This window comes from Streptomyces sp. NBC_00286 (assembly GCF_036173125.1).
Taxonomy (GTDB): Bacteria; Actinomycetota; Actinomycetes; order Streptomycetales; family Streptomycetaceae; genus Streptomyces.
This window is the reverse complement of record NZ_CP108054.1, coordinates 1-112,643: the sequence shown is the minus strand read 5'-3', so window position 1 is coordinate 112,643 and position 112,643 is coordinate 1. Positions and strand designations below refer to the sequence as shown.

The 112,643-nt window shown below is 68.7% G+C and carries 107 protein-coding genes and 16 pseudogenes; 54 read left to right on the top strand and 69 right to left on the bottom strand.

Features of this window, described 5'->3' with window-relative positions; genetic code table 11:
• Positions 1-307: 307 nt before the first annotated feature.
• From OHT21_RS00610 to OHT21_RS00575, 8 genes and pseudogenes are all read left to right on the top strand, one after another.
• Positions 308-553: pseudogene (locus OHT21_RS00610) on the top strand (SDR family oxidoreductase); the annotation flags it as partial.
• 119 nt (positions 554-672) lie between these two features.
• Positions 673-1,614, top strand: a complete 942-nt coding sequence (locus tag OHT21_RS00605) for an RNA polymerase sigma factor (RefSeq protein ID WP_328766107.1) — start codon at positions 673-675, stop codon at positions 1,612-1,614.
• A 437-nt stretch (positions 1,615-2,051) separates the two neighbouring features.
• A complete protein-coding gene (locus OHT21_RS00600; RefSeq protein ID WP_328766106.1) occupies positions 2,052-2,330 on the top strand; it encodes an endo-1,4-beta-xylanase in 279 nt (92 codons plus the stop codon).
• A 10-nt stretch (positions 2,331-2,340) separates the two neighbouring features.
• Positions 2,341-2,463, top strand: a complete 123-nt coding sequence (locus OHT21_RS00595; RefSeq protein WP_328766105.1) for a hypothetical protein — start codon at positions 2,341-2,343, stop codon at positions 2,461-2,463.
• A 213-nt stretch (positions 2,464-2,676) separates the two neighbouring features.
• Positions 2,677-4,161, top strand: a complete 1,485-nt coding sequence (locus tag OHT21_RS00590) for a ricin-type beta-trefoil lectin domain protein (RefSeq protein ID WP_328766103.1) — start codon at positions 2,677-2,679, stop codon at positions 4,159-4,161.
• A 124-nt stretch (positions 4,162-4,285) separates the two neighbouring features.
• Positions 4,286-4,468 (top strand): hypothetical protein, encoded by a 183-nt coding sequence (locus OHT21_RS00585; RefSeq protein ID WP_328774456.1) that lies wholly within the window; start codon positions 4,286-4,288, stop codon positions 4,466-4,468.
• Between the two features lie 255 nt (positions 4,469-4,723).
• On the top strand, positions 4,724-7,645 hold the full coding sequence (locus OHT21_RS00580) for a glycosyl hydrolase family 95 catalytic domain-containing protein (protein ID WP_328766102.1): 2,922 nt from the start codon (positions 4,724-4,726) through the stop codon (positions 7,643-7,645).
• On the top strand, positions 7,642-8,952 hold the full coding sequence (locus tag OHT21_RS00575; RefSeq protein WP_328766100.1) for a ricin-type beta-trefoil lectin domain protein: 1,311 nt from the start codon (positions 7,642-7,644) through the stop codon (positions 8,950-8,952). Before OHT21_RS00580 ends, OHT21_RS00575 begins: the two co-directional genes overlap by 4 nt.
• A 303-nt stretch (positions 8,953-9,255) precedes the next feature.
• On the opposite strand, the pseudogene OHT21_RS00565 reads toward OHT21_RS00575, so the two are convergent.
• The 5 genes and pseudogenes from OHT21_RS00565 to OHT21_RS00550 form a co-directional block, all read right to left on the bottom strand.
• Positions 9,256-9,525, bottom strand: a pseudogene (locus OHT21_RS00565) (transposase); the annotation flags it as partial.
• Positions 9,526-10,178: 653 nt separating this feature from the next.
• Positions 10,179-11,155, bottom strand: a pseudogene (locus OHT21_RS00560) (LacI family DNA-binding transcriptional regulator).
• A gap of 259 nt (positions 11,156-11,414) precedes the next feature.
• Positions 11,415-13,013 (bottom strand): annotated as a pseudogene (locus OHT21_RS44560) (beta-galactosidase); the annotation flags it as partial.
• Between the two features lie 112 nt (positions 13,014-13,125).
• A pseudogene (locus OHT21_RS44555) lies at positions 13,126-13,881 on the bottom strand (glycoside hydrolase family 5 protein); the annotation flags it as partial.
• Positions 13,882-14,035: 154 nt separating this feature from the next.
• A complete protein-coding gene (locus OHT21_RS00550; protein WP_328766098.1) occupies positions 14,036-14,662 on the bottom strand; it encodes a class I SAM-dependent methyltransferase in 627 nt (208 codons plus the stop codon).
• Between the two features lie 555 nt (positions 14,663-15,217).
• Between OHT21_RS00550 and OHT21_RS00545 the strand changes: the two genes are divergently transcribed.
• Positions 15,218-16,258: a glycoside hydrolase family 5 protein gene (locus OHT21_RS00545; RefSeq protein ID WP_328766097.1), complete on the top strand. Its 1,041-nt coding sequence runs from the start codon at positions 15,218-15,220 to the stop codon at positions 16,256-16,258.
• A gap of 50 nt (positions 16,259-16,308) precedes the next feature.
• On the opposite strand, the gene OHT21_RS00540 is transcribed toward OHT21_RS00545, so the two are convergent.
• The 4 genes from OHT21_RS00540 to OHT21_RS00525 all read right to left on the bottom strand — a co-directional run bounded on the left by OHT21_RS00540 (position 16,309) and on the right by OHT21_RS00525 (position 20,263).
• A complete protein-coding gene (locus OHT21_RS00540; protein ID WP_328766095.1) occupies positions 16,309-17,358 on the bottom strand; it encodes a LacI family DNA-binding transcriptional regulator in 1,050 nt (349 codons plus the stop codon).
• Between the two features lie 476 nt (positions 17,359-17,834).
• Positions 17,835-18,890 carry a Gfo/Idh/MocA family oxidoreductase gene (locus tag OHT21_RS00535; protein WP_328766094.1) on the bottom strand — a complete coding sequence of 352 codons (1,056 nt, stop codon included), beginning with the start codon at positions 18,888-18,890 and terminating at the stop codon, positions 17,835-17,837.
• Positions 18,891-18,983: 93 nt separating this feature from the next.
• The gene (locus OHT21_RS00530) at positions 18,984-19,796 is read right to left on the bottom strand and encodes a TIM barrel protein (RefSeq protein ID WP_328766093.1); all 813 of its coding nucleotides are present in this window, start codon (positions 19,794-19,796) and stop codon (positions 18,984-18,986) included.
• Positions 19,797-20,047: 251 nt separating this feature from the next.
• The gene (locus OHT21_RS00525; RefSeq protein ID WP_443050301.1) at positions 20,048-20,263 is read right to left on the bottom strand and encodes a beta-galactosidase trimerization domain-containing protein; all 216 of its coding nucleotides are present in this window, start codon (positions 20,261-20,263) and stop codon (positions 20,048-20,050) included.
• A 257-nt stretch (positions 20,264-20,520) separates the two neighbouring features.
• Between OHT21_RS00525 and OHT21_RS00520 the strand changes: the two genes are divergently transcribed.
• Positions 20,521-21,141, top strand: a complete 621-nt coding sequence (locus tag OHT21_RS00520) for a bifunctional 4-hydroxy-2-oxoglutarate aldolase/2-dehydro-3-deoxy-phosphogluconate aldolase (protein ID WP_328766091.1) — start codon at positions 20,521-20,523, stop codon at positions 21,139-21,141.
• Between the two features lie 50 nt (positions 21,142-21,191).
• On the top strand, positions 21,192-22,112 hold the full coding sequence (locus tag OHT21_RS00515; protein ID WP_443050606.1) for a sugar kinase: 921 nt from the start codon (positions 21,192-21,194) through the stop codon (positions 22,110-22,112).
• A gap of 21 nt (positions 22,113-22,133) precedes the next feature.
• Here OHT21_RS00515 and OHT21_RS00510 read toward each other — a convergent pair whose 3' ends face one another.
• Positions 22,134-22,358: a hypothetical protein gene (locus OHT21_RS00510; RefSeq protein ID WP_328766087.1), complete on the bottom strand. Its 225-nt coding sequence runs from the start codon at positions 22,356-22,358 to the stop codon at positions 22,134-22,136.
• Positions 22,359-22,459: 101 nt separating this feature from the next.
• Positions 22,460-22,765: pseudogene (locus OHT21_RS00505) on the bottom strand (helix-turn-helix domain-containing protein); the annotation flags it as partial.
• A gap of 557 nt (positions 22,766-23,322) precedes the next feature.
• Here OHT21_RS00505 and OHT21_RS00500 point away from each other — a divergent pair.
• The gene (locus tag OHT21_RS00500) at positions 23,323-24,036 is read left to right on the top strand and encodes an SDR family NAD(P)-dependent oxidoreductase (protein ID WP_328766086.1); all 714 of its coding nucleotides are present in this window, start codon (positions 23,323-23,325) and stop codon (positions 24,034-24,036) included.
• Between the two features lie 365 nt (positions 24,037-24,401).
• Here the strand turns inward: OHT21_RS00500 and OHT21_RS00495 are convergent.
• Positions 24,402-25,144, bottom strand: a pseudogene (locus tag OHT21_RS00495) (telomere-associated protein Tap); the annotation flags it as partial.
• Positions 25,145-25,194: 50 nt separating this feature from the next.
• On the opposite strand from OHT21_RS00495, the pseudogene OHT21_RS44550 reads away from it, so the two are divergent.
• Positions 25,195-26,205: pseudogene (locus tag OHT21_RS44550) on the top strand (transposase); the annotation flags it as partial.
• 339 nt (positions 26,206-26,544) lie between these two features.
• Here OHT21_RS44550 and OHT21_RS00485 read toward each other — a convergent pair.
• Positions 26,545-27,531, bottom strand: a complete 987-nt coding sequence (locus tag OHT21_RS00485; RefSeq protein ID WP_328766082.1) for an IS1634 family transposase — start codon at positions 27,529-27,531, stop codon at positions 26,545-26,547.
• Between the two features lie 13 nt (positions 27,532-27,544).
• On the bottom strand, positions 27,545-27,925 hold the full coding sequence (locus tag OHT21_RS00480; protein ID WP_328766081.1) for a DUF4277 domain-containing protein: 381 nt from the start codon (positions 27,923-27,925) through the stop codon (positions 27,545-27,547).
• A 343-nt stretch (positions 27,926-28,268) separates the two neighbouring features.
• On the opposite strand from OHT21_RS00480, the pseudogene OHT21_RS00475 reads away from it, so the two are divergent.
• Positions 28,269-28,559, top strand: a pseudogene (locus tag OHT21_RS00475) (helix-turn-helix domain-containing protein); the annotation flags it as partial.
• 82 nt (positions 28,560-28,641) lie between these two features.
• Positions 28,642-29,325: an IS630 family transposase gene (locus OHT21_RS00470; protein WP_328766012.1), complete on the top strand. Its 684-nt coding sequence runs from the start codon at positions 28,642-28,644 to the stop codon at positions 29,323-29,325.
• A gap of 45 nt (positions 29,326-29,370) precedes the next feature.
• On the opposite strand, the gene OHT21_RS00465 is transcribed toward OHT21_RS00470, so the two are convergent.
• The 4 genes from OHT21_RS00465 to OHT21_RS00450 form a co-directional block, all read right to left on the bottom strand.
• Positions 29,371-30,999 carry a response regulator transcription factor gene (locus tag OHT21_RS00465; RefSeq protein ID WP_328766080.1) on the bottom strand — a complete coding sequence of 543 codons (1,629 nt, stop codon included), beginning with the start codon at positions 30,997-30,999 and terminating at the stop codon, positions 29,371-29,373.
• 21 nt (positions 31,000-31,020) lie between these two features.
• Positions 31,021-31,311, bottom strand: coding sequence for a hypothetical protein (locus tag OHT21_RS00460; RefSeq protein WP_328766078.1), 291 nt, complete (start codon positions 31,309-31,311; stop codon positions 31,021-31,023).
• A 462-nt stretch (positions 31,312-31,773) separates the two neighbouring features.
• On the bottom strand, positions 31,774-32,268 hold the full coding sequence (locus OHT21_RS00455; protein WP_328766076.1) for a hypothetical protein: 495 nt from the start codon (positions 32,266-32,268) through the stop codon (positions 31,774-31,776).
• A 221-nt stretch (positions 32,269-32,489) separates the two neighbouring features.
• Positions 32,490-33,593: a flavin-containing monooxygenase gene (locus tag OHT21_RS00450; protein WP_328766075.1), complete on the bottom strand. Its 1,104-nt coding sequence runs from the start codon at positions 33,591-33,593 to the stop codon at positions 32,490-32,492.
• A 1,008-nt stretch (positions 33,594-34,601) separates the two neighbouring features.
• On the opposite strand from OHT21_RS00450, the pseudogene OHT21_RS44545 reads away from it, so the two are divergent.
• Positions 34,602-34,781: pseudogene (locus tag OHT21_RS44545) on the top strand (DUF5372 family protein); the annotation flags it as partial.
• Positions 34,761-35,336: pseudogene (locus OHT21_RS44540) on the top strand (transposase); the annotation flags it as partial. The pseudogenes OHT21_RS44545 and OHT21_RS44540, both read left to right, overlap by 21 nt.
• Positions 35,337-35,754: 418 nt before the next feature.
• On the opposite strand, the gene OHT21_RS00440 reads toward OHT21_RS44540, so the two are convergent.
• Positions 35,755-36,291: a hypothetical protein gene (locus tag OHT21_RS00440; RefSeq protein WP_328766073.1), complete on the bottom strand. Its 537-nt coding sequence runs from the start codon at positions 36,289-36,291 to the stop codon at positions 35,755-35,757.
• Positions 36,292-36,481: 190 nt separating this feature from the next.
• Entirely contained in the window at positions 36,482-37,333 is an 852-nt protein-coding gene (locus OHT21_RS00435) for a helix-turn-helix transcriptional regulator (RefSeq protein WP_328766072.1), read from the bottom strand.
• Positions 37,334-37,419: 86 nt separating this feature from the next.
• On the opposite strand from OHT21_RS00435, the gene OHT21_RS00430 reads away from it, so the two are divergent.
• The 6 genes from OHT21_RS00430 to OHT21_RS00405 all read left to right on the top strand — a co-directional run bounded on the left by OHT21_RS00430 (position 37,420) and on the right by OHT21_RS00405 (position 41,054).
• Entirely contained in the window at positions 37,420-38,220 is an 801-nt protein-coding gene (locus tag OHT21_RS00430) for an SDR family NAD(P)-dependent oxidoreductase (RefSeq protein ID WP_328766071.1), read from the top strand.
• A 182-nt stretch (positions 38,221-38,402) separates the two neighbouring features.
• Positions 38,403-39,011 (top strand): hypothetical protein, encoded by a 609-nt coding sequence (locus OHT21_RS00425; RefSeq protein ID WP_328766069.1) that lies wholly within the window; start codon positions 38,403-38,405, stop codon positions 39,009-39,011.
• On the top strand, positions 39,008-39,268 hold the full coding sequence (locus tag OHT21_RS00420) for a hypothetical protein (RefSeq protein WP_328766067.1): 261 nt from the start codon (positions 39,008-39,010) through the stop codon (positions 39,266-39,268). Before OHT21_RS00425 ends, OHT21_RS00420 begins: the two co-directional genes overlap by 4 nt.
• 629 nt (positions 39,269-39,897) lie before the next feature.
• Positions 39,898-40,110, top strand: coding sequence for a hypothetical protein (locus tag OHT21_RS00415; RefSeq protein WP_328766066.1), 213 nt, complete (start codon positions 39,898-39,900; stop codon positions 40,108-40,110).
• A gap of 318 nt (positions 40,111-40,428) precedes the next feature.
• A complete protein-coding gene (locus OHT21_RS00410; protein WP_328766065.1) occupies positions 40,429-40,680 on the top strand; it encodes a YlcI/YnfO family protein in 252 nt (83 codons plus the stop codon).
• 2 nt (positions 40,681-40,682) lie between these two features.
• On the top strand, positions 40,683-41,054 hold the full coding sequence (locus OHT21_RS00405; RefSeq protein WP_443050300.1) for a toxin Doc: 372 nt from the start codon (positions 40,683-40,685) through the stop codon (positions 41,052-41,054).
• A gap of 717 nt (positions 41,055-41,771) precedes the next feature.
• On the opposite strand, the gene OHT21_RS00400 is transcribed toward OHT21_RS00405, so the two are convergent.
• The gene (locus tag OHT21_RS00400; protein WP_328766064.1) at positions 41,772-42,383 is read right to left on the bottom strand and encodes a TetR/AcrR family transcriptional regulator; all 612 of its coding nucleotides are present in this window, start codon (positions 42,381-42,383) and stop codon (positions 41,772-41,774) included.
• A 111-nt stretch (positions 42,384-42,494) separates the two neighbouring features.
• Here OHT21_RS00400 and OHT21_RS00395 point away from each other — a divergent pair, with 111 nt between their 5' ends.
• Together OHT21_RS00395 and OHT21_RS00390 are read left to right on the top strand one after the other, a co-directional pair.
• Complete coding sequence (locus tag OHT21_RS00395; protein ID WP_328766062.1) at positions 42,495-43,520, top strand: hypothetical protein; 1,026 nt, start codon at positions 42,495-42,497, stop codon at positions 43,518-43,520.
• An 834-nt stretch (positions 43,521-44,354) separates the two neighbouring features.
• On the top strand, positions 44,355-44,750 hold the full coding sequence (locus OHT21_RS00390; protein ID WP_328766060.1) for an Imm7 family immunity protein: 396 nt from the start codon (positions 44,355-44,357) through the stop codon (positions 44,748-44,750).
• Positions 44,751-44,765: 15 nt separating this feature from the next.
• Here the strand turns inward: OHT21_RS00390 and OHT21_RS00385 are convergent, their stop codons facing one another.
• Complete coding sequence (locus OHT21_RS00385; protein ID WP_328773922.1) at positions 44,766-45,140, bottom strand: transposase; 375 nt, start codon at positions 45,138-45,140, stop codon at positions 44,766-44,768.
• Positions 45,141-45,586: 446 nt separating this feature from the next.
• Here OHT21_RS00385 and OHT21_RS00380 point away from each other — a divergent pair, with 446 nt between their 5' ends.
• Both OHT21_RS00380 and OHT21_RS00375 read left to right on the top strand, forming a co-directional pair.
• Positions 45,587-45,997: a pentapeptide repeat-containing protein gene (locus tag OHT21_RS00380; protein WP_328766059.1), complete on the top strand. Its 411-nt coding sequence runs from the start codon at positions 45,587-45,589 to the stop codon at positions 45,995-45,997.
• Positions 45,994-46,164: a pentapeptide repeat-containing protein gene (locus OHT21_RS00375; protein WP_328766058.1), complete on the top strand. Its 171-nt coding sequence runs from the start codon at positions 45,994-45,996 to the stop codon at positions 46,162-46,164. Before OHT21_RS00380 ends, OHT21_RS00375 begins: the two co-directional genes overlap by 4 nt.
• 486 nt (positions 46,165-46,650) lie before the next feature.
• Here OHT21_RS00375 and OHT21_RS00370 read toward each other — a convergent pair whose 3' ends face one another.
• Positions 46,651-46,860, bottom strand: a complete 210-nt coding sequence (locus OHT21_RS00370) for a pyridoxamine 5'-phosphate oxidase family protein (protein ID WP_328766057.1) — start codon at positions 46,858-46,860, stop codon at positions 46,651-46,653.
• A gap of 400 nt (positions 46,861-47,260) precedes the next feature.
• On the bottom strand, positions 47,261-48,274 hold the full coding sequence (locus OHT21_RS00365; protein ID WP_328766056.1) for a sigma-70 family RNA polymerase sigma factor: 1,014 nt from the start codon (positions 48,272-48,274) through the stop codon (positions 47,261-47,263).
• 165 nt (positions 48,275-48,439) lie between these two features.
• On the opposite strand from OHT21_RS00365, the gene OHT21_RS00360 reads away from it, so the two are divergent.
• The 4 genes from OHT21_RS00360 to OHT21_RS00345 all read left to right on the top strand — a co-directional run bounded on the left by OHT21_RS00360 (position 48,440) and on the right by OHT21_RS00345 (position 51,423).
• On the top strand, positions 48,440-49,165 hold the full coding sequence (locus OHT21_RS00360) for an SDR family NAD(P)-dependent oxidoreductase (RefSeq protein WP_328766055.1): 726 nt from the start codon (positions 48,440-48,442) through the stop codon (positions 49,163-49,165).
• 51 nt (positions 49,166-49,216) lie between these two features.
• A complete protein-coding gene (locus OHT21_RS00355; protein ID WP_328766054.1) occupies positions 49,217-49,963 on the top strand; it encodes an SDR family oxidoreductase in 747 nt (248 codons plus the stop codon).
• Positions 49,964-50,202: 239 nt separating this feature from the next.
• Positions 50,203-50,997 carry a DUF899 domain-containing protein gene (locus OHT21_RS00350; RefSeq protein WP_328766053.1) on the top strand — a complete coding sequence of 265 codons (795 nt, stop codon included), beginning with the start codon at positions 50,203-50,205 and terminating at the stop codon, positions 50,995-50,997.
• Positions 50,998-51,162: 165 nt separating this feature from the next.
• The gene (locus OHT21_RS00345; protein ID WP_328766052.1) at positions 51,163-51,423 is read left to right on the top strand and encodes a VOC family protein; all 261 of its coding nucleotides are present in this window, start codon (positions 51,163-51,165) and stop codon (positions 51,421-51,423) included.
• 341 nt (positions 51,424-51,764) lie between these two features.
• Here the strand turns inward: OHT21_RS00345 and OHT21_RS00340 are convergent.
• Together OHT21_RS00340 and OHT21_RS00335 are read right to left on the bottom strand one after the other, a co-directional pair.
• Positions 51,765-52,142, bottom strand: a pseudogene (locus tag OHT21_RS00340) (ATP-binding protein); the annotation flags it as partial.
• A pseudogene (locus tag OHT21_RS00335) lies at positions 52,139-52,894 on the bottom strand (IS21 family transposase); the annotation flags it as partial. The pseudogenes OHT21_RS00335 and OHT21_RS00340, both read right to left, overlap by 4 nt.
• Between OHT21_RS00335 and OHT21_RS00330 the strand changes: the two are divergent.
• Positions 52,891-53,307: pseudogene (locus OHT21_RS00330) on the top strand (ATP-binding protein); the annotation flags it as partial. The pseudogenes OHT21_RS00335 and OHT21_RS00330 overlap by 4 nt on opposite strands.
• Positions 53,308-53,326: 19 nt before the next feature.
• On the opposite strand, the gene OHT21_RS00325 reads toward OHT21_RS00330, so the two are convergent.
• Positions 53,327-53,863 carry a 2'-5' RNA ligase family protein gene (locus OHT21_RS00325; RefSeq protein WP_328766051.1) on the bottom strand — a complete coding sequence of 179 codons (537 nt, stop codon included), beginning with the start codon at positions 53,861-53,863 and terminating at the stop codon, positions 53,327-53,329.
• 57 nt (positions 53,864-53,920) lie between these two features.
• Here OHT21_RS00325 and OHT21_RS00320 point away from each other — a divergent pair, with 57 nt between their 5' ends.
• Together OHT21_RS00320 and OHT21_RS00315 are read left to right on the top strand one after the other, a co-directional pair.
• Positions 53,921-54,598, top strand: coding sequence for an integrase core domain-containing protein (locus OHT21_RS00320; RefSeq protein WP_443050299.1), 678 nt, complete (start codon positions 53,921-53,923; stop codon positions 54,596-54,598).
• A 129-nt stretch (positions 54,599-54,727) separates the two neighbouring features.
• The gene (locus OHT21_RS00315) at positions 54,728-54,982 is read left to right on the top strand and encodes a hypothetical protein (protein ID WP_328766049.1); all 255 of its coding nucleotides are present in this window, start codon (positions 54,728-54,730) and stop codon (positions 54,980-54,982) included.
• A 33-nt stretch (positions 54,983-55,015) separates the two neighbouring features.
• On the opposite strand, the gene OHT21_RS00310 is transcribed toward OHT21_RS00315, so the two are convergent.
• The 7 genes from OHT21_RS00310 to OHT21_RS00280 form a co-directional block, all read right to left on the bottom strand.
• Complete coding sequence (locus tag OHT21_RS00310) at positions 55,016-56,710, bottom strand: IclR family transcriptional regulator domain-containing protein (protein WP_328766047.1); 1,695 nt, start codon at positions 56,708-56,710, stop codon at positions 55,016-55,018.
• A 187-nt stretch (positions 56,711-56,897) separates the two neighbouring features.
• Complete coding sequence (locus tag OHT21_RS00305; protein ID WP_328766046.1) at positions 56,898-57,674, bottom strand: IclR family transcriptional regulator; 777 nt, start codon at positions 57,672-57,674, stop codon at positions 56,898-56,900.
• A 29-nt stretch (positions 57,675-57,703) separates the two neighbouring features.
• Positions 57,704-58,537, bottom strand: coding sequence for an ABC transporter ATP-binding protein (locus OHT21_RS00300; protein WP_328766045.1), 834 nt, complete (start codon positions 58,535-58,537; stop codon positions 57,704-57,706).
• 13 nt (positions 58,538-58,550) lie between these two features.
• A complete protein-coding gene (locus OHT21_RS00295) occupies positions 58,551-59,333 on the bottom strand; it encodes an ABC transporter permease (RefSeq protein ID WP_328766044.1) in 783 nt (260 codons plus the stop codon).
• Complete coding sequence (locus OHT21_RS00290) at positions 59,330-60,208, bottom strand: ABC transporter permease (protein ID WP_328766043.1); 879 nt, start codon at positions 60,206-60,208, stop codon at positions 59,330-59,332. Before OHT21_RS00290 ends, OHT21_RS00295 begins: the two co-directional genes overlap by 4 nt.
• Positions 60,205-61,179, bottom strand: a complete 975-nt coding sequence (locus OHT21_RS00285) for an ABC transporter substrate-binding protein (protein WP_328766042.1) — start codon at positions 61,177-61,179, stop codon at positions 60,205-60,207. The genes OHT21_RS00290 and OHT21_RS00285 overlap by 4 nt, the downstream gene beginning before the upstream one ends.
• 228 nt (positions 61,180-61,407) lie before the next feature.
• A complete protein-coding gene (locus tag OHT21_RS00280; protein ID WP_328766041.1) occupies positions 61,408-61,680 on the bottom strand; it encodes a glycoside hydrolase N-terminal domain-containing protein in 273 nt (90 codons plus the stop codon).
• 92 nt (positions 61,681-61,772) lie between these two features.
• Between OHT21_RS00280 and OHT21_RS00275 the strand changes: the two genes are divergently transcribed.
• On the top strand, positions 61,773-62,201 hold the full coding sequence (locus tag OHT21_RS00275; protein ID WP_328766040.1) for a hypothetical protein: 429 nt from the start codon (positions 61,773-61,775) through the stop codon (positions 62,199-62,201).
• Positions 62,202-62,241: 40 nt separating this feature from the next.
• Here the strand turns inward: OHT21_RS00275 and OHT21_RS00270 are convergent, their stop codons facing one another.
• Positions 62,242-63,762: a carboxylesterase/lipase family protein gene (locus OHT21_RS00270; RefSeq protein WP_328766039.1), complete on the bottom strand. Its 1,521-nt coding sequence runs from the start codon at positions 63,760-63,762 to the stop codon at positions 62,242-62,244.
• A gap of 342 nt (positions 63,763-64,104) precedes the next feature.
• On the opposite strand from OHT21_RS00270, the gene OHT21_RS00265 reads away from it, so the two are divergent.
• Positions 64,105-65,178 (top strand): alpha/beta hydrolase, encoded by a 1,074-nt coding sequence (locus OHT21_RS00265; protein WP_328766038.1) that lies wholly within the window; start codon positions 64,105-64,107, stop codon positions 65,176-65,178.
• 27 nt (positions 65,179-65,205) lie between these two features.
• Here the strand turns inward: OHT21_RS00265 and OHT21_RS00260 are convergent.
• Positions 65,206-65,529: pseudogene (locus OHT21_RS00260) on the bottom strand (sugar phosphate isomerase/epimerase and 4-hydroxyphenylpyruvate domain-containing protein); the annotation flags it as partial.
• Between the two features lie 255 nt (positions 65,530-65,784).
• Between OHT21_RS00260 and OHT21_RS00255 the strand changes: the two are divergent.
• Together OHT21_RS00255 and OHT21_RS00250 are read left to right on the top strand one after the other, a co-directional pair.
• Positions 65,785-66,639: a tetratricopeptide repeat protein gene (locus tag OHT21_RS00255; protein WP_328766037.1), complete on the top strand. Its 855-nt coding sequence runs from the start codon at positions 65,785-65,787 to the stop codon at positions 66,637-66,639.
• Positions 66,640-66,825: 186 nt separating this feature from the next.
• Positions 66,826-67,485, top strand: a complete 660-nt coding sequence (locus tag OHT21_RS00250; RefSeq protein WP_328766036.1) for an AlbA family DNA-binding domain-containing protein — start codon at positions 66,826-66,828, stop codon at positions 67,483-67,485.
• A 62-nt stretch (positions 67,486-67,547) separates the two neighbouring features.
• On the opposite strand, the gene OHT21_RS00245 is transcribed toward OHT21_RS00250, so the two are convergent.
• Positions 67,548-67,916, bottom strand: coding sequence for a hypothetical protein (locus OHT21_RS00245; protein ID WP_328766034.1), 369 nt, complete (start codon positions 67,914-67,916; stop codon positions 67,548-67,550).
• Positions 67,917-68,101: 185 nt separating this feature from the next.
• Between OHT21_RS00245 and OHT21_RS00240 the strand changes: the two genes are divergently transcribed.
• From OHT21_RS00240 to OHT21_RS00230, 3 genes are all read left to right on the top strand, one after another.
• Positions 68,102-68,704, top strand: coding sequence for a hypothetical protein (locus tag OHT21_RS00240; protein ID WP_328766032.1), 603 nt, complete (start codon positions 68,102-68,104; stop codon positions 68,702-68,704).
• Positions 68,705-68,795: 91 nt separating this feature from the next.
• Positions 68,796-69,101 (top strand): DUF6247 family protein, encoded by a 306-nt coding sequence (locus OHT21_RS00235; RefSeq protein WP_328773921.1) that lies wholly within the window; start codon positions 68,796-68,798, stop codon positions 69,099-69,101.
• Positions 69,098-69,358: a hypothetical protein gene (locus tag OHT21_RS00230; RefSeq protein WP_328766031.1), complete on the top strand. Its 261-nt coding sequence runs from the start codon at positions 69,098-69,100 to the stop codon at positions 69,356-69,358. Before OHT21_RS00235 ends, OHT21_RS00230 begins: the two co-directional genes overlap by 4 nt.
• An 87-nt stretch (positions 69,359-69,445) precedes the next feature.
• On the opposite strand, the gene OHT21_RS00225 is transcribed toward OHT21_RS00230, so the two are convergent.
• Positions 69,446-69,571 (bottom strand): hypothetical protein, encoded by a 126-nt coding sequence (locus tag OHT21_RS00225; RefSeq protein WP_328766029.1) that lies wholly within the window; start codon positions 69,569-69,571, stop codon positions 69,446-69,448.
• A 148-nt stretch (positions 69,572-69,719) separates the two neighbouring features.
• Between OHT21_RS00225 and OHT21_RS00220 the strand changes: the two genes are divergently transcribed.
• Positions 69,720-71,330, top strand: coding sequence for an ISL3 family transposase (locus OHT21_RS00220; protein ID WP_328766028.1), 1,611 nt, complete (start codon positions 69,720-69,722; stop codon positions 71,328-71,330).
• Positions 71,331-72,036: 706 nt separating this feature from the next.
• On the opposite strand, the gene OHT21_RS00215 is transcribed toward OHT21_RS00220, so the two are convergent.
• The 4 genes from OHT21_RS00215 to OHT21_RS00200 form a co-directional block, all read right to left on the bottom strand.
• Complete coding sequence (locus OHT21_RS00215; protein ID WP_328766027.1) at positions 72,037-72,228, bottom strand: hypothetical protein; 192 nt, start codon at positions 72,226-72,228, stop codon at positions 72,037-72,039.
• Between the two features lie 141 nt (positions 72,229-72,369).
• Positions 72,370-72,612, bottom strand: a complete 243-nt coding sequence (locus tag OHT21_RS00210; protein WP_328766026.1) for a hypothetical protein — start codon at positions 72,610-72,612, stop codon at positions 72,370-72,372.
• Between the two features lie 238 nt (positions 72,613-72,850).
• Complete coding sequence (locus tag OHT21_RS00205; RefSeq protein ID WP_328766025.1) at positions 72,851-74,107, bottom strand: beta-ketoacyl-[acyl-carrier-protein] synthase family protein; 1,257 nt, start codon at positions 74,105-74,107, stop codon at positions 72,851-72,853.
• Between the two features lie 455 nt (positions 74,108-74,562).
• On the bottom strand, positions 74,563-74,895 hold the full coding sequence (locus tag OHT21_RS00200) for a hypothetical protein (RefSeq protein ID WP_328766024.1): 333 nt from the start codon (positions 74,893-74,895) through the stop codon (positions 74,563-74,565).
• Positions 74,896-75,451: 556 nt separating this feature from the next.
• On the opposite strand from OHT21_RS00200, the gene OHT21_RS00195 reads away from it, so the two are divergent.
• Complete coding sequence (locus OHT21_RS00195) at positions 75,452-75,901, top strand: hypothetical protein (RefSeq protein WP_328766022.1); 450 nt, start codon at positions 75,452-75,454, stop codon at positions 75,899-75,901.
• 287 nt (positions 75,902-76,188) lie between these two features.
• Complete coding sequence (locus OHT21_RS00190) at positions 76,189-76,365, top strand: hypothetical protein (protein WP_328766021.1); 177 nt, start codon at positions 76,189-76,191, stop codon at positions 76,363-76,365.
• A gap of 259 nt (positions 76,366-76,624) precedes the next feature.
• Here OHT21_RS00190 and OHT21_RS00185 read toward each other — a convergent pair whose 3' ends face one another.
• Entirely contained in the window at positions 76,625-77,053 is a 429-nt protein-coding gene (locus OHT21_RS00185) for a DUF6415 family natural product biosynthesis protein (protein WP_328766020.1), read from the bottom strand.
• Complete coding sequence (locus OHT21_RS00180) at positions 77,050-77,472, bottom strand: ATP-binding protein (protein ID WP_328766019.1); 423 nt, start codon at positions 77,470-77,472, stop codon at positions 77,050-77,052. The genes OHT21_RS00185 and OHT21_RS00180 overlap by 4 nt, the downstream gene beginning before the upstream one ends.
• Before the next feature lie 349 nt (positions 77,473-77,821).
• Here OHT21_RS00180 and OHT21_RS00175 point away from each other — a divergent pair, with 349 nt between their 5' ends.
• Positions 77,822-79,150, top strand: coding sequence for a DNA-binding protein (locus OHT21_RS00175; RefSeq protein WP_328766018.1), 1,329 nt, complete (start codon positions 77,822-77,824; stop codon positions 79,148-79,150).
• Position 79,151: 1 nt separating this feature from the next.
• Here the strand turns inward: OHT21_RS00175 and OHT21_RS00170 are convergent, their stop codons facing one another.
• Positions 79,152-80,168 carry an NAD-dependent epimerase/dehydratase family protein gene (locus OHT21_RS00170; protein WP_328766017.1) on the bottom strand — a complete coding sequence of 339 codons (1,017 nt, stop codon included), beginning with the start codon at positions 80,166-80,168 and terminating at the stop codon, positions 79,152-79,154.
• A gap of 398 nt (positions 80,169-80,566) precedes the next feature.
• Between OHT21_RS00170 and OHT21_RS00165 the strand changes: the two genes are divergently transcribed.
• Positions 80,567-82,399, top strand: a complete 1,833-nt coding sequence (locus OHT21_RS00165; RefSeq protein WP_328773920.1) for a DUF2637 domain-containing protein — start codon at positions 80,567-80,569, stop codon at positions 82,397-82,399.
• Between the two features lie 537 nt (positions 82,400-82,936).
• Here OHT21_RS00165 and OHT21_RS00160 read toward each other — a convergent pair.
• Complete coding sequence (locus OHT21_RS00160; protein WP_328766016.1) at positions 82,937-83,140, bottom strand: hypothetical protein; 204 nt, start codon at positions 83,138-83,140, stop codon at positions 82,937-82,939.
• Between the two features lie 207 nt (positions 83,141-83,347).
• On the opposite strand from OHT21_RS00160, the gene OHT21_RS00155 reads away from it, so the two are divergent.
• Positions 83,348-84,520, top strand: coding sequence for a hypothetical protein (locus tag OHT21_RS00155; RefSeq protein WP_328766014.1), 1,173 nt, complete (start codon positions 83,348-83,350; stop codon positions 84,518-84,520).
• Here OHT21_RS00155 and OHT21_RS00150 read toward each other — a convergent pair.
• Both OHT21_RS00150 and OHT21_RS00145 read right to left on the bottom strand, forming a co-directional pair.
• A complete protein-coding gene (locus OHT21_RS00150) occupies positions 84,485-85,168 on the bottom strand; it encodes an IS630 family transposase (RefSeq protein WP_328766012.1) in 684 nt (227 codons plus the stop codon). The genes OHT21_RS00155 and OHT21_RS00150 overlap by 36 nt on opposite strands.
• Entirely contained in the window at positions 85,165-85,542 is a 378-nt protein-coding gene (locus OHT21_RS00145) for a helix-turn-helix domain-containing protein (protein WP_328766010.1), read from the bottom strand. Before OHT21_RS00145 ends, OHT21_RS00150 begins: the two co-directional genes overlap by 4 nt.
• Positions 85,543-85,917: 375 nt before the next feature.
• Here OHT21_RS00145 and OHT21_RS00140 point away from each other — a divergent pair, with 375 nt between their 5' ends.
• Positions 85,918-87,024 (top strand): tetratricopeptide repeat protein, encoded by a 1,107-nt coding sequence (locus OHT21_RS00140; protein ID WP_328766009.1) that lies wholly within the window; start codon positions 85,918-85,920, stop codon positions 87,022-87,024.
• A gap of 378 nt (positions 87,025-87,402) precedes the next feature.
• Here OHT21_RS00140 and OHT21_RS00135 read toward each other — a convergent pair whose 3' ends face one another.
• From OHT21_RS00135 to OHT21_RS00120, 4 genes are all read right to left on the bottom strand, one after another.
• Entirely contained in the window at positions 87,403-87,525 is a 123-nt protein-coding gene (locus tag OHT21_RS00135; RefSeq protein WP_328766008.1) for a hypothetical protein, read from the bottom strand.
• Positions 87,506-87,880 carry a hypothetical protein gene (locus tag OHT21_RS00130; RefSeq protein ID WP_328766007.1) on the bottom strand — a complete coding sequence of 125 codons (375 nt, stop codon included), beginning with the start codon at positions 87,878-87,880 and terminating at the stop codon, positions 87,506-87,508. The genes OHT21_RS00135 and OHT21_RS00130 overlap by 20 nt, the downstream gene beginning before the upstream one ends.
• Positions 87,881-87,935: 55 nt before the next feature.
• The gene (locus tag OHT21_RS00125) at positions 87,936-88,391 is read right to left on the bottom strand and encodes a hypothetical protein (RefSeq protein WP_328766006.1); all 456 of its coding nucleotides are present in this window, start codon (positions 88,389-88,391) and stop codon (positions 87,936-87,938) included.
• A gap of 177 nt (positions 88,392-88,568) precedes the next feature.
• A complete protein-coding gene (locus OHT21_RS00120; protein WP_328766005.1) occupies positions 88,569-89,063 on the bottom strand; it encodes a hypothetical protein in 495 nt (164 codons plus the stop codon).
• 485 nt (positions 89,064-89,548) lie between these two features.
• Here OHT21_RS00120 and OHT21_RS00115 point away from each other — a divergent pair, with 485 nt between their 5' ends.
• Complete coding sequence (locus OHT21_RS00115; protein ID WP_328766004.1) at positions 89,549-89,932, top strand: hypothetical protein; 384 nt, start codon at positions 89,549-89,551, stop codon at positions 89,930-89,932.
• A gap of 284 nt (positions 89,933-90,216) precedes the next feature.
• Here the strand turns inward: OHT21_RS00115 and OHT21_RS00110 are convergent, their stop codons facing one another.
• The 6 genes from OHT21_RS00110 to OHT21_RS00085 form a co-directional block, all read right to left on the bottom strand.
• Entirely contained in the window at positions 90,217-91,830 is a 1,614-nt protein-coding gene (locus tag OHT21_RS00110) for an ISL3 family transposase (protein ID WP_328766003.1), read from the bottom strand.
• 252 nt (positions 91,831-92,082) lie between these two features.
• The gene (locus tag OHT21_RS00105) at positions 92,083-92,802 is read right to left on the bottom strand and encodes a hypothetical protein (RefSeq protein WP_328766002.1); all 720 of its coding nucleotides are present in this window, start codon (positions 92,800-92,802) and stop codon (positions 92,083-92,085) included.
• Between the two features lie 7 nt (positions 92,803-92,809).
• Complete coding sequence (locus OHT21_RS00100; RefSeq protein WP_328773919.1) at positions 92,810-93,790, bottom strand: ATP-binding protein; 981 nt, start codon at positions 93,788-93,790, stop codon at positions 92,810-92,812.
• 104 nt (positions 93,791-93,894) lie between these two features.
• The gene (locus tag OHT21_RS00095; protein ID WP_328766001.1) at positions 93,895-96,048 is read right to left on the bottom strand and encodes a Mu transposase C-terminal domain-containing protein; all 2,154 of its coding nucleotides are present in this window, start codon (positions 96,046-96,048) and stop codon (positions 93,895-93,897) included.
• Positions 96,045-96,926, bottom strand: coding sequence for a TnsA-like heteromeric transposase endonuclease subunit (locus OHT21_RS00090; protein WP_328773918.1), 882 nt, complete (start codon positions 96,924-96,926; stop codon positions 96,045-96,047). Before OHT21_RS00090 ends, OHT21_RS00095 begins: the two co-directional genes overlap by 4 nt.
• 195 nt (positions 96,927-97,121) lie before the next feature.
• On the bottom strand, positions 97,122-98,519 hold the full coding sequence (locus OHT21_RS00085) for a DNA-binding protein (RefSeq protein WP_328766000.1): 1,398 nt from the start codon (positions 98,517-98,519) through the stop codon (positions 97,122-97,124).
• 428 nt (positions 98,520-98,947) lie between these two features.
• Between OHT21_RS00085 and OHT21_RS00080 the strand changes: the two genes are divergently transcribed.
• The 3 genes from OHT21_RS00080 (at position 98,948) to OHT21_RS00070 (ending at position 100,357) form a co-directional block, all read left to right on the top strand.
• Positions 98,948-99,202, top strand: a complete 255-nt coding sequence (locus OHT21_RS00080; protein ID WP_306504403.1) for a hypothetical protein — start codon at positions 98,948-98,950, stop codon at positions 99,200-99,202.
• Complete coding sequence (locus OHT21_RS00075; RefSeq protein ID WP_279543638.1) at positions 99,199-99,723, top strand: RNA polymerase sigma factor; 525 nt, start codon at positions 99,199-99,201, stop codon at positions 99,721-99,723. The genes OHT21_RS00080 and OHT21_RS00075 overlap by 4 nt, the downstream gene beginning before the upstream one ends.
• A gap of 214 nt (positions 99,724-99,937) precedes the next feature.
• Positions 99,938-100,357 carry a hypothetical protein gene (locus tag OHT21_RS00070; protein ID WP_328765996.1) on the top strand — a complete coding sequence of 140 codons (420 nt, stop codon included), beginning with the start codon at positions 99,938-99,940 and terminating at the stop codon, positions 100,355-100,357.
• A 572-nt stretch (positions 100,358-100,929) separates the two neighbouring features.
• On the opposite strand, the gene OHT21_RS00065 is transcribed toward OHT21_RS00070, so the two are convergent.
• Both OHT21_RS00065 and OHT21_RS00060 read right to left on the bottom strand, forming a co-directional pair.
• Complete coding sequence (locus tag OHT21_RS00065) at positions 100,930-101,163, bottom strand: hypothetical protein (RefSeq protein ID WP_328765995.1); 234 nt, start codon at positions 101,161-101,163, stop codon at positions 100,930-100,932.
• A gap of 47 nt (positions 101,164-101,210) precedes the next feature.
• Positions 101,211-101,495: a hypothetical protein gene (locus OHT21_RS00060; protein ID WP_266082906.1), complete on the bottom strand. Its 285-nt coding sequence runs from the start codon at positions 101,493-101,495 to the stop codon at positions 101,211-101,213.
• A 51-nt stretch (positions 101,496-101,546) separates the two neighbouring features.
• On the opposite strand from OHT21_RS00060, the gene OHT21_RS00055 reads away from it, so the two are divergent.
• Positions 101,547-102,572 (top strand): nucleotide kinase domain-containing protein, encoded by a 1,026-nt coding sequence (locus OHT21_RS00055; protein ID WP_328765994.1) that lies wholly within the window; start codon positions 101,547-101,549, stop codon positions 102,570-102,572.
• An 8-nt stretch (positions 102,573-102,580) separates the two neighbouring features.
• Here the strand turns inward: OHT21_RS00055 and OHT21_RS00050 are convergent, their stop codons facing one another.
• The 4 genes from OHT21_RS00050 to OHT21_RS00035 are packed head-to-tail and all read right to left on the bottom strand — an operon-like array spanning position 102,581 to position 104,985.
• Positions 102,581-103,369 (bottom strand): thymidylate synthase, encoded by a 789-nt coding sequence (locus OHT21_RS00050; RefSeq protein ID WP_328765992.1) that lies wholly within the window; start codon positions 103,367-103,369, stop codon positions 102,581-102,583.
• Positions 103,370-103,421: 52 nt separating this feature from the next.
• A complete protein-coding gene (locus OHT21_RS00045; protein ID WP_328765991.1) occupies positions 103,422-104,300 on the bottom strand; it encodes an ImmA/IrrE family metallo-endopeptidase in 879 nt (292 codons plus the stop codon).
• Positions 104,297-104,704: a helix-turn-helix domain-containing protein gene (locus OHT21_RS00040; RefSeq protein WP_328765990.1), complete on the bottom strand. Its 408-nt coding sequence runs from the start codon at positions 104,702-104,704 to the stop codon at positions 104,297-104,299. The genes OHT21_RS00045 and OHT21_RS00040 overlap by 4 nt, the downstream gene beginning before the upstream one ends.
• On the bottom strand, positions 104,701-104,985 hold the full coding sequence (locus OHT21_RS00035; protein ID WP_244173642.1) for an acyl carrier protein: 285 nt from the start codon (positions 104,983-104,985) through the stop codon (positions 104,701-104,703). The genes OHT21_RS00040 and OHT21_RS00035 overlap by 4 nt, the downstream gene beginning before the upstream one ends.
• A 98-nt stretch (positions 104,986-105,083) precedes the next feature.
• On the opposite strand from OHT21_RS00035, the gene OHT21_RS00030 reads away from it, so the two are divergent.
• Positions 105,084-105,962: a nucleoside triphosphate pyrophosphohydrolase family protein gene (locus tag OHT21_RS00030; protein ID WP_328765989.1), complete on the top strand. Its 879-nt coding sequence runs from the start codon at positions 105,084-105,086 to the stop codon at positions 105,960-105,962.
• A gap of 12 nt (positions 105,963-105,974) precedes the next feature.
• On the opposite strand, the pseudogene lexA reads toward OHT21_RS00030, so the two are convergent.
• The 5 genes and pseudogenes from lexA to OHT21_RS00005 all read right to left on the bottom strand — a co-directional run.
• Positions 105,975-106,373: pseudogene (gene lexA, locus OHT21_RS00025) on the bottom strand (transcriptional repressor LexA); the annotation flags it as partial.
• Positions 106,374-106,428: 55 nt separating this feature from the next.
• Positions 106,429-106,812, bottom strand: coding sequence for a hypothetical protein (locus OHT21_RS00020; protein WP_328765988.1), 384 nt, complete (start codon positions 106,810-106,812; stop codon positions 106,429-106,431).
• 142 nt (positions 106,813-106,954) lie between these two features.
• Positions 106,955-107,512, bottom strand: a complete 558-nt coding sequence (tpg, locus tag OHT21_RS00015; protein WP_328765987.1) for a telomere-protecting terminal protein Tpg — start codon at positions 107,510-107,512, stop codon at positions 106,955-106,957.
• A gap of 5 nt (positions 107,513-107,517) precedes the next feature.
• A complete protein-coding gene (tap, locus tag OHT21_RS00010) occupies positions 107,518-109,617 on the bottom strand; it encodes a telomere-associated protein Tap (protein WP_328765986.1) in 2,100 nt (699 codons plus the stop codon).
• A gap of 74 nt (positions 109,618-109,691) precedes the next feature.
• Positions 109,692-112,100, bottom strand: a complete 2,409-nt coding sequence (locus OHT21_RS00005; protein WP_328765985.1) for a DEAD/DEAH box helicase — start codon at positions 112,098-112,100, stop codon at positions 109,692-109,694.
• Positions 112,101-112,643: the final 543 nt, after the last annotated feature.

Below are 112,643 nucleotides of genomic sequence, written 5' to 3'. Positions count from 1 at the left end.
CGTCGATCGGCATCTCGATGGACCTGCACGTCGAGGACGGCGCCTTTGTGCTTGGCGACATGCCGGGCCTGGGCATCCGGAACGACGAAACGGTGATGACCGCGGCCCGTCAGCGAACGGCACATGCACCCGACGGACCGCACATACGGCCGGAGCAGGTCGGCCGGCTGCTCGCGGTCACCCCTGGACCATGCCGATCCACCGCGGAAGGGACGTTCGACACCATGGGGATGGAGGATCGATGAAGGCGGTTGTCTACCGCGGGGCCCGCACCCTCGAGATCGAGAGCCGGGTCGCCGAGGCGCCGGCCCTGGCGAAGGAGTGGGGTGGGCGCGGCGTCAACGTCAATGCACCGGGCTACATCGCCACCGACAACACCGAGGCGCTACGCGCGGACCCCCAGCGCGACCAGGCGATCCTTGGCCGGATTCCGGCCGGTCGCTGGAGACGCGCCGACGATTTCGCCGGGGCCACGGTGTTCCTCGCCTCCCCGACGTCGGACTGTGTCAACGGCATCGTTCTTCCCGTTGATGGCGGATGGCTGGGGCGATGATGGGCGGCCCAGCATTACCAGCCGGCCGCACCCGAGTCGATCGTGCGTGCGAACCCGAGGGTGGCGACGCCCGCGGCACCTGGGGCGGCCTCGCCCGAGGCAACGTGTATGGGCCCGTGATGCGAGCCGGCCGAGCCGACGAGACGAGCCTGGTCGTCGCCGCACAGGCCGGCGATCCACGAGCGCTCGACGACCTGGCCGCGACGTACCTGCCGCTGGTATACGCGATCGTGCGCAGGGCAATGGGTGAGCTTGCGGACGTCGACGACGTGGTGCAGGAGACGATGCTGCGGGCACTTCCTGAGCTGCGCACGCTGCGCGCCCCGGAGTGCTTCCGGCCCTGGCTGGCCACGATCGCGACACGACAGATCAGCACCCATCTGCACCGGCGGCAGGCGGACGCCGAACGGACGGCCCCCCTCGACGAGATGGCCGACCCGCCGGACGCCGACGCCGAGAACCTGGCCCTGATCCACGTCGAGCTGTCCGGTCATCGCCGAAAGACCGTACGCGCCAGTCGATGGCTCGACCCGGACGCCCGGGCGCTGCTGTCGCTGTGGTGGCTGGAGACCGCGGGCCGGCTGACGAGGGCGGAGCTCGCGGCGGCGCTGGGAACGAGCGTCGCTCACGCGGGTGTGCGTGTCCAGCGCATGCGCAACCAGCTGGAGCTGAGCCGGTCACTCGTCGCCGCGCTGGAAGCCAGCCCCCGGTGCCCACAGCTGACTGCCGCGCTGGGGGGCTGGGACGGCGTACCGAGCACGCTGTGGCGTAAGCGCATCACCCGGCACACCCGATCCTGTGCGGACTGCGGCCGGACCGCCGACGAACTGGTGCCCCTTGAGCGGCTGATCGTCGCCCTGGCGCTGCTCCCCGCCCCGCTGGCGCGGTCGGCCACGGTGCTCGACAAACCTGCGCTCGCCGGGGCGACCGAGAATGCCGTCGTGATGGGAGCCGATCGGCCGAGGTCGGCTCCGGGCCGGTTGCCCGCGTCGAGGCTGGGTTATTCGGCCAACTCGCCTGAGGGCCGCTTGAGTCGGCACCCAAGTCTTCGCGTTCGGTGACGGCACCGTGCTTTTCGGCACTACGGCGACTGCGACTGTTCAAGCCGGCCGCCGATAACGAAAACTGCCGCGATTTACACGCGTCCGGCACTCCAATTCGCCGCCTGAAAAGGTTATGAGGGGTGGCCGCCAATAGTCCCGAGTCTTCGGTTAGTTGCACGACGGCCAAGGCTCACATATATCGACGACTCCCTCTTGATTGGACCATGACAATCTGTCAATCTTCTAGTCGTCGACGCGTAACGTGCCTCATTCATGACCTGTGAAAGTGGAAGCCAAAAGCGATCTACGGATTGCTGGCGCCAACACAGTGAGGTGGCTCCGACTTCGAAAGGTGCCGGTGATGAACGAATTCGTGCATTCGGCTGATCCGCCGCGGTGGCCCCGGGCCCGAGCCGATCCTGCCCCTGCTGTTAGCCCTGCCAGCCGGGTTGGTCGTGGCCGGCACGGTGCCGCTGTTCACGGGCACCGCCGACGCGACGTCCACATTGGGCGCCTCAGCGGCGGAAAAGGGCCGCTACTTTGGCGCCGCGGTCGGCACGTACAAGTTCTCAGACAGCCCCTACATGTCGGTTCTCAACCGCGAGTTCAACAGCGTCGTCGCCGAGAACGATATGACGGAGTCGAGCCCGTTCGCCCGCTCCTACAACGTGACGTTCTCGGGCCCGGCGTGGACCCGGGACTTCAGCCACGGGGAACTGATCCGGGGCCGGTGACGACCAGACCGTGCCGTTGAACCCGTGCCAGTTGCAGTTTCTGTACCAGGGCATGGACCCCAACGCCGGCGGCGACTACATCTCCCTGCCGTGGCGGATGGGGCTACTCACCCAGACCAACTCCACCTGCTGACCGGAGATCCGGGCGAAGCCGGGAGTGAGGCTTTCCAGGCGCCAACGGCAGCGGCATGACGCTGACATGCTCGCTGCGCGAGCGATCTGGGAGGAGGCCGGCGCGGAGAGGGCAAGCTCCGCGCCGGCTCGGCCGGCTGCCGGCAGGCGGCCAACGTCAACAGAGCCTGCACAGCGCAGACGTGACCACACCGCCAACCGGGAAGGCACGACCATGCCCCACACCCATCGTCGGCGCTACCTCGCCCGGGCGCTCGCCTGCATCCTGACCGCTCTCAGCGCGCTCGCGGTCGTCGAGCACCAGAGCGACGCCTCGCCGGCCGCCGCCGACACCGCCCAGTTCCGCGGCGTCAACTGGGCCCGGCTCGGTGACAACTTCCACGGTGGACCGCTGGTCCTGCACGGATTGAGCGGCTCCGACAGCTACCAGACGGTCGTGGCGAAAGCCAACGCCATCTACACCGGCTTCGAGAACAACCTCGGCGCCAACACCGTTCGGCTCCCGATCAACACCTACACAGTCGGGACGAGCTGGTGGAGCGCGTATACGGGCGCGATAGACGCAGCCACCGCGAAGGGATTCAAGGTCGTCCTCTCCTACTGGGACGACGGGGTGGCCGCCCGCGGCGGTCGCATCGTCAACCCGAGCGCCTTCGACACCATGTGGAACACCGTGCTTGCCCGGTACGGCACGAACAGCCTCGTCTACTTCGAGCCGATGAACGAACCGGGAGGGCACAGCGCCGGGGAGTGGGCGGACGTGGTGAGCAACTGGATCAGCCGCCGCCCGTCGATTCCGCGGAACCGCATCTTCGTCAGCGGCGCCGGCCTGAACACTGACATCAGATCCATGTGCGCCGACCGCCGCCTTGACGGGACGTTCCTGTCGCTGCACCACTACACGTTCTTCAGCGGCGCGAAGACCTACGACCAGTGGGTGGCGTACTTGCGGAACGCGATCGGCTCCTGCGCCGACCGCACTGTCGTCGACGAGTTCGGCGCGCCGATGGATATCGGGCTCAACTACCACGACGCCGGCAGCACCGACAACTTCGTGCGCTACTTCCGGGCCACCACCACGGTGCTCCGAGAACTGCGGATCGGCTCCATCTACTGGCCCGGGCTGGGCGGGAAGATACGCGCCGGCCAGGGCGACGACTGGTATGCCATGCAGAAACTGCACGGCACCGGTACCAACCTCACGCTCAGCACCCCCAGCGCCGGCGGCCGCGAGCGCCTCAGATACGGCTGGGGCTTGGATGGCGACGTCCCGGCCCCGACCAGCCTGCTGCGCAACGTCAGCACCGGGCGCTGCCTGGACATTCCCGACGGGACCACGGCGAACATCCAGGTCCAGGTGTACACCTGCGCCAACACGGATGGCCAGCAGTGGACCTTGACGGCCGGCGGACAGATCACCGCAGTCGGGGGCCAGAAGTGCCTGGATGCGTACAGCAGCGGGACGACGAACGGCACCGTGGTCGGCACGTGGGCGTGTAACGGCGGCGACAACCAGCGTTGGACGGTGGGCGCTGACGGCACCATCCGCAGCGTTCACTCCGGCCTCTGCCTCGACGTGAACACCGCCACCTTCAAGGTGCAGCTGTGGGCGTGCTGGGGCGGCGACAACCAGAGATGGCAGATCCAGAACACTGACGCGCGACGCGACGCCCGACTCGGCGGACACGGTGGACGGTGACCGCCGGCCGCGGCCCAGCCGATGGCAACAACGACGCCACAGTAGACGGTCTGCCGGCAGCTCAAGGGTCGTTCTGTTCTACGAGGCGACGAGGTTCGCCACCGGGCGCAAGAACGCGCTCCGCGTGGAGATCAACGGGTCGCTCGGCGCGGTCGCCTTTGACCTGCCCCGGCATTCGCTCGCCGCCTCCGCGGTGGCCCACCGCTCACTGGACTTCCTGCGCGCCGTGGCCCGCCTCGCGCCCATCGGGGCAGGAGTGGCGGCCGAGACCTCGACCGTGACGGCGACGAAGGGGGTCGGCCGATGACCCTCGACCAGTTACGGACCGCGCTTCGATACGTGCCCGATGGCGGGTGGCGGTCTGTCCTGCTCGGCGCGCCGGCCGCCCCGCCTTCGACGCCGCATTCGCGAGGAAGGACTGAGGCCGGCGCAGGGCCGGTCACCCAGCCGGTGGCCGGCCTGCGGCTCGTCGGAGAAGACAGCGTACGACCGTCGCCTTCCTCACGGCGGTTTGTCATCACCAAAGTCAGTGACCTGCTCCAGTCCGTGAAGGGAGAACGACATGTCCGAGGTGACACGCAGACGGTTTCTCGCCGCCGGAGCGGCGGCTGGAGCAGGGATCGTGCCGGGTGGGTGGACGGCCATTGCCAGGAGCGGCTCGGCCGCGCCGCCGGAGGTTCTGGCCGCCAACGACCTCGCCCTGTGGTACGACAAGCCGGCCGGAGCGGACTGGCTGCGGGCACTGCCGATCGGCAACGGACGCCTCGGCGCGATGGTGTTCGGCAACGTGGACACCGAACGGCTGCAGCTCAACGAGGACACCGTCTGGGCCGGCGGTCCGTACGACTCCGCCAACACCCGCGGCGCGGCCAACATCGCGGAGATCCGGCGGCGGGTCTTCGCGGATCAGTGGGGGCCGGCGCAGGACCTGATCAATCAGACGATGCTGGGCAGCCCGGCCGGACAGCTGGCCTACCAGCCGGTCGGAAACCTTCTGCTCTCCTTCGGCAGCGCTACCGGTGCGTCGCAGTACAACCGGACGCTCGACCTCACCACCGCCACGGCCATCACGACCTACGTGCTGAACGGCGTGCGGTACCAGCGTGAGGTGTTCGCCAGCGCACCTGACCAGGTGATCGTGGTCCGGCTGACGGCCGACCGGGCCAACTCCATCACCTTCAACGCCACATTCGACAGTCCACAACGGACTACGGTGTCCAGCCCGGACGGGGCCACGATCGCCCTCGACGGCATCTCCGCCGGCATGGAGGGCATCGCCGGGCGGGTCCGGTTCCTCGCCCTGGCCAATGCCGCCGTGACGGGCGGCACGGTCAGCAGCTCGGGCGGCACGCTGCGGGTCTCCGGCGCCACCAGCGCGACGGTGCTGGTGTCGATCGGCTCCAGCTACGTCAACTTCCGGAACGTCGACGGCGACTACCAGGGGATCGCGCGGAGCCGCCTCAACGCTGCCCGCAACGTCGGCATCGACGAACTACGCAGCCGGCATCTCGCCGACTATCAGGCGCTGTTCAACCGGGTGTCCGTTGATCTGGGACGTACGACGGCGGCCGACCAGCCGACCGACGTACGGATCGCACAGCACGCGCAAGTGAACGACCCGCAGTTTTCCGCCCTGTTGTTCCAGTTCGGCCGGTATCTGCTCATCTCATCCTCTCGGCCAGGCACCCAGCCGGCGAACCTGCAGGGCATCTGGAACGACCAGATGGCTCCGTCCTGGGACTCGAAGTTCACCATCAACGCCAACCTGCCGATGAACTACTGGCCCGCCGACACGACGAACCTGTCCGAATGCTTCCTCCCGGTCTTCGACATGATCAACGACCTGACCGTGACCGGCGCCCGGGTGGCCCAGGCGCAGTACGGCGCCGGCGGCTGGGTGACGCATCACAACACCGACGCGTGGCGGGGCGCCTCGGTCGTCGACGGAGCGCAGTGGGGGATGTGGCAGACCGGTGGCGCATGGCTGGCCACCCTGATCTGGGACCACTACCTGTTCACCGGTGACATCGACTTTCTCCGCTCGAACTATCCGGCCATGAAGGGCGCCGCCCAGTTCTTCCTCGACACCCTGGTCGCCCACCCGACGCTCGGATACCTGGTCACCAACCCGTCGAACTCTCCGGAGCTCACTCACCATGCGAACGCCACCGTCTGCGCGGGGCCCACCATGGACAACCAGATCCTGCGCGATCTTTTCAACAGCGCCGCCCGGGCCGGCGAAATACTCGGGGTGGACGCCACCTTCCGCGCTCAGGCAGTGGCGGCCCGGGACCGGCTGGCGCCGATGCGGGTCGGCTCCAGGGGCAATATCCAGGAGTGGCTGGCCGACTGGGTGGAGACCGAGCCGGCTCACCGGCACGTCTCCCACCTGTACGGTCTGCATCCGAGCAACCAGATCACCAAGCGCGGGACACCCCAGTTGCACGAGGCCGCGCGGCGGACGCTGGAACTGCGCGGTGACGACGGTACGGGATGGTCGCTCGCGTGGAAGATCAACTTCTGGGCACGGATGGAGGACGGCGCCCGGGCCCACAAGCTGATCCGGGACCTGGTGCGGACGGACCGGCTCGCGCCCAACATGTTCGATTTGCACCCACCATTCCAGATCGACGGCAACTTCGGCGCCACCTCGGGCATCGCGGAGATGCTGCTGCAGAGCCACAACGGCGAACTGCACGTGCTGCCGGCGCTGCCGACCGCCTGGCCCACGGGGCGCGTGAGCGGACTGCGCGGCCGCGGCGGATACACCGTCGGCGCCGAATGGAGCAGCGGCCGGATCGAGTTCGTCGTCACACCCGACCGAACCGGTGCCGTCCGGGTGCGCAGTCGGATCTTCGCCGGCGACTTCACGCTGCGGGACGATTCGAGCGGCGAGCCGGTCCAGCCGAAGCGGCTCGAGGCCGATCTCATCGAGTTCGCCGGCCAGGCCGGCAAAACCTACCGCGCGTCCGCACTCAGGTCGGGGCCGGTGGAGGCCGGCGTGGCCTATCGGCTGGTGGCCCAGCACAGCGGCAAGGCTGCCGACATCAACGGTGCGTCCACGGCCGCAGGTGCGCGGCTGATCCAGTGGCAGATCACCGCCGGTCTCAACCAGCACTTCGAGTTCCTGCCCTCCGACACCGGGCACTACAAGATCCGGGTTGGGCACAGTGGTCTGGTCCTGCACGTCGCCAGTAGCAGCAGCGGCGCCGACATCACCCAGCAGTCGGATACCAACGCCGCCGGCCAGCAGTGGCGCACAGTCGACCACGGCGGTGGCGTGATCAGTCTGGTCAACCGGCAGAGCGGCCTCGCCCTGGACGTGTGGGAGGCCTCCACCGCCGACGGAGCCCGCATCTCCCAGTGGGCAGCCACTGGTAGCACCAACCAGCGATTCGAATTGCACCGCATCCAGCCCCAGGGCGAACTGCGGCCCGAACAACCAGGTAGAGCCATGTCACCGAGCAGCGGGGGAGTCGCATGATGTCGATCCATAGATTGTTCTCTGGGCGAGCCGTGATAGCGGCATTGCTCGTGCTTGCCATGGCCTGCGTGGCAGAAGCCAGCGCTGTGGCCAGCACGTCGCCCACCGCCGGGGCCACACTTGCGGGGACTGCCGGATGCGGACGTGCCCCCACACTGACGAACGGTACGCACACGATTCAAAGCAGCGGTAAGAATCGCTCCTTCATCCTGAGCATCCCGGAAAACTACGACAACACCCGCCAACATCGATTGGTCTTCGGATTCCACTGGTTGGGTGGCACCGCCGGGCAAGTCGCCGGCGGCGGAAGCGATGGCGATGTCTATGCCCACTACGGACTCCGGCGACTGGCGAACAACAGCGCGATCTTCGTTGCTCCGCAGGGCATCAACAACGGCTGGGGCAACTCCGGTGGCGAGGACGTGACCTTCGTCGACGACATGATCAGACGTATCGACAACGATCTCTGTGTCGACACCACGCAGCGCTTCGCCCTCGGGTTCAGCTACGGCGGAGCCATGAGCTACGCACTCGCATGTGCCAGGCCGAACGTTTTCCGCGCGGTCGCCGCGATAGCCGCGCCTGGGGGGATCAGCGGCTGCAGCGGGGGCACCCAGCCCTTCGCGTACATGGGGATCCACGGCATCAATGACAACATCGGCGCCGGTCGCGGGATGCGGGACAGGTTCGTCAGTAACAACGGCTGTACGGCCCAGAACCCGCCGGAGCCCGCGCCGGGCAGCCGCACCCACATCACCACCGCCTACTCGGGCTGCCGAGAGGGGTATCCGGTCGTCTGGGCCGCGTTCGACGGAGGTCACCAGCAAGGCCCCGTGGACGGGTGCGCCGGCTGTGAGAGCGGCGCCAGGAGCTGGGTCAAGGAAGAGATCTGGAGCTTCTTCACGGGTGCTGACCCGATCCCGAACCCGACCACATTCCGGCTGCGGAGCCAGTCCGCCGACCGATGCCTGGACGTCAGCGGTGCCAACTCGTCCAACGGCGCCCAGATGATCATCTGGGACTGCCACACCGGCACCAACCAGCAGTTCACTCGGACCGGACAGACCCTGCGGGTGATGGGTAGATGCCTGGACGTGCCGAGCAACGCCGCCTCCGGCGCCCGAGCACGGATCTGGGACTGCACCGGCGGCGCGAACCAGCAATGGAATGTGAACACCAACGGAACCGTCAGCAACGTCCAGACCGGACTCTGCCTGGACGTCAACGGCGGCAGCACCGCCAACGGCGCTGCGGTGATCGTGTGGAGCTGCCACACCGGCGTCAACCAACGCTGGGCCCGAGCGTAAGCAGAAGTGTGAAGGCGGCCGCAGTAGTCGCGGCCGCCTTCATCTCCAGTTGGCCCAGCCTTTCGCACCGCGTCGATCATCTCTCGGTGGCAGTAGCCCTCCGGACGCCCGCCCCGGCCCGCCATCCACGACGGCACCGGCAGCAGATCCCGCACGAGTGCCCACTCGGCATCGCTCATGTCCGAGCCGTACCGCGGCCGGCGCTCGGGCCGGTCGGCCGCGTTCCCGAACCTGTGGGCGAGACAGTCACACCCAGGAGCGGACGGACTGGATGAAGAACAGGCGCTGGATTCGTTGCAGAGCAGTATGAGGGCCGGTCCACTCGGCGATGGTCCAGCAGTTCTTGCGCAGCAGGTCCGACAGCAGCCCGAGCGCCAACTGCCGGACATGACGCAGGCCGTCAGTGTCCCAGCGGCTGTGGGAGAGCAGGTGCTGCAGGCCGTGCGGGGTGGCGTGGCCGGCGTATGCGGCGAGTTGCCAGCTGTTCTTGCGACCCACCGGGCCGAGCAGTCCGCGGACGTAGTCCCGCATCCGCCGGCGGACCTCTACGCGGCTGAAGCGGGCTCCGGTCATCAGGAAGAGTTCTTCGAGTTCCAAGTCCCAGGCATTCGTCGGTACATCGTGGATCACGACAATGGACTGCTCGCCGCGCTGTCACTACATGCGGCGTGGGCACCCGTTGGTGGGACGGTCAGCCCAAGACCGCCCCGCGCATGCTGAGCCCCCGCTACACTCCCCACCGCCAGGCCGTTGACCAGGACAAATACAGAAGTCCGGCTGGAGTACTAGGCGCAGGAGAAACCCGGGCAGCGATCCTTCCGGTAGCGGGTCAAGGCTGCGTGCCAGCACACCGCTTGGATGGGAACCGGCTTCAGTCACGAGGGACACCCCTGGGTCCTCCACCATGCACCCCGTAGAGTTCGGGGCTCATACCGATGGAGTGATGTTCCGGCCGCTCCTGATGACCGGCTCCGCCCCTGGGCTGGCTGCCTCGAGGGCATTGAGCCGGTGCGGTAGTTCAGGCGCAGCGTCGATCTCCTGTCGGTGGTGCCTGGCCCAGCGACCAGATGATCCATTGAGGTACCCCGGGCCCCATGTGACCTGCGGTGTACCAAAGTGCCAACTAAACCTCTGAATCCGGGCGTGGACCTAAGGAAGGTAGTTGGCATCGGCGCAGGTCACGAACGTTGCCCGGTGCCAAGTAGCGCTCCCGGTCACAGCGGCGCTCAGTCCTGCGGCGGGGCCGTGCTCTCGCGGACCACGAGGTGGGTGGCGATCTCGAGGCCGAGCTGAGGGATCTTCTCGCCGCGGCCGAGGGTCAGCGCCAACTCCGTTGCCGCCGCAGCCATTTCGGTCAGTGGCTGGTACACGGTCGTCAGCGGCGGGTCCACCCAGGCCGTGACCGGTACGTCGTCGTAGCCGACCACGCTCAGGTCCCCCGGGATGCGCAGGCCGGCCTCGCGTGCCGCCTGGTAGACGCCGAGCGCCTGGAGGTCGTTGGCGGTGAAGATCGCGGTCGGCCGGTCGGGACGGGCGAGCAGCTCGGCCGCCGCGGAGTGCCCGTCCTCCCGGGTGAGCTGCACGCGGACGATCAGCTCCGGGTCCACAGGAAGCCCGGCCGCCTCCAGCGCCGAGCGGTAACCGGCCATCCGCGCCAGGCAGAACGCGTGATCGGGGCCGCTGATCATGGCGATGCGCCGGTGGCCGAGGCCGATCAGGTGGCGTGCCGCGGACTGGCCACCCCTGAAGTGCGTGGCGGAGACGTACGGGACACCGTCGGAGACGTCGTCGATCGGGTCGAAGACGACGTACGGGATGCTGCTCGCCGCGAGGCGGCCGCGCTCCGCCTCGGAGAGCCAGGACACCGACAGGACGCACTGCGGGCGCCGCCCCGCGGTCTCGTCCATCGCGGCCTTCGAGTCGTGCAGGCCGAACTTGGAGACCATCACGCCGATCCGGTTCCTGCTGGCCACCTCCTCCACGCCGCGCAGGATCTCCACGCCCCACATGCTCTCCAGCTCGCGGAAGACCAGCTCCACGATCTTCTGGCGGCGGCTTCCCGGGGGCTTGCGGTACCCGTACTTGTTGATCAATTCCTCGACCCGGGCCCGGGTCTCGTCGGACACCCCCGAGCGGCCGTTGAGCACCTTGGACACTGTGGGACCGAGACGCCCGCGGACTCCGCGATGTACGCGATGGTCACCGACGGCAGCCCGCCGCCCGACGCGGGCTGCTCGCTGTCCTTCGCCGCATCCTCGTTCTTGACCGCCACAGCTGCCTTTCCTCGTTCCGGGGGGCCGACCTTTCGCCCGCCCCTGCGTGCGCCCGCCCATACGGCGCCATTCTGGCATCGGAGCACGAGCGGGCTCACTCGGTCTTGTCGGTGACATAGCGGTCCCTGGGGGCGGCGGGGGCGTGTCCGTCCCAGCCGCCGCAGACGGCCAAAGCCTGGTTGACGGACGTCATCGCTCCTCCGCGGGGGCGTCCGGTTCGGCGGCGAGGACACGGACGTCCCACGCACGGAGATTCACGGCGGTGTCGGCCGGGAGCGCGCCACCGTCGAGGGCGTCGGTCAGATGCACGGGTACCGTGACGGTCGCAGGCTCCCAGCTCCAGTTGTGGACCACGTGGACGCGGCGGCCGTGGGGGGAGGTGCCGGTCGAGACCGTGACCGAGCCGGGCAGATCCCGCCAGCCGCTGCGCGGGGCGGGGGCGAGCCGTACGGCGAGCGCGCGGGCGAGATCGCGGCCGGGCACGTGCCCACGCAGGTGACGTGGCCCGCACCGTGGCGGCGGGTGGTGACGGCGGGCCAGCGCCCGAAGTGCGGATGGGCGTACTCGGCCAGGACCTCGGCGTCCTCGACGGCCAGCCCCTCCACCCAACGGGTGGCCACCGCGTCGCCCGGCAGCTGGAGCGGGCTTTCCGGTGCGGTGCGCAGCGGCAGGTCGGCTTGCAGGTTGCTGAACTCCTCGTAGCGGACCCCCGCGGCCTCCACCAGTCGTGCGGGCGTCACTTCGTGGCGGGCTCGCGCCTCGTGGTCGCCGTAGCCGGTACGCGGCCCGAGCACGAGATGGCCGCCCGCGTCGGCGTACGCGGCGAGCCAGTCGAGCATGCCGTCGTCCGCCACGTACAGAGCGGGAGCGATGAGCACGGGGTGCCGTTCGGCCGCCGACTCCGGTGCCAGTCCTGGGCGTTCGCCGCGGGGATCGTGCAACCGGCGGGCGTGCAGGATCCGTACCTGGCGCCCCGCCTCGAACGCGCCCCGGTAGAACGGTTCGAAGATGCCCTCGTACGCATACGTGTCCGGGCCGCCGTCGGCTCCGGCGAGCGGCGGGTGCTTGCGCATCAGCCACTTACTCGGCGCGGAGTACACCATGGCGATGTCGGCGTCCGGGGTGATGCCGGCGACCAGGTCGCCGGCCCGCTCGAACTCCTCGCCGAGGTGGGCGAGTTCGCGGTAGGCGCGCCCGGGCCTGCCGCTGTGCGGGAGGATCCCGCCCCAGTACGTCTCGATGCCGAAGTGCAGCGTGTGCCAGTGCCAGTACTCGATCATGCGGGCGCCGCGCGCGACCAGCGCCCACGCGGCCTGCCGCCACTGCCCGTCGAAGGCGGGCCGGTTGTCCGAACTGCCGCCGATCGCCTGGGCGTTGGTCTCCGTGATCCTCCTGGCGCGAGGAGTAGATCCGGTCGGCGCTGTGGTGCAGTGCCCACGCCCCGTACGCCATCCACTGCTGCGGCAGCTTCTCGCGCGGCGGCCCGGGCATGGTGAGGCTGTCCTGCATGTCGTAGTACGGGTTGCCCGCGGTGACGTCCAGGCTGTCGGTCATCGCGTCGTCCTCCAGGCCGGGGGAACCGTGGGCGAGGCAGGTGGTGACGAACTGCTCCGGCCATGTGTACTCGCGCACGATGTCGGCCTGCCAGGCGATGAATTCGGCGGTCTGGCGTGCCTGGAACGCCTGCCAGGCCAGGTCGTACTGCGGCTGCGCGTTGCCCTCCGGGGTCCACAGGTCGGCCCAGGTGGACAGCCGGTGCGACCAGTACACGAGCCCCCACTCGCGGTTGGGCGGTGGTCACTCCGGCCTGGCGTGCCGCGTGGCCGAGGTGCTCGAAGTACTTGAGGGCCTCGCCCCGCTCGAGACGGGAGGGGTGGTGGTCCGGCCAGCTGAGCAGCCCGTACTCACCGAGGTAGACCGGGATGCCGCGTGCGACGAACGTGTCGCGCATGCGCTGGAAGGCACCGTCGAGGTCCTTCCGTGCGGTCTCGTCGTAGTGGGTGCCACCCGCGATGTTCACGCTGAACGGGAACCAGCTGTAATAGTGCACGGTGGCGACCAGGTTGGGGTCGTTCAGGGACTTGATCGTGTTGTACAGCGCGTCCATAAGCGGCTGGTCAGGCTTGCAGTAGATCGTTGGCAGCATGAGCAGGCGGTCGGTGTTCTGCCCGCCCGAGCCGCGGACGATCTTGTGGAACGACGTGTTCAGCTCGTTCAGGAACGTGGCCTTCTGCTCGTCCGTGGCGTTCTCGAACTCGGGCTCGTTGATGCTCTGGAAGAGCAGGGTGCGCGGCTTGTCCTTGAACGTCGACGAGATCTGCGTCCAGAGGGAGTTGAAGCGGGCCATCACGTTGCCATGGTCGGTGGACATCTTGCCGACCCACTGCCACGAGTCGTGGCGCACGTTGAGCACCACGTAGAGCCCCTCGGCCAGCGCGAAGTCGGTGACCTCCTCCACCCGGTCCATGTACGTGGCGTCGACGGCGTACGGAGCGGTGGCGGACTGGTGGTCGGTCCAGGTGACCGGGATGCGGACGCTGCGGAAGCCCTCCGAGCGGATCTTCGCCAGGTGCGCCCTGGTGGTGAGCGGGTTGCCCCAGGAGGTCTCGTTCGGGAAGGCGTCCAGGGTGTTGCCGAGGTTCCAGCTGGGCTCCATCGCGGCGACTGTGTCCTTGGCGGACTTGGCCTTCGCGGGCACGCGCGGCACCTGTGGGGCGGCGTCGGCCGCCGGAGCGGTGAGCCCGGCGGCGAGCAGCAGGCCGGCGGTGGCGACCAGGGCGAGCAGCGGGAACTGCTGCGCGACGGCACGGTCAGGTGGTGGGGCGGGAGTGCACGCTGACGGCGTAGCCGCCGCCTTGACAGTAGGGATCGGCGCCCCAGGTGGCGTAGCGCTGGCGCAGGGTCAGTCCGGCCTGGGTGCACCAGTGATCGAACTCCGGCAGAGTCACTGGAGGTTCCGGCAGCGGCAGGTGTGCCGCGTCCAGCCCCATGCCCGTTACCAGCAGTCCGCCGGGACGCAGGACGGCGGCCAGTTGCTGTACGACGGCTGCTTCGGTGCCGGAGGCCAGCAGGGGGATGACGTTCCCGGCGGCAACCACCAGGTCGAAGCCCGGTTTCAGGCCGAGGGCATCCAGGTGTGCCAGGTCGCCGTGGACCCATTCCAGCGCGGGGGCGTCACCGCGGGCGACAGCGAGCATGGAAAGGTCGGTGTCCACGCCGGTGCAGTGGTGGCCCAGCTCGGCGAGCCGGATCGCGACCCGGCCGGTGCCGCAGCCGGCGTCGAGGATCCGGGCGGCGGGCTTCAGCAGTGCGGCGCAGAAGGTGGCCTCGCCGTGGATGTCGTGGCCCGATTCGGCGAGCTGCGCGAAACGCTGGGCGTACTTCTCTCCGGCTTGTCCGCCTGTCAGTTCCGCCCAGCGGTCGCGTTGCCTGCTCATGTTCTGCGTGCCTTCCGGTCAGCCTCGGTAGCGGAGGCGAGGACGCTGCCATCGCGTTTGATCGTGGGTAAAGACCTTGGAGCCTGCTACGAAGGTACGCGGGCGCGGCTCGTCTCAGCGAACAGTCGCCGGACCGGATCAGGCCAGTACGTCTGCGGACGCGGTCCCTGGCCGCCCCACGCGCACATGCGGCCGTTGCCGAACGGCAGGGAGCTGTCCCCGCGAACTGGAGCGTCTCACACTGAGACTCCCTCCTTTCGATGCCCTCCGGCATGCTGAGGACGACGCGCGCCAAGGCGGAGCGTGAGGAGGGCGGACATGGCGAGACGGTCGTGGGGGCAGCGAGAACGGCTCTCCGCTAATCCAGTGTGTCGCTTGCGGGTCCGTCGTGGCTGGGCAGCGGGCCGTGGGCAGCTTGTGATCCTGCGTTCTTGATGAGATTTGATGTGCAGATGTGTTGACCTTTGTTCGAGGTCTCTTCTACGTTGCGGGAGCCACAGAGCCGCCGACCTGTAGTCGAGGTTTCGCGGACACAACTGCACAGAAAGGGATGTCGTGCCACGAAAGAACCCTCGCGGGACAGCTTGCCTGGGGGCGTTGCTGGCCGCCGCCACGGCATTCTGCGGAGCCCTCGCCTCCCCTGCGTCCGCCGCTCCCGCAGCCACCTCCGGCCACACCTCGCCGCCGCCTGTCAGCGCGTTCCAAGGCGTCAACTGGGCCGACCCGCGCGACAACTTCGCCCACGACGCGGTCGTACCCTCGGGCCTGTCCACCTCCGACAGCTACGCCACGACCTACGCCAAGTCCCGGGCGATCATCGGCGGGTTCTCCAAGCTCGGCGCCAACACGGTCCGGCTGCCGGTCAACCCCAGCTCCGTGAACGGCCCCTTCTGGAAGTCGTACCGTGGTGCGATCGACGCCGCCACCGCCAAGGGCTTCAAGGTCATCCTGGGCTACTGGGAGGGCGACAACGCCAAGGACGGCAAGATCGACAACCAGGCCTCCTGGGACCGGATGTGGGCACGGATCACCTCCTCCTACGCCCGCAACTCCAAGGTGTACTTCGAGCCGATGAACGAGCCGTTCGGCTACACCGCCCAGGAGTGGACCGACATCGCCGCGAAGTGGGTGACCACCCACCGCAAGGTGCCCCGCGACCGGATGGTGATCGGAGGGTACAAGTACAGCGAGGACGTCAAGCCGGTGTGCGCCGACCGGCGCCTCAACGGCACCCGCATCGCCCTGCACAACTACGGCTTCTGGCACACCGACTGGACCAGCGTCGACCAGTGGAAAGCGGACTTCAAGGAGCGCATCGGCGACTGCGCCTCACGTACCATCCTCGACGAGTTCGGCGCTTCCATGACCACCGGCCTGGACTACAGCGGCCCGGTCAACGGCTCCAACGAGGTCGCCTACATCCAGGCCGCGACCGACATCATCCGGGAGATGGGCTTGGGCTCGGTCTACTGGCCCGGCCTGCGCAACGGTGACACCTACTCCCTCACCACCCTCCAGGGCACGGGCACCAAGCTCAACCTGAAGTTGAACAACCAGAGCGGGCTCGACCGCCTGCACTGGGCCTGGAGGAAGTGACAGAGGTGCGATAGCCGTGGTGCCCCGCGCTTGAAGACAAGCGCGGGGGTTCAGCGGGGCTCAGCGGGCGGAGCGGTCGTGCTCCGGACGACGAGGTGGGGCGCGATGACCTGCTCCCCGACGGCGGCCGTCTCATCTGCGGTCTCGTCGGCCTCGAGGCGTGCGATGGCCCGGCCGACGGCGAGCTGGGCGATGCGCGGGATGTCCTGTCCGACGGTGGTGAGGTCGATGTGCGCCAGTCGGGCCAGGTGGCTGTCGTCGAAGCCGACGACGGAGATGTCGTCGGGGACCGCGATGCCGGCGCGGAGGAAGACGTCGAGTACGCCGGTCGCGCAGCGGTCGTTGAAGGCCATCACGGCCGTGGGGCGCGGGCGGTCGGCCATCAGGGCGCGGGCGGCATCGGCGCCGTCCTCCTCGGTGAGCCCGCCGGGGAGAATGCGGATGTGCCTGGCCAGGCCGTGGCGGTTCATGGCGGTGCGGTAGCCGCGGCGCCGGTCGGCCGCGCCCGGTGCGCGTCCGCCGTCGATGTGGGCGATGTAGCGGTGGCCCAGATGGACCAGGTGGTCCACCGCCTGCCGGGCCCCCTTGTCGTCGGCGGTCCGTACGACCTCGAGGCCCGGGATGGAGGGCCGTAGCCGCCGGGCCACGGAGACGACCGGCAACTGCCTGGCCAGATCCGCCAGTTGCGCGGCCGGGGCTTGCGGGCCGAGCAGGATCAGCGCCTCGCAGCGGTCGTCGAGCAGCGTCTCGACGGCGCGTTGCTCGCCGCGCCCGGCGGCCACGGCGCTCAGCGCGATCTGGTAGCCGGCCGGTTCGGCCGCCGCGTAGAGGCTTTCCACCAGGTCGGTGTGGAACGGATGCTGGAGGCCGAATTGCACCCCGAGCAGCCGGGAACGCTGGCTGCGCAGCAGCCGCGCGCGGGCGTCCGGACGGTAACCGATCTCCCGCGCGGCCTGAAGAACGCGCTCGCGGGTGGCCGCGCTCGCGCCCTTCGCCTCGCGCATCACGATGGAGACCAGCGCAGTGGACACCCCCGTCCGCGCCGCCACGTCCGCGAGCGTCGGCCGCTTGCCGTCGGGGACCGCTGAGCTCGCCGGCACTGTGTCCTCCGTGGTTGGGCTCGTCTCCTGGGCGCCCGATTGTAAAACGTTCTAGCCCCGCGATTTGCGGCGGGGGAGTGCGGTCCGGGGCCGGTGAAGCAGTCTCTCGCCGCCGATTTGTGCCGGCGCCGGAGGGATCGGGTGTTTGCGCGCCCGGATCCTCGGCCACCGGCTCCCCGCTCGCCACCTTTGCCGCCTCTGCCCCGTACGCCGGGCGGAGCGGGTGTGACCGGCTCGGCTGCACAATCGCCGACAGGGGCCGACAGGGATCGCGCGGAAGGCAGTCGTGGCCGACGGGGTGAATCGCGTCGGTGCTGCTGCCTGTCTCGTCCGCAACGCAATGCCTGCCCCGGGCCGCGACGTTACTCATTCGCGTCAGGCTGCCAAGGATGCAGCTGGCGCTGCTGGCTTGAGCGCGGAGGCCTCGGTGACCAGCCGCCTGGGCGAGCAGCGGCACCACTCGAGGAGGTGTGTGCTCAGCGGGACGACGCAGGCTCCATGGTTGCGGGGCTCTCCCGGACGTCGCCCACCCGGATGGCGCCGCCCGTGGCGATCGATCCGATCGCGGCGAGCGCGATACCGAGCGCGGCCCGCGCGTCCTCGCCGGTCACCGAGGGGGTGCGCTTGTCGCGGATGCTGTCGGTGAATTCGGCCAGTTCGGCGATGTAGGCCGCGTGGAAGAGTTCCTGGTCGTACGGGACGCACTCGGCGGAGGTGCCGGCCGGGCCGTAGGCCGTGAGGTGGGTGCGGCGGAGGTCGCCCACGGTGAGCATGCCGTTCGAGCCTTTGACCTCACCGCGGACGTCATAGCCGTACACCGCCTGGAAGTTGGCCTCCGCGGTGGCGATGGCGCCGTTGTCGAAACGGATCGTCACCACGGCGGTGTCGAGTAGCCCCTGGTCCTTGAAGTCGGGCCGGACCAGAGCGTCGGCCATCGCGAACACCTCGACCGGCTCGGATCCCGGGTTGAGGTGGCGCAGGACGTCGAAGTCGTGGATGAGCGTCTCCAGGAAGATCGTCCACGGCGGTATGCGCGACGGGTCGTGCAGCTTGGGGTCGCGGGTGAGGGAGCGCAGCAGCTGCGGGGTGCCGATGTCACCGGCGGTGATCTTCTCGTGGGCGGCGTGGAAGCCCGGGTCGAAGCGGCGGTTGAAGCCCACCTGGAGGGCCACGCCCGCGTCACGTGCGGCGGTGATGGCGCGGTCGGCCTCGTCCAGGGTGACGGCCATCGGCTTCTCGCAGAAGACCGCCTTGCCGGCCCGCGCCGCCGCCTCGACCAGTCCGGCGTGGATGCGGGCCGGGGTGCCGATCACGACCGCCTCGACCTCGGGGTCGGCGAGCAGGTCGCCGATCTCCGTGTACATCTTGGGGCAGTCGAGGCGCGTGGCCAGTTCCTTGGCGGCGCCCGGTGCGGGATCGGCGATGGCGGCGAGCCGTACGCCGGGCAGGCGGCGGGCCAGGGTCTCGGCGTGGAAGGAGCCCATACGTCCGGCGCCGATGAGGCCGACCGCGAGGGACTGGGGGGAGGTCATGGCGGGTGCTCCGTGATCTGCGTTGTGGCCTGGGTGGTGGCGATTGCCGTTGAGCGTGGGTGCTGGGCAGGGGATGTCCCGCGTACGTTCCTGTCAGACGGTGAAGGCGGCCCGGAACCGCTCCAGCGCGGCCTCGCTGTCGCTGTCCCTGTCCCTGTCGCCGGAGGCCCATGCCTCCATGGCGACGGTGCTCTCGTAGCCGATATCCGCCAGAGTCCGGGCGATGGCCGGATAGTTGATCTCTCCCGTGCCGGGCTCGCACCGGCCCGGCACGTCCGCCACCTGGATCTCCCCGATGAGTCCCGCGCCGTGCGCCCTGCGGACCAGCTCGATCAGGTTCCCCTCGCCGATCTGGGCGTGGTACAGGTCCAGATTCATACGCAGCCCCGGCCGGTCCACGGCGGCGACCAGCGTGAGGGTATCGGCGGCCTTCGAGAAGGGCACGCCCGGGTGGTCGACCGCGGTGTTCAGGTTCTCCAGGGTGAAGGTGACCCCGGCGTTCTCGCCGAGCTCGGCGATCCGCGTGAGAGTGCGCTGCGCGGCCATCCACATAGCGCCGGTGGGTTCCCCGGACACAGGCACCACGGGCAGGCCCTGGCCGTCCAGCCCGGTTCCGTGGAGGTTCAGCCGGGTGCAGCCCAGGTGCTCGGCGGCCTTGAGTGACTCCTCGGCCGTACGCAGCAGTTCGGCGGCACCCTCCTCATCGGTGAGGCTGCCCCTCACGTACCCCGTCATGGAGACGAACTCGGCGGGAGTCCGGGCGAGCGCGTCGAGGTCATGCTTTGTCCAGTCCCAGATCTCGACCTGGAAGTCGGCCTCATGGAGACGCCGGGCGCGCTCTTCGATCGGCAGGTCGCGGAAAACCATCTCCGCACAGACCGCCAGTGCGTACGTCGCGGCTCGCATCGCGGCTCTCCTCTCCTCGGACACCCGGAGAACTAGAACGTTCTATACCCTCTCAGCAGTACGCCAGCCGCCGCAGGCCTCTGTCAAGTACTCGTCGGACACGAGAGGTATAACGTTCTAGTCGCGAGGGTCAACCCTTGACGCTGCCCTGCGTCAGACCGGAATGCCAATACCGCTGCAGGACGGGCCTCGCGGCGGCCAGCGGAAGGACCGATAGGGGCCACCGCCTCGGCCCCTTCGGGCCCGACGACCTACGACCACAGGTCGGCACGGCTGACCGTGCCGTCCGGATGCCGAACGTCCACTGTCCCCTTCTCCGCCAGCGACCAGAACTCCTCGACGCACAAGCCCAGTACCTCGCGCAGCGGCGGGGGGTACCCGCCCAGGTGAACCCGGTCGCAGTCGTCGACGAGGCCGGAGAAAAACGGCACGAGCAGATGGCCGCCGTCGCGTACATAGGCATCCACTACAACCAGCAGGCCAGCCTGCTCGAGTACGTGATGGACCCCGAACCCGAACCCTTCCGTTTCGAGGGCGTCTACGCCATCGCCAGCTCCGACCCCGGGCCTCGGCGTCGAGATCGACTAGAAGACGGTACGAGGCGCCGCCGAACCGGACAATGCTGTCGCAACCCCCGTATGGCGGGGAGCCGACGGGCCGCTCTCCAAGTGGTGAGTCTCCGTCGGACCCCTGCGCCCCACGAGCCCGAGGAGTACCTGTGCCCATGAACCTGGTGGAATCGCTCCGAGCCCACCGCCTGCTGGCGATCGTGCGCGGCAAGGACCCGGCTGCGGCACTGCGCACCGTACGCACGCTCGCCGAAGAGGGCATCACGGCCATCGAGGTCTCGCTGACCACCGCCGACGCTCTGACCGTGATCAGACAGGCCCGCACCGAACTGGGCCCCGAAGCACTCCTCGGCGCCGGAACCGTGCGCTCGCTCGCCGACGCCGCCCGCGCCGTGGACGCCGGAGCCTCGTACCTCGTTACCCCGGCACTGGTCGATGGGCTGGACCCGTACGGCGTCCCTGTGCTGATGGGCGCCCTGACACCGACCGAGATCGAACTCGCCCTCGCGCGCGGCGCCGCCGCGATCAAACTCTTCCCCGGCTCCCTCGGCGGCCCCGGCTATCTGCGCGCCCTGCGCGACCCCTTCCCCGAGGTGCCCTTCGTGCCCGTCGGCGGAGTGGACGCGCAGGCCGCCCGCGATTACCTGGACCTCGGCGCCACCGCCGTCGGCGTCGGCTCACCCCTCGTCGGAGACGCGGCCGACGGCGGAGACCTGGACCAACTCCGCGCCCGCGCGGCCGAGTTCCGCCAGGTGGCCGCAGGGGAGACGCCGTGACGACAGGGGATCGCCAGGCCCCGCCCGACGTGGTGACTTTCGGCGAGACGATGACGGCGCTACGGGCCCACGGTGCGCTGCGGCTCGGTGGCAGCCTCGGCCTGTCCGTGGCGGGAGCCGAGTCCAACGTCGCCATCGGCCTCGCCCGGCTCGGGCACCGGGTGCGCTGGGCCGGCCGGGTCGGTGCGGATGAACTCGGCGCACTTGTGCTGCGTACGCTCCGGGCCGAAGGCGTCGACACCGAGTACGCGGTCACCGACGACACGGGCCGGCCCACGGGGCTGCTCCTGACCGAACCCCGTCTGGGCACGCTGACCAGGGTCAGTTACTACCGTGCCGGTTCGGCGGGTTCGGCCGTGTCACCGGCCGACGTACTGCCCGCACTGGATTCGGGATCCCGCGTCCTGCATCTGACCGGCATCACGCCGGCGCTCGGCCCGTCGGCGGCCGAGGCCGTCCTCACCGCCGCCACGAAAGCCCGCGACGCCGGCATCACCGTATGCCTCGACGTCAACTACCGCTCCCGGCTGTGGACCACCGACCGCGCCCGCACCGTCCTCAGGCCGATGAGGGCCCACACCGACCTGCTCATCGCCTCCGAGGACGAGTTGCCGCCGCTACTGGAACGGCCCGACGCGGACGAGTCGGAGGCCGTGCAGAGTCTCCTGGCCGCAGGCGTCAACGAGGTGGTCATCAAACGTGGCGCACGCGGCGCGACCAGCTTCACCGCCGACGGGGCAACCGACTGCGCGGCACGACAGGTCGACGCCGTCGATCTGGTCGGCGCCGGAGACGCCTTCGTGGCCGGATACTTGTCCGGCCTCCTCGACGGCACGGACATCCCGGCCCGCCTGCACCGAGCCGTCACCACCGCGGCCTTCGCCGTCGCCACCCGGGGCGACTGGGAGGGCCTCCCGACACAGGACGAACTCGGCCTGTTCGACCAGCCCGACGGCACGACGATGCGCTGACGCAGGAGAGGGAAAGTGACATCAATGGCTGTGCGCGCGACGGTCGTCGTGGACGGACGGTACGAACTCGCCGAGGACGGCCGCCGGGTCGACGGCCGGTACGTGTACGTTGACATCCTCACCGGCCGGCTTCGCGAACTGCGTGCCGAGACCGGGCCGACTCCGCGCCAACTGGCCCAACTCGACGTGTCGTTGGGGTGCTGGCGGCGCCGGTGGACGACCGGCCGGACGCGGGATTGCCGCCACGGGCACCAGCGCCTACGACGGCACCCACGGCGCGGGCTCGCTCTACCGAACGGGCCCCGACGGCACGGTCGTACGCGTTCTCGACGCCCTGACCATCGTCAGCGGGCTGGCCGGGCCAGGTCGAAGAGGTACGTGCGCTCGTCCTGGTCCAACTGCAGCGCCTTGGCGACCGCGTCGAGAACGTCCTCCGACACACCGCTGATGTGCCCCTTCTCCAGCCGCGTGTACCACTCGGTACTCACTCCAGCGAGGACGGCGACCTCGTCCCGCCGCAGCCCCGGCACCCGCCGCCGCCCACTGAACGGCAGACCGACCCACTCCGGGGTGATCTTCGCGCGCCGACGGGCGAGGAAATCCCGGATATCGGCGCGGTTTTCGGGGCTGGGCTGGGTGGTTGCTGTGGTCAGTGTTGGTGTCGGGTGCTGCGCGGGGCCCTCGCTGGCTGCCGGTTCCTGATCCCTGTGGCGTGGCGCTTCTGCCCTGGCAGGGATCTCATCGTCGGTATGACGGTGGCATTCTGTGCACTGAGGCGGGCCGCTGTCCTCACGAGTGGGACCTGTACGGCCTGGTCGGGGAATTGTCGGCCCGCGGCGACGCCATCCGCACCCGCTGAGGCTCGCAACCTCCACCGCATGCCACCTGCGGCAGACGTTTCCACCATCGGGTCGGTCGGTGACCTCGCCCTTGCATCCTCCGGAGAAGGCCTGAACGCGCTCGCTTCCTGGAGCGTCACCCGGGGTACGGCTTCTGCCGCTTGTCTTCGGTCCCCGGCTGTTCCGGCGCATGGATCGCCGGAAAGGGAAGCCTCATGGGGTCGTGGGGTTCGTTCCGATCGGCTGGTGGCTGGGCCGTAAGGCTGTGGTCCGGGTGGGTGGTGTCGTGCAGGGCCGTGGCGGGTGGTGGCACTGCAGGTCGGTTTCCATTGCACCGTACGGAAACATCACACGGACGGGAGAGGACGCGTATGGCACTGGTTCTGGTGACGGGGGCATCCAGTGGTCTGGGGCGTAACACGGCGATGGCGTTGGCCGACGAAGGCCATGACGTGGTCATCCACGTGCGCAGTCCGGCCCGTCTCACCTATGTGGATGACACCGCACGGTGGAAAGGCGTCGTGGTCGGGGATCTCGCCAAGCTGGACGAGATCCGAGGTGTTGCCGGGCAGGCCGCTGGGTTCGGGCGTTTCGACGCCATCATCCACAACGCGGGTGTCCTGCAATCTCCGGATGCGGTCACGGTCAACACCGTGGCGCCCTACGTACTGACGGCCCTGATGGACAAGCCGGGCAGGCTCATCTACCTGAGCAGTTCGATGCACCGCACGGGTTCAACGGACCTGGGACGACTGGCGGCCGGCACCGCTTCCTACGACGACAGCAAACTGTGGGTCACCACCCTCGCCCTCGCCCTCGCGTCCCGGTGGGAAGGAACCTCGAGCCATGCCGTCGATCCAGGGTGGGTTCCCACCCGTATGGGCGGTCCCGGTGCGTCGGATGACCTGGCCGCAGGGCACCTGACGCAGGTGTGGCTCGCCACCCACGACGACGTGACACCGGACACGGGCGGCTACTGGTATCACCAGCGGACAGAGACCCCACATCCCGCGTCGCAGGACGAGGAGTTCCAGGCTCGGCTGGTTCGGAGCCTGGAGGGCCAAACGGGTGTCGCGCTTGGCTGAAGGTGGTGGCGGGGCCGGTGTCACAGATGGGGGTAGGCGGGTGGGCTGCGCGGACGGCACTGCAGGAACGTGTGTGGCTTGAATGAGCTGTGGTGATGGTTGTGGTGTCTTCTGTGTTGGTCGTTCGTCGTCGGTTGCTGAACGGCGCGCGGCATGAGCAGCCCCGTGCCGGCACCCCACAGGACGGCCGCCGCGGTGATCCAGAACGTCTCCACCGGACGGAGCATAGGCTCAGCTCTGTTCGGTGCTGACGCGAGCTCCTAGATCTCGTACAGGTCGCGGCTGCTCATCGGCGCAAGGTCAAGCCCGACACCGACACGTGGGTCGGCCGCGAGCGTGTCCTGGAAGGCGAAGACTTCGGCGAGTTTGCTGATGACGGCGGCGCGGATGTCCAGGCGCCAGGTCGGACGGTCCAGCGCCGGCCACCGCTATCGCGGCGAGCACGGCGACCAGGCCGGGGTCGACCTGCTTGTGCCGCTCCATCGCGGCGAGGAACTCCTCACGCGTGAGGTCCTTGGTGACGCCCTGGTCGGCGAGAGTGTCGACATAGGCGGTCTTGAGCCGGTCGTGCCACGGGTCCAGGTAGGCGCCGGTCTCCCGCCGCAGGTATGCCTCGATGGGCTGGATGCTGTAGCCGAGCTCCTGGGCGTAGGCGACGGTGTGTGTCTGGTACCAGGTCGGGCCCTCGGGCCGGACGGCGTGAACGGCGAGGGCAGACGCGGGTCGGGTCGATGTGGGACAGGTCCACCAGCCAGCTGCCTGGGATCCGCTTGTCGAACTGAGGGTGCATCACGTGCTCCGGCCCGGACAGGCCGACCACCAGGCGGGCTGCCGCGGCGAGGAACGCCGCGTTCAGATCGGTGCCGATCGCGTAGGGCAGCGCCAACTCCGTACCGTCCAGCCAGTCGACGTCGCGCACCCACTGGTACGCCTCCTCGTCCAGGAAGCCGCCCGCAAATCCGGAGCCCGCGACCACGGGGTGTTCCGGAGTGGCCTCCGGCGGCGCCCGGTCCACCGGCTCGGTTCCGAGACTGCCGGGGTTGTGCCCGGAGACCCAGTTGCCGGTCGCCTTGTCCTGCACGGCACGGGTGGGCGGGCGCAACGTGCTTCGTCCACGCCGGCGGCAAACAGGCCCGTTCCCCTCAGCTCAAGAGGAACCTGATCGCCTGCTTGACCGGGCTCTCCACGAATCTCGATCTGCACGGCATGGCCGCGTCCTGCGGCATCCCGTACGACGTGCTGGCGTGGACCGCGGAGTGGTACATCCGCGAGGAGACGCTCCGCGAGGCGAACATCTGCCTGGTCAACTACCACCACAAGCTGCCGGTGACCGCGATGTTCGGCTCCGGCACCCTGTCCTCCTCCGACGGGCAGCGGTTCCCCACCCGGGGCAAGTCGATCACCGCCCGGCACCTGAACAAGTACTTCGTGTCCGAGGGCATCTCCACCTACACCCACGTCTCCGACCAGCACTCCACGTTCGGCACGAAGGTGATCGTGGCCACCCACCGCGAGGCGCAGTACGTGTTGGACGAGATCTTGGGCAACGCCACCGGCCTGCCGATCACCGAGCACGCCACGGACACGCATGGTGTCACCTTGGTCAACTTCGGCCTGTTCGACCTGGTCGGCAAGCAGCTCTCGCCCCGTATCCGCGACCTGGGCAAGATCACGCTGTACCGGATGGGCGCCAAGAGCGACTACGAGGAGCGGTTCCCGAAGGCAGGACGGCTGCTGACGAAGAAGGCCAACCTCGACGTGATCGCCGATCACTGGGACGACCTGCTGCGGCTGGCGGGATCGCTGAAGTACGGGCCCGCCACCGCCTCCCTGATCGTCGGCAAGCTTTCTGCATCCTCCCGGCAGAACGCGCTGGCCGCCGCGTTGAAGGAGTATGGGGCGATCCGCAGAACGATCTACGCGGCGAAGTACCTGTCGGACGAGGGCTGCCGGCGGAAGATCGCCCGGCAGCTGAACAAGGGCGAGTCCCTGCACGCCCTTCGCCGCCAGCTCCACTACGCCCGCGAGGGAAAGGCCACCCGCCGTCAGCCCGAGCAACAGAACGAGCAGGCGTGGTGCCTGACGGTAGCGACGAACGCGGTGGTCTGCTGGCACACCGATTGCGTGGGCCTGGCCGTCAACGAACTGCGCGGCGTCGGCCGCGAGGTGGACGCCGAGGTCCTGGCACACATCTCGCCGGCCCGCAGCTCGCTGGTCAACTACTACGGCTCCATCACCGTCGACTACGAGCACGACTCGCCCAGCTCGACGACCAGGGACACCGGTCCCTGCGGACCGTGGCCACCGACGAGCCCGGCGCCGGGCTGTAGAACCTCCCACGTACCAGCAGGAGGAAAGGCGTCTCATCCGGGCGTGCTCGTCACGTCTTTTCCACGGCAACGGCCCAGGTCAGCGGCTACTCCGTTGTCTTTTCGGCGAGGACTACTGGGACAGCGTCAACGCCCCCTCGACGGCCTGCCAACTAGCCCCGGAGCTTCGCGGGTCGTCTTAGGTCTGAGGCCAGCGGGTTCGTGCGATATCGGTGTCGAGGAGGTCGAGGAGGTGGAGTTGGACACCGCGGGTGATCTGGACGGTGGGCGGGTCGGTGACGTTGCCGATGCGCAGGGTGAGTTCGCCGAGGTGGTAGAAGATCATGCGGCCGGTGGGGCGGACCCGGCGGTTGTCCGAGTAGAGGCCGGTCATGGTCTGATCGGGGCCGAGCGTGCATCTGACCTGCCGTTCGATCAGGCAGAAGACGAGCAGGGCCAGGCAGATGACCTGGATCAGGGCGGCGACGCGCCGGTTGTGCTGCACGAAGACCGGCGCGACCGCGAGGGGGCCCTTGAAGTCGTGGTAGCGGCGCTCGACCGTGCCCTGGCCTTTGTAGTGGATCAGGACCTGGGCCGGGTCGGCCCGGTCGGCGGGGATGCTGGTCAGCATCGCGTACCAGCCGTCGACGGCGGCCTCGGCGTCCAGGACGTCCTGGTCGAAGTGCCAGGCCAGGGCGGGGGCGTCGTGCTCGTCGGTGGTGATACTCCAGCGCAGGCAGGCGCTGACGCGGCGTCTGGCGGCGATGACCCCGGCCCGGGCCGCGATCTTCTCGGGGGTCTTGTAATGGCGGCCGCCCGCCGCACCGGCGAGCTTGTCCATCTCTTCCCGGGCACGGGCCAGACGCTTCTCGCGGGCCTGGCGCTGGCCCGCCGCGACAGCGGTGGAGTGGATGAGGATCCGGCGCACCCGGTGCACCGGGTCCCGCTTGTGGGGCCCGGCCAGGGTGTGGACGTCTTCCAGGACCCGGTATGCCTCCCGCTCACCGGCCGGTTTGCGCGCGTCCCGCTCGGGCACCCAGTCCACCACCGGTGCCTGGGCGAGGTCCAAACCGGCATGGACCTCGTCCTTGACCTGCGCGGCCGGGACGGGCGCGATGAAATCCACCCCGGCTGCCAGCAGTGCGGTGACGTTCGCGTAGGACACCAGCTTCGAGTCGGCAACCATCAGGAAATCCTGCTCACCGGCCAATGCTGGTCATGTCCCAGTGCAGCCGGGACACGTCGATACCGAACTCGGCGATCGCCCGCGCACCGACGGTGCCCGCGATCCGCTCCAGCTCCGGCGCGATCGCATCCAGGGCCCGGGCCAGACGATCATCGTTGAGCAGGTCCGGCTCGATACCGAAAACCTCCTCCACCGCCCAGGTGCGGGCCCAGTCACCGACCCGCACCAGCGGTGCGGGCGAGGTCAGCCGGTTGGCCACCAGCGCCTCGATCACCTGTCCATGGGTCAGATGCGCGCTCGCACCTCCCGGACACACCCCCTCGACGATCCCGGCGACATCCAGCCAGCGCAGAAACTCGGCAGCGACAGGCAGAGCGCCCAGACGCTTCTCCACCACGGACGTCACCACCACATCAAGGCGCTGGCGGACAGACCGTGGCCGCGGGGACCGGGAAGTCATCGACACACCCCACCCAACGCCACACCACCGGCCCGGGACACCCCCAGACCGGTCACACCATACGAATCAACGACCCGCGAAGTACGGGACTAGTAGACTGTCGCGACTAAGTGTCGTTCTGGTTGGTGGAGTTGGGGTCGGGCAGGCTTCGCTTGATGCTTCCGTTCGGCCGGGCAGGGGTGCCGTGTCCTCGCAGAAGAAGTATCCGGTTGTCTTGAGTGCCGAAGACCGTCGGGCGTTGGAGCGTGTGACGACGACGGGGGTCCGCAGCGCGTCGATGATCAGGCGGGCGCGGGTGCTGCTCGCGTTGGACACCTCGGCCGGCGAGGTCGCTCCGCGGGCGGTGATCGCGGAGCGGGTCGGGGTCTCGTGCGATTCGGTCCGCCTGATCTCGAAGCGGTACGCGGAGACCGGCGGCGATGTGTGGGCCACGGTCGGCCGGAAGGAACGCGCACTGCCGCCGGTGCCCTCCCCGGTGACCGGCGAGGTCGAGGCAAGGCTGATTGCGCTGGCCTGCTCGAAGCCGCCCAAAGGACACGCCCGCTGGTCGCTGCGCCTGCTGGAGAAGCACGTCGCGCTGGCCGAGGACATCCCGGATCTGGACCACTCCACGATCGGGCGGGTCTTAAAAAACGGAACTGCGCCCTCACGTGAAGAAGTGCTGGACCATCCCGCCCGCTGCGAATGCGGCCTTCGCCGCGGCGATGGAGGATGTCCTGGCGGTCTACCACCGGCCCTTCGACCCGACGCGCCCGGTGGTGTGCATGGACGAGAAGCCGTACCAGTTGCTCGGCCACGTCCGTGATCCGCTTCCCGCGCGGCCGGGCCGTGACCGCCGCGAGGACAACGAGTACGTCCGCTCGGGGACCTGCTCGATCTTCTGCTGGGTCGAGCCGCTGCGCGGATGGCGACGCGTGGACGCGCAGCCCCGCCGGACCAGGGTCGACTGGGCGCACCAGGTCGAGCACCTGCTGACCGTGGACTACCCCGACGCCGCCACGGTCGTGCTGGTGATGGACAACCTCAACACCCACACCACCGCCTCGCTCTACGAGGCGTTCGACCCGGCAAAGGCCTTCGCGCTGACCCAGCGCCTGGAGATCCACCACACCCCCAAACACGGGTCCTGGCTCAACATCGCCGAGATCGAGCTCTCCGCGCTCACCCGCCAGTGCCTGGACCGCCGCCTCGACGACCTCGCCGTACTCAACGCCGAACTTGCTGCCTGGCAGCAACAGACCAACAGCAACCAGCGCCAAGTCGACTGGCAGTTCACCACCGACGACGCACGCGTGAAACTACGCCACCTCTACCCAACCACACAGCGAAATTAAGCCGCGACAATCTACTAGCCGGGACTGCTCAGAACGAAGGGCGGCTCAGACCAGGCGATGCTCGTAGGCGAACGCCGCGGCCGCGGTTCGGGAACCGACATCGAGCTTGGCGAAGATGTTGGACAGGTGCCGGGCCACGGTTTTCTCCGAGAGCACGAGGGTCTCGGCGATCTCCGGGTTGCTCTTGCCCGCCGCCACCAGCCGGAGGACCTCGACCTCCCGGGGGCTCAGCCCGCCGGGAGCCTTCTCCTCGCCCAACAGCGCCGCGATCTCCTGCTCCGCCGGCTTCACACCCATCTCCGCGAACGCCCTCCGGGCCGCGCTCAGGTCGGCCGCGGCCGACTCCTCGTCACCCAGCAGCCGGAGCGCGCGCCCGACGAGCACCCGGGAGCGGGCCACCTCGTACACCGCGGAGAGCTGCGCCCAGGTCTCGGCCGCCTGCCGCGCGCAGACGAACCCGCGGTCCGCCTCGCCCCGGGCCAGGGCGACGGTCGCGGCGGCGTACTGCCCCGATGCCTGCAGCGCCGAGCACCCGAACGAGCTCCCGATCTGCCCCAGCTCCTCGGCAAGGGGTGCTGCCGTGTCTACCTCGCCGGTGGCCACCAGCACCTCGACCGCCGCCGGGAGCATCTGCGACCGGTGGACGGGATCGTGCACCTCGGCCACCACACGGTGGATCGCGGCCGACGCCGCATCCCGTCGGCCGCGATCCAGCCACAGCAGTGCTCGGCCGGGCTGGGCCGAGTGGCCGAACTCGGCAGCCTCCGCGAAGGCGGCCTCCGCAGCTTCGTGGTCGCCGCGAAGCCGGAGGGTCTCACCCCGCTCATAGTGGGCCTGACCGACCGCCAGGTCCCCGCCGGCCGCGGCGTACCGCCCGACCGCGCGCTCGAGTTCCCTGACGGCGTCGCGGTAGGCGCCGTGCAGTCGCATCAGCTGGCCGCGGTGGACCGCACACTGACCGGTGAACGCGACCAGGCCGGGCTGGCCGTCGCACCAGGTGGTCAGCGCGTGAGTCCACTCGCCCATCCGGCCGAAGTCGGAGATCTGCTGGCAGGCTTCGACCGACGAGCAGTAGATCACCCCGGAGAAGATGGGTGAGACCTCCCCGGCCAGGACCGAGACCATCGCCTCGTCGAGGAGGCTCAGCCCGTCGGCGACCTGGCCCGCGAAGATCTGCATCCGACCCTCCATGTGGAGGCCCATAGCTGTCAGGTCGGGGTCGTCGAACCGTCGGCCGCAATCGGTGACCTTTGGCACGGCAACGAAGGCCTCGGCGAACTCTCCCTTGATGATGTGCCCCATGGTGGCCCGCTCGAGCAGATAGCCACGCTCCACCACATCCCCGCCATGGTCGTCGAGCAGCCGCTCGGCCCGGGCTAGCCAGCCACTGCCGACGGCGACCTCGCCGCCCTGCCACAGGACTACGGTCAGCCAGTACGCCGCGCGCACCGCGCCGAGGGTATCGTCCCTGTCACGGTAGGCCTGGAACGCCCGTTGCAGCGCCTGGACGCAGTCGTTGCGGTGGCCCAGGAGGTGCGCGGTGACCGCCAGCGCCATGAAGTCGTCGGCCTGAAGCTCGGTCTCGTCCAGGTCGGAGAGAGCGCGGTACGCCGCCACCCACTCCTGGCGTTCGTATTCCTCGCGGGCTCGGCGTAGATCGTCGACCATGCTCATCTCGCACCACCTGATTCGAGGCTAGTGGTCGACGCTCATGATCCGCAGCATTTCCTCGCCTGGATGATCAACGGGCGTCAAAGGCCTTGAAGTGTGCTCCCCGTAGGCGGCCAGGGTTTCGCCCCACGGGCGGCCTGCGATGCCGAGGCCACGGTCACACGGGAAGGTCAGCACCAGGATGATTGCCCGCTGAACCAGACCCCCGTAGTCATGGAGCGGCGCGTATGTCGGACGCGCCAGCAGGTGGAGCGCCATGGTGCTCCCGAAGGAGAGGACGACGACGGCCAGCGTGACGCCGAGAGCGATCTCCACCGCGGATCCGCTGCCAGCCGCCGGGAGAGCACCAGGAACGCCAGGGTGGAGCCATCGAAGAAGAGCAACCCATCGACCCAGTGGAGGCCGGGGTCGTAGATCTCCCCGGTCGCGTCGCTTGCGAGTGGGAAGGCTGCCGCGGTGAAGAGCCCACAGCCGACGGCCACCAGCAGGGCCGGTCCCAGCCACCCGAGCCGCGCGGGTTCGATACCGCGGTGCCGTCCGCAGGCGAGCAGCAGCAAGCAGAACCCGAAGCCGCGAAGTTGATGCTCTGGATCCAGCCGAGACTGCCGGCGCCCAAGGAACTGACGGATTCGTGGAGCCAGTCGTCGTCGGAGCCCAGGATGTTCTGTCCGACGGAGCTGGCGGTGAAGACGAGCGGACCGGCGATTCCGCCGATCCACATGATTCCTCCGGCCCCTCGCACAGCGGTGCCCGTCCATGGCGCTCACGAGACGTCCATCAACGGGTTGGGGCGCCCCGTCGCCCAGCCCCGATCGCGACCGCCAACGGCAGCAGAGCCAGCAGTGCCGCGGCCGACTGCACGTAGAACTGCACCACACCGACCGGCACCAGCCGGGCGAGCCCGAACACGACCAGCGCGCCGCCGACCACGGCGGTGGCCAACAGGCCGAACGTCGCGGTCCGGGTGACCGCGACCGCGAACAGAACCGTGCCCACGGTGAACAGCAGCGAGCCTCCCAGGAGGACCGGCACGAACCACGACACCAGGGCGTCCTGGGTCGCCACCAGATCAGCGCCGGTCGCGTGTGCCGCAACGACGGAGAACTCCATCCCTGGCAGCGTCGCGTACAGGGTGCTGCCGATCACCACGAACCCGAGCCCGACCGCGCTGAGCCACCCGTCACCTCGCTCGCAAAGGAATCCGCGCACGGCGACAAACGCGAGCGCGATCGCGGCGGACGCGACGACCGCGGCGAGGTGGGAGAGCCCCACCGGGTGATGTCGGCCGCCGCCGCTTCGGCCGCGCCGGCGCTGTCGGGCGGCCTCCCGGGGAGCAGTGGATGCCACAGCAGCGCGCCTAGCAGCAGCACCGGTGCGGCAGCGACGACGAGCGCGGGCTGTCGACGCCGGACCCGACGCGGCGGCGCTGGTCACCATCGAGGGGTTCTCGAATCTCGTTCATCGCAGACCTCCTTGATCATCGTGGGTGCGTCTCAAGCCGCGACCGCGGTTTGCCGCGCCCGAGTGTGGGCGGCGATCTTGTCGGCGACGTATGCCGCGTCCCGGCCGACGCCGTTGATCTCGCCCGAGGCGAACGCGTACTGGAACGCCAGGCCGCAGAAGTAGAGGCCCGGCACGGACTCGACCACGCCGCGGTACTCCACCGGCCACCCGTCCTCGATCGGCAGCGGGAGGTCGATCCAGTCGTAGACCTGCCGGAACCCGGTGGCCCAGACGATGCTCGCGACGTCGAAGGTGCGGCCGTCCTCGATGCGCGGTAGCCCGTCGGCGACGCCCACGACGTGCTCGGTGATCCATTCCACATCGCGCACGCCCAGATGGTGGCGCTTGATCCGCAGCTGCGGGGCGCCGTGGTGGCGAATCTTCTGCATCACCTTGCGTCCCATCGGCGTGCGCCGGGTGAGCACGTGATTGAAGGCGAACTCGATGAACGGGAATGCCGCGTGGAACCGCCGCGAGCCCCATTCGAGAGGGATGTTCCCGCGGTCGGGTCCGACCAGCGTGGTGGGACGGTCAGCGGCCAGGTCGTAGGCGATGTCCAAACCACTATGTGAGGCACCGACGACCAGCGCCGGCCCGTCGGGCAGCTGGGAGGGCCGGCGGTACTCGCTGGAGTGGAGCTGTTGGATCCGGGGGGTGATATCGGCGGCGAAGGCCGGGATCTGCGGCGTACGGCCGAAGGTGCCAGTCGCCAGTACGACGTTGTCGCAGGTGACCTTGTCGGCTCCGAGGACCGCGGTGAAACCTCCGCCCTCGAGGGCCGCGAGCCGATCGACCCGGCTCTGCATCCGCACCGGCAGGCCGTTGGTGACGGCGTACAGCTCGAGGTACTCGGCGAACTCGTCCTTGGTCGCAAACTCCCACGGGTCGCCGGGGAACGGCATCCCGTCCAAGCCATTAGCCCGGGCGGGCGTGAACAGCCTGAGGCTGTCGTAGTGGCAGCGCCAGTTGTCACCGATCCGCTCGCGCTCGTCGACGATCAGGAACTCCCGACCGAGCTGCTGGAGGTGGCAGCCGACCGCCAAGCCGGCCTGGCCGGCGCCGATGATCAGGGTTTCGAGGTGTTGGGTGGTCATGGTTCGTTCTCCTTGGTTCCAGGAACTCACGAGTGATCCCGGCGACCAGGTCGGCGTGGCGGACCCCGTCGCGTGTCCGCCGGGCACCGGGTGAAAGTCCGGGTCGGGGACCGGCATCGCGGCGCGCCGGCCGGAGTCGGGGCTTCTCATGACGCCTACGCTAGAAACCCGACGGCCCGGTGCGCGTCGGCCGCGATACCCATTCCCTCCTCGGCCCGATGGGTGGATCGACGCACGACCCGCCACCGGTCACGGACGCAGAACCCGCCCGAGGGCGGCGCGGCCGCCGCCCGCAACTCCGGGGCGACCCGGCCGGAGCCTGGAAGACAGCCCTGGAAGCCCAGCTATTGCCCATCACACCGGACGACATAGCCGCCCGCACGGAACGGATGCTCGAGGACGGGGTGTCCTCGGTGTGGTTCAGCGACCGGGTGCGGGCACCGTGGTTCGGGGCGGTCCCGTGGGCTCGCCTGGAGACCGTGGACGGCACCCTGGCCATCAGGGAGGGTCTCGCGAAATTCTCCGGCAACCAGCGGGAGGCGGGGCCCGCAGGGAGTGCCGGTCACGGAGTCCCTGCGGTGGGTGTTCGCCGGGCGGGTGGTGCCGCACCAGCGGCACTCCCGTCCGCAGCCCCTGCCTGCCTGGCGCATCCTCTGAACGGCGCCGCAGTTTGCCGTCGCGGAGACCGCCCACCTAAACGCGGAGAAGGCGCGGTAGGAGGGCGGGCACAAGGCTGCCGTCCATCCCTCCTCGCACAGCAGGCCGCCCTCGAGATACCAGCAGTTCGTCCACCGCGAGGCCGGCAGATACCCCGTCGTCGCGGACAAGGGCGCGGGAATACGCCAGGGGCGTCCCGGTCTACCTCGGGCTGACCCCATACGGCGTCGTCTGCCCCGTGGCCATCCGAATCGCCGCCATGCGGGAGCGCCTCGCTCCGCTCGTCATCTTCGTCGTCTCGGCCCTGTGCTCGCATAGCGCGAAAGTGCCAAGTAGCTCTCTGTAGCCGACATGACGGTCTGTTGTCATCGGGTTTGCATGGCGGTGTTTCATAGGTGGTGCCATGAGGCTTTCGAGTTCCTCGAGCGGCTCAACTCGTGGAGCGGAGATGTGGTGTTGGTCCTGGACGGGCGGGGCCGCAGGTGTTCGTTCCCGCTGGCGTGGACCGATATGGCGCCGGTGGATGCGTTTGTCGCGGCAGCCCGCGCCTTCCTCCGCGAGCAGGGTCACCTCCCCGGCCCCGGATCGGCCCGGACTGTCCTGCACCCTCGCCCTCTGCCGCCTCGTTCCCAGCGCAAGCACTCCAGGCCACGGGAAGCGCCCGGGCCGCGGGCGACACCGAAGGAGCAGAAGAAGGCGGAGGCGAACAGCGCCCGGATCGAACGGCGGAAACGCCGTACGGCAGTACGCCGGGCCCGGAGCATCCTTCAACGCCTCGACCAGCGTTTCGATCACTCCGCTGACGAGCAGCGGAAGCGATCCGAAGTCCGTGGCCGCGTTTGGTCGTTGGCCGGCGAGAACGCCCCGGACGCCGACGGCCAGGTGGTAGTCGATCTCGACGGCGTCCTCGTGATCGCCCACTCCGGCAAGGAGGACGCGGCGGCGACTTGGAAGAAGACCTACGGCCATCACCCGCTGACGGCCTTCCTCGACCATGGACCGGGCGGAACCGGTGAGCCCGTCGCCGCCCTCCTGCGACCCGGAAACGCGGGCTCCAACACGGCAGCCGACCACAGCCATTCAGCGCCAGATCCCGAACCGGCGCCCGGATTTACCGACGACGTGCGCGCCAACATGGCGGCCGCGGGAATCCCTGCTGGGTCACGTTCGCGTGAGCGACCATGGTCTCGTCGCGCACACCATGCGCGAACGGTCCCGCTGCTTGGCCAACTCTGCTCTCGATCCGGGGTCGAGCACGCTGCAAAGACCATCGTCACGCTCTGGTAACCGGGGCACTCGCCCCCGCGAAGTGCATGCCGAAAACTTTGTTGTTCTGCAGTCCGTGACATTACTCAGCTTTGTGAAGCGTCCTCATCGTGTCCGACCGATTTGCGGTCCGGTTGAAGACGCAGGTTGTCGATGCTGGCAATGGCGGGACAGGAAAGAGTGCCCACGGATTACGGATTCGTGGTCCTTCCCGCCGACATGGCACCCGATCGCCTGCCTACTTGATCAGGGCATTCGCGACAATGATCACCAAGCCGATCAGCATGTCCAAGCCTCCTGCCCGGCACGAGGACGGCCATCCGTATCCGGCGGTTCGGGCGGCCCAGGCGCCCCAGCCGAACAAGGCGACGGTGTTGAAAAGCAGGGCCGCGTCCACTGCCGTGGCCTCTGCCCACCATCCGGCTACCGCAGCAAGCAGTATTCCCACCGTGGGCAGCACGGCGGCGACCAGTGGCCACTCGGCGAGCACCAACCGCCGTCTGCTCGTGGTGGCTGCCCTGTCGGCGGACGCACGCTGGGCGATGACGTGCGCGTAGCCATGGGCAGCGCCCGACGCGAGCGCGGTGAGCAGGACCCACAGCGCGTCTGGGCCGGGATCGGCCTTCTCGCCCGTCGCGTCCAGCGCGGCCACCAGGGCGCTGGCCAACACCAGTCCGTAAATGCCGCTGAACAGCGGCTGTTCCGGCGGCCGGTATCGCGAGATCCACTGTGGTTCGACGCTCTCGGGGCGGACATGGTCGGCGTGGTCGGGCATCGCATCGCCTCCGTGCGGGAAAAGGGCTGGGTCCGCACATGCTCACCCGCGTGGCGCCAGCGAAACACGACGCCACGCATGCCCGCATGATTGTTGTGCCCTCAGAGGGAGTCAGGACGTCGGTGTCGGGTGAGGTTCCCCCTAGGTGCGGAGGTTGGTGACTGAGAGTCAGATCCGATCCTGGTGCGGCTCAATTGGCCACGTTCATGCGCTGTGTGCCGATGACCGACAGCAGCCGCAGGGCCTCCTCGGAGGGCGAGCCCGGTGTCGCGGTGTAGATGACGACCTGCTGGTCCCGGTCGGTGACGTCGAGGACGTCGCAGTTCACGGTAACCGGGCCGACCAATGGGTGCTGGAAGGTCTTGCAGAAGGTGGGCTCGGCGCACACGTCATGGGAGGTCCACAACCGGGTGAACTCCTCGCTGCCGGAGAGAAGGTCACCCACCAGCTCGTTCATCTCGGGATCGTCGGGGTAGCGGGCCGCGGCGGCGCGAAGGCGCTGGGCCGAGTTGCGGGCGAACGCGTCCGCGTCGGACACCCCGTACAACCGCCGCCCCTGGGGGTGCGGGCCGAGGAAGACGCGACGCACCAGGTTGCGGTCACGCCGCGGGAGGGCTGAGAAGTCCTCCATCAGGGCGGCCGCCAGATCGGTCCAGGCGATCACCTCGAACGTCGCGGACGTCACGATTGCGGCGGCCTGGGGCAGCCGGTGCAGCAGGTCGAGAATGCTCTGCCGCACCTCGCGCGAGGGCCCGGGCGGAGGGCCCGGCGGTGCGCCGGCGAGGTGGTGGAGATGGTCGCGCTCGGCGTCCGACAGGCGCAGGGCCCGGGCCAGCTGGGCCAGCACCTCGCGTGACGGGCGCGGGCCGCGGGCCTGTTCCAGCCGCGTGTAGTACTCGGTCGAGATGAACGCCAGCTGCGCCGCCTCCTCGCGGCGCAGCCCTGGAGTGCGGCGGCGCGGCCCGGTGGGCAGGCCAACGTCGGCCGGGGTGATCCGCTCGCGTCGGCTGCGCAGGAAGGCCGCCAGTTCTCGTCTGTCCACACCCCCAGTGTGCGCGGGGGCGTGGAGCCGATCCAGGTACCGCCAGTGCCTGGATCGGCTCCACGAACGGACGCAGGCTCGCTGCCATGGACAACACACCCACCCCCGGCACGTCCGCCCCCGCCGCGCCGGTCCTGCTGGCCGGCAAGGTCGCCTTCATCACCGGTGCCGGTCGCGGTATCGGCGCCGCCGCGGCGCGGCTGTTCGCCCGGGAAGGCGCCCGGGTACTGCTCGCGGCCCGCACGGAGGCACAGCTGAAGGCGGTGACCGAGGAGGTCCGGGCGGCGGGCGGCATCGCGGACTACGTGGCGTGCGATCTGGCCGACGCGGCCGGCGTTCGCGCCGCCGTCGACCGGACCGTGGACCTGTATGGCCGGCTCGACGTCGCCTTCAACAATGGCGCGACGATCCAGCGACCCGGGCCGATGGACCAGATGCCGGAGGCCGACTTCGACCACGTCTACGCCGTGAACCTCAAGGGCGTCTGGCTCGCCATGGCCGCCGAGATCGCCGCCATCCGGGCCACCGCCGGAACGGGCGCCATCGTCAACAACTCATCCGTCGGCAGCCTGATGGGCAACCCCGAACTGCCCGCCTACGGTGCGATGAAACGGGCGGTCAACAGCCTCACCGAATCGGCCGCGGTCACCTACGGCCCCGAAGACATCCGCGTCAACGCGATCGCCCCCGGAAGCACGCTGACCGAGATGATCCGTACCTGGGAAGCGGATTCGCCCGGCCTTCTCGAGCGGCTCAAGGAGCGCACCCCGCTGCGCCGCGCGGCCGACCCCGACGAAATCGCCCAGGCCGCCGCCTGGCTGCTCAGCGACCGCTCCTCCTACGTGACCGGCACGGTCCTGCGGGTCGACGGCGGCGCGCGAGCCTGAGCCGACGATGCCGCCGCATCCCCGTCAGTCCTGACTCCGACGCTGTGGGGCGTCCCTCTACGGCCAACTGCGGTGTTCAAAGTGGCCAACTAGCGTGCTCAGTCACACTGTGTAATCGGCTGCGCCCGGCGCGCGGCGGATCCGTCATCCGTTCGTTTTTCCGCGACGATTGGGAGGCTCGTGTGAGCACCCCCGTACCCCGATCCCGCCGGCGCCCGCGCGTCCCCGTGCCCGGCGCGGCCGCGCGCCGTGAGCCGGTCGACTGGGCGAAGGTCGGCCGCCGCGCGGTCCGCCGGCGCGCCACCGGCATGACCCACCCGGAGGCGGCCGCCGCCCTCGAGGAAGCCGAACTGCAGCAGCACATGGACCGCGACCGCGAGAACCTGGCCGACGAGGAGCGCGGCCCGGCCGAACTCGCGGAGTGGGCGCGCATAGTGCAGCTGCTCGCCACCGCCGGCGGCACGTACGACCCCGACACCGACGCCTTCGTCCAGGACGAGCTGGCCGCCGACGCCGAACGCGAGCGCGCCCGGCAGCTGGAGGACGAGCGGCGCCGCCAGGAAGAGGAAGCCGAAGCCGCCCGCAGCGCCGCCCTCGCCCCCGACGTGCTGCACCACGCCCTGCTGCGCACCGTGGCCCGCACCGGCCTGCTGGACTCGCTGAGCGAGGACGAGCAGGCCGCCGTCAACCGGCTGCCCGACTCCGACCCCGCGGCCGCGCTCGCCGTCAACGCGCTACTAGCCCGCGCCCACGCAGCCGGAGTCGGCTCGCGCTCGGGGACCGCGTCGTGACGGGCGACCCGGACACGGTCATCGCCGTATGGGTGGAGTTGACCGGCTGCGGCACCCGGCACGAGACGCTCACCGCCGACGGCCAGGTCCACGTCGACGGCCGGCCCTCTGGGCGAGCCGTGGTTCCAGGGCGACGACGACCCCGACTACAACCCGATCTGCTGGTGCCCGCGCACCCCCACGCAGTTCTGTATGGAGTGCGCCGGCTGCGCCGCCTGCGGGGCGACGGGGAGGAGTTCCCCCGTCCCGTCCGGTAATCGCTGACTGAGGCTTTCAAGGAGGGCATCCTGCCCTGGAAGCCCGCCACGACCCGCACCTACATGCGCAGGCGCTCGCCCGAGCGCGGCGTCCCCGTGCCGGTGGGGGAGTTGGACGGCCAGACCACGCGCTACACCAAGGACGAGCTCACAACCTGGCTGCGGACGTGGCAGCAGCGGAATACTCCTGAGTGGAGAGCGGCCCACCCTCGAACGTCCGAACCGGCTGACGCAGAGTGACCGTCACGCGTCACGCCCCTTGTCACGCTGCCTGTCACGCACGCCTCCTGAGTACGTGACAGCACCCGCCCCTGCCCGAATTGATCCTCTTTAGGGTGTCGGAACGGCCTGGAACCCCCGATCGGGCCGCGTTCTGCGTGACAGCGGCCGCGTGACAGCCACCCCGCCGGACCGCCCGCGACGTCACGGCCCGTGCCCGTCCCGCGCGAGCCTCGCTCACCCGCACTCGCCGTAGCCCCTGACCTGCGCGTTTCAAGCCAGGAGCGCCGCTTTGGCGTCAACCCCCGTCAACCCCGGCGCGGTACGGGTCGTTTCGCGCTACACAAGAACACCGGAGTGAACGTGAGGTGTTCGCAGGGCAGTTGTGGCCTGACGGGAGGTCCGGGCACGTGATCGTGACCATCAACGTGGCGGTGCTGCTCGCCATCATCATCGTCGTGCGGCTGCGCCGGCGTACGCATTCCCGGAGCCGGTTCGACGAGAAGATGACCGTGGTCATCTGCCTCACGTTCGGGGCGCTGATCGCGCCGACCGCCTTCGGGCAGACGATCCTGGACGTCGTCACCCAGCTCGTGGAAGGCCTGTCGCAGGCCGGCCAATGACCCCGGCCCAACCCGCCCGACGGGACCCAGCTCGCCGTACGAACCTGGGGCCGCCTGGGTCCCTGGGTCCCGGGTCCGGCGTTTTCCCAGGTGGCCCCGCGAACCTGGGTCCACCTGGGTCCGCGGATCTATGTCATCGGCGCCGATCTGTGTCATCAACCCCCTGTTTTCCCAGGTCGTCGTGACCATCTGTGTCACTGATCAGCTGTGTCATCTGTGTCATTGGCACCCGAGGCGCGACGCGGGGAGATGTCCTCGTCCGGGTGCGGTTCGGCCATACTCCTCCCCGTGCTGTACACCCTGCTGTACAGTCGGAACATGTCGAAGTCAGTGACAATCCGGGTCCCCGAAGAGCTCCACGCGCAGCTGCAGGAGCGCGCCGAAGCAGAGGGCACCACGGTCACCGCGCTCATCACCGAAGCCGCGCACAATGCGGTCCGTGACCCGCGCCTGGACAGCGCAGCCGACGTCTTCCGCGCGTTCGTCGCCGACAACGCCGCCGCGTTCGACGCGGCCTTCCCCGATGATGCTCCCTCCCGGCTGGACGCCTCCGGACGAGCTGCCGCCTGACCATGGAGCTCCACATCGACATCCGCTGGCTGCTGGAACATCAGGCGGAAGTGCTGCCCAAGCACCCCTCGGTCCACGACTTCTCCAACCTCGTGGCCGCCGTCGCCCGCCACCGGGTCAACACCCCCCAGGTCGGCGTCGCCGTCGACAACGCCTGGCGCGCCGCGGCCCTGATGCACGCCATCATCCGACTGCGCCCCCTCCCGGCCCGCAACGCCCTGTACGCCGCCGCGATCGTCACGGCCTACATGGACGCCGCAGGCGAGGCCGTCGACCCGCCGTACGGCGCACTGATCGACCTCGCCCGCGACATCGACGCCGGCCGCGCCGACGGATACGACGCGGCCGACCGCATCCGCTCCTGGCGCATCTGACCGCCTGTCCGGCACCCGCGGCGTCGTCACACGTTGAGCACCGTGCCCTGTTCGGCGAAGGAGGGTGCCATGCCCGACACCCGCCCACTCGAGATCCCCACCGACTTGAATCGCTGGCACCTGTGACGGAGCAGTGATCTTCAGGGAGCTGGACTGCTTTGGTCTGGTGTCCGGTCTTTGGGGTGGGACTCGGGACGGCTGGAGCGGCTGCGTTCGGGTGTGATGGGCGTGGTCTGGGGGCGTGTTCGGTTTGGTTGTTCGGGTGCTCGGCCTGCGGTCCGGTAGTTGTGTGGGGACGATCTTGGGTTTCCAGTGGATGTAGTGGTGCGTCTATAGGCGGCTGAGTTCTCTGGGGGGGGGGCTTTGGCCAGGGGCGCGTGTGAGTGGGGAAGACGCGGAGTGGGTCGTTTGCGCTGGGTCCCGACGCGATACAGGTGGCGGACAGGTTCCATCTGTGGAAGAACCTGTGCGAGGCGGTCGATGGAAGGGCTGCGTGCGATCCAGCGGCGCGAGCGCCACGCCGCCGTGCACGCCCTGTACGACAATGGTGACTCACCTTGGAGTGGAGCTCCGGCAAGGTCGAGGGCAACGTCAATAGGGTGAAACGGATCAAGAGGGACGGATATGGTCGCGCCGGATTCGACCTTCTCCGCCTGGAGATACTCCTCGCTGACTGAGACACTCCCGGTAACCGCCGCTCATGCCGTCGCTGGCTCGTCAGTCCGTGCCGCGGCCGCGTACCAGCGGCAGGTACACCTCGTCGACGATCTCGACGAGGACCTCGTCCGGCGCGGTAGGGACGCCGCGCACGACGAACTCGTTGCGGAGCAGGACGATCGCCGCTGTGGCGACCCGGGGGTGCAGCGCCTCCGGCGCGGCCTCGCCGCGAGCGATCGCGCGTCCCAGGACGGTCAGCCAGGTGCCGGTCATGGCGTCGGTGGACTGCCCGGGCAACTGGGCGAGGAGCTCTGACGTGCCGCCGGCGGCCATCAGGTCCCGCAGGATCGCGCCGAGCGGGGAGCTCCAGTGCCGGTTCGCCGCGCGCAGCAGTTCCAGGGCGTCGCCGCGCAGGCTGCCGGTGTCGGGCGGCTGGACAGTCGTGGTCATCTGCCGGTATGCGGCGACGGCGAGGGCCAGCCGGTTCGGCCAGCGCCGGTAGAGGGCGTTCTTGTTGGTGCCAGCGCGTTTGGCGACCTGGTCCATCGTCATCCCGGCGTATCCGGACTCGGTGAGTTCGTCGACGGCCGCCTGCAGGATCGCGTCTTCCAGGGCCGCGCCGCGGCGCCGGGTCTGCCCGGCTCCCGTCTGTTGTGTCGAAGCCTCCGCCATGGGTCCTTCCCGTGACCGGTACCTGTCGTTCCCTCTCATGGTGGTCTTGACCTCGGCGCATCAGCAAATAGGGTACGTCACGTACCTAAAATCGACCGACGGGACCGCAGTATGCGCGCCAAGGGCATCACCTACGACACCGGCTTCATCCGCGGCGGCGGGCTCTCCCGCGAGCACTTCGACCCTGCGGTGGTCGAGCGTGAACTCCGCATCATCCGCGACGACCTGCACTGCACCGCGGTCCGTGTCGTGGGCGGCGACCCCGACCGGCTGGAGCAGGCCGCCCATCTCGCCGCCGACCTCGGCCTGGAGGTGTGGTTCTCGCCGTACCCTCTGGAACAGACCGCCGAGGAGATGCTGGCGTTGTTCGCCAACTGTGCCGAACGGGCCGAGCGCCTGCGGCGGCGCGGTGCCGAGGTCGTGTTCGTCACCGGCGCCGAGATGAGCATCATGAACCTCGGCTTCCTGCCCGGAGACACCTTTGCCGAGCGCGTGGCTCTGCTGAGCCGGCCGGGCCGGCTATGGGAGCACATCGGCGCGGTCGGCGGACGGGTCAACGACTTCCTGGGCAAGGCCGCGGCCGTGGTCCGCGAATGCTTCGGCGGCCCCGTCACTTACGCCGCCGTGCCGCTGGATGACGTGGACTGGACCCCTTTCGACATCGTGTCCCTGGACCTGTATCGATCCGCCGAGATTGCCGACCAGTTCGCCGACGGTGTCCGCACTCTGGTCGCGCAGGGCAAGCCGGTCGCGATCACCGAGTTCGGCTCGGCCACCTACCGCGGCGCGGGCGCCGCCGGTGCCCGCGGCCTGGAGATTGTCGAGAATGACCCGGACAGCGGCAAGCCGCTCCGGCTGAACGGCGAGTACACCCGCGATGAGGCAGGGCAGGCCGCGTACCTGCGCAAACTTCTGGAGGTGTTCGACGCCGAGGGCGTCGATACGGCTTTCGTGTTCCTGTTCGCGCTGCACTCCCATCCGTACCGCCCCGGCGGCGGCTCCCGCGACGACCTGGACCTGGCCAGCTACGGCATCGTCAGGGTCCTCGAGAAGGGCCATGGGGACGCCTACCCCGACATGCCGTGGGAGCCCAAGGCCGCGTTCAGCGCCGTCGCCGAGTACAACCGCGAGCACTGAGGATCGTGACACTCCGCAACCGCCCCACAAGAAGTGGATCAGAACCGCTTGCCACGGCCGCCGTCAGCGGGCGGGGTACTCACGCTGGTCGTCGGCGGGTGTCCAGGGTGAAGATCGTCTGACCTGTCGGCCGGGGCCGTTGCCGGGTTCTGCTGCCAGCTGGCGGAGGTCCAGGCGGGAGCGGGGGGAACGGTGGGTGAGGCCCACAGCAGCCGACCTGCCGCATCGGCGATGACCTACCACGCCGAGCCGGGCTCGTCGGACATGGCGGCGCCGACACGGCTGAGAGCTACCGCGGAGCTGCGCACCGACCGGTGACCGGTCGGTGCGGACCCGGTCTACCGGTTCGCGGCTTCGCGAGAGGCGAGCCGGCTCGTGCGACCGACCGCGCGACCGACCGCGCGGCCCACCGCGCTGCGCACCGCGAGGCCCGGCCGGGTGCGGGGCACCATGAACCTGGAGAGCAGACCGACGCGTCGCTGCCGCGGGCCTACCTCATGGCGGAGCCGCAACTCGTCTCTGCAAGCCGACTGTTCACCGACCAACGGGGATCACTCATCACTAGGGGAAAGATCTTCGGAGGGCTGGATTGCTGCACGTCAACCCCGCTCGTGAACACCCGTGTTGCGAAAGTTGATCTTGATCGTTGATGATCATGTCCTGTGGGGCAGGGGGGATCTGACGAACGGCCAGTGGGCCCGACCTGAGCCGCTGTTGCCGCGAGGCATCAATTCGGGCCGTCCGCCGGTATGGACGCGGCGGCAGCTAAGGCGTGTCCGGCGGATCATGCTGCGATCGGCACGGTGAAGCAGGCCATCTCACTACGATCACGGGATGTTTGAGTACCACGGTTGGATCACGGTCAGGGAGACAGCAGCTGATGACGACGATGAGGCCCGTCTGCGGCAGATCGTCGATGAGCTTCGGCTTCGCATCGCCCAGATGGACAGCCCGTACTTGCTTGACCTCAGGTGGATGAACGGCGAGCCGTTCATCCACCTCGGCGGCTACTCCAATCACCGCTCCTCGCCGGATGTTGTCGAACTGTTCGAGCATGTGGCTGTAGTTGCCCCTGGTTCCTACGGGCTCCTCCACGTTCGCGATGACGAAGAACCGGACCACGAGAACGAGGTACGCGTGCTCAGGCTCGTTCGGGGCGTGGTCACGCAGCACACGGAGGCGCTGCTATCTCCGTGCACCCCGACGGTGGAAGATCCCTTCACCGTCTGAGGCGTCTCCCGCGAATCACGCTCGGATCCAGAGGCTGATCGTGGCGACCGTGAGGGTGCCGTGGAAGACGTAGGCCCGTTTGTCGTAGCGGGTCGCGACGGCGCGAAAGCTCTTCAGGCGGTTGATCGTCCGCTCGACCTCGTTGCGGCGCTTGTACTGCTCCTTGTCGAAGCTGCCGTCCGCGGACCAGCGTCTGTGCCGTTCGTAGACCGTCTTCCACCTGCCGAACCTTTCCGGCAGATCCCTCCAGGGGATCCCGGTCCGCTCACGGAAGAGGATCCCGTTGATCACCCTGCGGTGACTGACCCACCGCCCACCACGCCGTCCACAGACGTGCAAATGCGGCTTCAGGCGGCGCCATTCCTCGTTCGTCAGATCACCACGGGCCACGACCAACTACACGGCTCCGCAAGCCGAAACACTCATGATCCGCCGGACAGGCCTTAGCTGCGTCCGTTCCAATATTGACCATGAGCAGGGGAATGCCCCGCGCAGGGGTACGTAGCAGACAACTTAGCCGCATCGCAGGCCGTAGAGCGCAGCCTCATCCACGCCGTCGCCGTGCCGCCCCGCTTGGTACCCGCCGCGCCGGACAACGGACCAGCGGCCCTCAGCGGGCGAGCGCTACCAGGGCCACCGTTCCCCTCGCCTCCAGTGCAGGAAGCGAAACGGGCGGATGGGTTCACTGGATCGGTCTCGCCGCGACTACTCTCCCTGCCCTCGCCGCCGTTGCCGCCCTGGTCTTCACCTGGGTCTCTGTCAATCAAGCCCGCGAGGAACTCGCCATCGCCGAGCAGGGACAGATCACCGACCGGTTCAACACTGCCGTACAGCACATGGGTGAGAAGTCCCTCGAGATACGCCTCGGCGGCATCTACGCCCTCCAACGCATCATGCAAGATTCCACACGAGACGAACCCACGGTGGTCAACGTCCTCTCCGCGTACGTACGCACCCACGCCACCGCCCCCAAGAGGCCCCCCAAGAACACCTTCTTACGGCCGACCCCAGCGGCCGATATCCAAGCAGCCCTCAATGTCCTCTTCAGCCCCTCCCTATCTTCCGGAAGCGTCACGACCAAGCACGCCACGACGCATGCGGACTTGACCGGTGCCTATCTGAGGGGTGCCGACCTGGAAGGTGCCGCCGACCTGAGGCGCGCCGACCTGGGGGGCGCCGACCTGGGGGGCGCCGACCTGGGGGGCGCCGACCTGGGGGCTGCCCGCCTGGGGGGGGTGCCGACTTGAGGTACGCCCGCCTGGGGAGTGCCGACCTGAGATACGCAGACCTGAGGGGTGCCAGCCTGGCGGGTGCCGATCTGAGGAGCGCCAAGCTGATGGGCGTGGAGCTAGAAGGCGCGAAGCACAAAGGGGCAAAATTAGATAAGGAAGATCAAAAGCTCATTCGGAGATGAGAGGCGGAGGCGTTGGTGCCGTCGGCCTGGGTGGCGGCACCCGGCACCGCCGATCTCCGACTCCACGCTCCGCGCCCTCGCCTGGTGCGCCGATGTACCTGTGAGCCGGACAATGGCGGCTGTACCCCCTCAGCGATGTGGCGATTCGGGCAGTGGCTGCCGTTCTCATGGCGCCGGAACACACACTTGGCTCGCCACCGTCTCGAACACCTCGGCTGCACCTCCTGGAGGTCGGCATGGGCGGGACTTGTTGTCTATGACAGCAAGTGGCGGGACATGGACCGGCCGGTGCCGCGTACCCCGAGCGCGCGGGCGATGGGGTGTGGCGCTATTCAGGTGCAGGGCCGGTTGTTCCGCGCGACGGGAGTCGGCCCGCTGGCCGCGGCGGGGCTGGCTGCGAATCCGTGAGGCTGCTGGCGACGGGTTCGTGGCGAGGCGCTGGCCCGCACCGGGATACATCCGCTGAAGGCTCCGGTAGCTGACGCGTCACGGCGCCCGGTGCAGGCGGTAGCCGGTGATGAACTCCGGAGTGATCCGCACGACGTGGTTCATCCGGGCGGCGACCCACGGCTGCAGCTGGGCCTCGTAGCGCGCCTGGTCCTGCGGGTCGCTTACGGCGGTAGCCAGGCCGGTTACGGTGACGCTCCAGCCGGTGTGGGTGTCGGTGTCGATGTGGTCGGCCTCGTAGAGCACCACGGCGTGCGCCCAGGCGGGGTTGAGATGGCGGCCCCGGTGTGCGCCCGGATGATGATCTGTCCGTCGTCGATGAGGTGGTTGGCCAGCCGGAGCGCGGGCAGCGCGTGCTGAGTGAAGACGATCCTCCCCCACGGGGCGCCGGACAGCAGCCGTAGTGCCTGGACCGCATCGAGCTTGCTCATCTGTCCCGGCGGCAGGCCGTCGTCTTCTCGGCCGCCGCCCGAGCGGCCCAGCAACGGGGCGCGCGCCTTCTCGTCGCGGTTCACGAGAGCGCGGGCCGGGCCGCGTCGCGGTGGTGGCGGGCAGCGCCCGGTGGCCACACGAGGTCCACCGGCACGCCCCGCTTTCACGCACGGGTGCCGGGCGCTGAATGTTGTCGATCTTCTTCGGTGGGGCGGGATCAGAGAGCGGGGAGGGATCGCGGCAGCCCGAACCACGGGAGGACGGTGTTGTCGAAGCGGGTGGCGGCGCTGATCCGGTCGTCGGTGAGGGTGAGGACGAGGAGTCCGGTGCCGTGGCGGATGCCGTCGGTGGGGGAAGGCAGGTAGGTGCCGAACGCCGGCTGGCCGTTGGCCCGCGTGGGCACGAGGTGATAGCGGCGGCCGGCGCCCATGAGGGCGGTGTAGAAGCGGGCGACGGCGTCGCGGCCGTGGTATTCGAGGGGGATCGGCGGCATGGAGACGCGGACGTCGTCGGTGAGCAGGGTGACGATGGCGTCGACGTCGCCGGATTCGTAGGCGCGGACGAACTGCGCCACTAGCTTCTGCTCGGCGGGTGAGGTGGATGCGGGCGACGCACCATATTCGCCGTCTGGCGGCAGGCGTCGTTGCAGGCCGGCGTGGGCGCGTTTGAGGGCGCTGGTGACGGATTCGACGGTCGTCTCGAGCATGTCGGCAACTTCGACGGCGGGGTAGCCGAGAACCTTGCGGAGGATGAGCACGGCACGCTGGCGGGCGGGCAGGATCTGCAGCGCGGTGATGAAGGCCAGGGAGATGGCTTCGGTCTGTTCGTAGCGCGCCTCTGGGCCGAGCGGTGTGGTGTGGGCCTGATCGAGGAGCGTGTCGGGGTATGGCTCAAGCCAGGTGACGTCGCCGAGGCGGGTGGGCTCGGGCGGTTCGATGTCGGGCACGTTCCACTCCTTGGCCGGGCGCCGGCTGGCTGCGCGGAGCGCGTTGAGGCAGCGGTTGGTGGCGATCCGGTACAGCCAGGTGCGCACCGACGCCCGGCCCTCGAATGTGGCGAGGCCTTGCCAGGCGGCGAGCAGCGTGTCCTGCAGGGCGTCCTCGGCGTCCTGGAGTGAGCCGAGCATCCGGTAGCAGTGCACCTGGATCTCGCGCCGGTACGGGTCGATCAGCTGCCGGAACGCGTCACCGTCGCCGGCCCGCGCCCTGGCGATCAGGTCGGTTGCCGTCATCTGCCATCACTCCACCCTGGCATCTCGTCCGAGACGCCCTCCACGTTGGCTTTCCTTGTTATGACACCGGCCGGGCCGCGAACTGGGCGCTCCCAGGCCGCCCGATTTTCCGCCGTCGTGGTGTCTGCCTTGTCGACAGCTCGAATCGACCTGGTAGGAGCACGCATGACCATCGCGGACAAGACGATTCTGGTGACCGGTGCCAACCGTGGCATCGGACAGGCGCTGGTCGAGGAAGCCCTCAGCCGAGGAGCCAAGCGGGTGTACGCCGGTACCCGGCAGCCCCTGGACCACCCTGACGACCGCGTCACCCCCCTGACCCTCGACATCACCGACGCCGGCCAGCGGCAGGCGGCGGCCGCCGCCGTCGATTCGCTCGACATCCTCGTCAACAACGCCGGCTGGGCCGCGTACGACGACCTGAGAGACCCCGCCGTGCTCCAGCAGCACCTCGCCGTCAATCTCTTCGGCACGCATGGCGTCGCCCAGGCGTTCCTGCCGGCCCTGACCCGATCGCAGGGGTCCATCGTCAACATGCTGTCGGTGGCCGCCTGGGCCTCGCTGCCGATCATCCCTGCCTACTCCATCTCCAAGGCGGCCGCGTTCTCCCTGTCCCAGTCGCTGCGTGCCCTGCTGGCCGGACAGGGCGTGAGCGTCCATGCCGTGTTGACCGGCCCTGTGGACACCGACATGTCCCGTGACCTCGACATCCCCAAGGCGTCGCCGCAGTCGGTCGCGACGGCCGTCTTCGACGGGGTGGAGAAGGGGGAGGACGACATCTTCCCCGATCCCCAGTCGCAGGCGGTGGCCGACAGCTGGTGCACCGGAGCCGTCAAGGCCCTGGAACGCAACTTCGCGGCACTCGTCCAGACCGCACCCACCGGTGCATGAAGTCGGCCGTGGCACCGCACAGCACGAGATGAGCACAGGAGGACGACCATCATGAGTGAGCTGGTGGGCAAGGCCGCGATGGTGGTCGGCGCCGGCCGGGGTCTGGGACGCGGGATCGCCGACGCGTTCGCCGACGCGGGCGCGTCGGTGGTCGCGGTTGCCCGGAGCAGGCCCGAGGTTGCCGAACTGGCCGCCGCGAACGTGAACATCCGGGCCGAGGCCGCGGACGCGGCCGACGCACAGACCGCCTCCGACCTGCTGGACCGCTACAAGCCGGCTGTTGTCGTGCTCGTTGCCGGCGCCGTGCCGGTCATGGGCAGGCTGCAGGACCAGACGTGGGAGACGTTCTCCGTCAACTGGCACGCCGACGTCAAGATCGCATTCCACTGGCTCCAGGCGGCACTCACCAAGCCGCTTGCTCCGGGCGGCCGAGTGGTGGTCGTCAGCAGCGGCGCGGCCGTCAAGGGCTCCCCGGCCAGCGGCGGCTATGCGGGCGCCAAGGCCACCCAGCGATTCCTCGCCGACTATGCCCGGGTGGAGGCGCAGCGGGCCGGACTGGACGTCACCGTGACCGTGGTGCTGCCGGCAGCGATGACCCCCTTCGGGGCGGTGGGCCGGCAAGGCATTCAGGCGTACGCGGCCCGCAGCGGCCAGAGCGAGGATGCCTTCGTCAAGCAGCTCGGGGACCTGCTGACCCCTGAGCTCGCCGGCGCCGCGCTCGTCGAGCTGCTGCAGACGGACCCGGCGGACACCGCCGCCGCGTACCTGCTCACCAGCAACGGGCTCAAGCCGGCCTGACCGCGCCTGTCAGCCCCGAGCGCCCGTCGTATCCCTTCTCGCGTTGACCGAGGGATTTGGCTCCGCGTTCGTGGCCTGCGTCGTCCTGACCGGGATCGGGATCGTCTTGGCGCTCGCGCTCCTCGGCCAGCCGCGGCGAACATCACGGGAAGAGCAGCTGGAGCAGCAGATCGAGCCGGCAACGGCGCCTAGCACAACCGACTGATTCACATCGATAAGCGACAAGATGGGACGTACCGATGACTGACTCTCTCGCAAGGACGAAGCACCCGACGGTGTCACCTCAGGAATGGCGGACCGTACGCGATGAGCTACTCGCCGAGGAGAAGGCGCACACCCGCCGCGGCGATGAGCTCGCACGCAAGCGACTCGAGCTTCCCTGGCAGCCGGTCAACAAGGACTACCGCCTGGACACGGACGAAGGCGAGCGAACGCTGACCGAGCTCTTTGATGGCCGCTCGCAGCTCTTGGTCTACCACTTCATGTTCGGGCCGAGCTACGAGACAGGGTGCCCGGTGAACTCGTCGATGGTCGACAGCTTCGGCGGTCTCGTGCCGCACCTGCACGCCCGCGACCTCACCATGATGCTCGTGTCGAGTGCGTCGTTGCCGAAGCTTCAGGCCTACAAGAGGCGGATGGGTTGGGACATTCCCTGGGCCTCATCGGCGAACAGCGACTTCAACCTCGACCTCGGGGCTTCCACGACCAAGGAGCAGATGCGCGAGCAGATGCAGCAGATCGGAGGTCGAGAGGTCAACATCGCCGAGACGCTCGAGGGCCTACCGCCGATCGCCCATCGAAACGCGGCCGCGTGCGGGACCGACGTCCTCAGCTACATCTGCGAAACACCCATGGTGAGCGTGTTCGCCCTCGAGGACGGCGCCGTCTACCAGACGTACACGACCACATGGCGTGGGCTTGAGTTCCTCATGGGTTACTACCCGATCCTCGACCATGCACCGCGCGGTCGCGGCGAGGGCGACGACGACTGGCAGTCCTGGATCCGCCGCCACGACGAGTACGGGCAGCCCTGACCACGATTGGCCGCGGCATAGGTCAATAGGCCAGCCATCACGACAGCGTGCTGAGACGACCGCGAGTCGACCGCGACAGCCATCTGCATACAAGGACGAGGAGATCCGAAATGACAACACCGGAAACCCGGGAGCATCCTGCTCGGCACCACCCGACCTGCCGAAGTGCGTGACTGGTACCGCAGGGCGCTTGCACCCGAACATGAAGGCGAAGGGCCGATCGGTCTCGGCGGCTTCCTGCTCGTCATCGAGCAGCGCGACGACATCGGCGCGAAGAACAACGAGCCGGGCCGAATCATCCTCAACTTCCACGTCGACGACTTCGACGCCACCGAGGCGCAACTGCGGGCGGCCGGCGTGGACTGGCTCGTGCCTGTCGCGGACCGACCCTCCACACCACAACCCGATGGAGCCGCACCGCAATGAGCGCAAACGTCTCTACCGGCCCCGGGTCCCCAAGCGCATCCCGCGCAGCATCCCGGACGAGGAGTTCAACGAGATCTGGGCCCGGTGGCCATGTCAGGGTGAAAGGCATAGAAGCAGCGCAGCACCGTCTCGTTGTGCGCCCGTACCGAGGCCGCATACGGGAGGGCTGCCGCGCGGAAAAGTCCGCTACGACAACCTCAGCTCTGCGGTCGCCCAGGTCCTCGGCTTCACCCGCGCCCGGGTGGAGACCGAGCGCTGGACCGCGTTCCGCTCCTGGGCCGGCCTGGAGGTCTTCTACTGCAAGCCGGGCATCGACGGCGCCCACGAGAAGGGCGGCGTCGAGACTTGCCGGTGCCGCTGTCGCCGATCAGACACAGCGGCAGCCCTTTGCGGATCCAGTCGCATGAGGCCAGGGTATGGATGGCCGCCGGGTCGATGGCAGAGTTCGCGTCGAAGTCGAACGTGCGAAGCGCCTTCTCGCGGGGAAAGCCCGCAGCCTTGATCCGGCGTTCGGAGCGGCGGCGGTTGCGGTCGTCGCATTCGGCCATCAGCAGCTCGGCCAGGAACCTGCGGTAGGTCATCTGGTCGCGGGCTGCGGCGTCGGCGAGTTCGGGGAACTGGCCCCGCATGGTGGGCAGGCGCAGGTTGCGGCAGGCCGCGTCGATGGCCGCGTCGGCGGCGGGCTCGGTCAGACCACGGGGACGAGTAGTGGCGTTCATGGCAGGGGACTCCCTTGGCTGGGGGGACGTCCGGCCGATGGCCGGGTATGGCGAAGGAGCTGGTCGTAGGCGGCCACCGAGGGCAGCGGCCTGGGGTCCGGGGGCAGCGCGGCCAGCCTGCGCGCGGTCAGAGACACCACCGGAGAGGCGATACGGCCCAGCGCCGTGTCCGGGCCCGCCCCGGCGGGAGTTTAGCGTTCGACGGCCAGGCGGGCTTCCAGGGCCACTGCGTCCGAGGTCAGGGCTCCGGCTCGCAGTGCGGCGGCGATCCCGGCGACGACGTGGTCGTGGCTCATGTGCCGGTGCAGCAGCAGGACCTCTATCAGCGCACGGGTGCCGGCCGCGTCGCCGTGCGCGCGGCTGGAGGCCTCCCACCAGGCGTCGTGCACGGGGGTGAACTTCTCGGCCGCGCGGGCCTGGTCCAGTGCGGTCGCCCCGGGCAGCGCGCCGGGCTTGCGCAGCAGTCCTTCCAGGTAGTGGTCCAGGTCCAGGCGGCTCCCGCCGCGTGTGACAAGCGCGTAGCGGTCCACCCGCGGGGTCAGCAGCCGGCCGTTCTCGAAGTGGTCCTCGGGCAGCGGCTGCAGCAGGGGTTTCTCGATGGCGAAGTACTCGCCGACGGTGCGCGGGCGCTCGCCGATCCGGCGCTGGTCGTCCTGCTGGTCCCATGCGTCGATCCGGGCGTTGAGCTCGGCCAGGCTGGCGACTTCGGGGACGGGAACGAGGTGATTGCGGCGGAATCGGCCGACTTCGCCCACACCTGCTGATCGCGCTGGGCACCGAGGCCGCGATGGCCGGCTTCCGGGTCAAGTACGTCCTGGCCACCAAACTCGTCAAGGAACTCGTCGAGGCCGCCGACGAAAAACTGCTGACCAAGACCATCGCCCGCTACGGACGGGTCGACCTTCTCTGTATTGACGAGCTGGGCTATATGGAGCTGGACCGGCGCGGCGCTGAGCTGCTGTTCCAGGTTCTGACCGAGCGCGAGGAGAAGAACAGCATGGCCATCGCCTCCAACGAGTCCTTCTCTTCGCGGACCAAGACGTTCACCGACCCCAGGCTCTGCGCGGCCATCGTGGACCGCCTCACTTTCGGAGGCAACATCATGGAAACCGGCAGTGACTCCTACCGCCTCGCCCACACCAAGGCCCACCAGAGCGGTGGCTGACCGATGACTAACAGAGGAATCACCGGAGCGCGAACGACGCCCGCTGCTGCCACCTTGTTCCGTCGTGGACGATCAGATCGACCGACGACACGCGGGCAGTGACGGGAAGTCGGCTGCGAAGGTCGGCCTCGGTCTTCTCCAGCACGGCATCGTCTTGCCCCTGGGCGATGGTCAGATGCGGGACGACCTCGTCGAACTGCCCGCCGAACGGCGGGGCCTCTGGCCACCGGTCCGCTATCGCCTCGGTGAGCCGGCGGAACGGGAGGTCCGGTTCGGGGACGAGATACAAGATCCCCGGGAATCGCCCGCAGTGCTCGAACCGGGCCTCGAAGGGCCGGTGACGCCCGATCACTTCTCCGATGGCAGCACAAGCACCGTCGTCGATGCGGCTCTCGTCGAGAAACGGGAAGAGGACCGTGACATGGGCCGGAACACCCGTACGGGCTGAGGGATCCAGCCGGTCACGCCACGCTCGAACAACAGGTTCTGCCTCGGGGACCCTCACGATGAGCCCCGACTGCCCTGCCTGAAACTCACCGGAATCGTCGCCTGCCATCGCACATATGTATCAGCGAGCCCGGAACGACAGCGACCCGATTACGATCGCGGGCGGTTGAACCGGCGGTCGACACCCAACGCGATCCTCGCTCAGGGGGGGCCAATCGACTCGTTCACGACGAGCGCCCAAGATCGCTGGAATCCGCCCTCTCTTCGCTCCAAGGCTGATGCCCTGCTGGCCTGCGACTTCTTCGAGACGGTCACCCTGACCGGCACGCGGCTGTACGTGCTCGCGGTGATCGAGCACGTCGGCCGCCGGATCAGGATCCTGGGCGCCACCGCGCACCCGACCGCCTCCTGGGTGGCACAAGCCGCCAGAAACCTTGTCATGGACCTCGAGGACGCCGGCTGCCGGGCCCGGTTCCTCATCCGCGACCGCGACGGGAAGTTCCCCGCCCTGTTCGACACCGTCCTCACCGACGCGGACATCGACGTGGTATTCAGCGGCATCCGGATACCGCGCATGAACGCGCTCATAGAACGCTGGGTACAGACCTGCCGACGCGAACTGCTGGACAGCACCCTGGTCTGGAACCAGCGCCACCTGCTCCACGCCCTGCGCGAGTTCGAACAGCACTACAACTCCCACCGGCCCCACCAAGGCATCGCCAACACCCGCCCGCTCCGTCCGCTCCCCGCGCCGGTCACCGACCCAGACAGGATCGCCCGCCTCGACGTACGACGACGTGACCGCCTCGGCGGAATCCTCCACGAGTACGAACATGCCGCATGACCTGCACGGACGAAACTTCCGGCAAGGGCAGGGTCGAAGAGGACTTTCAAGAAGCCAAGGGCCTCACCGGCCCTCGACCAGGGCCAGGTCACCTGCTGGACCTCCTGGCACCGCTGGAGCCTGATGTCGATGATCGCCTACGCGCTCCTCACCGTCGGCGCCCTCCGCGAGCGGCAACGCACCACCTCCGGCGAGAGCGACGACGAGCTGGCCATGGTGCCCGTCAGCCCGCGTGAACTCCTCGCCCTGCTCCGGGTCTTCGTCCTTTCCCGGCCCCGCCAGGACGCCGATCCCGCGCACGCGCTCCACTGGTCCCGCTGGCGCCGCCAACACCAGCAACGCGCAGCCGACTGTCACCGCGCTGGAACAACGTCACTGCAGTAGCCGTCACATGACAGGAACCTCACTCCTCACCAACTACAGCTCCCATGCCGGAACTCGCACGAATCGCCCGGTTATGTGCAGGTCGGCCTCGATGTGAGCAGCCGTGGCCCGCAGTTCCGGCAAGATGGTCGTGACGCACTCCGCAGCGGGGCGGCGACCGCTGTGCATGGTGACGTTGATCGCCGCCATGAGGCCGCCGTCGCGGTCACGTACCGGTACGGCGATCGAGCGAAGCCCTTCTTCCAGTTCCTCATCGACCAGGGCATAACCGTCCTCGCGCACTCGGTCGAGAATCACCTCGAGGTCGGTGGGCCGGGTGACGGTGCGAGCGGTCAGCGCCCCCATCCGCACGCGCGCCAGCCGGGCAGTGCGCTCCTCGGCCGGCAGCCCCGCCAACAGCACCCGGCCCGTGGAGGTCACATAGGCGGGCACGCGCGCGCCCACGGCGATATCAGCGTCCATGATGCGTCCCGCGGCGACCGAGGCCGCGCACTGGACATCGTCACCGGCGAGCACTGCCAGGGACGTCGAGTCCTCCACCTTGCGGGTGAGGGCGGCGAGGTGGGGGTGCGCGATCCGGGTGAGTGTCGTCTTGGACAGTGGCGGGAAACCGAGGGCGAGGACGCGTGGAGTGAGCCGGAAGACCCGCCCGTGCAGCGTGACGTGACCGAGGTGTCCCAGGGTTATCAGGGCACGGCGAGCCGTGGCGCGGGACAGGCCGGTGGCTTCGGCGACCTCGGAGAGCGTCAGCTCCGCACGGCCCTCACCGAACGCGGTGACCACGGTCAGGCCGCGGGCCAGGGATTCGATGAACTCCCCGCCCAGTTCCTGTTTGGACGCGCTCGTCCAGGTGGCGAGTCCGACGGGAGTGCTCTTGCTCGGCGGCTCGGGAGGCGGAGCGTCGGCCAACTTCCGCTCCATGATGGTCACGGCAGTACGGAGCCTGGGGAGAAGGGAGTCGCGCAGCGAGTCCGCGCTGTGCCGACTGGTATGGCTCACGACGCTCGCCACACAGGCGATCCGGCCGTCGGGGGCGCGAACCGGAACGGATGCGGCGACGAGCCCCGGCTCGATCAACTGGTCGTCCATCGCCCAGCCATGGGTGCGCGCTCGTTCCACCCGTTCTTCGAAGTCTGTCGTGGCGGTACGGTGCGATCTAGGGGGGACCGCCGGGAAGCCGAGGTCCTCGGGGTCGGCGTCCTGCCTCTTGTGCCACCGCGCCCAGTCCTCCGTGCTCCACTCGGTTGCCAGCAGCGGGCCTGGCGCGGTGCGTTCGGCGGGCAGCAGGTCGCCGATGCGGAAGCTCAGCGACAGGGCGCGGCGGCGGATCGCTTGGTGAATGAAGCGGATGCCGTCACCGTCCGCCACCGCGAGGGACACCGACTCGTCGAGTTCCTCGGCGAGGGCATCGGCGTGCGCACTCAGCAGCGCGGGAAGACGCAGGGCGGCCAGGTACGCGTTCCCCAGCTCCATCAGGCGGGGGGCAAGGACGGCGTTGCTGCCGTCCATCCGCATGTACCCCATGTGAGCGAGTGTTCCGGTGACCCGGTCGATGGTGGCGCGGGCCAGGCCGGTGGCCCGTCCCAGATCACTGAGGCCGGCCGTCCCTCCGGCGTCGGTGAGCTCGCGCAGCACGGCGATACCCCGGATGAGAGGGGCCACGGCTTCCTCGGGTGGCGCGGGAGCCGCCATGGGGTCGATAGGCGTCAGGGCGTGGGGCGATGTCATGGGCTCTCCGCGGCGACTGTCTCAGCACTGCAGTGAATGATGCCTGGTGGGGCAGAGAGCCGACAGGTCCGGGTGGCCGTGACGAGCCCACGGGAACGCCCGTCGCGCAGGGCGGTGTGTTCCGGCCAGTCGCCAAGGCCGGTGCTGCTCCGTGCTGCCGTCGCGGGGGGCACGGCATCCGGACCGGCTAGCCGGGGACCTTCAGCTCGGCCTCGATGTCGGCGGCGGTGGCCAGGAGCGGCGGCAGTAGATCGTGGCGTATCGAGTCCGGCGTTCGCCGACTGACGTGGGTGGAGAGGTTGATGCCTGCCACCACCCGTCGTGCCTCGTTCCGGATGGGTACGCCGATCGATATCAGGCCCTGTTCCAGTTCCTGGTCCACCAGACACCAGCCCTGTGCCCGCACGTGTTCCAGTTCGGCGGCGAGTGCCTCCCTTGAGGTGATGGTGCGGGGGGTGAGCGGCTTGAGGGAGGCGGTGTCCAGGTAGTGCCGCAGCCGGCGCTCGTCGAAGTGGGCGAGCAGGACCCGCCCGAGGGAGGTGGCATGGGCAGGGAAGCGGGTCCCGATACTGATGGAGACCGTCATGATCCGCCGGGTGGGTACCCGGCTGACGTACACCACGTCCTCGTCGTCGAGCACCGCCACCGACGAGGACTCGTGGACCTCGGCGACCAGTTGCTCCAGGTGGGGCTGGGCGATCTCCGTCAGGGACATGCTGGACAGGTAGGCGTAGCCCAGTTCCAGGACCCGGGGCGTGAGGCGGAAGTGGCGGCCGTCGGTGGCCATGTACCCCAGGTCGGCGAAGGTGAGCAGGAAGCGCCGTGCGGTGGCACGGCTCATGCCGGTGATCCTGGCGACCTCCGAGAGGGTCATCTCGGGTGTGTCGGCGGTGAACGCACGGATGACGGACAGCCCTCGTTCGAGGGACTGCACGAAGTACCGCCCGGGTTCGTTGTCGTCCATGCGCTACGGCCCCTGTGTCGGACGGTGTGTCAGGACTCGGACTTGTGCAGGGCGAGCTCGTCGCTGCGGTCGGCCACTGCTGTATGCGTGTCGCCGTTGTGGTGCTTGGCGCGCTGGATCTGCTCGTAGACGTGGGCGCGCAGTTCGGCGAAGCGGGTGCTGGAGCGGGTGTGCAACTGGTCGCGCTCGTCGGGGAGATCGATCGTCAGATCCTCCAGCACCACGGTCGGTGAGGTGGACAGGATGATGGTGCGCTGGCCGAGATAGACGGCTTCGTCGATGTCGTGGGTGACGAACAGGACGGTGACGCCCAGTTCGCGCCACAACCGCCGGATGAGGTCCTCCAGTTCGGCGCGGGTCTGCGCGTCGACGGCGGCGAACGGCTCGTCCATGAGCAGCACCTTCGGCTCGAAGGCGACGGCGCGGGCGATGGCGACGCGCTGCTGCATTCCGCCGGACAACTGCCACGGGTAGGCCTGGTGGGCGTCGGCGAGCCCGACCACCTCCAGCGCGTGGTCGACCAGTTCCTTCTCGCGGGCCTTGCCGAGCTTCTTGCGGCGCAGGGGCAGGGCTACGTTGTCGCGTACGTTCATCCAGGCGAAGAGGGAGCGGCCGTACTCCTGGAAGACGACCGCCATGCCGGGCGGGGGTCCGTCGACCGGGCGGCCGTCCAGGCGCACTTCGCCGCCGGTCGGGTAGATCAGTCCCGCCATGCACTTCAGCAGCGTGGTCTTGCCGCACCCGGACGGGCCGACCAGGCATACGAGTTCGCCGGCACCGATATGGAATGTGAGATTCCGAAGTGCTTCGACGCTGCGATTGCGTCCGGTGTAGATCTTCTGCAGGTTGCGTACGTCGAGCATCGACGTCTCCTTGTCAAGGGTTGCGCTGGGCCCGGCGCAGGCCGTGGTACCAGGCCAGGACCCGGTTCTCGGCGATGCGGAAGAGCAGGGAGAGGGCGAATCCGAGCAGGCCGAGCAGCAGGACACCGCTCCACATCTCGGGGATGGCGAAGGACCGCTGGAACTGCACGATGGTGAAGCCGAGTCCGTTGCTGGCGGCGAACATCTCACTGATGACCATGAGAATGATCGCGATGGACAGGGCCTGGCGCATGCCCGTCACGATCTGAGGGCTCGCCGAGCGCAGCACCAGGTGCCACAGCCGGGACGGGCCGCTGATGCCGTACGACCGGCAGGTGTCGCTCAGGACCTCGTCGACGGCTCGGACGCCCTCGACCGTGTTGAGCAGGATCGGCCACATGCAGCCGCTGACGATGACGATGACCTTCATGGTGTCGCCGATGCCCGCGAACAGCATGATGACGGGTACGAGCACCGGGGGCGGGATGGCCCGGAAGAGTTCCAGGACCGGCTCCAGTACGTCCCGCACGCCACGGTGCATGCCGACCACCAGACCGAGTCCGACACCGACGGCGACAGCGAGGAGATAGCCGGCGAGCAGGCGGACCAGGCTGGGTACGACGTCCGACAGCAGTCGTTCGCCCGTCCATACCTCCCCGAACTTGCCCAGGATGCTGGACAGCGGGGGGAAGTAGAAGTCGGTACTGCCCGCGGTGGCGAACCACCACACGGCGAACAGGACCGCGGGCAGGCCCAGGACCAGCCCGGTCCGCCGGGCGAGTGTGAGGACGGTCATCGCTGTCCCTCCCTGCGCATCGATTGGTGCCAGTGCAGTACCCGCCGCTCGACCGCCCGGGCCACCAGGTTGACCGCGACCCCCAGGAGTCCGGTGACCAGGACCAGGGCGTAGACCCGCGGCACGGCGCCGGAGGTCTGCGCGACCGCGAGCTGGTTGCCCAGGCCGGGCGAGCCGATGACGAGTTCGGCGGTGATCGTCAGGACCAGTGCCACGGTCGCGGCCAGCCGCACGCCCGTCATCACGTACGGCAGCGCGGTGGGCCACAGGACGTACCGCACCCGTCCCCAACTGCCCATCCGGTAGCTGCGGGCGGTGTCCTCGGCGACAGGGTCGACGTCCTGCATGCCCGCCAGGACCTGGACGAGCACCTGCCAGAAGGAGGCGTACACGACCAGCAGCAGCTTCGACTCCAGGTCGGTGCCGTAGAGCAGCACCGCCACCGGGATCAGCGCCACCGACGGGATGGGGCGCAGGAACTCGATGGTGGAGGCGGTCACCGCCCGCAGCACCGGCACCGATCCGATCACCAACCCGGCCACCACCCCGGCCACCACGGCGATGGCCAGGCCCAGGCCCCAACCGGTGAGGGTGTCACCGAGCGCGGTCCAGAACGCGTCTTCGCCGAGCATCTGCCACAGGGCCCGGCCCATGTCGGAGGCGGGCGGGAGGTAGTCGGCGGAGACGACACCGGTGTGCGGCAGCACCTCGAGCAACACCACCAGCCCGGCCAGGCCTGCCAGTCCGCGCAACGGGGTGCGCGCTCTGTCCAGAGTGCGCCGCACGCGGCCACCGCCCACCCCGCCCGGCCCGCCGGGACCTGTCGCGGTCCCGGCGGGCTTCGTCAGTACAGGAGTGCTCCCGGAGGCGCTCATGAGAACAGGGCATCCAAGTCGGGCTTCTTACCGCCGAAGATGCCGTCCTGCTCGCCGAGCGAGGCCAGCTTCTCCAGGGAGGCCATGTCGTACTCGGCCGGCCAGGTCGGCAGCGTCAACTTCTTCAGCACCTCGCCGTCGATCTTGGTGTAGGTCGTGACGATCTGACGTGCCTCGTCCGGGTGCTCGGAGGCGTATTTCAGCGACTCGGTCACCGCCTCGGTGAACTTCTTCACCAGGTCGGGGTTCTCCTGGGTCAGCTTGGTGGAGGCGAAGTACGTCGCGATGGTGAGGTTCGGGTCGGTCTCGGCGAAGGGCGATGCCACGACGCGGGCGCCCTGGCCCTTGGCGATGGTCAGCGCGGGCTCGCCCACCCAGGCGGCGTCCACCTGCCCGCCGTCCAGCGCGGCCGGCATCTGGTCGAACGGCATCTCGACGAACTTGACCTTCGAGGGGTCGCCGCCGTCCTTGCGCACCACCTCACGGACCGTGGTGTCCCCGATGTTCTGCAGGGTGTTCACCGCCACCGTCTTGCCGGCAAGTTCCTTGGCCGACTTGATCGGGCTGTCCTTCTTGACGGCCACTCCGCTGATGTCCTTGCCGGTGTCACCGGTGGAGGCGGTCCCGTTGACCACGGACTTGATCGGCACACCCTTGGTCTGGGCGATCATCAGCGACGTGGTGTTGCTGAATCCGAACTGGAACTGACCGCTCACCACGCCGGGGATGATCGCGGCACCGCCCTGAGCGGTCTCCATCTTCAGGTCGATGCCGCGGCTGCTGAAGAACCCCTTCTTCTGCCCCAGATACAGGGGTGCCACATCGACGATCGGGATGATCCCCACTTTGACCTGGGTGGTCTTGTCCCCGTCCGAGGAGGACGAACCACCGGCCCCGGAAGAAGATCCGCATCCGGCCGCGGCTGCGACCGTCACTACCGCTATGGCAAGCCCGAGAACGCGCCTTTGCATGGGGACTCCTGACAGGAACGAGTGTGTGCGCATTGCGAACATCTGTCCGTGTGCCGAACAAATGCAAGCGGAGATTATGTCCCTGCCCGAATCGCGTCAATAGGTCCGCCGAGGCTCCTCCCGAAACCGCGCCCTGCCGCCTTCTCCAGATCCAGACATGTTCCGACGGGTGCACCGCGGCAGCAGCAAGCCTGAGGTGCGGACGTGTTCAGCGAAGACCCAGGAGTCCTACTGCACGCCGCGGTCGACCACCTTGGTCACTCGCTCGTGGGGGTCCTCGCCCCGGTAGGCCGGGTACTTGTCGGCGTGGTTCGTGCCGGCGCCGAGGACGATCGTCACGGCGTCGGAGTTGTCGACCCGCACCTTGGTGTTCGTGCCCCCGACCGAGCCGCCCTCGGCGGTCACGTAGAGCTGGGACTCGAAGCGCATCTGGTTGTCGTTCAGGTTGCCCGGGACCGTCAGCCGTGCGCCCTCGCGGGTCAGGCGCTGCGCACCGCACACATCGCCGACGACCGGGGGCTCTTCGACCGGTTTTCCCTGGACCTCGGCCAGCGCCTACCCGACGCCGCGCGCTCGTCTCCCGCGCCGACAAGGTGATCGTCCACGAAGCCGTCCCCGCCCCCGGCCGGACGATCGGCACCACGCTGAGCGTCGGCACCGCCCTCGACGGCCTGCCTTCGAGCGTGGGCTTCACGACCAGGGCCACCGTCGCGAGCGGCTCCTGCCACCTCGATCTGCGCGGCGCCTACCCCTCCGGGCAGGGCGCGTACAGCTACGAGGGCGACACCCGCGCCGTCGCCACCGGCACGGGTGACGCCGTGACCGCCGGCGGCTCCACCATCGCGGTGGCGAGAGCCACCAGGATGATCCTGCCGACCGAGCCGGCCCGCTATGCGGCGTCCACCGGCGGGGAACCGGCGGCTCATCGGCCTGTGACCGGCCGTGTGCACAACGAGTGCCGGGGCCGTGGTTGTTGCCGGTCCTCGACCGGTGTCGAAGAACCGCGGTCGGCCAGGCGGTGACCTGGCCGACCGCGGGCCGGATGGTGGGGAGCGGAGACCGCTACGCCGTCGTCAAGGGCAACGCGGCGAAGGTGTGCCGCTCCCAGAGGCGGCGGGAGGCCTCCTCCGGGTAGGCGGCGACCGTCGGTTCCGAGTCAAGGACCTGGACGAGGCGCTGCTCGCTGTCGTAGGCCGCCCAGCCCGGGTCGCCCGTGGCCGCGAACGCGGTCCACGCGGAGCGGAAGCGAGCGGAGAGCGCCTCGGTCGCGGGCGAGGGCGCCGGTCCGGTCAGCATGCCGCCGAGCCCGCCGTACACACCGAAGGCCAGCGGTACATCCAGGCCATGGCAGGCACCGAGAGCGCCGCCGTTCGCCGGAGCGGACCAGGTGAGGTCGTACATGTGCGCCCGGCCGCCACCGGCCACCTGGGCCTCCACCAGGTGCAGCGATGGCATGCGGAACAGCCAGTCGGACTGGACCAGTTCGAACAGGTACTCCGCCGAGGCGTCCGGGAACGCAGCGCGGTAGGCGTGCTCGGCGTCCGGCGTCGGCCCGAACAGGCCCAGCGCCATCGAAGCCAGACCCTCGTCCACCCGCCCGAGCATCCCGCCCAGCATGAGGAAGAGACGGTACTCGTCCCGGTTGTGCCCGGCGATCAGCTCCACGTCGCGTGCGGCACCGCCCGCCAGGGCCTCCCACGGTGTGGTGGGCAGAACGTCGCCGTCGACGACGGGCGAGAACGGGGTCGGGGTGAGGGCGACCGGACCCCAGCGGTGCACGTACTCGCGCATCCGACCACTCAGCGTGGCACCCGCCTGGGGCAGCTTGCGCGGGTCCACACCGGACAGGTCGGCCACCGTCGGGCGCAGGCCGAGCTCACCGGCCAAGGTCTCGGCGATGTCCGCGGCCAGCGCGTCCGAGAAGAAGGTACCCGGCACGCTTTGCGCGATGGCCCGCCGGAACAGTCCCCGCGCCCGGGGCATGGCCATCAGCGCGGCGATGGACCCGGCGCCGGCCGATTCGCCGAAGACAGTGACCCGGTCGGGGTCGCCGCCGAAAGAGGTGATGTTCTCGCGCACCCACTCCAGAGCCGCGACCTGGTCGAGCAGAGCCCGGTTCGCGGGAGCGCCCTCGACCGAGGCGAACCCCTCGATGCCGACACGGTAGTTGAGAGTGACCACGATCAGGTCGCCGTCCCGCGCCAGGCGGCTGCCGTCGTAGGCGGGGTCGTCGGCGGAGCCGAACTTGTAGGCGCCCCCGTAGATCCACACCATCACCGGTCGGCGCGCCGCCGGGTCGGCGTCCGGCGTCCAGATGTTGACCGTCAGCCAGTCGTCACCTGCCGGAGGGGGTCCGGCGGGAGCCGCCTCGGGCCCGAACGGCTCCTGCGGGGGAGGCGGACCGAACGCGAAGGCCTCCCGTACCCCGTCCCAACGGTCCGCCGGTCGCGGCGCCGCGAAGCGTGCCTCGCCCACCGGTGGCTGCGCGTACGGGATGCCGCGAAAGACTGCCAGGCCGCCCTCACGGCGGCCACGGACCGCACCGGCCGCCGTCATGGCCTCCGGAAACTCGCTTTTGGTCATGGATGACTCCTCACAGAACGCCGCGTCGCAGCCGGTACGGGCAAGGGTCGGGATCGGGAATCGCCTCGAGCAACACCATTGACACTCGCCCACCGCAACCTGAGACTCATGCCTGCTCAGAGTGAACCACATTTCACCAGGCGAACGAATTGCGTGCTCACGATCTCCTTCGTGTCGCTCGCCCGGCGGATCAGCCGGAGTGACACCACGGTCCCGGCACCCGTCACGGCCACTGTCGGCGCGGGCGCATCGGACAGTCGGCGTTCGGTCTCCCGGTCTCGTTCGTTCCATCGCTCCATTCGGCTTCAGCTCACACGAACCCCTCGAAGAGGAGTCGGCACGATGCAGCTACGCACAGGGATACACCTGAGTCAGTTGCGCTCGGGGCGCATCCCTCGGGCACTGGCGGCGGCCGCCGCAGCCGTGGTTCTCATCACGGCTGCGGGGGCCGCAGCCCCCGCCCGGGCGCAGACCGATGTGGAAGTCACCAAGGACCTCGCCTACGCACCCGCCCAACCGCCCGGCACTCAAGGCCACTTGCTGGACCTCTATGTCCCCAGGTCCGCGCAGCCGGTCCCGCTGGTGATCTTCTCCAGCGGCTCGGGCTGGCTGGCCGACAGCGGACGCCGCGGCGCCGACAGGGTGGCCGCACAGCTCAACCCGCGGGGATTCGCCGTCGCGGGCGTGGCGATCCGCTCCAGCGGGCAGGCGCAGTTCCCGGCGCAGCTGTACGACATCAAGGGCGCCATCCGCTGGCTGCGCGCGAACGCCAGAACGTACAACCTGGACCCGCACCGCGTCGCGATCATGGGCGACTCATCGGGCGGCTGGACGACCGCGATGGCCGCGGTCACCGGCGACCGTCCGGAGCTGGAGGGCGACGTCGGCCCGCGCGGGCCGTCCAGCGCTGTCCAGGCGGCCGTGCCGTTCTACCCGCCGACCGACTTCCTGCAGATGGACGCACACATGCCGGACGACTGCAGGGTGTTCAACTCGGCGTTCGGGCTGACGGACTGCCACTCCGACGCCCGCTCACCCGAGTTGCTGCTGCTCGGCTGCACCATCACGGTCTGCCCTGGCAAGGTCGTCGCGGCGAACCCGCTCACCTACATCGGCGAGCGGCATACCCCGCCGTTCCTGATCTTCCACGGCGAGCAGGACCCCTTCGTGCCGTACCACCAGAGCCGCCTGCTCTACGACGCCCTCGCGGCCGCGGGTGAGGAGGCACGACTGATCTCCTTCCCACGAGCCGGGCACGGGCCTCTGGAGGACATGCTCACCGACGACGAGACCCGCCAGGGTGCCTACCAGGAGACCACACGCAACGGGCACAGCACGCCGGCCCGCCCCGTGACTCCGACGTGGCCGACCGTCGTCTCCTTCCTGGAACAGCGGTTGCGCCCGGTGTCCCGCTGAGGCACTGGTCCTCGCCGCCCAACGGGTCTACCGTCGTTGGGCGGCGAAGCGTACGAAGGCGTTGGCGGCGCCGTATCCGCGGTAACCGCCGGTCCGTTGGACGATCTCGAAGAAGACGTACCCGACCGTATCCGTGTAGCAGCGGCGGAACTCCCCGCCCTGCTCGTCGCGGTCGCAGAGAATGCCAAGTTCGCGATACGTCTCCAGCTCCCCGTCGGGGAATTCGTAGGGTGCCGCCAGGTCGTCGCAGTAATTCGCCGGAATCCTGAGGAGTTCGGCGCCCGCCACACGGACGTGCCGCACCGCCTCGACGATGTCCTCGACGGCGAACGCCGCATGTCGGGGCCGGACCTCGCGGGCCACCGCGTTCTGATTCGTCGTCACAAACAATCACGATGCAGGTGGCCGTACCCATGCCCACAGGTACCCCACTCCGCCACACTGACCAGCGACGACGCCCTACGCTTCACGAACTACAGCTGCCGTGTCCATACTGGTGGGAGTACCCACCGGCCAGTTCTATCCAGTGCGGCGCCAATCCGAGGCTGGTGGTGTACACATGCCCGTATGGCGAGCCTGAGACTGCGGATCCGGTCGGCACGAGCGTTGATCAACCTGGGGCTCCGACGGGCGAGCAGCGGCAACAGGGAAGGTGCGGCCGAGGCGTTTGAGCGGGCCGCTACCTCCGCCAACCCCCGCTACAACGTTCGTGGGGCGCTGCACCTGTGGATCGTGCGGTCCGAGCTCAATGATCGGCGAGCCGCCGACGAGGCGTATCTGCTGGCAGCCGACCTCTGCGCAGAAGATGACGGCTCCGACGAGGAGAAGTCCGTCGCCGAGAAAAGCTTGAAGCTTGGCACCCACATAGCGGCCTATCAGCGTGAGTTCGTCCGGCCCGCACGTCTGCTCCTTCGTCGAAGCATGGATTCCGGAGACTCGGAGTCCGTGCCGCTCGCGGCGATGGGGCTCGCCGGACTGGAGTGGCAGGATCTCGAGGAGAGCCACGGCGTCGCCGACGCCTCCGCGAGCGGGGCGGCGATTAATCGCGCGTTGCAGCGTGTGATCGACACGGGTCACCCTGATTACGTTCCCGTCGCCGCCGAGTGGCTCGCCTTCAGCAGCGAGCAGTCCGGCAACATCGACACGGCCCGCATCGCGCTACGCGCCGCCATGGACTCCCACAAGGATTCCAGCAGCCTCAAGCACGCCTGTGCTGCCGCGTTGGACGTCGGGAAGGTATGCAAGCGCAAGGGCCACGCGGCGGATGCCATCACCGCGTTGCGGTTCGTTGTGGAGAACAGCCAGAAGGGCATGGCTGTGATCGCCGCCGAGCAGTTGGGCGAAGTGCTCGCTGCGCAGGGTGACAGCGAAGGCGCCCGGGAGGCGTATCAACTTGTGCTGGACAGAACGACCTTCCCGTACGTAGTCGACAGGGTCCGTTCTGCACTCGACCGGCTCTAGAGATCCTCGCCGACGGGCTACTGACTGTCGGGGGCCTGCGCGGTGCTACTCGGCGGGCGGCACAGGTCGCTGTTGAGCGACACCACGCGCCGAGTCATGAGGAGCGACCGGCTGGTCGCCATCGGCCGAGTGCGCTCCTGCCAGAAACCCGGAACTGCCCGCTAGTTGGGGAACTACGCTGCTCGGATGGCACGTTCATGGACCCGGCTGCACGAATACCTCGGCCACCCGCCGGGGCCGGTGACGTACGAGATGGTCGCCGAGGCCGTGCAGCGCAAGCTCGGCGAGAGTGACGACCTGGACTGGAAGGAGGCCCTTCCGCCCGTCTCACCGGTTCCAGGCCAGTGGAACGAGTTCGCCAAGGACGTCGCCGCCATGACCAACACCCGCGGCGGCCTCCTCGTCTACGGCGTCAGCGACACCGTAGACATGGTCGGCATCGACCTGGACAAGGTCAATGACAAGCAGCTGGGCCAGCTGCCCGGAGTGCTCCGCCCGGCCTGGAAGGCCCTGCAGGCGCATGCGACAGTCCGCTCGATCACTGGCCCAGGGGCGCTCGAACCACCTCGGGAGGATAGCCGGGCGAGTTCGCCACGAGGGCGGGTTGTGGGAAACCTGGGCGGCCCGCAAGTGGACCGCCGGCCGTCAGCGCCACGTCATCCGGCTATGACGGTGACAACTATTGAGCCTCGGCACACCGCCGTCGACGCTGCCCGCGAGCCCGGCCAGCGTCAGGAGGTCGCCCTCCTGATCGCGTACGAGCCTGCGTCACGGCCACCGGAGACGGCTCCCACCGACGACCATGCCGCCGTGTGGCTGCCAGAAGGATTTCTGACCGCAACGTGACACGAGCGAGCCCCGCCACCGCCAGTGACGTGGGCCCGCCCGGATTCTCTGATGCGGTGAACCTACGGGTACACGATGTAGGCGTGGCAGTCAGCGCAGCCCTTGATGTACGCCCAGCGGAACTTGCCCCTGGGGCTGGTCCGCTTGACCGACGTCGGGTCGTTGCTCCACTCGCCCAAGCTGTCGCCCATCATGCGGAGCCAGACATGGCCGGCGCAGTGGCCAGACAAGTGGTTCTTGCTGGCCACGGCCTTCTTAGAGGAGATAGTCAGGCTGTAGTAGGTCTCGCACGAACGCTCGTAGTAGAAGTGGCCAGGGACGTCGTCGTAGATCGTGTCGCCTGGGCCGATGGTACGTGCGGAAGCTGGCGTGATGGCGAGCATGAAGGCCGTCGCGAGAATGCCGAGGACGGTGACGATGCGTTTACGCATGAGAGTTCTCCCCCTGTTACTACTGCGCGTGGTCGGTGCGGTCTGACAACCGCGGCCACCGTAGTGAGCCCCGCCGCAGAAGAGGTACCTATAACTCTTCAGGGTGCAGCGGGAGTTCGTATGGGCCGACCCGCCTGCGCACGGTGGGCCTCGCCCTGGCCCTGATCCTGTGGGAGGGAGACGCGATGCTCGCAACGGTCCCTGCGCCCGCGGGTTTCGGCGTCGCGGAACTGCAGCTCGACATCGACGACGCGGAGCACGAACGGCGTCGCGCCGCCGGCCTGGGGGTCGCCACCGGTCACGGCTTCGGCGGCCTGGATGTACTGATGGCACTCCCACACGGCCTTCCCGTCCCGCTCGAGGCGCTCACCGATCACCAACGCGCCTACGTCTCGCGGGGCCCGGCCGGAATCTGCACCGTCACCGGCAACCAGGTCGTCCGACACGTCACACGGCCATGCCGGGTGCGGCTGGCCACGGTGCGGGCGGCGAGCGCCTCTCAACTGGCCCTGGACGCGGCCGAGAAGTTCACGGCGTTGTGCGCGCGCCGGGTGATCACGACCAGGGCCCCCAGCGTGTACTTCCCCGAGAAGCTGCTGGAGTTCGGCTCCTGCGGCATCGGCGTCTGCCTCCAGCACCCTGACGAGGAGCTGGAGACGTTGGTGGAGCCGCGGCCGTGGCGAGTGAAGCGGCACTCCCCCGAAGCCTGGTGGTTCGCTGAAACCGCCTACGGCCAGTTCCTCACTCAGCCATCACCACCGGCCCCCACGCTGTCGCCGGCGCTCTGATCCGACAGAAGGGATCTGTCCCATGCCCGCATCCACGGCCACCTGGCGCGCGTACCGTGAGGTGACGACCCGCCGCCGGGAGGACCAGCCGATGAGCGCGCAGCCCGACCACGCACCCGTCACCCCGTACGCCCCCGCCCCGGGAGCTCCGGCCGAACTGCTCGCGCAGCTGCGTGCCGACCGGCGTGCGGAGCGGTGGGTGCCGGCTTTCGAGCAGGAGTGGGCGACGGCCCTCGAGGAATCGCGCCGCACCTTCTCCCTCGCCGCGCTGTACGAGGTCCTCCAGGAGTGGCAGGGCCGCCTCGCCTCTGCCCCGGCCGTCGACGCGTTCGTCGCCTCCGGATACGACGACAGCGAGTTCATCGACATGGCGGAGCTCCGCGGGCGGCGCCGGTGACCGCACAGCCGTACGCGGTCCGTTTCTCCGCCCCGGCCGCGAAGGTCCTCGACACCCTGCCCGAGCACGTGGAAGACATGGTGTGGGACGTCCTGGACGCCGCCGCCGGCGACCCGTGGGGCTTTCGGCAGTGGAACGCCGATGACCCCGAGGGTGAGGACGTCCGCCACGCCTCCGTCGGCCAGCTGTCCCTCACCTACTGGGTGAACCGGCCCCTGCGCCGCCTGTCCGTCCTCACCATCACCTGGCTCGGATAGCCCGCAGATACGACAACGCCCCGTCCCCGGCATTGCAGCCGCCGGGGGCGGGGCGTTTCGCATGCTAGCCGCGCCTGACCATGGAGGTCAGCGGCGGATATGGACGGTCACGTTGACGATTGCGCCGCCAGCGAAGACAGCTCCGCCGAACAACGCCACAGCAGTGATCTGCTCCGTGTGCCCGAGTGCGGCCAGGAGGCAGATGGCAACCATGGCCAAGAGTGCAGTGATGGCAGGGGCTACCCGGCCCACCTGGGCAAGACGGGATGTCATTTCTCTCGGCGTCGCTCGAATCCTGGTTCTGGATCACTTTCCGTGCCGGAGCCACGGAGGGTCACCACGACCGCGATCATGAACGGCCGTGGGTGATGTGTTCCTCCAGGACCTGTGGTTCCACCAGGCCGAAGGCGTTGTGATCGAAAAGGCAGTAGTCGAGGGCGAGTTGGTGCTCGTGCGGGCCCGTGCATCGGCGGAGCAGGCCGCGTGTCACGCCTGCGGGACGTCGTCAGGCCGGGTGCACAGCCGATACGTACGCCGCCTCGCCGACACCGCGGTCGCCGGGCGTCCTGTGGTGATCGAGTTACAGGTCCGGCGGTTCCGCTGCCGTGACCGCGCCTGCAGGCAGGCCACGTTCGCAGAGCAGGTCGATGGCCTGACCTTCCGGCACGGCAGGCGAAGCACCGGGCTGCAGACTGTGCTGCAGCGGGTGGCCGTGATGCTGGCGGGCCGGGCCGGCGCCCGCCTGGCGGACACACTCGCGGTCCGGGCGAGCCGGTCGACACTACTGCGGCTGATACGCCGCCTGCCGGAGCCCGAAGTGCACACGCCGCGGGTGCTGGGGGTGGATGAGTTCGCCCTGCGCAAGGGACACAACTACGGCACGATCCTGGTGGACATCGACACGCGTCGTCCGGTTGATCTGCTGCCCGACCGCACCACGGCCACGGTGTCCGCCTGGCTCGCCGACCACCCCGGCGTCGAGGTGATCTGCCGTGACCGCTCGACCGCATACGCCGAGGCCGGACGGCTCGGCGCCCCGGACGCGGTCCACGTCGCGGACCGGTGGCACATCTGGAAAAACCTCGTCGAGGCCGTCGAGAAGACGGTCATCCAGCACCGCGCCCTGCTGCGCGAGACAGAGGAGACCAGCCGGGTCGGCGCCGCCGCACCCGGGAAGACCCCGGAGCTCGCGCCGCGTCCCTCAGGCGAGCCGCGACGCTCCGGCCGTCTGTCGGACCGGGTGCGCGAACAGCACTCTGCCGTCCACGCCCTGCTCGACGACGGGCTCGGCATGCGGCCGATCGCCCGTCGGCTCGGCCTCGCCCGCAACACCGTGCGCCGCCTGGCCCGAGCGGCCACCGCAGACGAACTGCTGGTGGGAAAGTGGACCGGCCGCAGCAGCATCCTCGATCCCTACAAGCCCTATCTGCATCAGCGGTGGGCCGAGGGCTGCACCGTCGCCCGCCGCCTGTTCGAGGAACTGCGTGAGCGCGGCTACCCCGGCGGCGAGAGTGTCGTGAAGAGGTACGTGCATCAGCTCCGTGAAGCGTTCCCGCACGACGATCCGCCTCGCAAGCACCCTTCCGTGCGAGACGTGACCAGCTGGATCACCCGCCGCCCCGACCGCCTCGACGACGACCAGGGCCAGCGACTCAAGACGATCCTCGCCCGCTGCCCCGAACTCGACCGCACCGCCGAACACGTGCGTTCCTTCGCCGAGTTGATGAATAACCGCCACGGACAGCAACTGGACCAATGGATCGAGCGCGTCCAGGCCGATGACCTGCCCGCCCTGCACGCTTTCGTCACCGGCCTCGGCCAGGACCTCGACGCCGTCGTCGCCGGGCTCAGCCTGCCCTACAGCTCCGGCGCCGTCGAAGGCCACAACAACAAGATCAAGATGCTCAAGCGGCAGATGTTCGGCCGCGCCAACTTCGACCTGCTCCGCAAGCGGGTCCTCCTCGCGGCGTGAGGCCGTTCATGATCGCGGTCGTGGTGACCCTCCGTGGCTCCGGCACGGAAAGTGATCCAGAACCCAGATTCAGCCGACGCCGACAATTTCCCTTGCTGTACCGTTCCGAGGTGTCGCTTCAGGATTCATCTCTCGTGATTTCGCTCGCGCGGATGTGATCTCAACGCGACACCGGGGAGTCCTCGGTCGTGCCCTCCGCCGTCCAAAGCTTGGGCATGACCTTCGGGGCTCCCCTTTTTTGTGCGCCGGGGCCACGATGGTCGGGCGGGGAGGTACGTGCCCTGGCTGTGACCGCCACCTCCCGCGAAGAGATCAACGACGCTGAACTGCACCAGCAGTTGACGCCTGACGCTCCGCTGCGCATCCTGCACCCCTCTATGGCGGGAAAGCCAATCCGGCACCCCTAAAAATCGCCCTGTATAACGCATCCAGACGCCAACCAGGCAATTCGCACACTTCCATTGAAGGGCTACGGAGTTGGCGGCTCCGGCTCCTATCCGTAGAACACCGCATGAAGCCCCGTGATGGCCTCCCGCACCGCATCCTCGCCCTGGTTCCTCCAGAACCGCGTCCAGGAGCTTCTGCGCGGCCGTGGCGAGATCCGGATCGCTCACCATGCCCAACGGCAGACCCACCGCGGCGACTCTGGCCGCGTACGGAGCGAGAGCAGCGGCTTCTTCGACGCTGCGCCGCTGCCACAGCTCGATCACCCGCGCCGACGGGGGGCAAGCGCGACCACCGCGCTCTCCCAACTGCCGCCCGGCATACGCCAGGCGGACCAGAACTCGATCGCGGCCATCCCGCCCACACGCCACCGTGTCGTACGGCTCAGCCACGCCTCCCGGTACAGAGTGCGCGCCGTCATCAACTCCGAGACGGCGATGACCAGCCGCTGCATCTGCGCACGCCGCTGTTCCTGCGGGTCAGCCAGACGCCAAACCAGGTGCCCATGAGCGTTGTTGCTGCGGCGAGGGCGGCACCGACGGCTATCTCGATCACGGCCACACCCTGCCAGGAGGCCAACGCCCGTGGCGGCGGATCAGAGACCCGGCGTGATCGCGTCGATCAGGACGCGCAGCTGGTGCACGACGTCCTGGTCGACGTCGGCCTGGTCCAGGACCTCGGCGGCCGGGGCGAGCACGTCGATGAGCCGGCCGGACCGTACGGCCGATGGCACGTCACGTAGCGAAGCACGGAAGAACGGCCCGGTCCACTGGCCCATCGCAAGGCCTTCGGCGAGCTCCCGTTCTGCCTGCTCCGGTCGCCCACTCAGAGACGACATCGCCCGGGAACGCTGAAGCGCTCTGGGCAATGTGGGTGAGCGGCAGCGACAACGTTACCGGGAGAGCCGCAGGTCCCAGCCGTCGCCGGTGCGGTTCAGGGTGGGGGTGTAGGCGGCGGGGCGGGCCAGTCGGCTTCCCGTGGGTGAGATTGCCGGGCGACCTGACCATCAGCGGCAGCGTGGGAGTGGAGTGAACCTGCTGGTCATGGGCAGATCTATCACCCGCGGGCGAGGCCGTTCAGGAAGCGAGGACCAAGGTGGCGTTATGGCCGCCGAAGCCGAAAGAGTTACTCAGGGCCGCCAGTGGTCCTTGAGGAAGTTGGCGCGGTGATCCGGTCACTATGTCCAAGCCGATTGCGTCGTCGGTCTCTTCTGCGTTGAGGGTCGGGGGCACGACGCGGTGGTAGAGGGCCAGCAGGGTGGTGATCGCCTCGACGGGGCCGGAGCCGCTCTGCAGGTGTCCGATCATGGACTTGGGAGCCGAGACGGCGATCTGGTCGGTGTGGGCGCCGCACACACGATGTAGGGCGCGGGCTTCGGCGAGGTCTCCGGCCGGTGTGGAGGTGGCGTGGGCGTTGACATGGGCGATGTCGGTGACCGACAGGCCGGCGTCGGCGAGCGCCCGGGTGATGGCTTTGGCCGCACCGAGTCCCTCGGGCTGCGGCTGGGCGATGCGGTGCCCGTCGACAGACATTCCGATACCGAGGATCCGGCCGTAGACCCGGGCACCGCGGGCGCGGGCATGGGCCTGCGACTCAAGGATCACGATGCCCGCGCCCTCGCCGAGCAGGAAACCGTCCCGGCTCTTGGCGAAAGGGCGGGAGGCACCCTGCGGGTCGTCGTTACGTCGGGAAAGGGCACGCATGGCGGCGAACCCGCCCAGGCCGAACGGGTGGATCGGTGCCTCGGCGCCGCCGGCGATCACGACGTCGGCCCGGCCCAAGCGAATCATGTCCGCCGCCAGCCCGATGGCCTCGGTCCCCGAGGCACAGGCGCTCACCGGCGCATGGGCACTGCCCTGGGCGCCGTACTGGATGGCTATCTGCGCCGCCGAGCTGTTGGGCAGCAGGGAGGGCACCGCGTAGGGCGACATGTGCTTCCAGCCCTTGGTCTGGAGCGTCTGATGAGCAGCGAGCATGGTCTCTACGCCGATGGTGGAGGAGACCGCGACCGAGAGCCGCTCGGTGTCCAGCTCCGTAGCGGTATCGAGGCCGGCGTCCGCCCAGGCTTCGTGTACGGCCATCAGCGCCAGCTGCGTGACGCGGTCCATCCGGCGCGCCTGCGCGGGCGGGAGGGCTGCCGCGGGGTCCACGGCCGCGGGTGCGGCGATCCGCACCGGCAACTCATGGGCCCACGGTTCGTTCAAAACCCGGGCTCCTGACCGGCCTTCCAGCATGCCCTGCCAGCTGGAGGTGACGTTGGCGCCCAGGGGCGTGACCGCTCCGAGTCCGGTGACCACGACATCCGACGCTCCGGCGGAAGCTTTCTTTACCACGATCTTCCTCATTCAGTTATCTGTTTGACCAAACCGGAAGGGGGAGCCCCAGCCCTCATAGGGTCAGGGTTTGCGCTGATGCCGAGAACGAGGGCCGCGGCGGTGAGGGGAGCGGCCGCTCGGCGGAGGTCGCGGGTGCGGGACGGTGACATGGTTCTCCAGTGAGTGCTGTGCACCATGCAACTTGCAGGTCAGGTGGGTTGGTGTGCGCGTATGTCAGCGTCCCGCGAGGGGACGCGGTCGGAGATGGCACAAGGGGCCTGGTACGCAGCACGCACCGTGGCCCGGGGCATGAACGGAAACGTGAGAGTGAGGTCATGCGCGCCCGCCACGGCCGGTGTCAGCCCCGTACGACGGGCACAGAGCCTCTGCCATCTTGATTTCGGCTGGTCGCGGGCCCTGGCGTGATGGTGGGCGGGCGGGCTCAGGGCGTTATTGAGGGGCGCCGCCGACACTCACCACCACTGCTTGGTGCAGTCTCCTACCCCAACAGGCGTTCCGGCGCTCCAGCGGAGGGGCCACAGAAGCCTCGAGGCGGTCGTCGGACCGTAGACGCCGTCAACTGCGGAGCCGGAAAGACCGAGCTTGTTTGCCTGGAGCCACTTCATGGCACTGACCATGCCATCCCCGTAGATCCCATCGCGCCCGCCGGCGTTCATCATCCTGTCGTAGGCGGTCGTCCCTCGGTAGCAGTAGTAAATGGCGTCCTGAACTGCCTTCACTGCGCCCACCGAGCCCGTCTGGTAGCCGATGTAGCAGGAAGTCCCGTTGTCGGTTCGTGCTGGCACCCGAATGACGACTTCTCCGCCGTAGGTCCCAGTGGTGTTGCATGGGCCGTACGCAGCCTGGGCTGGGGTCGCTTGCAGGCCGAGCGATACCACTGCGCTGAGCAGTACGCCAGTGACCGTCGCCAGAGATCGTCGGTGAGACGTAAAACGCACGTTGTTATCTTCCTCTTTGATGACACAAACCTAGTGATCACCAACCTCCGTTGGCATTCGCTAACGGTGTCGCTGGATGTGACTGAGTGCTTCAGCTGGCGAGTGAGGCTCAGTCACATTGACCTTCGGCGCATGCTCTCGCCACGTTCGTTCCCGATGGACATTCGTTCTCCTGACTCTTGATGCGCCCGTCCGGCCCGTCCGTTGACGTGCGCTTGCCGGGGCCGACTGGCTGGTTCCGCGAAGGAGACTGCCGGTTCGCTGCGGAGCCTGGCCACAGTTGGTGCGGAAGTGGCCATATCCCGGGACGTCCCACCCGCTGACCTGCAGAAACGTCGCCCGCAGTGGCACTGCGGTGGGACGCCTGAGACAGAGGCTCACAGTAGCCCGGCTCGGTCGCTGAGTGTGCCGGTCGTTTGCCCCACAAGGAACGGCCGCGCGCGCCCTGATCGCCCTCTCCAGCCGCAGCGGCGACGTCGCGGAGCTGATCACCCGCCGCCTCGCCGCGCTCGCCCACAGCGGCCTGAAGGCCCTCGATGAGCCCACGGTGCGCGCGGTGGTCCGCCAGGCCGTCCGCGCCGTCCGCACCGCACCGCCTGTGCCGCCCGCCGATCCGCCGGCGGATCCCGCGCTCGCCGCGCTGCGCCGCGTCGTCGACGAACTCACCGCCAGCACGTACGCGATCGGGGAGCTGATGCTCGAAATCGCGCCGGTCTACCTGTCCGACACCGACGCGGCCGACGTCCTGGCGCTGCTGTGCGAGAAGATCGGCGAGCCCCTCGAGCACGGGCTCGCCGCCCGCCGCTACGCGATGTCCGGCGACCGTCGCGCCCTGCACGGCACGGTCCTCTGACCGCCCTCGCTCGCGGACACCCGGCTCCTGCTGTGAGCCACACACCTTGTTTTCCCTTCCTGGTGGTGGTCGTCGGGATGCAGCGCAGCGCAGGATTTACATGGGCCCGCGTAGCACAAAACTGCTGCACGAGTCGGAGGCCAGCCCCGGAGTCATGCAACGGGCGGCGGCGGTTTGTTCTGCTGCTCCAGAACGATTCGGTTTACCTGGTGCTACCGCCGCGATCTCCGCCCCCGGCCGGGAACGACGGCGCCCAGCTGCTCAGCACCCGACTCGGAGCGCGCCCCATGCCGGCCGACGGTGAGCCGATCGTCGGCCCGGTCGCCGAGGTCCCCGGCCTTTACTTGGCAGTGATGCACTCGGCGGTCACGCTCGCCGCGGCCGTGGGCCGCCTGGTCGCGCGGGAGTTGGTCGACGGAACCGTTGAGTCGGCTCTGTCAGGTTGCCGCCCGGATCGCTTCTAACGATCCCGATGTGGTGGGCGGTCCCTGCCTGAACCGCCGCGGGCAGCCGCTGTTCTGGCCTGACAGCCCATCACCGCGAGGCCGCACACGGCTCGCACCCAAGTGGGACCAATCGACTCCAGTTCCCTCGTGCCGGATTGGTGTTGGAAGTATCCTTCCCTCTGGGTGATGAAGGGAACCAGGGGAGGCTCGGTCCAGGTGCGCACGGAACGGTTCTTCTCTCTCATCTCTCCGAAGGGGCTGACCGGGAGCGGAGGGATCACGGCGCCTCCTTGATGCACTGGTTCTCCAGCAGGAGCTCGAGCAGCTCGTCGAGGGTCCAAGCCATCTGGCGGACGTGCCCGACGGCCTTCATGTGGTCGCCGGGCAGTTCCTCGGACCGGACGGTGCGCGCCCGATCGACGACCCGGTCGACACGCGCGTCCTGCTCGACCACCTTGGCGGTGACGGCGAGGTTCACGAGCCGCATCAGGTGCCCGCGGAGCCTCATCGCGTTCACGTCGACCTCGTCCTCGTCCGGCGTGTAGTCGTCGAGTACGGCTGAGAGGCCATCGAGCACAGAGCCGTCGACGTACGGCTGCCACTTCTGGACCTTCGCCAGGACCCAGCGCAGTCTTTCCGGGGCGAACGGCAGCTCGGCCGCCCGCACGGGGTGCGCCCAGCCGGGGGAAGTGGCCGGTGCCGTCACGGTCGCTCCTTCGCCGGCACCGCGAGAGTGCACCAGGTCTGCGCGCCGCCGTCGCTGGTGCCCCAGTCCCCGCCGTTCTCCTTCACTAGGGCCTCGACCAGGGCGAGGCCGCGCCCGGACTCAGCCTTGTCGTTGACGTACGTGCGCGTGGCGCTGCCCGGCATACCGTCGGTGACGGCCATGTGCAGGAAGCCGTCTCGGACGGCGATGTTCAGCCTGATTTCCTTGGCACCGCTGTGCAGCAGGGCGTTGGTCAGCAGCTCGGAGAGTATGAGCATCACGTCATCGAGCAGCGCCTCGAGCCCCCGGTGTCTGAGCCGTGCGGCGGCGATCCGGCGCATGATGCCTACCCGGGATGCGTCCTTGACTCGAGGCGGGTCGTCACCGCAACGGGGAACGACCTCGAACCTCTCGCTCATCACTGCCCCGTCGCGGTGTTGGGTCGCGCGGGGCGTTCGTACGGCTGTCGTTGTCATCACGTCCTCTGGGGAATGTTGGGCCGTCCCGAACAGAGGGCCACTGTCCTGAGTGCGTTCGGCACTCTCAGCGAGGGTGGTGATCAGCGTGGTCCTGCAGGGGGTGCCACCGCCAGGTCAGGGAGCTGCCGTCTCCGCGCCACAAATGTGGCGGATTGCCATCTGACTGCCAGCCAACTGCCATCTGCCGAAGATGTGTTGAACTGGAGGAGGGCGCCGGTATCCCCTTCGTACGAAGGGATCGATCCGTAGGCGGGCCGCCAACAGGCCAGGCTTGATGACTGGAGGCGATGTGAGGGAACAACCCGAAACGCTGCTCAAGCTCTTGTGCGACCGCCGCAACTTGGGCGCCCCTGACTTCGTAGCACTGTTCGACAGCACCGCTGACGAGGTCGTCGGGAAGGGCGGCAACAACCCGACCTGTAGCGAGCGGACGGTGTTCCGTTGGAAAGCAGGGCAGATCCGCCCGGAGTCGCTGTCCGCGGACACCCGCCGTGTGTTACAGGCCATGTTCGGCTGCGCCGTGACGGCGCTGTTGGCTCCTCCGCCTCCTGCCGAAGATCCCCAGGCACCCGCGTTCAACCTGGAGCACGAGATCAACATGACCGCACGCGACGCTCAGGACGACGCCAGCGCAACAGCCGCAGCGTCCGTTTCTGATACCAGCCTTGACCAACTTGCCGACGACGTGACATCGCTCGCGCGCGATTACGCTTCCCTCCCTCCGATGGATGCCTTCCGGCGCGGCCGGGCACTCCAGGAGGAACTTCAGAGCCAGCGAGACCGCACGCAGATCCCCACACAGCAGCAGCGTCTGCTCGTACTTACGGGCCAGACCATGGCCCTGCTCTCCGCAGCGGCCTTCAACCTTGGCTCCTTCGACAATGCCCGCCGTATGGCCCGTGCGGCTGATCTCTACGGAGAGAGCGCCCGCTTCCCTCTGTTGCGCGCGTACGCGGACGGCATCCTCGCGTACATTGCCTACTTCACGGGCATGCCCGCCGAGGCCGTAAGCAAGGCGCAGCGCGCCCAGACATACGGCGGCCTGGGTGACGTTGCCCGGCAGCGGCTTCTCGCCATCGAGGCGCGTGCACACGGATACCTCGGCGACACAGAATCCGCCCGTGAGGCGCTCCGGCTCTCCCTGCAGGCCGAGAGCGGGTCCCGCGACGACCTTCACGACGGTGTCGGCGGCGAGTTCGGTTTCTCCCCCGAGCGCCTGGCCATGTCCAGCAGCTCGACCGCGCTACTCATCCACGACGGGGACCAGGCCGAGCGGTCCGCGCGCCGCGCCCTGGACCGCATCAGTCAAAAACCACAGGCCAGCCGTTCGCCACACGTACTCGGGGGCGCCGCTGCCGACCTTGCCGTGGCCCGGCTCCTGTCGAACGACGTCGAGGGAGCCGCTGATGCGCTGACCCCCTTGTGGGACATCCCCGGGGACCAGCGCGTTACCGGGGTCCTCGTACGCACGGGGCAGATCCAGCACTTCCTCGCGCAGCCGGCCTACCGTCGCTCGACCCTGCCCCGCGAGTTGCGCGACCGCGTCGAGGACTTCACCCGCAGCGCAAGCAGCCACCAGCTCAGTACCCGCAGTGCCCTGCTCCAGTTGGAAGCCTGAGTTAGGTCAAGGAGGCGAGGATCTTCGCCTCCTTCTCACGGGCGATCCCGTGCTCGGCCCACCTCGGGTGGTCCACGGGACGCCCGTCCGCAGCAAGCCAGGCCCATGTGTCCCGGATCGTGTCAGCGATCGGTCGGCACCGCAGCCCCGCGGTTACGGCCCGGTGGGAGTCGACCGACCATACGCCCGCGTGCGTACGCCACAGCGGCAGCTCGGTCCACTGCGCTACGCCGTGTTCGGCCAGGACCCTCGGCTCCACCCACACCGGCTTTCCGGCCGCGCCGGTGACAGTCACGCATTCGCCGAGGAAGTCCTCGAAGGTGATGCCCACCGGGTGGGTGACGTTGTAGCCGCCGCTCGTCGCGCTCGCCGCCTGGTCGAGCGCGAACTCCGCGACGTCGCGGACGTCGACCGGCTGGATGCGCTGGCCGCTTGGCGCAGGGGCCAGGATCTTCCCACCGCGCTTGGCCCGGGTCAGCCACCAGGGGAGTCGGCCAACGTACTCGCCCGGGCCCAGGATGACGCCGGGCCGGAGGAACACCGCAGCGTCTCCGAAGACCTCCTTCACGGCGCGTTCCCCGCCAGCCTTCTGGAAGCCGTAGACAGTGGGACTGCCGTCCTCACCGTTATGCCCATACGACTCGTCAGCGTCAGCCGGGGCATCCAGCAGCGGCGAGTCGTCGGTGAGCGGTTGGTGGGGCCAGCCCTGATAGACCGACACTGTGGAGATGTGCACCCAGCGCCGCGCCGCGTTGCGGAGGGCAGTTGCGGCCAGCAGGACGTCACGGGGCGGGAAGTCGGAACTCGACGTGTCGATCACAGCGTCCCATGGACCTTGCTGGGCAAGGCGTTGCAGGTCCTCGCGGTCTGTACGGTTCCCGTGTACCGGCTCGACGCCCTCGATGTCACCGCCGGAGCGCCCGCGGTTGAAGGTGGTGACGAACCACCCTCGCGCTAGAGCTACTTCCACAATGTTCTTCCCCAGGAACCATGTGCCACCGATGACCAGAATCCTCATGGGCTCGATCCTGCCGTGCGGGTGGGCCTGGCGGAAGAACAGTTGGACCCAGCCTCGCCCGCGCTGGCCTGCGGGCACGCGGATGCCGCGTCAGTCTGTGAGGGACGGAGCCCAGCGTCGGGATGGGTGGGCTCGCATGTCAGTGAGTCACGTATGCGCCGATGGAAGCGGTCAGCCGTCACTCTGTGTCGGTGCCCTGCGGCATAGTGATCGCCGTCAACACCGAGATGTTCGTCGCCATCTGGCAACGGCTTCTTGTCGAGCCTGGCAGCGAAGGACTCCAACCTTCCTTCCCGGCGTGGGAGTGTGAGAACAGCTCAGTTGTGAGGCGTAGACAGGGGGAGTGGTACGTGAGCAGGGGGAGCGAGGAGATACCCCGACGGGCCCTGGGACACCGAATCCTGTTGACTCGGACGCATCGGATCCTCATCGGGGTCGTCGTCTTCGGGGCGGTCGTCATCGCCGGTATCGGCTTCGCCGGTTCGTACGCGGCGGTACGCGAACTCGCCCTGGACAAGGGCTTCGGGAACTTCAGCTACGTCTTCCCCATCGGCATCGACGCGGGAATCTGCGTCCTGCTGGCCCTGGACCTCCTGCTGACCTGGATCCGCATCCCGTTCCCGCTGCTGCGTCAGACGGCGTGGCTGCTGACGGCGGCGACGATCGCGTTCAACGGCGCGGCCGCCTGGCCGGACCCGCTGGGCGTCGGTATGCACAGTGTCATCCCGATCCTGTTCGTCGTCTGCGTGGAGGCGGCCCGGCATGCGATCGGCCGGATCGCGGACATCACGGCCGACAAGCACATGGAGGGCGTACGCCTCACCCGCTGGCTCCTCTCGCCGATCCCCACCTTCCTGCTGTGGCGCCGCATGAAGCTGTGGGAACTTCGCTCCTACGACGCCGTGATCAAGCTGGAGCAGGAGCGCCTGGTCTACCAGGCCAGCCTCCGCTCCCGCTTCGGTCGCGCATGGCGGCGCAAAGCCCCCGTCGAGGCGCTGATGCCGCTGCGGCTGGCCCGGTACGGCGTCCCGCTCGCCGAAACCGCGCCTGCCGGCCTCGCCGCCGCCGGCATCGAAGAGCCGCCGATCCTCTTCACCATCGAGCGGGTCTCCGCCCCCGTCCAGCCCGAAGGCCACGCGCCCGAGGCCACGCCAGAACACGAGCCGGAGACAACGGAGCTGAAGAGAACGAAGACGCCTCCGGTGCAGGCTCCAGCCCCAGCACCCGAGCGGCCACGTGAGCCCGAGGAATCCATCGAGGGAGACACCGAGCGATTCGCCGAGGCCTACCAGGCGTTCATCGCGCAGTTCCAGGTCGAACCGACCGCCGCACAGTGGGCGTTCTGGCTCCGCGACGCGTACGGCATCTCCACGGGGACCGGCGGCCCGCTCTCCGAGGAGCAGGTGCACCCCCTGCTCCAGGTCCTCCAGAAGCGCTATGCACCGCACACCGAGGAGACTGCCACCTCCGGTGAACCGCAGCCCACCGACCAGTCCTGGTACGACTACTTCCACAGCGCCTGGCGCAACTATGAGCAGGAGCATGGCGCTTACCCCGATGCGGCCGCTCTCGCGGCATACGTGCACGAGCGGGACGGGATCGCCGGCGCGGGCGGCCGACCCATCTCGGGTGAGGACCTGGGGGACTTCGTCGCGAGCTTCCAGGAGCGTGATTTCGGCAGCACCAAACCGCCTGCCGGGGACGTCGCCGGTCCGGGCGAGCAGGAAACCGATGAGTCCCTTCCGGAAGCGGAAGCTCTGCAATCGGTGCCTGGCGGTGCTGCACCACAGGCTGCGAAGGGGCAGCGCAGCGCTAGGGTGGACGCTCCCGTCGATGCGCCGCCGCAGCACTCCTCCGGGGGAGGCGACCTCACCGCCCCTGACCGGTACTACCTCGCATGGATGGAGTACCAGGACCAAAAGGGGAGCGAGCCCAGCGACGAGCAACTCTCGGCCTACTGCGCAGAGAAGGGACTCCTCGGCCGCGGCGGCAAGCCCATCAGCCCGGCCAACTTGCGCCGGCACTTCGTACGCTGGCGCGTCTACAACGTCTGGGCCGAGCACCGGGTGCACACCGACGCTCCTGCGCAGGCAGACGTTGCGCAGGCATGCGCAGACCGGGGAGTCACCGCCCAGTACAACAGGCCCATCACCCCCGCCTACCTGGCCGACGAGTCCGAGGACTTCGAGCGACGCTGGCAGGCCCTCACCCGCCACCACGCCGACGCGTAACAGTAAGCCCGCGGCCGTACACGATTGCGCATGGGTCTCCCGCCAAGCCCAACAGGCTGCGCAATCAGAAGAACCCCCTGATCCGCCGTGCAATGCGCGGACACCGTGATCACTGCGCAGGTCTGCGCACCGCGCCTTTGTGTACTGCGCACCCGACCCTGGACCGATGAGGAAGACCCATGCGGGCACGACGCATTGACCCGGACGCCACGATCACGGCCCTGCGTAGTCGGCAATCCGGGTGCTGGACGACGACGGGGTGCAGCAGGCGCAGGCCATTGCGCGGACCGTACGGGAGACACTGAGCGCGTGACAGACGCGGTGGCCGGCATCCAACGAAGCGGCAGCCGCAGAACACGTACACGTGAGCTACGACCTGGGTGGGACTGACGGCACGAAGCGGGTCTCGAACGGCATCCCTCCGAGGCGATGGGCAGCCAACTGGCCCTGCACATCTCGTCCTGCGTCCTGCACAGACCTGCGCAGAACGCAGGATTGCAGAAAAGCCACCGGATCGTTCATGCCGTCGGGAGCGCGTCAGTCGTTGAGTGCGGCCAAGGCCGTAGTGACGGCAGCCGCGAGGGTGAGGGTCGTGGCGAACGCCACGGCCGCGCGGGTCAACGCGGCGGGGTAGCTGGCGTGGTCGCGGCGGGCGAGGTACGCGGCGCCCGCGCCAGTGAGGGCAGCGAACAGAACGATCAAGGCGCAAGTGAGCAGGATGAGGGTGATGCGGTCGGACATGGTGTCAGTCCCCTTCGGCACCGTGGATGTTGTCGAGGTGCCGAATCTCGCGAATCACCTGTTCCCGATGGTTCACCCAGCTGAAGATGAACAACGGCAAACAGCAGCACGACACATGCGGGGGCCGACATGACGACAGGCGAGTTCCAAGATCCGGGGGCAGCGCTAGGCGAGCTGCGCGCCCGGTTAGAGGCGGCCCGCGTCGCGATGAGACTCAACAAGAACGAGCTGTACATCCGGGCTGGTCTGAAACGCACGACCGTCAGCCAGGCCCTGAGTAGGAATGCACCCGCGCCGACTGCGCAGACGGTGGGGGCGCTAGCGAATGCCCTGCGCCTTGACGCCCGTCCCCTGCTGGACTTGTTGGATGTCGCGACTCGAGCACGCGAGGGCTCGGGGTCCGTTCTGGGTAAGCCGATCGCACACTGGGACCCACATGATTTGGAAGTCCATCCGGCAGCCGACGTCCCCACAGGCGCCAGCCTCACCAGCATGACCGGCCCGCACCTTCGGCTGCCTGGATACGTGCGCCGGCAGCACGACGAGGACCTGGAAAAAATCGTTGAGGCAGCAATGGATGGGCACAGCCGGATGGCCGTGTTGGTCGGCTCCTCCTCAACGGGCAAGACACGGGCGTGCTGGGAAGCCGTACAACCGCTGGCCGCGCAAGGTTGGAGGTTGTGGCATCCTCTCGACCCCACCCGAGCCGAGGCGGCACTGACCGACATCGAGCGAGTCGGCCCGCGCACCGTGGTCTGGCTGAACGAAGCCCAGCACTACCTCGGAGCTCCCGCGGGGGCGGGGGAGCGCATCGCCGCCGCCCTGCGCACCCTTCTCACCGACCCCGCCCGCGGCCCCGTCTTGGTACTGGCCACCCTCTGGCCCCACTACCCCCGCGAATACACCACCCGCCCCCCAGCCGGACAGGACGACCAGCATCCCCAAGTACGTGAGTTGCTCGCCGGACGGCAGATCACTCTGCCTGACCGTTTCGACGACTCGGCTCTCACCGCCGCACGAACCCAGGCCGCAGCCGGGGACCGACAGCTCGAACACGCCGTGCAGCACGCCTCAGACGGGCGGTTTGCCCAGTTCCTGGCCGGCGCCCCGGAACTGCTGCACCGATACCACACTGCATCCCCTCCGGCCCGGGCCGTGCTGGAAGCAGCCATGGACGCCCGTCGCCTTGGCGTTCGCCTTCACCTGCCCCAGACCTTCCTGGAGGACGCAGCCGGGGACTACCTCACCAGCGACGAACACGACACCCTTGCCGACAACTGGTTGGAACAGGCATTTGCTGAAACCAGCACACCGGTGCACGGCAACCTAGTAGATTGTCGCGGCTTAATTTCGCTGTGTGGTTGGGTAGAGGTGGCGTAGTTTCACGCGTGCGTCGTCGGTGGTGAACTGCCAGTCGACTTGGCGCTGGTTGCTGTTGGTCTGTTGCTGCCAGGCAGCAAGTTCGGCGTTGAGTACGGCGAGGTCGTCGAGGCGGCGGTCCAGGCACTGGCGGGTGAGCGCGGAGAGCTCGATCTCGGCGATGTTGAGCCAGGACCCGTGTTTGGGGGTGTGGTGGATCTCCAGGCGCTGGGTCAGCGCGAAGGCCTTTGCCGGGTCGAACGCCTCGTAGAGCGAGGCGGTGGTGTGGGTGTTGAGGTTGTCCATCACCAGCACGACCGTGGCGGCGTCGGGGTAGTCCACGGTCAGCAGGTGCTCGACCTGGTGCGCCCAGTCGACCCTGGTCCGGCGGGGCTGCGCGTCCACGCGTCGCCATCCGCGCAGCGGCTCGACCCAGCAGAAGATCGAGCAGGTCCCCGAGCGGACGTACTCGTTGTCCTCGCGGCGGTCACGGCCCGGCCGCGCGGGAAGCGGATCACGGACGTGGCCGAGCAACTGGTACGGCTTCTCGTCCATGCACACCACCGGGCGCGTCGGGTCGAAGGGCCGGTGGTAGACCGCCAGGACATCCTCCATCGCCGCGGCGAAGGCCGCATTCGCAGCGGGCGGGATGGTCCAGCACTTCTTCACGTGAGGGCGCAGTTCCGTTTTTTTAAGACCCGCCCGATCGTGGAGTGGTCCAGATCCGGGATGTCCTCGGCCAGCGCGACGTGCTTCTCCAGCAGGCGCAGCGACCAGCGGGCGTGTCCTTTGGGCGGCTTCGAGCAGGCCAGCGCAATCAGCCTTGCCTCGACCTCGCCGGTCACCGGGGAGGGCACCGGCGGCAGTGCGCGTTCCTTCCGGCCGACCGTGGCCCACACATCGCCGCCGGTCTCCGCGTACCGCTTCGAGATCAGGCGGACCGAATCGCACGAGACCCCGACCCGCTCCGCGATCACCGCCCGCGGAGCGACCTCGCCGGCCGAGGTGTCCAACGCGAGCAGCACCCGCGCCCGCCTGATCATCGACGCGCTGCGGACCCCGTCGTCGTCACACGCTCCAACGCCCGACGGTCTTCGGCACTCAAGACAACCGGATACTTCTTCTGCGAGGACACGGCACCCCTGCCCGGCCGAACGGAAGCATCAAGCGAAGCCTGCCCGACCCCAACTCCACCAACCAGAACGACACTTAGTCGCGACAGTCTACTAGGGCCCCTGCGCCGCGTTCGCGAAGGCGGCGCTCACAGCCGCACCGCTTCGACAGAAGCCGAGCAGCCAGGCCCCCTGTACCGGCTGGCGGACTATCTTGAACAGCACGCCAGCCAGAACCGCCGTCGCTTGTGCCCACCGGGGACATTTTGGCAAGCTGGCCACACCCACCTCACCCACCCTGACGACTTGGCTGCCCTCGCTCAGGCAGCCCACAAACGTCAGCGCCGCCGCTGGGCGATTCGACTGTGGAGTCGGGCTGGCGACGCCGGCGACAACCGCTCCCTGATAAGGCTGGCTGAGCTGCGGAAGGCGGCCGGGGATCGGAGGGGTGCAAGGCGCCTGTACCGGAAGGCAGGCGATACTCTTTCGTTGGCAAGGCTCGCCGGGCTGCGGGAGGCGGCCGATCGAAGGCGTTTGAAACGCCTATACCGGCAGGGCGGCGACGCCCACTCATTGGGGAGGCTGGCTGAGCTGCAGGAGGCGGCCGGGGACCGGAGGGGTGCAGAGCGCCTGTACCGGCAGGCCGCCGACCGTGGCGACTCCCGCGCTACGTGGAGGCTGGCTCGGCTGCGGGACGCGGCCGGGGACCGGAGGGGTGCAGAGCGCCTGTACCGGCAGGCCGCCGACCGTGGCGACACCCGCGCTATGACGAGGCTGGCTGAGTTGCGGGAGGAGGCCGGGGACCGGGAAGGCGCCGAACGCCTCGGCGTGCAGGCCGCCGACGCCGGTGACCCCCGCGTTTTGATAAGGCTGGCTGAGTTGCGGGAGGAGACCGGGGACCGGGAAGGCGCCGACCGCCTCGCTGCTCAGGCTATCGATACTGACCCTCGCGCTTTGAGGAGTCTGGCTGAGCTGCGAGTGCACGCCGGAGATTGGGAGGGTGCGGAGCGCCTGTACCGGCAGGCAGCCACCGATGCCGACGTCATCGATGCTTTGGAGGTTCGAGCTGAGCTGCGCAAGGCGGCCGGGGATCGGGAGGGTGCGGAGCGTCTGTACCGGCAGGCTGTCGACGCCGGCGAGACGCGCGTCTTGATAAGGCTGGCTGAGTTGCGGGAGGAGGCCGGGGATCGGGAGAGCGCCGAACGCCTCGCGGCGCAGGCCGCCGACGTCGGCTACACCGACGCGTTGATATGGCTGGCTGAGTTGCGGGAGCAGGTTGGGGATCGCGAGGGCGCCGAACGCCTCGCGGTGCAGGCCGCCGACGCTGGCGTTCCATGGGCGTACCAGGACTGGTTCGAGCGACGATGGCCGTACGGCGTCGAAGCGGACGGCACCCCATCTGAGACCTCGTGATCTGGCCTCAGCTTGACTTCGTCCCGGCGCTTGAGTAGTTCCTCGACAGCTCGGCCTGCCTCTCGCCCGCCACGGTCACCCGCCTCACCGAACTGCGGTTGCTCGAACAGTGCTCATGATCACGCGGAATTGCTCACGAAGTCGCGGACCCTGAAATGCGCTGTAGGGTCCGCGATTCCGTGAGCACCGGCTCCTGGGGAAACGCGTGAATTCGGTCCCGGTGAGCACTCGCCGTGTTGGTGGATCCTGAGCACTCGAGTGCCTGTGGTGCTGAGTTCGCTTGCTCTGAGTGAGGTTCCGCCGTCGCGATGTGTTGGTGGTGAATGGCGGTGCTCAGTCCGGGCAGAGGGCGGGGGGTGGCCCCGCCCTCCACGAGCCTCAGACGGAGGCTGCGCCGACGCAGACCTCGTTGCCCTCCGGGTCGGCCATCATGATGTGGTGTCCGTCGAAAGACCTCAGCTCGCCTTCCAACAGCCAGCGGTCACTGATCAGCGACGTCACGGTGCTGGCTGATCCCGCTGTCCAGTTCGACAGCGAGGCGTCGCAGATCGCCGCTTGACAACGCAGCGACATGGTCCAGCCATGCATTACGCCTGCCAGTGCCGGCAGCCCTTGGGGACTTGGGAGCGGTTTCGTGCCGTGTCCGCTCCTCCGACTCAAACTCCTCGAACTTCAGCAACATATCGACCGCGAGCGGCGCAATGTCGGGCCGTTGCAGGAGGTTGCTGGCATACGGCACGAGCTCGGGCCGCTTGGCGAGGAACCGCTCTACCGCGATGCGACGATCCTCGGGGATCTCCGGAAACTGGCCGCAAACGGTTCGGTTCGAGGCTGACTCCAGACCATCCGCGCTCATCTCGTGTTCCTCCCCAACCTGGTCTGATTCGGCACATTGACCTTGCATTACACCGTTAGCCGCGCGCGCTGCGGGCCAGCCAGGGCGTCAGGTTGAAGTCCAGGATCAGCTCCTTGTAGGTCTTATCGCCGGGCAGCGGCACGATGAGCCACTGGCCAGGGGGGAACAGCCGGCCCTTCGTAGAGGCGAGTCCGCCGTAGACGGACCTGAGAAACGCAGGGACGGAGTCGCGGGGGACGTCATGGAACTCCACACCGTCGACGGTGATCTTCGCGTCATCCTCGGGGAAGAGCTGGACACTCACCGACGGCGATCCCTCCAGCTCCACGAACGCCTCGTGCGGCAGCGAGCCGTCGGAGTCGAGCACCGTGAAAAGTTCGGCCGATGTACGGCGCGACGTCTGGTCCGCGCCGATGTCGTCGGTGACCGACATTGATAGTGCGAATTCCTTCGCGATCTCGCGTATCGCGACGACAGCGGCCTCGCTGGTCGGCAGGTGCGCTTTCTCCATGGCTTGATCGTGCCCGACGAAGAAGACGGGCACGACTAGGTTTTCGGACCGGCTCTTAAGAAGGGGGAACGACGTGGCCACTGCGCCCTCCTTGGATCGGAAGTGCTTCTACTTCCTGGTGGCGGGAGCAGGCCGTTCCGGCAAAAAATCTTCAGCGGCCCGACGTGACCTGTGTCACTACTGCCTGTGCTGACCCTGCGGTCCCCGGCGTCCCGTCTCCAAGATATCGGTGTCCTCCGACAGTGAAGGTGCCGTTTTGCTCGGGATGGCTTTTTCGGCGATCCGCAGGATCTCGGTGGCTTCTCGGAGAAATGCGCCGCCGGGTTCTGTGGGTGCGAGGAGACTGGCGGAGCGGTCGATGATCTGGAAACCGGCAATCTTTTCGATCTTTGTGATGCGTTGCCTGAGGGCGCCGTCGCGTCCGTCGTAGATGGCCCGTGCTGCGGCGGCGATGCTGGTGTGGCCGGGGATCTGGACGAGGGTTCGCAGCCGGTCGAGTGCGGTGGGGGACGAGGTCACGGCTTGCATGGCTGGGGAGAGGTTCCAGGTCAGGTCGAGGTGGCCGATGGCGTTGTAGCGGTGCTCCGTGCTGCGGATCGCAAGGTCCCATCCTCTGGCCAGTGTGGTCAGGTGGTAGTGGCTGACGCCGCGTTCGCGGGCGAGTTCGGCCATATTGGCTATGACGGTGTCCAGTGGGATCTGGCAGCGATCACGGGGAGCCATCACCCCCGGTGAGGGTTTGTTCGATTCCGACGAAACTGCGTAGTGCGCCTGCTCCGCCAGTCTCCGGTAAGCGGAGAGCCAGCCTTCTTCCGCAACTGCCGTAAGCCCGCGGCGAACTCCAGTAACGGACCGTCCCCCGCGTCCAGCGGTCGCTCTCTGCGCGGCATCGCCGCACCTCCCCGTTGCTCCCCGTTCCCCCAGGTCACAGCCCGACGGCTTCGTCGCATTTTTCACGAGTTGTTTGTTCGACACCAGGGCCCCGAAGGCGAACAACTCCAGGGCCGCTACACCTGGAGCGGATGGCCTGGCTGCAACAGCCACGCTGTCGGACCGTTTCAACGGAGCGTTGAGGCAGTGCTGAAACCCGTTGAAAGCTCGCCGTCCCTACCGGTCGTGCTCGCTTGTGACCGGTGCCGTCAGTCGAAGGGAAACAGATGAAGAAGGCAATCCCGTTCAAGCAGGTGACCGCCGTGGCCGCCGCGCTCGCCACGGCTGGGCTGCTGTCAGTCGGTGCCACCGCCAGCACCGCGGCCGCCTCGTCCTCCACCGATACCGGCATTCAGGCGACCGGTTACTGGCGTGCCTACGCGTCCACGGGCTTCACGGGCGGGGACAAGTTGTTCTCCGGAACCACGGGGACGTGCCATTACGTCGGCGACAGCTGGAGCGACTCCGTCAGGTCCGCCCGCACCAGGGCCCCCGCCAGGGTGGAGCTGTGGGATAACCACAATTGCACCGGGGGCGCAATCACCATCGACAGCGAGGGCTACAGCTCGATCGGCGCTTGGGTCAGCGCCTACCGCGTCACCTACCCGTGAACTCGCTTCCCGATCCGTGGCGCTTGAACGAGGTCTAGGAACAGGACTCGGCACCAAAGCCTGTTGCGGCAGGTCAAAGCCGTGCGAAACATAGAGGCGAGAAGAGGCACCGTTCGGGGAACGGTCACGGTGACCGCTCCCCGAACGCTTTCCCAAACCTCTCTTCTCGGCCCCCTTGGGCTTGACCTGCCATTTCAGGGTTCAGGAACAGGCGCTGACGACCGTTTCGGCCGCCATCAGCGATGAAGTACGGGGCCTTTACTGCCGGGTGTCGTCACGGACGGTCACTGAAGCAGGATCATCTTTCGAAGTAGGTCGAATTCAGCACGTCCGTATAGCTGCCTTTTGATCTTTTTAATGCGATTCACGGTGCCCTCGGTGCCGCCCGAGCTCCAGCGGAGGGTAAGCCCGGCGGTGACGGCGTCGAGGTCGCTGGTGAGGTCGCGGGCGAAGCCGGTCAGTCCGGGCAGGTCAGCCGCGACGGCTTCCTCGATCCACGCAGGCAGCAGGACACCAGTCTGCTGGGTGAGCATGTCGCCGGACTCGCGGACAAGTCGGTGCGCGGTGGCCAGTTCGGGACTGCCGTTCAGAACGGTCTGGAGCTGCTGACGTTCGTCCTCGCTGAGCGTGGCGGGGCGGCGGGTGAGCCAGCCGGTGACCTGCCGGACACCCGGCGGCGCCGGAGGCCTGGCAGGATCGGCGGGCCACCGCAGACGGCTGCGGGCCCAGTCACGGAGACTGCTGTAGGGCACCGGCCGACCCTGTTCGGCCAGTTCCTCGCACAGTTCCTTGATCGAGATAGCGCCCTCGGTCTCGTCGATGCGTCGCTGCAGGTAGGTGCGGTGGACGTCGAGGCGGCTGGGGCGGGTGCGGCAGCCGGTGACAGCGTCCTGCCAACGGGCTGCGCGAGCGTACCGCTGGACGGTGTGGCGACCCCAGCCCAGATGCCGGGCAATGGCGCGCAGGCCCATCCCCTCGTTCAACAGGCCGTGGACCAGAGCATAATGCGCATGCATGCGCTCGGCGCGGCGCCCAGTCGGTAACACGACGTCAGACGGTGCCACCGCACGGGTGCTGCCCGTGGCACTCGCGGCGTCTTCCGGTTCAGGCTGTACGGTGGCGGCCCTGAGATGGTCGCGGTGTGCCGCGACGCACTTGTCGACCGCCTGACCGAGGTTCTGCCACAAGTGGAAGCGGTCCGCGACCTGCAGGGCATCCGGGGCGCCGAGCGCGGCGCCTTCGGCGTAGGCTCCGGCACGGTCCCGGCAGATCACCTCCACTCCGGGGTGAGCCGTCAGCCAGGCGGCCAGCGGCGCCGCCTCGCGCCCCGGCAGCACCTCGATGGGCCGGTGCCGCTGGGCATCCGTGATCACAGTGGCGTACGAATGGCCGCGCTTGGTGGCGAAATCATCGACGCCGAGTACGCGCGGAGTGTCGTAGACCGGGTCGGGCATCGCCCGGATCCGGTTCAACAGCCCCATCCGCCCCGCCGTCAGGCCCATGGCGCTGGCCATCCGCGCCCCGGCCCGGCCGGCCAACGCGAGCGCGATCCGGTCCAGCAACGCGCCCAGCCGATCCGTGGCGCGGGCGTGCGGGCTGGTCAGCCCTGGTATCTGCTCGGCAAATGTGCGCTTGGGACAGGTGCCGTCAGCGCACACGAAGCGCCTCACTGAGAGCAGGATCCGTACCGCGTACCCGGCCAGCGGAAGATCCTGCAAGCGACGCTCGTAGCGGTCATGCACACGGCTCGACGTCCGGCCACAGGCCGAACACGAGCCTGCGTCGCCTCGGCCGATCAGCCGTACTACCATCCCGCACGCGCCGTGCACTGCCGTGGTGACCTGTACCTCGCAGCCCTTGAACAGCACGTCCTGCCAGGCGATTTCGTCGTGGTTCATGTCCTGGACATCGAAGCCGCCGGGACGGTTCAGCCCGCCCCACCGGGATATGACGGAGCGTCATATGTCGATCCGGGGGTGGGTAGTTGGTGTGCTGGGTGGGGTGTGAGCTGCGGGGTTGGGTGTTCGTTGAGAATGGGCTTTGGCGGGGGTTGGGTGGGGCTGACCTGGGGTTGTGTGGGTTGTAGTGGGAATTTCCGGGGTGTTGCGGGTAGCTTCTGCGTCTAATGGTCTGGGGTGTGTTTTGGCTGTTCAGGCGTGTTGTGCCTGGTCGTAGGCCTGGCCTGGTGTCGGTGTGTTGGAGGGACTGTTCGGGCGGGGTCGGGGGCTGGTAGCTCCTGGTTCGGTGGTTGGTGGGTTGGGGGTTTTGCCGGTCCAGTACAGGGCGGTGTCGATGTCGCGTGCGGTCCAGCCGTCGGCGGGTGCTGCGCCGTGCTTGAGGAGGTCGTCGAGGAGTTGCATGTAGCGGCCGTAGCGTCCCGGTGCGCGGGTGAGGGTGAGATCCAGGGTGTCCAGGGCGTGTTGGACGCGGCGGTCGTAGACGGCCATCCGTGTGGGTGCCGCTGCTGTCAGGGCGGCTGAGGCGAGGGCGTCGCCGGTACGGAAGCCGGGCAGTTCCCACATGATGCTGCGTCCTGTGCGGGCGGCCTCACTGCGCGGTACCGCGGTGTCGCGGACTGCGGTGACGGCCCGCTTGGTGACCTCGCGTACGTGTGCGTCGGGCAGGGACATGAGCGCCGATACCCACGGCGTCTGTGCGGAGAGCCGTTTCCAGACGACCAGGGCCGCGATGTCCGTCTTCCCGAGGCTGCCGGCGTCTTCGGTCCGTTGTGCGACGTCGTGGAACACCTCGTCGTAGTGCGGTGAGACTCCTGCCAGGTAGCCGGCACGGGCGGGGATCAGGACGTCCCACACCTGGCCCGGGACGGCAGCGAATTCATCGTCAGTCGGCGTTTCCCCAGTCTTCTTCACGTCCGCATCATGCCGGTGTGGACGGTCGGCGGGTCCGGGGACGCGTTGCTTCTTCGGCGAGGTGGTCGAGCTGGATGGCTTCCAGTGTTTTCTTGGTGATGCGTTCGGTGCCGTCGCAGATGGCGGTGATGGCGGCTTGGCGGATGAGGCGGGTGAGGCTGCCGATGCGGCCGGCGGTGCGCTGGTGGAGGTAGGCGTGGTGGCGGGGGAGGGTGCCTGGGCGGTGGTGTTGGAGGTCGAGGGCGTTTTCGAGGTCGGTGATGACGTCGGTGAAGGGGTGCCGGTTGCCGTGGCGGGCGGGGAGGGGGCCGCAGGTGATGAGGGTGGCGCGGCCGGCGAGTTGGGCGCCGCGCACGCCGCTGAACAGGGGTGTGGCGGTGACGTCGATTCCGGCGTAGACGAAGGTGGCGCCGATGCGTTCGGTGAGGTCCTTCAACAGGTCGGCGGCTTGGGCGCCGGTGGTGGTGCGGGGGTTGAGGCGGTGGATCTCGTCGATGAGGACGAGTTGAATGCCGGCGGTGTTGTAGGTGTGGCAGACGGCTTCGGTGATCTGGGCCTGGGTCATGCGGGTGGTGGTGGGGATGCCGAGGTAGCGGGCGAATTCGGCGGTGAGGGTCTTCGCGGTGGCGCCGGGCGGGACGAGGACGTAGGCGACCGGTACGTGAGGGTGGTGGCCGGGCGGGGTGGGGGTGCGGTGGGTGTGGGCGAGGTGGCAGGTGCGTCCGACGTGGAGCAGGGCGGTGGTTTTGCCTGCTGCTGCGGGGCCGGTGACGATCAGTGAGGGCCGTGCGGTGGTGGTCTGGTGGCGGCCGAGGATCATCAGGGTGCGCACGCTGGTGGCGAGGGTGTCGATGGCGGGGGTGCGGACGGTGACGAACGCGGAGTGGTAGTCGAGGCGTTCCTCCGGGCTGCGGGGCTCTTCGCCGGGCTGTGGCGGGGCGGGTGGCGCCGTGGTGGCGAAGTGGTGCCAGCCCTGCCAGGTGGTCACCGGCCAAGACGCGGTCATTGTGTCCGCTGTGGACTGCCCCGCTCGGCCGGCGTCGGGTGTGGTGTTGCTGCCGGGATCGGCGGCTGTGGCGGGCGGGCGGGTGTTCACCATTTCAGGGCCTCCGCACGGGCGTCGTAGAGACCGAGTCCGGTGTAGGGGACGGCGGGCGAGCCGTCGTCGGCGTCGTCTTCTTCCGCGTCCAGGTCCAGGTCCTGTTCCTCGTCGAGGTCGTCGAGGCTGTCGGTGTCCGTCCCGGGCCCGGCCGGGCCGGCACCGGACTCTGTTTCGCTCGGGTGGCTGCTTCCGGAGCGCGGTGGGGGCAGGGGTGTTCGGGCAGGCTGGGTGCGGGCCAGGAGGCGTTGTTCGCCTGCGGTGGCGTTACCGGCGTGGGTGCGGCGCATGAGCTGGTCGAGGGCGTCGGCGAGATCGGCCTCAAGGCTGTCGGGGTCGGTGTGGCGGGTGACGGTGGTGCGGATGTGCTGCCAGGTCTGTTCGTTGAACGGGCGGTGGACGTGGGCGCGGTGGATCCAGGGGATCTCGGCGAACGTGCCGTCGGGCAGGCGCAGCCAGATCTGGCGGGCGTCGTGGGGATTGGTGTGGACTTCCCATTTACCGCCGCGGGCGGTGATGGGGGAGGGCTGCCCGCGGTAGGGGGCCAGGAGGTCGCAGTCGTAGGTGCGGTGGTGCAGGCGGATGCCGCGTTCGGTGATGGCCTGCCAGCGCACCGGCAGCAGTTCGAGGTAGTCGTCCCTGGTGAGGGGGACGGGGACGTACCCGGCGACCGAGATGAGGGCGGCCCACATCTGGTTCGGTGTCAGTGCGGCCTTGGGCAGCACGGGATGGCGCAGCCCTTGGTGCGGGCGGTGGTGGTAGTGCACGAGCCATTCGTCGAGGAGGTCCTGCAACTGCGCGAGGGTGAAGCACGCCTCGCGTTCGGCGTCGCGCCCGCGGCGGGTGACGTCGGAGCCGGTGTAGCCGGGCAGGTGCTGGCAGAACAGGGTGTTGATCGAGCCGAAGGTCCGCTCGACGATGCCCTTGGCGGTGGGCGCATAGGGCGGGGCGGGCTGCACGCTGACGCCGAGGGTCTCGCAGGCGGCGGTGAACGCCCTGGAAAGGAACACTTTGCCCCGGTCCACGACGATCGTCTCGGGGATCACGACCGGGCGGGCGGCCGCGCCCTGAAGTCGCTCGTCCAGCGTCAGCAACCGGGCCAGGGGGAGCAGTTGGGTGTGGGTGAAGCGCAGGGCGTCGGGCCAGGGGGGCTTCGCCGGGTGAGGGACGGCCATCTCCGCCAGCAGCAGTGCCGCGTCCACGGCCTGAGTGCCGCCCGGACAGAGCACGGCCGCCAGGATCGCTCGCGTTGCGACGTCTACCGCAATGGTCATCTCAGGCCGGCCCAGGGTGCCGTCGTCGAACAGGGCCAGGACATCGAGCCGGGTGGTATCGATCTGCACCTGCTCTCCGGGCCGCAGGGCGACGGTGGGCGTGTGCCCCCGTCCGTCCTCGGTGAGGGGCGGGGTGCGCACCGGCTGTGCGGGATGGTCGGCGGGGCCGGCGAGCTGATGGACGAGCCGGTAGAACGTGGCCTGCGCCGGCATCGCCACCGCGCCGCCGTGCCGGTCCTCAAGGATGTGCGCGACCAGCGGCATCAGCCCTTTGATGGTGCCTTTGGAACGGCCGCGCTGGCGGCGCAGCGCCTCCTTGACCGCGGCGACGACCCGCTCGTCGGCCCGCCCGGTGGGGCTCGGGCCGCGGGTGGTGCGGTGGTCGATGAGCCCCCACAGGCCCTGTTTGCGGTAGGCCAGGCGCATGCGCTGCACCGTCGTACGGGACACCCGGCCGAAGCCGAGCGCGGTCAGCTCTGCTGCTTTGGCCTGTTCCCGTTCGGCCAGCGTGTGCTGCCCGGGGTCGTACTCCTCCCGCACCGGCCCGCCGCTGCCCAGCCCGCCGGGCAACCCGCACTCGACTTCCCGGATGTGGCGCTGCCAGGCCAGCGCCTTCTCCCGCGCCGCGGCCGGGGCGGTCTCGAACAGCCCCCACCGCGGCGCCGCCTGAGGCTGCTGCGCCTCCGTTCCCAGCAGGGCGAAGCCTGGATCGGCGAAGAGATGCCCGGCGAGCACCGCCTCGTCACTGCCGTCCTCGCCGGCCAGGTGGACGCGCTGCCCGGCCAGGGCGACGACCTGCCACCGCGATCCGCGGAAGCGGACGTGTGCCCCGACCGCCACCACAGGCCGGCCGCTCTGCCGGCCGCTGTTCACACCGCCTCCCCGCGCCCAGCCCCGCCGCGCCCCGCGCCTGACGCCGGGTACTCGGCCGCGGGGACGCAGCCCTGGCTCTCCTCGCCACGCCCAGCGCCGGCGCCATCGTGCAGGTTTTTGGCGGGCACTGCGCCACTGCCCCGACGGAGGGAGCCCGGACTGACGATGACCCGTTCGTGCAGCGGCGTCTCCAATGTTGTCGTGAGTGTGTGGTGCCACAGGGCGTGGAAGACGGCCGGGAGGACCTCGATCGGGTCGCCGGCCGCTTCGGCGCCCTCGATCAGCGGCCGCGGCCGCGCGAATGCCTCAAGGACATCCGTCATCAGGCTGGGCCTGCCCTGGTTGCGGGGGTGGCGGTAGCCGGCCAGCCACTTCAGGTTCGCCGCCACCACCTCATCCAGCGGCGCCAGGCGCCGGTAGCTCCAGCCGATGTCCGCGCACGCCGCAGCCACCGCCTGCGCGGCCTTCAGGGCGCGTTCACCGCCGGTGTCGGGGCGGCCGGGGCAGTCGGCCAGCAGGGCGGTGCCGTCGACGTAGCGGGCGAACAACTGCGGCACCCAGGAACGCACCTGACCGCGGTGGTTGCGCCACAGCAGCCGTACTGGCCGTCCGGCCATGCCGGTGACCTGCGGGTCGCGGTCCAGGGCCATCAGCTGCGTACGCATGGCGTTCGATCCGGCGGCCACGTGCCGCCCGGTGGTGGCCGACCACCACAGCCCCGGCCCCCACCGCCGTCCCGGCACTACCGGGAACGCTGACACCGGATCGAGGTCTTCGAACGCGACCGCGAGGGCGGCGTCCGCCCACCGCTGCTGCACCGCCTGCCCGACGGGGTCGAGGAAGACCGCCTCGAACCCGGCCCCGATGTTCACATCCACCTGTCCCGGCCTGCTGCCAGGCCCGGCCGCCGCACCCTTGCCGCTCACCCGCCCAGCCAAACCGGCCCGGCTGCCGGCCGGGGGCTGTTTCCGCGTTTCGATCACGTGGCGCCGCGCGATGCGGTAATACCGGGCCACCACGCCAGCGCCTCAAAAGACCTGTCCCGGGCCGCCCAACCCCCGGCGAACCGGCGCCTATCCGTCGCCCGCGTCCTGGTAGGCCTTGAGCGCGTCCGCCAACGGGCCGGAGGGCAGCTTCGCCCACTGGGCCACATCCTGCGGCGGCACCCCGGCGTTCACGGCCGCCACGACAGTGTGCTGCAGGGCCTTCTCGAGCAGGGCGGCACTGTAGCTGAGGATGCGCAGCAGATGCTGGGCCACGTCCGCACTCGAACCGGTCTGCGCCCCGCGCAGCTGGATGAGCTGCTCCTGAGCGCCGTCGACGAGGCTGGTGATCTGGGCGCGCTGCTCGGCGGGCACGGCCGAGCGCCACATCGTCCCCGAGCCGGGCGCCTTCTTCTCCTTGCCCAGCACGCGCAGCTGTCCGGCCATGGTGGAGGGCTGGTTTTCCTGGCGCAGCCACCAGGGGTCGTTGTCGTATCCGGGCGGTCCGCCGGCGCCGCGGCGGATGCGGATGACGCTGCCCATCCAGGAGGTCAGCGGGCCGCCGTAGTCGGTCGCGGCCAGCGGCCCCAGCCAGTCCCGGTCCACCCGCTCGCCGAGCCGGCGGCAGAACATCCCGTCGGCGGGCAGCGCCCGTGGCCGCCCGGCGCCGCTGTCGAGCCATGCCAGCTGTGCCATGGCCGGGTCCAGCAGCGCGTCGGCGACGGCCACCACCTCGGGGAAGACGACCGCGTCCCGCCCCACGATCCGCCACCGCTCCAAGTCCGTCCCGGCGTTGCCGCCCGCGACCTGGTGCAGGCGCCGCGGCCAGATCGTCTCCCGCTCCCAGCTGAAGGCCTGCTCCCACCAGCGGGCCACCACCGCGTGCGCCAGCGCGAAAACCCGCCCCGGCTCTGCTCCTGCCCGCACCGCCCGCCGCGCCACCCCGGCCCACCGCCGCTGCGCAGCGGTCACTTCCGGCAGGTGCCGCACGTCCAGATGCTCAAGGGGCTGGTCGGCGTCCGCGTCCAGGAGCCACCTCCCGTGCCGGACACACACCCGCTCCCACCGGGGCGCGTATCGCACCGCCCGCACGACCGTCCCCGTACGCCGGGCCGCGCACAGGCGGCAGCCGAACGCCACCGGCCCCGCGACCGCGCCGCCGATCCGCCACGCCGCCGCCGGCACTCCGTCCTCCCTGTCGGGCAGCTTGGCACCCTCCTGTCCCCAGGACGGCAACGCCCGCGCCAACACGTCCTCCTCGACACCGCACACGGCTGTCAGTACCTGCCGTCCGGCCGCGTTCAGCAGCACCTCGGCGTCGGCCCGAGCGCCCCCGCCGTCGTGCCCAGGCTGGTAGTTGCGCCAGTGCCAGCAGGACCGCAACACCTTCGCTTCCAGCCCGTAGCGGCTCGCGATGCGGCAGATCAGCGACGAGGTCGTCTCTCCCTGCAGGGGAGCGATCCGCAGGAGGCCGGGGTAATGGGTCACTCCAGCACGGTCTCGTGTTCGCCGTCCCGGCGGGGGTTTTCGCAATGGATGCTCAGCAGATCGAGACCACCTCACCCCTGCCGACCGGAGCCGTCGCGATCAAAGCGCCCCTCAGCGGCCGCCCCGGTGCCGGCTCGTCTCGGAGCGCCAGACGCCCGCCCAGCCCGCGCGCCCCCCGGGGGGCCTGGAGTCGACGCGGATCCTTCCCATCTGCATCAATCTTCCAGCCCAGTCAACCCTGTGACCTGGGGAAACAGTGTGAGGGGCGGGTCGGCAGGGGGAGTTGGGAAAAATTCTTGCCGTCCGGCATCCGGATCTGGCCCTCCTGTGGCGTGTAAGAGATGAGGGCCCTGTGCCCTCGTCAACGAGTTCGTCACTACTGGAAGGCCTGGTCGATGACTTGGTCGTACTGGGTGGGAGCGGGCGGGGTGTCACTTCCCGTGCTGGTCCTGCTGTTCTTCGCGATGCGCCGCGCCAAGGGTGTCGTGGAGATGCTTGTGAAGGCGCACATCGAGACCCGGGCGGAGCGCGAGCAGCGCGCCACCATGGTTGCGATGGCGCAGTCCCTGCCCGACGGCGGCGCCGCGGCCCGCTTCGAGCAGGGACGGCCGGCGTGGCTGTTCCGCAAGGACGCAGCCGAGCCGGCAGGCCACCGGGCGATCGCCACGCGGGAGGCTGCGTGAGCGAGGCCGTCCCGGGAGCGGACTTCGAGTCCTTCGTCCTCGAGACCATCGAGGCGTTCTCCCGACTGGCCCAGGTCCAGGCAGGCGACTTGCACAGCGCCCAGGACGCTGTGCAGGACGTCTACCTGAACATGTACCGGCGGTGGGATTTCCTCACCGCCGGGCAGGGTTCCCTGACCGCCTACGGCCGCACCGCGGTGAAGCGGGCGGTCATCGACCAGTTCCGCCGAAACAAGCGGATGGTCATGGTTCCCGTCCATGAACTGCCCGAAAAGGAATCAGGCATCGGAGTCCCCGAAGCCGCCTACGAAATGATTAAGGAAGGCATCGACGAACTCATCGAAAGCCTCCCTGAACGGCAGCGCGAGGTCATCACCCTGTGCATTCTGCAGGACCTCAGCCCTGACGTGGTTGCACAGCGCCTCCAGATTAAGGAGGAGTCGGTGAAGCGCTACATCAAAGCCGCCGCCAACAACCTGAAGAAGTCCATCAACGATCACAGCGAGGAGGTAACCGTATGACGCACCTGTCCGCTTGGACGCACCACCCCGAGGAGCGGGGAGCCATCCGGCTCCTCGCCCTGTGGCTGCTGCTCGAAGGCTCTGAGCAGGCAGTTTCTAAGGGTTCTCGGATCGGCGAGAACCCTGTTCAGGCGGAGGGGGCCAGCCTTCGGGCTGGCCCCCGGCCCCCGCCCCCTGCCCGGAAACCCCCGGAAGCGGAAATCATCGACTCGGTGTGCGCCGTGAACTGCACTCTCTCCTGAAAAAGGAAATCGATGACTCCGCAACACCACAGGAAACACGTCGCGTAGCAGAGATCCTAGAGTTCCTGGACAGGGATGATGAAGCGCGAAGCTGGTGGAAAAAAGCAGCTCTCAAGGGTGATCAGGATGCATTGGACTATCTCCATGTCCTCGATGCCGAGAACGAAGAAAAGCTATCGGCATGCTGCGGGCGAGAGAGAGAACAAGCTGATGAAGCATTCCGTTCATTCGTGAGTGCATTCGCATGCTCACCTCTTCTCATTGCGGACAGGCTTGATTCCGCCTTGGGAGAAGCTGGCGTCCGAATGCCTGAGGGATCACAGAACCTGGTCCGCGAGATCGAGGACTTCCTGACCCACTTGGACCACACGACCGGCGGACCGCGGTGCTGACACGACAGCGCGTCACGCGTCCACACACAGGAGCGCATTTGTAGATCAGCTTCCATGAGGCCTTCACGCTAAGGCCAGACGACTCGTTGAGGTGGCGGCCCTCCCCGCGAACGCGGGGGTGGGCCGCCACTGCGTTGAGCCCAGCCGTCCGCAAAGAGTTTTGCGCGCCTGCCCCTTGGTTGATCGCAGGCCAATGCTTGGTGCCGGGGGGCCCGGAGGACATGGGGCGAGGACGCGCTTTCGTGGAGCGGCATCGACGTCGGGTTGCCCTTCGACTGTGGCTCCTGCGTCGCGATGAACTCGACGACTCCACCTTGCAAGAGCTTCGGGCGGCCCTCGGTCTCGCTATCTCCCTTCGCAGATCCTGGCGGATACCTGAAGACGCCGTACTTGAGTACCTGAGTGCGACACCCGCACAGACGCACAACAACCCGCACCGAGCATGAGCACACTGACCTCCGCCCCACAGACGCGAGTGACTCGCGTGAGGGGCGGCTAGCCAACAGTTTCTGCCGGGCTCTGTGAGTCGACTTACGGAGCCCGCCAGGGGGTGGTGCAGATGGTGGGGGTCGCTAGTCGGCTTTGAGGTCGCCGGTGGGGGTGATCTCGATGGTGCGTTTGAGCTTGTTGCCGTGTGTCCAGTCCAGGGCGCGGTCGTACTGGAGGCGTCCGACGACAATGCCGCGGGCGATATCGGCTTGACGGGCGAAGGGCTCGATTTTGGTGAACGGTGTGGGCCGCTGGGCGAGGCGCCGGTAGGCGGCGGCGTGTTCCGGTGGGCTGGGTTCCGAGGGTCGACTGAACAAGGCTAGAGGTCACCGCCCAACTTCAGCTGCGGAAAGCCCCCGCTGAGTCACTGTGTGCGCGTGGGGCCGGGGGTGCGGATGGTGGGGAGGTCGGGGCGTTCGTTGTCCGCGGCCAGGGCATCGGTGGGCAGCCGCCGGTAGGCGTGGAGGAGATCGGCTACGGCGTCGGGGCTCGCTTCGGCGGTGGCGACGAGTGCGGCCAGGATCTGGGAGCGGGAAGCCTGTTCGCCGGCGGCGACTGCGGCCCGCACGAGTATGTCCAGGCGCTGGTCGACGTCGTTGGGCCAGGTGACGAGTGTGTTGCGGCGGGGCTGCTGCCACAGCAGGTCCACGGTTCCCCCTTGTCCGTGCCAACTAGCCTGTATCAAATATATATTGAGTGCATGGTGACGCTGCTGCAAGGACGCCGGAGGCCGGAGGGCTCGGGGGCTGCTGCTGCGGCCGGGATCCGCATTGCGGGGCGGATACTGCACCCGACTCCCGTTTTCGACACGTACTGGCGTTTTGCTGCGGCACGTCAGGCGGTGTACGAGGCGCGGCTGTCCGGTGGGCGGGGGCCGTGGACGAGTGATCCGATCCTGTCGCGGTACCGGTTCACCAACTGCTACCGGGCCGCGGACCGGGTCAGCCAGGTCCTGATCGGTGACGTCATCTACGACGGCGAGCCGGAGTGGGAGGAGGTCTTCTTCCGCACCCTGCTGTTCAAGGTCTTCAACAAGGAGTCCACGTGGCGGCTGCTGACCGGTGAGCTGGGCGAGGTGCGGTGGGACGGGTACGACCACCGGGTCTTTGACCGGGTGCTGTCGCGGGCATTCGCGGCGGGGGAGCGGCTGTACTCGGCCGCCTACATCGTGCCGCCGCCGCAGCTGGGGGAGCAGCGCAAGCACCGCAATCATCTGCGGCTGCTGGAGATGATGATGACGTCCGGCGCCCCGGAGAAGGTCCTGGCGGCGTCAACGCTGCGGGATGCCTACGAAGTCCTGCTGGGCTATCCGGCCATCGGTCCGTTCCTGGCGTACCAGTTCGTGATCGACCTCAACTACGCGGCACAGATGCCGTTTTCGGAGATGGACTTCGTCGTGGCCGGGCCCGGCGCGAGGGACGGGATCCGCAAGTGCTTCGGTGTGGCCGCCGACGGCATCGAGGCCGATGTCATCCGGTACATGGCCGACACCCAGGACGAGCACTTCGCCCGCCTGGGCCTGGACTTTGCAGGGTTGCGTGGGCGTCCGCTGCAGTTGATCGACTGCCAGAACTTGTTCTGCGAGGTCGACAAGTACGCGCGCGTCGCCCACCCGGAGATCTCAGGGATCAGCGGCCGCAGCCGTATCAAGCAGACCTACCGCTCCTCGACGGCACCGGTGCCGGCCTGGTTCCCGCCCAAGTGGGGGATCAACGCGCCTTGCTGAGGTGGGTGTTATGCGGCCAGGGGCGGGGTGTCGCTCAGCAGCGGGCGTATGGCGGTGATCGGCCCGTCCAGGTGGGCGTGCCCGGCCACGACGGTCAGGGTTCCGACGGTCAGGTCGGCCTGGTCGGCGATGTAGGCGAGCAGCCTGCCCAGGCCTAGGTAGTTGCCGTAGGCCCGTTCGAACATGTAGTGGCTGCGGTACAGCGCGGCGGCGTGCACTCGGCCGTCACGGTCCAGCTGGAAGGAGACGTGGCTCAGGCAGGGGAAGCCGCGGTAGAGGTTGTCGCGGTCGGCGGCGTGCACGAGCAGCTCGGCCGGTACGTCGCCGTCGTCGGGGTGGGCGAGGTCCGTTTCATAGGCGGCGGTCATCGGCCCTTTGCCCGAGGCCTGCTTGCGCAGCCGGCTGATGATGTTGCCGACCTGGTCGATGTCGGTTTTTTTCGCGCCGGGGTAGGCGACTAGGCGGCCGAAGTAGGTGCCGTGCGCGTTGCCCGGGAACTTCTTCAGCCGCGGGTACATGGCGCGGTAGCGGGACACGAGGTCGGCGTGATCGGCGGCTCGGGCCGCGAGGCCGGCCGGGAAGAGGGTGCCGGCGACGGTGTCGATCGGCTCGTGCCGTTTGGCGGTGCGCAGCCGGTCCAGTTCCGTGCGGAAGCCGGTGTCGTCAGTGGTGGGGTCGGTGATGCGTACGACGGTGTGCAGGCCGGTGCGCGACGGGTTGTCCTTGCGGTCCAGGGCATTGCAGGCGGCGATCCAGGCGCGGGTGACGTCACGGCCGGTGACATCGAAGCTGATCATGAATCCTCCTGGCACGGTCGACGGGGTAAAAAGGAGTCCGGTGCGGCAGTGGTCAGTCCGGCCAGACGTCGTGCACACCGGCGCGGGGCGCGTCCCGCACCACCGTCAGCCGGACCGGCTCGTCCCAGTCGGCCGCCGACACCTCCAGCACGACCGGATCGCCCAGCTCGTCGGTCACCACGGCCGCCTGCTTTACATCCGTGCAGAGGGCCAGGCCCTTTGGCAGCGAGACGAACGCAGCTCCGGCGCTGCGGACGGTCAGCACGTCACCGACGTCGACGTGTATTTGCTGCCGATGGGATGACGTGGTGACGACATGGACCTGGGCTTCCGCAGACAGGGCCGCCCCGCCCGCCAGGGAACTGCGCAGTGCGGCCAGGGAGATCTTCGCCCACTGGCGAGCACGGTCGGCATCCAGCAGACGAAGGTTCTGCAGATGCCGCACGGTGCCCGCGTAGGAGGTGCCCAGCTCCCTTGCCAGCCGGTACACATGCTCCGGGCTGGTCGGCTGTCCCCGGCAGATTCGGTCGAGACCGGCCAGCACCGCCGGGCGCGGCATGAGGAACCATGCGGCGAACGCCTCCGCGGTCTTCTCCTCGTCCGGCCAGCTGCCGTTGCCCCACCGCAGCGCCGGGCTGAGGTCGTCGTCGGCCGCCGTACGGTGCCGCAACTGGTGGTGCCCGAGCTCGTGGGCCGCGGTGTGCCGCTGCGTGACGATGTTCAGATTGGCGTTGAGCAGCACGGCCGGCCCGTTGTCGGCGGGGGAGAGGTAGACGCCGAACAGGCGTGGCATCGGCTGCGCCATGCCGACTACTTCGGCTCTCTTCAATGCCTGGTGGACGGGTACGTAACGGGTGCGGTCGATGCCCAGATCACGGTGGGCCTGGGCAGCCGCGATCCCGGCGATGCGGTGCGCCACCGCCCAGTTCACTGCTGGCTGTCCTGTTCTGCGGAGTCTTCCTGCTCCTTCTCGGCCGCCCGCCGCAGCGAGAGGTACTCGGCGAACTCCATCACCGTCTTCTGGTCGCCGTCGGTCAACTGGGCCAGTGCGCGCGGCAGTCCAGCCAGGGCGTACTCGCCGGCGTCCGCATCCTCTTCCTCGGCAAGGAAGTAGGCGACCGGCTGCCGGTACAGGCGGGCGAGCTTCTTCAGCTCCAGGCTGTCCACACGCCGCTCGCCGCGCTCGATGTCGCTGATCGCCGAACGGGGGATGCCGGTGTTGTCGGAGACGAACTGTTGCGACATGTTGAGGTAGTCGCGGGTCTTCTTCAGCCGTTCGCCGAGCCGGGTGAGTTCGGGATCGCGGGCTCGGGCGTCGGAGGGTGGAGGGGTCACGATTGCTGCCTTTCGATGATGGCTTCCCGTACCGCGCGGGCGAACGCCTGCACGGACCGGGTGGCCTCGGCCGACTGGCGGTCGGCAGGAATGGCGATGGAGTAGCGCTCCTCAATGCGCGTGAGGATCTCCACGATCAGGAGCGAGTCGACCGGCAACTCCGCTCCGCCGTCCTCGAGTTCGGCCCTCACCTCGGGTGCGGGCTTCTCCTGCAGTTCGGCCAGGAACTCGATGACGACCGAGACGATGTCGTCGATGCCCGGTGTGACGGTGCTCAGCATTCCTCCCAATCGTCTGCATTTCCAACGTCGGTGTCCTACGATACGACAACGTCGAGTAATCCGACAGACATGTCCCAAGATCAGACAAGGAGTGAGGCGTGGACTTCCAGCGCTACCAGCAGGCCGCCGTCAAAACCCTCCAACCCCCCACCGAGGACACCGACCCCGTCCTCATCCCCCTACTCGGCCTCGCCGGCGAAGTCGGCTCCCTCACCACCGCCTACAAGAAACACCTGCGCGACGGGCCCGCCCATGAGCAGGGCAAGCATCAGTTACGCGAAGAACTCGGCGACGTTCTGTGGTACATAGCCGCCCTCGCCCACCGCTTCGACCTCGACCTCGACGACATCGCCACCGCCAGCCTGGAAAAGACCAAAGACCGCTGGCGCACCACCCCCGACACCGAACACACACGCTTCGACGACCACTTCCCCGACCACGAACGCCTCCCGCGCCAGACCACCCTCACCTTCACCCCCACCACCCGAGACGACGGCAGTACCGTCATCGTCCTCACCCGCGAAGACGGCACCCCCGCTGGCGATCCCCTCACCAGCGCCTCCCACATCGAAGACGACTACCGCTTCCACGACGCCTTCCACCTCGCCCACGCCGCCGTCCTCGGCTGGTCCCCCGTCACCCGCTTCCTCCTCGGCCGCAAACGAAAAAGCAGCCCCCACACCGACGAAGCCGAAGACGGCGGCCGCGCCATTGCCATCGAAGAAGGCATTTCCGCCCTCGTCTTCTCCTACGCCGCCCGCCACCGCTACTTCGACGACATCAAGCACATCGACAACGAACTACTCACCACCATCGGCCACATGACCGCCCACCTCGAAGTCAGCATCTGCCGCGCCGCCGACTGGGAGCACGCCATCCTCACCGGCTACACCGCATGGCGCCAGCTGCGCGAGCAGAACGGCGGCATCATCCACCTGGACCTCGACCAGCGCCTTCTCACCGTCGATCCGCTATAACCCAGGCCCGGCTCAGCCCGCCCGCACCACTGGCCCGCCGCGGCTGTTAGACGCGCCGTAGTACCGCCACCCCGTCGCGTCGTCGCCGGGGATCGGCTCGTACGCCGAGTTGTGCGGGAGGAGCCAGACATGGCCGTCCTCACGCTTGAAGCGCTTGACGGTGGCCTCGCCGTCGAGCGTGGCGGCGACGATGTCGCCGTTCTCCGCGACGGGCTGGCGGCGGACGGTGACCCAGTCTCCGTCGCAGATCGCGGCCTCGATCATCGAGTCACCGACGACCTTCAGCACAAACAGCTCACCGTCGCCGACGAGTTGGCGGGGGAGGGGGAACACGTCCTCGACCGATTCCTTGGCGAGGATCGGGCCACCGGCGGCGATCCGGCTGACGAGCGGGACGTATGACGCGGCCGGCGGGCTGCACGGAGGCGCCCTGGGCCTCTGTCGTGACGCTCATCCAGTCGGTCGGCTACGGAGCTTCCTTGCGGAAGAGAGACAGCAGGGTCCGGGCCGACAGGGCGCCCGGGTCGAAGAACTGCGTGGCCAGAGCGGGCGGCACCGCCGTTCCCTGCATGCGGACCTCGTGGCAGGTGAAGCAGAACGCCGCCTCGAACAACGCCAGATCGAGAGAGTCATCGTATGCCCGGACGCTCCAGCCCGGCGAGAAGCCGCAGCGGTGCTGTTCACTGCCGGGCAGGCTCTCGATCAAGGCCAGGGCGGCGTCGGCCTCGCTCCCGGCCCAGTGAGCAACCGCGGTGCCGGGGTACGGGACGTCCCGCCTGGTGGGGAGGGCGGAGATCCGTACGACCTCGATCAGCACGGTGGCGGTAACGGCTTCGGCGGGCAGCTGCATGAGCGCAGTCTGCCGGTCAGGTTCGGAGGCGGGTAAGGGCACAGACGCCTTCGGCAGGCGCAGGCCGGTCTCAGTTCGATCGACCCGATGCCATCCACTGCGGAAGCCGCACCGAGGCAGCCTCGGACGCGAAGATGAAAGATCAGTAGTCGAGGTCGAGGTAGTCGATGTCGTTGAGGGTGACGTCGGAGAGTCCCAGAGCGCGGCTGCCGCCGTCCTGGAAGTAGATCTCCTTGAGTCCTTCGGCGATGATCTGGCGCATCTGCTGGTCGCCGGCGCCGGTGTTGCGGGCGTCGAAGAGGCGCTGTGCGTACGCCGGGGGCAGGTGCACGGTCAGGCGGCGGAAGCGTCCGTCGTCGGTCGTGCCGACCGGTGCGGTGTACCCGAACCGGGCCCTCGTCTCTACGGTGATCCCGCCGGTGGTGGCGGCCTGTTTCTGTCGGCGTTTGCGGACCTGGGGCTGCCAGCGGGCCCGTACCGCGTCGTCGATCTTCGCGGCTACGTCGGGGCGGGCGTGCTTGCGGGCGCCGCGCCGGTAGCGGTTGACGGAGTCGGCGGTGACCCCGATCTCGCGTGCGACGGCCTTCGCGCTGCCCAACTGCCGGATCAGGTAGCCGATCTGCCCTTTGAGGGTCTTGGGCGGCTGGCGGGTGAAGCTCTCCCGGTTGGCCCGCTCGATGGCGTCCTCGATCTCTCCCACAGCGCCTACTCGCCTTCGTCCAGGACGGCGTCGCCGCCCTTGATGTGGCGGGCGGGGTTGTGGCCCTGTTCCATGAGGTCGACCGCCCACAGCATCGACTGGACGCCCTCGAGCTTCGCCAGGCCCGGCGTCGGCCCGAGGCGGAACCCGCCGGGCTGGGGCTTGCCGCTGGCGGCGTAGGGGAGGAAGTCGAGCGGGCTGTCGCCCGGGGAGGGGTAGACGACGCAGTCGGAGAGCACGGCGAGCGGATACAGGCCCGTCATGGTGGCCATGTTGCGCAGTTTGCGGTGCATGTTGATGCGGGCCTTGCTGATGACGGCGGCGCGGATGTCGGGGCGCCAGGTGGGGCGCTGGAGGGCCGGCCACCGCTCGCCCTCCTTGTACTTCTTGCCCTGGGGGCGCTCGCGGAGCTTGCCGATGCCGCCCTTGACGGTCGCCTTGATGGCCGCGAGGACGGCGGCCATCGCCGGGGCGGCGTCCTTGTGCCGTTCCATCGCCGCCAGGAACTTCGCGTCGCTCAGGTCTCGGGTGACGCCGAGGTCGGCGAGGGTGTCGACGTAGGCGGTCTTGAGCCGGTCGTGCCACGGGTCGAGGTAGGCGCCGGTCTCGCGGCGCAGGTACCCCTCGAGGGGCTGGACGTTGTAGCCGAGTTCCTGGGCGTAGGCGACGGTGTGCGTCTGGTACCAGGCCGGTCCCGTCGGCCGGGTGCCGTCCGGTGTGAACGGCGAGGGCAGGCGCGGGTCCACCTCGACGTGGGACAGATCCACCAGCCAGCTCCCGGGGATCTTCGGGTTGAAGGCCGGGGCGCGGAAGTGGTCTGGCTCCGACAGCCCGACGACCAGGCGGGCCGCGGCCGCGAGGAACGCCGTGTTCAGATCCAGGCCGACGGCGAAGGGCAGCACACACTCGTCATCGGTGAGCAGGTCCACCGGCCGCACCCACTGGTACGCCTCCTCGTTCAGGAACCCGCCGCTCCAGCCGCTGTTGACGACGACGGGGTGTTCGGCGGTGGCCTCCGGCGGGGCCGGGTCCATCGGCTCTGTGCCCAGCGAGCCGGGGTTGTGGCCGGGCACCCAGTTCCCCGTCTGCGGGTCCTGCACCGCGCGGGTGGGCGGGCGCAGCGCCGTCATCAGCTCCAGCCCGGACACGGCCGTCGAGCCGCGCGGGGTGATGACCCGCTGGGCATAGATGCCCAGGACGCGGGCGACGTCGGCCGGCTCCATCTCGCTCACGCCGGGCCAGGACCGCTCATCGAGCGCGTCCCACGACAGGACCGCCAGCTGCACGCACTGCCGCTCACGCCCCTGGACCTTGCGGTAGATCCTTGCCCACGGCCCGAACCCGCGCTGCGTGAGCCGCCACTTCGCCTTCACCACCTGCTTGACCACCGGGTGATCCTCGGGCAAGCGCAGGGAGCGGCGCTGCTCGTGGCCCTCCAGGCGCTCGGGCAGTCCGAGCTTCACGGCGGCCGCGGCGGTGAGCACGATCAGCGGGTCGCTGTCCTTGCCGTTGCGGTGCAGACGCGGCGCACCGAGCCCGGACTCGCGCAGCGTCCACTCCACCAGCTCCACCACGCTTGTCGCCGGGCAGTCGAGCACGATCCCGTCGACGCCGTACGCGGACCCGTCACCGTCCAGCACCGCGAGCGGACCATGCGGGAACCGCGGATCAGCTGCGGGCTGAGCCGCTTTCTTCGAGGCCGGACGGCGCGATGCCGCGGCCGACGGGGTGGCGGGACGGGCCGGCCCGGTGGCTGGAACGGTGGGAGCCTGCGGGGCGTCTGCCGTCTTCACCTCGGACGCGGCCGTTTCACTAGACGCCGCTGGCACCGGCGCGGCTGCCGAGACGGCACCGGGGGCCGGATACTTCGCCGCCCACCCGTTCAGCAGCCGCTGGTAGGCATCCAGCCGCGGTGACTTCGGCTCCGAGCGGCCGTTCTCCCAGTTCTTCACCGACTGGGTCGTCGTCTTCAACGCGGTGGCGAGGCGGGCCTGGGTGATGCCGGCAGCTTCACGCAGCCGGGCCCGCTCCGCCGGAGGCGGGAGGTGCGGCTCCTCGTTCAACAGAGCGTCGACAGACGCGAACAGCTCTTCCTCAGATGCCATTACCTGCACCTTCACGTCAGGACCAGATACTGCTTAACCAAAAACTTAGCCCACTCCTTAATCTAGCCCACCTCTTAACCCTCCCGTGCCCATTCCAATCCCAGCGCGGCGAGCGCGGCGAGTTTCTCAACGGTGAGCTTCGCGCGGCGTCCCTTCAGATTCATGATCCAGACTCCGAGCTTGACGGAATGCTCCTGGCCGTCGACCTCGACCGCCTCTACATGGGTTCTGGGGACGGTCACCGAGCCCGTACGAGCCTTGTACTGCGCCAGGGCCGCAACGCCGCGCTCGAAGGCGCTCATGGGCGTAGCGGGCGGCTTCGCGGGCGTCTCTGGCTTGGGGGCGATCGGCGTGATGCCGAGCTGCTCCAGGCGCTCGCGCTGCCCGTCCTGAAGGGCCTGCCAGACCTCCGGCTTGCGCTGCCGGGCCAGCCACTTCCCGATGTCCATGCCGTGGACCGTGAACCCGGGCAGCACCTCGGTCTCACCGGCCTGTCCGTCTTCGTCGGCCACCAGCTCGCGCAGCGCGGCGTAGTGCCGCTGCCACTCCGCCGGCCACACCGGGTTCCAGTCCTCGTCCACGGCCTCCAGCGCGGTCTTCCATTCGGGGTGTCCGTCCAGCGCACCGGGCCGTCGCAAATTCGCGAGCCACATCCCCAACGGCCTGTCCAGCATCGCTGCGGACCTGGGAGCGCAGAGTGTCCAGTGCTGGTCGTAGTAGGCCTTAGCGGCTTCCAGGTTCTCCTGGAAGCGTTCATCTGCCAGGGACCAGACCATGCCGAGTTGTTCGAGTCGCCGTGCGCGTTGGCCGCTCATCTGCCCGGCTGTATAGGCGCGTCGTTGCTCCGCGATCCATTGTCCAAGTGGTGTCGCGCCCTCGCGGTGTCCGTAGGGGACTCGGGCGTTCCCGACCCGTTCGACGTATGTCTTCAGCTTCGCCCAGGCGCGGGCCCAGTCCTGGCGTTCGGTGTCGATCACGTTGAAGCTGACCCAGTCCGCGACCATCACCGGGTCGCGTGGGGCGGCGAAACGGAGCAGCAGGCGGGATTCATCCTCGCCTTCCGCGGGCGCGACACCGATGTTCACGGACGGTTGGGCGACGTCCTTCTGAGGCTCCTGCGGAATCGCCAGCAACTCGACGGCCTCTTCATCATGAGCCCGCAGCCCTTCCAGGACTTTCACCAGGGGCCGGTAGGAGCCTGAGGTGAACATGTCCTCGGGCTGCTCTCCGGGCTGGAGAAACACCGGCACGATCAAAGAGGCGAGCTTGCCTTCTCCGGGCTTCTGGCGGAGTGCCCGGCCGATGGCCTGGACGATGTCGTGCGGCGCCCCCTTGGGGTCCAACAGGGCAACGGAGTCCACCGCGCGAATGTCGACGCCCTCGCCCAGGACCCGGCAGTTGGAGAGCACGGCCCGCTGCGCCGTGGACCCGAACGAGCCCAGGACTTCTTGCCGACGTTCGGGGACGTGCTCGCCACACAGCCAGTCCGCCCAGACCCGAGCCGGGTACATCTCCGGCTGGTCGGCGTGCAGCTTCGCGGCCACCCGCTCCAGGCCCTCCGCGTACGCCTGTGCCTCTATCGTCCGGTGGTGGAAGGTGATGCAGGTCTGGAGCCCGTGCTGCGCCATCGTGTGCAGGAGCGCGGCCTGGAGGGCTCCGAGGCGCTGCCCGCGGACCTCTTCCGTGTGCCGTTCCTCGCCCATCAGCCGCTCGGGCGTGACGACGGGGTCCTGGAGCTCCAGGACGATGATCTGATACCGCGCCAGTAGCCCGCGCGACACGGCCGACGCGAGCGAGAGCTTGTACAGGACGGGCCCGAAGACCTTCTCGTCATCCATGGACGCCGCCATCTTCCGCGGCAGCGGATCCCGCACCCCCTCAGCAACCTCCCGGTTGAGCCGCTCTTCCCAGATCCGCGGTGTGGCCGTCAGGTACAGCCGCCGATACGCCGGAATGACGGTCTGGTCGTGGATGTCCGCCCACGCCTTCCCCATCGAGCCACTTGTCCTGTGGGCCTCATCAACCACCGCGAGGTCTACTGGATCAAGCTTCTGACCGTAGACACCCTCGAACGCCTCCGCCAGGACGCCCAGGCTGGCGTACGTCGCGTAGATGGTCACCGGCCCCTGCCCGTGCCACAGCGCCAACTGGATCGGGTTCGTCGTGGAGCGCACCTTCAACGACCACAGCTCCGGATCGTCCTGAAGCGAACACACCGCAACCGCCGGCCCCTTGTGGCCGGCCTCGTGCCACGCCCTCACCGTCTGCGCCAGCAGATCCAACGTCGGCACCAGCACGAGCACACGCCCCCTGGGCACAAGCCGCCTCGCCGACGCCGCCGCCATAATCGTCTTCCCCGTCCCACACGCGGCGTGCACCTGCCCACGAAGACCATTCCAGGGAATACCACCCGGCGGAACATCAAGACCCCGCACAATGGCAGCAACGGCCTCGATCTGGTGATCACGCAGCTTCACGGCCATGCCCCGTGCTCTCCTTTTCGCGGAATGCAGCGCGTAATAGAAATGGAATCCAAGGCGCAAGGTGCGCGGCGGTAGGGTGTAGCATCTTATCCCAGACTCTACACAGCCAGGACTCGTGATGCATCACCCGCACACCAACTTCTGCGCCCGAGGATGACACCTGACTCAATCCCATCCACGAATGGCCGATTGCCCTGTATGCTGACAGGACGTTGGTGAACACGTTGGGACAGTCAGACGATGGGGGAGGGGTTCAGGGTGGAGCGCAGCGGAACCCGTCACTACAACGAGGCCGGCACCACCCCGTCAGTCCGTCAGTCCGACGGTCCGTCACATCCGTTACAGGGATAGTAGCTGGGAATCCCAAGCCCTACACAGACCCGCACGTGATGCACCCGCCCTTGCTGCCAGCCCCAGGAATCCCGCTTGCGGGAGTCCCTCAATTCGCGTTTACGCGAATTGACACGCATTCAGAATTCCGCTTGCGGAATTCGATTCCCGCGCTTGCGCGGGAATCTGGCGGAGCGTCAGCGGAGCCACTCT

Bases quoted from the DNA above. Each gene is read 5' to 3' on its own strand.
- OHT21_RS00115 (WP_328766004.1), top strand. From the start codon at position 89,549: ATGAAGAAGGCAATCCCGTTCAAGCAGGTGACCGCCGTGGCCGCCGCG.
- OHT21_RS00310 (WP_328766047.1), bottom strand. From the start codon at position 56,710: ATGACATCGCCCCACGCCCTGACGCCTATCGACCCCATGGCGGCTCCC.
- OHT21_RS00050 (WP_328765992.1), bottom strand. From the start codon at position 103,369: ATGATCAGCTTCGATGTCACCGGCCGTGACGTCACCCGCGCCTGGATC.
- OHT21_RS00240 (WP_328766032.1), top strand. From the start codon at position 68,102: ATGCTCGCAACGGTCCCTGCGCCCGCGGGTTTCGGCGTCGCGGAACTG.
- OHT21_RS00350 (WP_328766053.1), top strand. From the start codon at position 50,203: ATGACTGACTCTCTCGCAAGGACGAAGCACCCGACGGTGTCACCTCAG.
- OHT21_RS00035 (WP_244173642.1), bottom strand. From the start codon at position 104,985: ATGCTGAGCACCGTCACACCGGGCATCGACGACATCGTCTCGGTCGTC.
- OHT21_RS00440 (WP_328766073.1), bottom strand. From the start codon at position 36,291: ATGCCCGACCACGCCGACCATGTCCGCCCCGAGAGCGTCGAACCACAG.
- OHT21_RS00590 (WP_328766103.1), top strand. From the start codon at position 2,677: ATGCCCCACACCCATCGTCGGCGCTACCTCGCCCGGGCGCTCGCCTGC.
- OHT21_RS00235 (WP_328773921.1), top strand. From the start codon at position 68,796: ATGAGCGCGCAGCCCGACCACGCACCCGTCACCCCGTACGCCCCCGCC.
- OHT21_RS00380 (WP_328766059.1), top strand. From the start codon at position 45,587: ATGGGTGAGAAGTCCCTCGAGATACGCCTCGGCGGCATCTACGCCCTC.
- OHT21_RS00550 (WP_328766098.1), bottom strand. From the start codon at position 14,662: ATGAGCAGGCAACGCGACCGCTGGGCGGAACTGACAGGCGGACAAGCC.
- OHT21_RS00410 (WP_328766065.1), top strand. From the start codon at position 40,429: ATGTCGAAGTCAGTGACAATCCGGGTCCCCGAAGAGCTCCACGCGCAG.
- OHT21_RS00120 (WP_328766005.1), bottom strand. From the start codon at position 89,063: ATGGCCGAACTCGCCCGCGAACGCGGCGTCAGCCACTACCACCTGACC.
- OHT21_RS00225 (WP_328766029.1), bottom strand. From the start codon at position 69,571: ATGGTTGCCATCTGCCTCCTGGCCGCACTCGGGCACACGGAGCAGATC.
- OHT21_RS00290 (WP_328766043.1), bottom strand. From the start codon at position 60,208: ATGAGCGCCTCCGGGAGCACTCCTGTACTGACGAAGCCCGCCGGGACC.
- OHT21_RS00450 (WP_328766075.1), bottom strand. From the start codon at position 33,593: ATGACCACCCAACACCTCGAAACCCTGATCATCGGCGCCGGCCAGGCC.
- OHT21_RS00125 (WP_328766006.1), bottom strand. From the start codon at position 88,391: ATGGAGAAAGCGCACCTGCCGACCAGCGAGGCCGCTGTCGTCGCGATA.
- OHT21_RS00520 (WP_328766091.1), top strand. From the start codon at position 20,521: ATGAACCTGGTGGAATCGCTCCGAGCCCACCGCCTGCTGGCGATCGTG.
- OHT21_RS00160 (WP_328766016.1), bottom strand. From the start codon at position 83,140: ATGTCCGACCGCATCACCCTCATCCTGCTCACTTGCGCCTTGATCGTT.
- OHT21_RS00355 (WP_328766054.1), top strand. From the start codon at position 49,217: ATGAGTGAGCTGGTGGGCAAGGCCGCGATGGTGGTCGGCGCCGGCCGG.
- OHT21_RS00500 (WP_328766086.1), top strand. From the start codon at position 23,323: ATGGCACTGGTTCTGGTGACGGGGGCATCCAGTGGTCTGGGGCGTAAC.
- OHT21_RS00145 (WP_328766010.1), bottom strand. From the start codon at position 85,542: ATGATCAGGCGGGCGCGGGTGCTGCTCGCGTTGGACACCTCGGCCGGC.
- OHT21_RS00430 (WP_328766071.1), top strand. From the start codon at position 37,420: ATGGACAACACACCCACCCCCGGCACGTCCGCCCCCGCCGCGCCGGTC.
- OHT21_RS00465 (WP_328766080.1), bottom strand. From the start codon at position 30,999: ATGAGCATGGTCGACGATCTACGCCGAGCCCGCGAGGAATACGAACGC.
- OHT21_RS00270 (WP_328766039.1), bottom strand. From the start codon at position 63,762: ATGACCAAAAGCGAGTTTCCGGAGGCCATGACGGCGGCCGGTGCGGTC.
- OHT21_RS00110 (WP_328766003.1), bottom strand. From the start codon at position 91,830: ATGAACCACGACGAAATCGCCTGGCAGGACGTGCTGTTCAAGGGCTGC.
- OHT21_RS00020 (WP_328765988.1), bottom strand. From the start codon at position 106,812: ATGCAGCTGCCCGCCGAAGCCGTTACCGCCACCGTGCTGATCGAGGTC.
- OHT21_RS00190 (WP_328766021.1), top strand. From the start codon at position 76,189: ATGCCGGCCGACGGTGAGCCGATCGTCGGCCCGGTCGCCGAGGTCCCC.
- OHT21_RS00215 (WP_328766027.1), bottom strand. From the start codon at position 72,228: ATGCAGCGGCTGGTCATCGCCGTCTCGGAGTTGATGACGGCGCGCACT.
- OHT21_RS00325 (WP_328766051.1), bottom strand. From the start codon at position 53,863: ATGGCAGGCGACGATTCCGGTGAGTTTCAGGCAGGGCAGTCGGGGCTC.
- OHT21_RS00285 (WP_328766042.1), bottom strand. From the start codon at position 61,179: ATGCAAAGGCGCGTTCTCGGGCTTGCCATAGCGGTAGTGACGGTCGCA.
- tap (WP_328765986.1), bottom strand. From the start codon at position 109,617: ATGGCATCTGAGGAAGAGCTGTTCGCGTCTGTCGACGCTCTGTTGAAC.
- OHT21_RS00530 (WP_328766093.1), bottom strand. From the start codon at position 19,796: ATGCGAGCCGCGACGTACGCACTGGCGGTCTGTGCGGAGATGGTTTTC.
- OHT21_RS00300 (WP_328766045.1), bottom strand. From the start codon at position 58,537: ATGCTCGACGTACGCAACCTGCAGAAGATCTACACCGGACGCAATCGC.
- OHT21_RS00580 (WP_328766102.1), top strand. From the start codon at position 4,724: ATGTCCGAGGTGACACGCAGACGGTTTCTCGCCGCCGGAGCGGCGGCT.
- OHT21_RS00180 (WP_328766019.1), bottom strand. From the start codon at position 77,472: ATGAGCGAGAGGTTCGAGGTCGTTCCCCGTTGCGGTGACGACCCGCCT.
- OHT21_RS00295 (WP_328766044.1), bottom strand. From the start codon at position 59,333: ATGACCGTCCTCACACTCGCCCGGCGGACCGGGCTGGTCCTGGGCCTG.
- OHT21_RS00055 (WP_328765994.1), top strand. From the start codon at position 101,547: ATGGTGACGCTGCTGCAAGGACGCCGGAGGCCGGAGGGCTCGGGGGCT.
- OHT21_RS00605 (WP_328766107.1), top strand. From the start codon at position 673: ATGCGAGCCGGCCGAGCCGACGAGACGAGCCTGGTCGTCGCCGCACAG.
- OHT21_RS00515 (WP_443050606.1), top strand. From the start codon at position 21,192: ATGACGGCGCTACGGGCCCACGGTGCGCTGCGGCTCGGTGGCAGCCTC.
- OHT21_RS00005 (WP_328765985.1), bottom strand. From the start codon at position 112,100: ATGGCCGTGAAGCTGCGTGATCACCAGATCGAGGCCGTTGCTGCCATT.
- OHT21_RS00365 (WP_328766056.1), bottom strand. From the start codon at position 48,274: ATGACGGCAACCGACCTGATCGCCAGGGCGCGGGCCGGCGACGGTGAC.
- OHT21_RS00305 (WP_328766046.1), bottom strand. From the start codon at position 57,674: ATGGACGACAACGAACCCGGGCGGTACTTCGTGCAGTCCCTCGAACGA.
- OHT21_RS00395 (WP_328766062.1), top strand. From the start codon at position 42,495: ATGCGCGCCAAGGGCATCACCTACGACACCGGCTTCATCCGCGGCGGC.
- OHT21_RS00210 (WP_328766026.1), bottom strand. From the start codon at position 72,612: ATGTCGTCTCTGAGTGGGCGACCGGAGCAGGCAGAACGGGAGCTCGCC.
- OHT21_RS00405 (WP_443050300.1), top strand. From the start codon at position 40,683: ATGGAGCTCCACATCGACATCCGCTGGCTGCTGGAACATCAGGCGGAA.
- OHT21_RS00155 (WP_328766014.1), top strand. From the start codon at position 83,348: ATGAGACTCAACAAGAACGAGCTGTACATCCGGGCTGGTCTGAAACGC.
- OHT21_RS00360 (WP_328766055.1), top strand. From the start codon at position 48,440: ATGACCATCGCGGACAAGACGATTCTGGTGACCGGTGCCAACCGTGGC.
- OHT21_RS00315 (WP_328766049.1), top strand. From the start codon at position 54,728: ATGATCGCCTACGCGCTCCTCACCGTCGGCGCCCTCCGCGAGCGGCAA.
- OHT21_RS00485 (WP_328766082.1), bottom strand. From the start codon at position 27,531: ATGGTTGCCGACTCGAAGCTGGTGTCCTACGCGAACGTCACCGCACTG.
- OHT21_RS00400 (WP_328766064.1), bottom strand. From the start codon at position 42,383: ATGGCGGAGGCTTCGACACAACAGACGGGAGCCGGGCAGACCCGGCGC.
- OHT21_RS00535 (WP_328766094.1), bottom strand. From the start codon at position 18,890: ATGACCTCCCCCCAGTCCCTCGCGGTCGGCCTCATCGGCGCCGGACGT.
- OHT21_RS00575 (WP_328766100.1), top strand. From the start codon at position 7,642: ATGATGTCGATCCATAGATTGTTCTCTGGGCGAGCCGTGATAGCGGCA.
- OHT21_RS00130 (WP_328766007.1), bottom strand. From the start codon at position 87,880: ATGAGCGCGGATGGTCTGGAGTCAGCCTCGAACCGAACCGTTTGCGGC.
- OHT21_RS00390 (WP_328766060.1), top strand. From the start codon at position 44,355: ATGTTTGAGTACCACGGTTGGATCACGGTCAGGGAGACAGCAGCTGAT.
- OHT21_RS00250 (WP_328766036.1), top strand. From the start codon at position 66,826: ATGGCACGTTCATGGACCCGGCTGCACGAATACCTCGGCCACCCGCCG.
- OHT21_RS00245 (WP_328766034.1), bottom strand. From the start codon at position 67,916: ATGCGTAAACGCATCGTCACCGTCCTCGGCATTCTCGCGACGGCCTTC.
- OHT21_RS00170 (WP_328766017.1), bottom strand. From the start codon at position 80,168: ATGAGGATTCTGGTCATCGGTGGCACATGGTTCCTGGGGAAGAACATT.
- OHT21_RS00265 (WP_328766038.1), top strand. From the start codon at position 64,105: ATGCAGCTACGCACAGGGATACACCTGAGTCAGTTGCGCTCGGGGCGC.